General features: G+C 65.4%; 104 protein-coding genes and 1 pseudogene (2 of these 105 running past the window's edge). 33 read left to right on the top strand and 72 right to left on the bottom strand.

Annotated elements, in window-relative coordinates:
• The 10 genes in view from puhC to bchF are tightly spaced (at most 22 nt apart) and all read right to left on the bottom strand, a layout consistent with a single transcriptional unit that may run on beyond the window.
• A protein-coding gene (gene puhC / locus LRC39_RS07715) for a photosynthetic complex assembly protein PuhC (protein ID WP_107343560.1) crosses the window boundary here: on the bottom strand, positions 1 to 246 show its 5' end (the start). It extends 261 nt beyond the left edge of the window; only the first 246 of its 507 coding nucleotides appear in the window; the start codon lies at positions 244 to 246; its stop codon lies beyond the left edge, outside the window.
• 12 nt (positions 247 to 258) lie between these two features.
• On the bottom strand, positions 259 to 921 hold the full coding sequence (puhB, locus tag LRC39_RS07710; RefSeq protein WP_346296851.1) for a photosynthetic complex putative assembly protein PuhB: 663 nt from the start codon (positions 919 to 921) through the stop codon (positions 259 to 261).
• Positions 918 to 1,685 carry a photosynthetic reaction center subunit H gene (gene puhA, locus LRC39_RS07705; protein WP_346296850.1) on the bottom strand — a complete coding sequence of 256 codons (768 nt, stop codon included), beginning with the start codon at positions 1,683 to 1,685 and terminating at the stop codon, positions 918 to 920. The genes puhB and puhA overlap by 4 nt, the downstream gene beginning before the upstream one ends.
• Before the next feature lie 22 nt (positions 1,686 to 1,707).
• Positions 1,708 to 3,141 (bottom strand): BCD family MFS transporter, encoded by a 1,434-nt coding sequence (locus LRC39_RS07700; protein WP_264075966.1) that lies wholly within the window; start codon positions 3,139 to 3,141, stop codon positions 1,708 to 1,710.
• Complete coding sequence (gene bchM, locus LRC39_RS07695; RefSeq protein ID WP_346296849.1) at positions 3,138 to 3,839, bottom strand: magnesium protoporphyrin IX methyltransferase; 702 nt, start codon at positions 3,837 to 3,839, stop codon at positions 3,138 to 3,140. Before bchM ends, LRC39_RS07700 begins: the two co-directional genes overlap by 4 nt.
• Positions 3,839 to 4,777 (bottom strand): ferredoxin:protochlorophyllide reductase (ATP-dependent) iron-sulfur ATP-binding protein, encoded by a 939-nt coding sequence (gene bchL, locus LRC39_RS07690; protein ID WP_346296848.1) that lies wholly within the window; start codon positions 4,775 to 4,777, stop codon positions 3,839 to 3,841. Before bchL ends, bchM begins: the two co-directional genes overlap by 1 nt.
• Complete coding sequence (locus LRC39_RS07685; RefSeq protein WP_346296847.1) at positions 4,774 to 8,520, bottom strand: magnesium chelatase subunit H; 3,747 nt, start codon at positions 8,518 to 8,520, stop codon at positions 4,774 to 4,776. The genes bchL and LRC39_RS07685 overlap by 4 nt, the downstream gene beginning before the upstream one ends.
• Positions 8,495 to 10,117, bottom strand: coding sequence for a ferredoxin:protochlorophyllide reductase (ATP-dependent) subunit B (bchB, locus tag LRC39_RS07680; protein ID WP_346296846.1), 1,623 nt, complete (start codon positions 10,115 to 10,117; stop codon positions 8,495 to 8,497). The genes LRC39_RS07685 and bchB overlap by 26 nt, the downstream gene beginning before the upstream one ends.
• Before the next feature lie 2 nt (positions 10,118 to 10,119).
• A complete protein-coding gene (locus tag LRC39_RS07675; protein ID WP_346296845.1) occupies positions 10,120 to 11,409 on the bottom strand; it encodes a ferredoxin:protochlorophyllide reductase (ATP-dependent) subunit N in 1,290 nt (429 codons plus the stop codon).
• Positions 11,406 to 11,891 carry a 2-vinyl bacteriochlorophyllide hydratase gene (bchF, locus tag LRC39_RS07670; protein ID WP_107354753.1) on the bottom strand — a complete coding sequence of 162 codons (486 nt, stop codon included), beginning with the start codon at positions 11,889 to 11,891 and terminating at the stop codon, positions 11,406 to 11,408. The genes LRC39_RS07675 and bchF overlap by 4 nt, the downstream gene beginning before the upstream one ends.
• Positions 11,892 to 12,420: 529 nt before the next feature.
• On the opposite strand from bchF, the gene LRC39_RS07665 reads away from it, so the two are divergent.
• Together LRC39_RS07665 and LRC39_RS07660 are read left to right on the top strand one after the other, a co-directional pair.
• Complete coding sequence (locus LRC39_RS07665) at positions 12,421 to 13,104, top strand: cobalamin B12-binding domain-containing protein (protein WP_234820135.1); 684 nt, start codon at positions 12,421 to 12,423, stop codon at positions 13,102 to 13,104.
• Between the two features lie 61 nt (positions 13,105 to 13,165).
• A complete protein-coding gene (locus LRC39_RS07660; RefSeq protein ID WP_346296844.1) occupies positions 13,166 to 13,828 on the top strand; it encodes a heme oxygenase (biliverdin-producing) in 663 nt (220 codons plus the stop codon).
• 256 nt (positions 13,829 to 14,084) lie between these two features.
• Here the strand turns inward: LRC39_RS07660 and LRC39_RS07655 are convergent, their stop codons facing one another.
• Together LRC39_RS07655 and ppsR (LRC39_RS07650) are read right to left on the bottom strand one after the other, a co-directional pair.
• Positions 14,085 to 16,280 (bottom strand): GAF domain-containing protein, encoded by a 2,196-nt coding sequence (locus LRC39_RS07655; protein WP_346296843.1) that lies wholly within the window; start codon positions 16,278 to 16,280, stop codon positions 14,085 to 14,087.
• Entirely contained in the window at positions 16,281 to 17,672 is a 1,392-nt protein-coding gene (ppsR, locus tag LRC39_RS07650) for a transcriptional regulator PpsR (protein ID WP_346296842.1), read from the bottom strand.
• Between the two features lie 321 nt (positions 17,673 to 17,993).
• Between ppsR (LRC39_RS07650) and LRC39_RS07645 the strand changes: the two genes are divergently transcribed.
• Complete coding sequence (locus tag LRC39_RS07645; RefSeq protein WP_011157096.1) at positions 17,994 to 18,413, top strand: c-type cytochrome; 420 nt, start codon at positions 17,994 to 17,996, stop codon at positions 18,411 to 18,413.
• Between the two features lie 121 nt (positions 18,414 to 18,534).
• Here LRC39_RS07645 and LRC39_RS07640 read toward each other — a convergent pair whose 3' ends face one another.
• The 17 genes from LRC39_RS07640 to LRC39_RS07560 form a co-directional block, all read right to left on the bottom strand.
• Positions 18,535 to 18,807, bottom strand: coding sequence for a hypothetical protein (locus tag LRC39_RS07640; RefSeq protein WP_164573483.1), 273 nt, complete (start codon positions 18,805 to 18,807; stop codon positions 18,535 to 18,537).
• A gap of 33 nt (positions 18,808 to 18,840) precedes the next feature.
• A complete protein-coding gene (locus LRC39_RS07635; RefSeq protein ID WP_011157094.1) occupies positions 18,841 to 19,305 on the bottom strand; it encodes a TspO/MBR family protein in 465 nt (154 codons plus the stop codon).
• A gap of 19 nt (positions 19,306 to 19,324) precedes the next feature.
• The gene (locus LRC39_RS07630) at positions 19,325 to 20,530 is read right to left on the bottom strand and encodes a geranylgeranyl diphosphate reductase (protein ID WP_164573482.1); all 1,206 of its coding nucleotides are present in this window, start codon (positions 20,528 to 20,530) and stop codon (positions 19,325 to 19,327) included.
• 1 nt (position 20,531) lies between these two features.
• The gene (locus tag LRC39_RS07625; protein WP_164638032.1) at positions 20,532 to 21,848 is read right to left on the bottom strand and encodes a BCD family MFS transporter; all 1,317 of its coding nucleotides are present in this window, start codon (positions 21,846 to 21,848) and stop codon (positions 20,532 to 20,534) included.
• A gap of 2 nt (positions 21,849 to 21,850) precedes the next feature.
• Positions 21,851 to 22,744: a chlorophyll synthase ChlG gene (gene chlG / locus LRC39_RS07620; RefSeq protein ID WP_346296841.1), complete on the bottom strand. Its 894-nt coding sequence runs from the start codon at positions 22,742 to 22,744 to the stop codon at positions 21,851 to 21,853.
• Positions 22,737 to 24,170, bottom strand: coding sequence for a transcriptional regulator PpsR (ppsR, locus tag LRC39_RS07615; RefSeq protein WP_107343542.1), 1,434 nt, complete (start codon positions 24,168 to 24,170; stop codon positions 22,737 to 22,739). The genes chlG and ppsR (LRC39_RS07615) overlap by 8 nt, the downstream gene beginning before the upstream one ends.
• Before the next feature lie 285 nt (positions 24,171 to 24,455).
• A complete protein-coding gene (pufM, locus tag LRC39_RS07610) occupies positions 24,456 to 25,379 on the bottom strand; it encodes a photosynthetic reaction center subunit M (RefSeq protein ID WP_107343541.1) in 924 nt (307 codons plus the stop codon).
• A 27-nt stretch (positions 25,380 to 25,406) separates the two neighbouring features.
• Positions 25,407 to 26,240 (bottom strand): photosynthetic reaction center subunit L, encoded by an 834-nt coding sequence (gene pufL / locus LRC39_RS07605; RefSeq protein WP_011157088.1) that lies wholly within the window; start codon positions 26,238 to 26,240, stop codon positions 25,407 to 25,409.
• A gap of 131 nt (positions 26,241 to 26,371) precedes the next feature.
• Positions 26,372 to 26,563: a light-harvesting antenna LH1, alpha subunit gene (pufA, locus tag LRC39_RS07600; RefSeq protein WP_011157087.1), complete on the bottom strand. Its 192-nt coding sequence runs from the start codon at positions 26,561 to 26,563 to the stop codon at positions 26,372 to 26,374.
• A 15-nt stretch (positions 26,564 to 26,578) separates the two neighbouring features.
• The gene (pufB, locus tag LRC39_RS07595; protein WP_011157086.1) at positions 26,579 to 26,776 is read right to left on the bottom strand and encodes a light-harvesting antenna LH1, beta subunit; all 198 of its coding nucleotides are present in this window, start codon (positions 26,774 to 26,776) and stop codon (positions 26,579 to 26,581) included.
• A gap of 153 nt (positions 26,777 to 26,929) precedes the next feature.
• Positions 26,930 to 27,154 carry a hypothetical protein gene (locus LRC39_RS07590; RefSeq protein ID WP_346296840.1) on the bottom strand — a complete coding sequence of 75 codons (225 nt, stop codon included), beginning with the start codon at positions 27,152 to 27,154 and terminating at the stop codon, positions 26,930 to 26,932.
• A 76-nt stretch (positions 27,155 to 27,230) separates the two neighbouring features.
• Positions 27,231 to 28,679: a chlorophyllide a reductase subunit Z gene (gene bchZ, locus LRC39_RS07585; protein WP_107343540.1), complete on the bottom strand. Its 1,449-nt coding sequence runs from the start codon at positions 28,677 to 28,679 to the stop codon at positions 27,231 to 27,233.
• Positions 28,679 to 30,268 carry a chlorophyllide a reductase subunit Y gene (gene bchY, locus LRC39_RS07580; RefSeq protein ID WP_107354744.1) on the bottom strand — a complete coding sequence of 530 codons (1,590 nt, stop codon included), beginning with the start codon at positions 30,266 to 30,268 and terminating at the stop codon, positions 28,679 to 28,681. Before bchY ends, bchZ begins: the two co-directional genes overlap by 1 nt.
• A gap of 23 nt (positions 30,269 to 30,291) precedes the next feature.
• On the bottom strand, positions 30,292 to 31,290 hold the full coding sequence (locus LRC39_RS07575; protein ID WP_107346495.1) for a chlorophyllide a reductase iron protein subunit X: 999 nt from the start codon (positions 31,288 to 31,290) through the stop codon (positions 30,292 to 30,294).
• Complete coding sequence (gene bchC, locus LRC39_RS07570; protein ID WP_346296839.1) at positions 31,290 to 32,228, bottom strand: chlorophyll synthesis pathway protein BchC; 939 nt, start codon at positions 32,226 to 32,228, stop codon at positions 31,290 to 31,292. Before bchC ends, LRC39_RS07575 begins: the two co-directional genes overlap by 1 nt.
• An 88-nt stretch (positions 32,229 to 32,316) precedes the next feature.
• Complete coding sequence (locus LRC39_RS07565) at positions 32,317 to 33,438, bottom strand: methyltransferase (RefSeq protein WP_346296838.1); 1,122 nt, start codon at positions 33,436 to 33,438, stop codon at positions 32,317 to 32,319.
• A 49-nt stretch (positions 33,439 to 33,487) separates the two neighbouring features.
• Entirely contained in the window at positions 33,488 to 34,354 is an 867-nt protein-coding gene (locus LRC39_RS07560) for a polyprenyl synthetase family protein (protein ID WP_107354742.1), read from the bottom strand.
• A gap of 121 nt (positions 34,355 to 34,475) precedes the next feature.
• On the opposite strand from LRC39_RS07560, the gene crtD reads away from it, so the two are divergent.
• Together crtD and LRC39_RS07550 are read left to right on the top strand one after the other, a co-directional pair.
• Entirely contained in the window at positions 34,476 to 36,035 is a 1,560-nt protein-coding gene (crtD, locus tag LRC39_RS07555; protein ID WP_346296837.1) for a 1-hydroxycarotenoid 3,4-desaturase CrtD, read from the top strand.
• A gap of 4 nt (positions 36,036 to 36,039) precedes the next feature.
• Positions 36,040 to 36,993: a carotenoid 1,2-hydratase gene (locus LRC39_RS07550; protein WP_346296836.1), complete on the top strand. Its 954-nt coding sequence runs from the start codon at positions 36,040 to 36,042 to the stop codon at positions 36,991 to 36,993.
• Between the two features lie 47 nt (positions 36,994 to 37,040).
• Here the strand turns inward: LRC39_RS07550 and LRC39_RS07545 are convergent, their stop codons facing one another.
• A complete protein-coding gene (locus LRC39_RS07545; protein WP_346296835.1) occupies positions 37,041 to 37,193 on the bottom strand; it encodes a hypothetical protein in 153 nt (50 codons plus the stop codon).
• Positions 37,190 to 37,324, bottom strand: a complete 135-nt coding sequence (locus LRC39_RS07540) for a hypothetical protein (RefSeq protein ID WP_346296834.1) — start codon at positions 37,322 to 37,324, stop codon at positions 37,190 to 37,192. The genes LRC39_RS07545 and LRC39_RS07540 overlap by 4 nt, the downstream gene beginning before the upstream one ends.
• A 275-nt stretch (positions 37,325 to 37,599) precedes the next feature.
• On the opposite strand from LRC39_RS07540, the gene LRC39_RS07535 reads away from it, so the two are divergent.
• On the top strand, positions 37,600 to 38,436 hold the full coding sequence (locus LRC39_RS07535; RefSeq protein WP_346296833.1) for a universal stress protein: 837 nt from the start codon (positions 37,600 to 37,602) through the stop codon (positions 38,434 to 38,436).
• A gap of 49 nt (positions 38,437 to 38,485) precedes the next feature.
• Here LRC39_RS07535 and hemF read toward each other — a convergent pair whose 3' ends face one another.
• The 5 genes from hemF to LRC39_RS07510 all read right to left on the bottom strand — a co-directional run bounded on the left by hemF (position 38,486) and on the right by LRC39_RS07510 (position 44,261).
• Positions 38,486 to 39,397, bottom strand: coding sequence for an oxygen-dependent coproporphyrinogen oxidase (gene hemF, locus LRC39_RS07530; protein WP_346296832.1), 912 nt, complete (start codon positions 39,395 to 39,397; stop codon positions 38,486 to 38,488).
• 337 nt (positions 39,398 to 39,734) lie between these two features.
• Entirely contained in the window at positions 39,735 to 40,802 is a 1,068-nt protein-coding gene (locus LRC39_RS07525) for a phytoene/squalene synthase family protein (RefSeq protein ID WP_107343529.1), read from the bottom strand.
• Positions 40,799 to 42,334 carry a phytoene desaturase gene (locus tag LRC39_RS07520; protein ID WP_107343528.1) on the bottom strand — a complete coding sequence of 512 codons (1,536 nt, stop codon included), beginning with the start codon at positions 42,332 to 42,334 and terminating at the stop codon, positions 40,799 to 40,801. Before LRC39_RS07520 ends, LRC39_RS07525 begins: the two co-directional genes overlap by 4 nt.
• 75 nt (positions 42,335 to 42,409) lie before the next feature.
• Positions 42,410 to 43,297 (bottom strand): alpha/beta fold hydrolase BchO, encoded by an 888-nt coding sequence (gene bchO, locus LRC39_RS07515; RefSeq protein WP_346296831.1) that lies wholly within the window; start codon positions 43,295 to 43,297, stop codon positions 42,410 to 42,412.
• Positions 43,298 to 43,307: 10 nt separating this feature from the next.
• Complete coding sequence (locus LRC39_RS07510; RefSeq protein WP_107343526.1) at positions 43,308 to 44,261, bottom strand: alpha/beta fold hydrolase; 954 nt, start codon at positions 44,259 to 44,261, stop codon at positions 43,308 to 43,310.
• Positions 44,262 to 44,371: 110 nt separating this feature from the next.
• Here LRC39_RS07510 and hemE point away from each other — a divergent pair, with 110 nt between their 5' ends.
• Positions 44,372 to 45,418, top strand: a complete 1,047-nt coding sequence (hemE, locus tag LRC39_RS07505) for a uroporphyrinogen decarboxylase (protein WP_107354735.1) — start codon at positions 44,372 to 44,374, stop codon at positions 45,416 to 45,418.
• A gap of 380 nt (positions 45,419 to 45,798) precedes the next feature.
• Complete coding sequence (locus LRC39_RS07500; protein WP_346296830.1) at positions 45,799 to 46,530, top strand: PilZ domain-containing protein; 732 nt, start codon at positions 45,799 to 45,801, stop codon at positions 46,528 to 46,530.
• A gap of 42 nt (positions 46,531 to 46,572) precedes the next feature.
• Here the strand turns inward: LRC39_RS07500 and LRC39_RS07495 are convergent, their stop codons facing one another.
• From LRC39_RS07495 to hemC, 3 genes are read right to left on the bottom strand one after another with little or no spacing between them, the layout of a single operon-like run.
• On the bottom strand, positions 46,573 to 48,345 hold the full coding sequence (locus LRC39_RS07495; RefSeq protein ID WP_107354733.1) for a magnesium chelatase subunit D: 1,773 nt from the start codon (positions 48,343 to 48,345) through the stop codon (positions 46,573 to 46,575).
• Complete coding sequence (bchI, locus tag LRC39_RS07490; protein ID WP_107343522.1) at positions 48,342 to 49,364, bottom strand: magnesium chelatase ATPase subunit I; 1,023 nt, start codon at positions 49,362 to 49,364, stop codon at positions 48,342 to 48,344. The genes LRC39_RS07495 and bchI overlap by 4 nt, the downstream gene beginning before the upstream one ends.
• 5 nt (positions 49,365 to 49,369) lie before the next feature.
• Positions 49,370 to 50,362: a hydroxymethylbilane synthase gene (gene hemC, locus LRC39_RS07485; RefSeq protein WP_430624926.1), complete on the bottom strand. Its 993-nt coding sequence runs from the start codon at positions 50,360 to 50,362 to the stop codon at positions 49,370 to 49,372.
• Between the two features lie 238 nt (positions 50,363 to 50,600).
• Between hemC and LRC39_RS07480 the strand changes: the two genes are divergently transcribed.
• The 5 genes from LRC39_RS07480 to LRC39_RS07460 all read left to right on the top strand — a co-directional run bounded on the left by LRC39_RS07480 (position 50,601) and on the right by LRC39_RS07460 (position 55,861).
• Positions 50,601 to 51,914: a DUF3422 family protein gene (locus LRC39_RS07480; protein WP_107357434.1), complete on the top strand. Its 1,314-nt coding sequence runs from the start codon at positions 50,601 to 50,603 to the stop codon at positions 51,912 to 51,914.
• A complete protein-coding gene (locus LRC39_RS07475) occupies positions 51,914 to 53,518 on the top strand; it encodes an alpha/beta hydrolase family protein (protein WP_346296828.1) in 1,605 nt (534 codons plus the stop codon). Before LRC39_RS07480 ends, LRC39_RS07475 begins: the two co-directional genes overlap by 1 nt.
• Positions 53,518 to 54,006, top strand: coding sequence for a CIA30 family protein (locus tag LRC39_RS07470; RefSeq protein ID WP_346296827.1), 489 nt, complete (start codon positions 53,518 to 53,520; stop codon positions 54,004 to 54,006). Before LRC39_RS07475 ends, LRC39_RS07470 begins: the two co-directional genes overlap by 1 nt.
• 60 nt (positions 54,007 to 54,066) lie before the next feature.
• Positions 54,067 to 55,296 carry a Coenzyme F420 hydrogenase/dehydrogenase, beta subunit C-terminal domain gene (locus LRC39_RS07465; RefSeq protein WP_346296826.1) on the top strand — a complete coding sequence of 410 codons (1,230 nt, stop codon included), beginning with the start codon at positions 54,067 to 54,069 and terminating at the stop codon, positions 55,294 to 55,296.
• Positions 55,297 to 55,411: 115 nt separating this feature from the next.
• A complete protein-coding gene (locus LRC39_RS07460) occupies positions 55,412 to 55,861 on the top strand; it encodes a ferritin-like domain-containing protein (RefSeq protein WP_346296825.1) in 450 nt (149 codons plus the stop codon).
• 255 nt (positions 55,862 to 56,116) lie between these two features.
• On the opposite strand, the gene LRC39_RS07455 is transcribed toward LRC39_RS07460, so the two are convergent.
• The 9 genes from LRC39_RS07455 to pufB (LRC39_RS07415) all read right to left on the bottom strand — a co-directional run bounded on the left by LRC39_RS07455 (position 56,117) and on the right by pufB (LRC39_RS07415) (position 66,054).
• Positions 56,117 to 56,572, bottom strand: a complete 456-nt coding sequence (locus tag LRC39_RS07455) for a hypothetical protein (RefSeq protein WP_107343518.1) — start codon at positions 56,570 to 56,572, stop codon at positions 56,117 to 56,119.
• 127 nt (positions 56,573 to 56,699) lie between these two features.
• On the bottom strand, positions 56,700 to 59,867 hold the full coding sequence (locus LRC39_RS07450; RefSeq protein ID WP_107354728.1) for a multidrug efflux RND transporter permease subunit: 3,168 nt from the start codon (positions 59,865 to 59,867) through the stop codon (positions 56,700 to 56,702).
• A 10-nt stretch (positions 59,868 to 59,877) separates the two neighbouring features.
• Complete coding sequence (locus tag LRC39_RS07445) at positions 59,878 to 61,077, bottom strand: efflux RND transporter periplasmic adaptor subunit (protein WP_107354727.1); 1,200 nt, start codon at positions 61,075 to 61,077, stop codon at positions 59,878 to 59,880.
• Between the two features lie 346 nt (positions 61,078 to 61,423).
• Positions 61,424 to 62,965: a flavin-containing monooxygenase gene (locus LRC39_RS07440; RefSeq protein WP_346296824.1), complete on the bottom strand. Its 1,542-nt coding sequence runs from the start codon at positions 62,963 to 62,965 to the stop codon at positions 61,424 to 61,426.
• Positions 62,966 to 63,105: 140 nt separating this feature from the next.
• Positions 63,106 to 63,399, bottom strand: a complete 294-nt coding sequence (locus LRC39_RS07435; protein WP_107343515.1) for a hypothetical protein — start codon at positions 63,397 to 63,399, stop codon at positions 63,106 to 63,108.
• A 15-nt stretch (positions 63,400 to 63,414) separates the two neighbouring features.
• Positions 63,415 to 64,065 carry a hypothetical protein gene (locus LRC39_RS07430; protein WP_164573230.1) on the bottom strand — a complete coding sequence of 217 codons (651 nt, stop codon included), beginning with the start codon at positions 64,063 to 64,065 and terminating at the stop codon, positions 63,415 to 63,417.
• Positions 64,066 to 64,083: 18 nt separating this feature from the next.
• Complete coding sequence (locus LRC39_RS07425) at positions 64,084 to 65,520, bottom strand: PucC family protein (RefSeq protein WP_346296823.1); 1,437 nt, start codon at positions 65,518 to 65,520, stop codon at positions 64,084 to 64,086.
• A gap of 186 nt (positions 65,521 to 65,706) precedes the next feature.
• Positions 65,707 to 65,886, bottom strand: coding sequence for a light-harvesting protein (locus tag LRC39_RS07420; protein WP_011157053.1), 180 nt, complete (start codon positions 65,884 to 65,886; stop codon positions 65,707 to 65,709).
• Positions 65,887 to 65,898: 12 nt separating this feature from the next.
• Positions 65,899 to 66,054, bottom strand: a complete 156-nt coding sequence (gene pufB, locus LRC39_RS07415) for a light-harvesting antenna LH1, beta subunit (protein ID WP_011157052.1) — start codon at positions 66,052 to 66,054, stop codon at positions 65,899 to 65,901.
• Positions 66,055 to 66,399: 345 nt separating this feature from the next.
• Between pufB (LRC39_RS07415) and LRC39_RS07410 the strand changes: the two genes are divergently transcribed.
• The 3 genes from LRC39_RS07410 to LRC39_RS07400 all read left to right on the top strand — a co-directional run bounded on the left by LRC39_RS07410 (position 66,400) and on the right by LRC39_RS07400 (position 70,740).
• Entirely contained in the window at positions 66,400 to 68,712 is a 2,313-nt protein-coding gene (locus LRC39_RS07410) for a GAF domain-containing protein (RefSeq protein ID WP_346296822.1), read from the top strand.
• Positions 68,713 to 68,731: 19 nt separating this feature from the next.
• A complete protein-coding gene (locus LRC39_RS07405; protein ID WP_107346490.1) occupies positions 68,732 to 69,403 on the top strand; it encodes a response regulator transcription factor in 672 nt (223 codons plus the stop codon).
• Between the two features lie 134 nt (positions 69,404 to 69,537).
• Positions 69,538 to 70,740 carry a CaiB/BaiF CoA transferase family protein gene (locus LRC39_RS07400; protein WP_346296821.1) on the top strand — a complete coding sequence of 401 codons (1,203 nt, stop codon included), beginning with the start codon at positions 69,538 to 69,540 and terminating at the stop codon, positions 70,738 to 70,740.
• Between the two features lie 3 nt (positions 70,741 to 70,743).
• On the opposite strand, the gene LRC39_RS07395 is transcribed toward LRC39_RS07400, so the two are convergent.
• The 11 genes from LRC39_RS07395 to LRC39_RS07345 all read right to left on the bottom strand — a co-directional run bounded on the left by LRC39_RS07395 (position 70,744) and on the right by LRC39_RS07345 (position 81,348).
• Positions 70,744 to 70,992, bottom strand: a complete 249-nt coding sequence (locus LRC39_RS07395) for a DUF2249 domain-containing protein (RefSeq protein ID WP_107343510.1) — start codon at positions 70,990 to 70,992, stop codon at positions 70,744 to 70,746.
• Between the two features lie 39 nt (positions 70,993 to 71,031).
• Positions 71,032 to 72,258, bottom strand: coding sequence for an NnrS family protein (locus LRC39_RS07390; RefSeq protein ID WP_346296820.1), 1,227 nt, complete (start codon positions 72,256 to 72,258; stop codon positions 71,032 to 71,034).
• Positions 72,259 to 72,431: 173 nt separating this feature from the next.
• Positions 72,432 to 73,124 (bottom strand): NnrU family protein, encoded by a 693-nt coding sequence (locus LRC39_RS07385; protein ID WP_346296819.1) that lies wholly within the window; start codon positions 73,122 to 73,124, stop codon positions 72,432 to 72,434.
• 179 nt (positions 73,125 to 73,303) lie between these two features.
• Positions 73,304 to 74,956: a phosphoglucomutase (alpha-D-glucose-1,6-bisphosphate-dependent) gene (gene pgm / locus LRC39_RS07380; RefSeq protein WP_346296818.1), complete on the bottom strand. Its 1,653-nt coding sequence runs from the start codon at positions 74,954 to 74,956 to the stop codon at positions 73,304 to 73,306.
• A 347-nt stretch (positions 74,957 to 75,303) separates the two neighbouring features.
• Entirely contained in the window at positions 75,304 to 76,149 is an 846-nt protein-coding gene (locus LRC39_RS07375) for an alpha/beta fold hydrolase (RefSeq protein WP_107354719.1), read from the bottom strand.
• A gap of 130 nt (positions 76,150 to 76,279) precedes the next feature.
• Positions 76,280 to 76,675, bottom strand: a complete 396-nt coding sequence (locus LRC39_RS07370; protein ID WP_264075930.1) for a response regulator — start codon at positions 76,673 to 76,675, stop codon at positions 76,280 to 76,282.
• Between the two features lie 101 nt (positions 76,676 to 76,776).
• Positions 76,777 to 77,607 (bottom strand): phosphodiesterase, encoded by an 831-nt coding sequence (locus LRC39_RS07365; protein ID WP_346297480.1) that lies wholly within the window; start codon positions 77,605 to 77,607, stop codon positions 76,777 to 76,779.
• A 24-nt stretch (positions 77,608 to 77,631) separates the two neighbouring features.
• Positions 77,632 to 78,693, bottom strand: coding sequence for an ABC transporter ATP-binding protein (locus LRC39_RS07360; RefSeq protein ID WP_346296817.1), 1,062 nt, complete (start codon positions 78,691 to 78,693; stop codon positions 77,632 to 77,634).
• Positions 78,690 to 79,475: an ABC transporter permease gene (locus LRC39_RS07355; protein ID WP_346296816.1), complete on the bottom strand. Its 786-nt coding sequence runs from the start codon at positions 79,473 to 79,475 to the stop codon at positions 78,690 to 78,692. Before LRC39_RS07355 ends, LRC39_RS07360 begins: the two co-directional genes overlap by 4 nt.
• Before the next feature lie 3 nt (positions 79,476 to 79,478).
• A complete protein-coding gene (locus tag LRC39_RS07350) occupies positions 79,479 to 80,294 on the bottom strand; it encodes an ABC transporter permease (protein ID WP_346296815.1) in 816 nt (271 codons plus the stop codon).
• Positions 80,295 to 80,340: 46 nt separating this feature from the next.
• Positions 80,341 to 81,348 carry an ABC transporter substrate-binding protein gene (locus LRC39_RS07345; RefSeq protein ID WP_346296814.1) on the bottom strand — a complete coding sequence of 336 codons (1,008 nt, stop codon included), beginning with the start codon at positions 81,346 to 81,348 and terminating at the stop codon, positions 80,341 to 80,343.
• A gap of 338 nt (positions 81,349 to 81,686) precedes the next feature.
• Between LRC39_RS07345 and LRC39_RS07340 the strand changes: the two genes are divergently transcribed.
• From LRC39_RS07340 to atzF, 12 genes and pseudogenes are all read left to right on the top strand, one after another.
• Positions 81,687 to 81,926, top strand: a complete 240-nt coding sequence (locus LRC39_RS07340; protein ID WP_011157036.1) for a hypothetical protein — start codon at positions 81,687 to 81,689, stop codon at positions 81,924 to 81,926.
• Positions 81,927 to 82,180: 254 nt separating this feature from the next.
• Complete coding sequence (locus tag LRC39_RS07335) at positions 82,181 to 82,645, top strand: hypothetical protein (RefSeq protein ID WP_011157035.1); 465 nt, start codon at positions 82,181 to 82,183, stop codon at positions 82,643 to 82,645.
• A gap of 373 nt (positions 82,646 to 83,018) precedes the next feature.
• A complete protein-coding gene (locus LRC39_RS07330; RefSeq protein WP_346296813.1) occupies positions 83,019 to 84,638 on the top strand; it encodes an ABC transporter substrate-binding protein in 1,620 nt (539 codons plus the stop codon).
• A gap of 156 nt (positions 84,639 to 84,794) precedes the next feature.
• On the top strand, positions 84,795 to 85,808 hold the full coding sequence (locus LRC39_RS07325; RefSeq protein WP_346296812.1) for an ABC transporter permease: 1,014 nt from the start codon (positions 84,795 to 84,797) through the stop codon (positions 85,806 to 85,808).
• Positions 85,809 to 85,818: 10 nt separating this feature from the next.
• Entirely contained in the window at positions 85,819 to 86,730 is a 912-nt protein-coding gene (locus LRC39_RS07320) for an ABC transporter permease (RefSeq protein ID WP_107357431.1), read from the top strand.
• A 3-nt stretch (positions 86,731 to 86,733) separates the two neighbouring features.
• Positions 86,734 to 86,928: a hypothetical protein gene (locus LRC39_RS07315; RefSeq protein WP_346296811.1), complete on the top strand. Its 195-nt coding sequence runs from the start codon at positions 86,734 to 86,736 to the stop codon at positions 86,926 to 86,928.
• Positions 86,925 to 88,763: an ABC transporter ATP-binding protein gene (locus LRC39_RS07310; RefSeq protein WP_346296810.1), complete on the top strand. Its 1,839-nt coding sequence runs from the start codon at positions 86,925 to 86,927 to the stop codon at positions 88,761 to 88,763. The genes LRC39_RS07315 and LRC39_RS07310 overlap by 4 nt, the downstream gene beginning before the upstream one ends.
• A gap of 152 nt (positions 88,764 to 88,915) precedes the next feature.
• On the top strand, positions 88,916 to 89,104 hold the full coding sequence (locus LRC39_RS07305) for a DUF4089 domain-containing protein (RefSeq protein WP_346296809.1): 189 nt from the start codon (positions 88,916 to 88,918) through the stop codon (positions 89,102 to 89,104).
• Between the two features lie 28 nt (positions 89,105 to 89,132).
• Positions 89,133 to 90,508, top strand: a pseudogene (locus LRC39_RS07300) (AtzE family amidohydrolase).
• A gap of 2 nt (positions 90,509 to 90,510) precedes the next feature.
• Positions 90,511 to 90,906, top strand: coding sequence for an oxalurate catabolism protein HpxZ (hpxZ, locus tag LRC39_RS07295; protein WP_107354708.1), 396 nt, complete (start codon positions 90,511 to 90,513; stop codon positions 90,904 to 90,906).
• A complete protein-coding gene (locus LRC39_RS07290; RefSeq protein ID WP_346296808.1) occupies positions 90,903 to 91,649 on the top strand; it encodes a GntR family transcriptional regulator in 747 nt (248 codons plus the stop codon). Before hpxZ ends, LRC39_RS07290 begins: the two co-directional genes overlap by 4 nt.
• Entirely contained in the window at positions 91,646 to 93,451 is a 1,806-nt protein-coding gene (gene atzF / locus LRC39_RS07285) for an allophanate hydrolase (RefSeq protein WP_346296807.1), read from the top strand. The genes LRC39_RS07290 and atzF overlap by 4 nt, the downstream gene beginning before the upstream one ends.
• A gap of 13 nt (positions 93,452 to 93,464) precedes the next feature.
• Here the strand turns inward: atzF and LRC39_RS07280 are convergent, their stop codons facing one another.
• Positions 93,465 to 95,279: a chloride channel protein gene (locus LRC39_RS07280; protein WP_346296806.1), complete on the bottom strand. Its 1,815-nt coding sequence runs from the start codon at positions 95,277 to 95,279 to the stop codon at positions 93,465 to 93,467.
• Between the two features lie 246 nt (positions 95,280 to 95,525).
• Here LRC39_RS07280 and LRC39_RS07275 point away from each other — a divergent pair, with 246 nt between their 5' ends.
• The gene (locus LRC39_RS07275) at positions 95,526 to 96,329 is read left to right on the top strand and encodes a gamma-glutamyl-gamma-aminobutyrate hydrolase family protein (protein WP_346296805.1); all 804 of its coding nucleotides are present in this window, start codon (positions 95,526 to 95,528) and stop codon (positions 96,327 to 96,329) included.
• Positions 96,330 to 96,447: 118 nt separating this feature from the next.
• Here the strand turns inward: LRC39_RS07275 and ilvD are convergent, their stop codons facing one another.
• Entirely contained in the window at positions 96,448 to 98,307 is a 1,860-nt protein-coding gene (gene ilvD / locus LRC39_RS07270; protein WP_107343493.1) for a dihydroxy-acid dehydratase, read from the bottom strand.
• 330 nt (positions 98,308 to 98,637) lie between these two features.
• On the opposite strand from ilvD, the gene LRC39_RS07265 reads away from it, so the two are divergent.
• The 3 genes from LRC39_RS07265 to LRC39_RS07255 all read left to right on the top strand — a co-directional run bounded on the left by LRC39_RS07265 (position 98,638) and on the right by LRC39_RS07255 (position 101,949).
• The gene (locus LRC39_RS07265; protein WP_346296804.1) at positions 98,638 to 99,846 is read left to right on the top strand and encodes a GTP-binding protein; all 1,209 of its coding nucleotides are present in this window, start codon (positions 98,638 to 98,640) and stop codon (positions 99,844 to 99,846) included.
• A gap of 154 nt (positions 99,847 to 100,000) precedes the next feature.
• Positions 100,001 to 100,957, top strand: coding sequence for a DUF4424 domain-containing protein (locus tag LRC39_RS07260; RefSeq protein WP_346296803.1), 957 nt, complete (start codon positions 100,001 to 100,003; stop codon positions 100,955 to 100,957).
• Between the two features lie 119 nt (positions 100,958 to 101,076).
• Positions 101,077 to 101,949, top strand: coding sequence for a formate/nitrite transporter family protein (locus LRC39_RS07255; RefSeq protein ID WP_346296802.1), 873 nt, complete (start codon positions 101,077 to 101,079; stop codon positions 101,947 to 101,949).
• Positions 101,950 to 101,962: 13 nt separating this feature from the next.
• On the opposite strand, the gene LRC39_RS07250 is transcribed toward LRC39_RS07255, so the two are convergent.
• From LRC39_RS07250 to LRC39_RS07225, 6 genes are all read right to left on the bottom strand, one after another.
• Complete coding sequence (locus tag LRC39_RS07250; protein WP_346296801.1) at positions 101,963 to 103,873, bottom strand: nitric oxide reductase activation protein NorD; 1,911 nt, start codon at positions 103,871 to 103,873, stop codon at positions 101,963 to 101,965.
• Positions 103,874 to 104,012: 139 nt separating this feature from the next.
• Positions 104,013 to 104,825 (bottom strand): CbbQ/NirQ/NorQ/GpvN family protein, encoded by an 813-nt coding sequence (locus LRC39_RS07245; RefSeq protein ID WP_346296800.1) that lies wholly within the window; start codon positions 104,823 to 104,825, stop codon positions 104,013 to 104,015.
• A 56-nt stretch (positions 104,826 to 104,881) separates the two neighbouring features.
• A complete protein-coding gene (locus tag LRC39_RS07240) occupies positions 104,882 to 106,228 on the bottom strand; it encodes a cbb3-type cytochrome c oxidase subunit I (protein ID WP_107354699.1) in 1,347 nt (448 codons plus the stop codon).
• A 37-nt stretch (positions 106,229 to 106,265) separates the two neighbouring features.
• The gene (locus LRC39_RS07235; RefSeq protein WP_346296799.1) at positions 106,266 to 106,718 is read right to left on the bottom strand and encodes a c-type cytochrome; all 453 of its coding nucleotides are present in this window, start codon (positions 106,716 to 106,718) and stop codon (positions 106,266 to 106,268) included.
• Positions 106,719 to 106,830: 112 nt separating this feature from the next.
• Positions 106,831 to 107,100, bottom strand: coding sequence for a cytochrome C oxidase subunit IV family protein (locus LRC39_RS07230; protein WP_263991008.1), 270 nt, complete (start codon positions 107,098 to 107,100; stop codon positions 106,831 to 106,833).
• 4 nt (positions 107,101 to 107,104) lie between these two features.
• The gene (locus tag LRC39_RS07225; protein ID WP_346296798.1) at positions 107,105 to 107,713 is read right to left on the bottom strand and encodes a cytochrome c oxidase subunit 3 family protein; all 609 of its coding nucleotides are present in this window, start codon (positions 107,711 to 107,713) and stop codon (positions 107,105 to 107,107) included.
• A gap of 138 nt (positions 107,714 to 107,851) precedes the next feature.
• Between LRC39_RS07225 and LRC39_RS07220 the strand changes: the two genes are divergently transcribed.
• The gene (locus LRC39_RS07220; protein WP_346296797.1) at positions 107,852 to 108,007 is read left to right on the top strand and encodes a hypothetical protein; all 156 of its coding nucleotides are present in this window, start codon (positions 107,852 to 107,854) and stop codon (positions 108,005 to 108,007) included.
• Positions 108,008 to 108,013: 6 nt separating this feature from the next.
• Here the strand turns inward: LRC39_RS07220 and LRC39_RS07215 are convergent, their stop codons facing one another.
• The 5 genes from LRC39_RS07215 to LRC39_RS07195 form a co-directional block, all read right to left on the bottom strand.
• Entirely contained in the window at positions 108,014 to 108,967 is a 954-nt protein-coding gene (locus tag LRC39_RS07215; protein WP_346296796.1) for a hypothetical protein, read from the bottom strand.
• A gap of 32 nt (positions 108,968 to 108,999) precedes the next feature.
• The gene (locus LRC39_RS07210; protein WP_346296795.1) at positions 109,000 to 112,311 is read right to left on the bottom strand and encodes an acetyl-CoA carboxylase family protein; all 3,312 of its coding nucleotides are present in this window, start codon (positions 112,309 to 112,311) and stop codon (positions 109,000 to 109,002) included.
• A gap of 63 nt (positions 112,312 to 112,374) precedes the next feature.
• Positions 112,375 to 114,090 (bottom strand): AMP-binding protein, encoded by a 1,716-nt coding sequence (locus LRC39_RS07205; RefSeq protein ID WP_346296794.1) that lies wholly within the window; start codon positions 114,088 to 114,090, stop codon positions 112,375 to 112,377.
• 26 nt (positions 114,091 to 114,116) lie between these two features.
• On the bottom strand, positions 114,117 to 115,001 hold the full coding sequence (locus LRC39_RS07200; RefSeq protein ID WP_346296793.1) for an ABC transporter permease: 885 nt from the start codon (positions 114,999 to 115,001) through the stop codon (positions 114,117 to 114,119).
• Positions 114,998 to 115,010 carry the 3' end of an ABC transporter permease gene (locus LRC39_RS07195; protein WP_346296792.1) on the bottom strand. Its footprint extends 944 nt past the window's final position, so 13 of the gene's 957 nt are visible here — the last part of the coding sequence; its start codon lies beyond the right edge, outside the window; it ends in the stop codon at positions 114,998 to 115,000. Before LRC39_RS07195 ends, LRC39_RS07200 begins: the two co-directional genes overlap by 4 nt.

Here is a 115,010-nt window from a genome sequence, read left to right as displayed (position 1 = left end):
GGACTGACCCGGCTGCAACGACTTCACCAAACTGCGATCGGAAGTCCGATACACGAGCACGGCGCCGTCGGGACTGTCTTCGAAGTTCAGGTCGAGGCTTTCGACCATCGCCGGAGGGGTCATTCGGGAATGACCGACCCCGGTCAATCGGGCGGTTGCCGCCACGGCAATCGTGAACAACACGACCGCCGCAGCCGCGATCAAAGCGCCCTTCGGAACATTGAGATTGTGCGCGGCCTCGCTCATCTCGATCTCCGTTTAGGCTACTGCCGGTGCGGTGGGACTTGGCAGCGGACCGTCTTCTGGGCCGCTACTGGTGGATTGTACGATCGCCACCGCGGAGCTGTCGGTCTGCGCCTTCACCGCTTCGGTGAGTTTGGCAGCGACTGCGGCGACGTCCGGGACCGAGTTGAGCATCGGCTCCGGGTTGTTGATGTACCAGGGCCGCACATGCGGCCACAGCAACACGTAGGATGCGCGCTTGTCGTCGATGACCCGCAGGGGGATATCGCCGCTGCCGTCACGATTCTGGCGGAGGTCGGCGTTGGCGATCCGGGTCAACGGGATGTTGATCGTGATCGGCAGCGCCACGCCCATCTGAAGCAGCACGCGCTTTGAGGTGATGGTGTAGCAGGTCGCCCGGCGGAACAGCCAGACGAGCAGTGCGAGCAGGCCGAGACCGGCCGCCGCCGGGATCAGAAGCATCGACGCGGACGTCAATGCCTCCGCCGGCGACTGGCCGTTCGACCAGTTCGACCAGGCCTTCCACGCGATCAGCAGGACGAAATAAATCGCCACGGCCCGCATGTGGAAGGACCTGATGGCCAACCCTTTGTAGGTCGGCTTCCCCTGCCAGATAACGCGCTCTCCCTCCGGCAAGGGCGATGGAAGCTCACGAAACTGGCTGGGGGCGTCGGTCATACCAGAGACTCCGAGCGCAGCGGCGTGGCGTAGAGAGTGCCGGCGCCGTAGTACGCGCAGATCTTGTCTTCTTCGAGCTTGGAGACCTGATCGCTCTTCGAGGTGGTCGGGACGCCGGCGAACTGATCGCCGCGGATGGCGTCAACGGAGACCTTGCCGAACGGGTCGTTGATCAGCGCGAACGGCACCGGGAGCAGAACGCGCTTACGGCTCTTGGCGACCTCGACTTCGAGGTAGCGGGCGATCACTTCGGCGCGGTCGACCCACACCTCGGTCACCGTACCACCGACCACGCCGTCGCAGCCGACGACCGACATGCCGACCGGGTTCGGGTCACGCGGATCGAGGAACATGCCCTTCGCGGCGCGGAGCGGCGCGATGATCGGCAGGTTGTCGAGGCCGAGTTCCGGCACGTCGGCGCGCTGAGCGTAGGAGCCCGGGCCAACGCCATCGGCGAACGGGTTGCCGGTCGGGACGAACGGCGCACCGGGCCACGGCGCAGACGGAGCGAGCGCCACGTTCGGGCGGTCGTTGCTGGTCGACGGCACGGTCTTGGTCGCGCCACCACGCAGCAGGTAGGTCTTCGGATCCGGCGGCGCAGGCACGCCGATCTTCGCCAGGCGGGTGCCGGTGCCGGCATCGGCGACCAGCGGATAGCCCTCGCGCTTATCTTCCCGGCGCAAGTAGAACAGCAAGCCAGCGAAGAAGATCCAAAATACGTACAGGGTAACCTGTGCTAAGTCCAAATACGCTCCGGGTTGCATGGGACAGACCCCTTCCTCTTAGTTAACCTGGAAATTCGGCAAGGCCGAATTTGGCTGACGACTGCGCGTAGTTCGTTCGTGTCGTGCGCACGAGCGGACCGACCGCAACAAGCGTTGCGAACAGCAACGCGATCTCGATGTAGTAAACGAAGCAGTAACCGATTGCCGGCCCCGACAGCACGGCACCGAGCATGCCGTCACTGGCGAGCGAGGCGACGGCGTCGCGAATGCCGCCGCCGAGCAGGATGCCGCCGCCGGCAGCGGTCGCCTGCACTGCGCCCCACGTACCGAGCGCCATTCCCGAATCGCTACCGGACGCGACGGCCATCGCCGCCGTCAGCGTGCCGGCCGCAAACAATCCGCCGCCGAAACCGATCAGCGCGGTGCCGACGCGGAACAGTAGCACCGACTGCGCCGGCGCCGACATCACCACCGCCGCGAAGGCGAACATGCCGATCATCGCGCCGAGCCCGGCGAGCCGATACGGATCGCCGCCGCGGCCGAGCATCCGCGCCGACAGCGCAAAGCCGCCCAGCGTGCCGATCGCAAAGAAAGCCGTCAGCGCGGTGGTCTGACCGACGGTGAGCTGCAGCACCTGGGCGCCGAACGGCTCCAGCAGAATGTCCTGCATCGAGAAGCCGGCCGTGCCGAGCGCCACCGCCACCAGCATCCGGGTCGAGCCGCCGGCGGCACGAAACTGCGCCCACGACTCGCCGAACTGCGGACGCTGCCGCGAGGCCGAGGTCAGCGTCGGGTTACGGGCTTCCTGCTTCCACAGCGCGACGATGTTCAGCAGCAGCTGCACCACCGCGACGCCCTGAATCACCTGAATGAGCTTGAGCTCGCTGAAGTCGCGCAGCAGCTCGCTGAAGATCACGGCGCTGCCGGTCATGCCGATCAGCAGCATCACATACAGAAACGCCACCACGCGCGGCCGCGAATCTTCCGGCGCGATGTCGGTGGCGAGTGCAAGACCGGCGGTCTGAGTGGTGTGCAGGCCGGCGCCGACCAGCAGGAACGCCAGCGCGGCGCCGAACTGACCGTACACCGCCGGATAAGCGCCCTCGCCCGACAGCACCAGCAGCGCGAACGGCATGATGGCGAAGCCGCCGAACTGCAGCAGCGTGCCCATCCAGATATACGGCACCCGGCGCCAGCCGAGCACCGAGCGGTGATGGTCGGACTTGAAGCCGATCAGCACGCGGAACGGCGCGAACACCAGCGGCAGCGACACCATCAGCGAGACGAGCAGCGTGGTGACGCCGAGCTCGACGATCATCACCCGGTTGAGGGTGCCGTTGAGCAGAACGATCGAAGCGCCGACCGAGACCTGAAACAGCGACAGACGCAGCAGACGACCGAGCGGAAGCTCCTTCGTCGCCGCGTCGGCGAACGGCAGGAAACGCGTCCCGAGACGCATCCAGCCTTTCGCCAATGTCGCCGCCAGTTGGCTCATCGTCGAACCATCTCCAGGGCCTGCGAGGTGTAGAAGCCGGACGACACCCGATGGGTGCGGCCGGGCTGCCATTGCGCCAGCAGCGGCTCTTCAGCCACCAGGCGGCGCAGTGTCTTTTCGCTGATCGGTTCGATCGCCGGCGCACGGTCGGCGCGCGGGAAGAAGCCGCCGACGAAATGCATCAGCGTCAGCAGCGGAGTCTTCGGCGCGAACGTCACCGCCATCGACTGCCGGGTGCGCGATGCCAGCGTCGCCAGCATGCGGCAGATGTCGTGCGGCAAATAGTGGATCAGCGAGTCCATCGCGACCACGAAGTCGAACTCGCCGAGTTCGGGGTCGAGCATATCGCCGGAGCGGAAGTCGATCGCGGCCGGATCGATGTCGGCCGGCAGACGCTCGCGCGCCACCGCAACCAGCGTCGGCGACAGATCGATCGCAACGATCTTGGCGCCGCGCCGCGCCGCCTCGATCGACAGCGCACCGGTGCCGCAACCGGCGTCGAGCAGCCGGGTGCCGGTCATGTCGGCGGGAAGCCACGACAGCAGCGTGTTGCGCATTTCGTCGCGGCCGGCGCGCACGGTGGCGCGAATGCCGCTGACCGGAGCATCCGACGTCAGCTTGGCCCAGGTGTCGGCCGCGGTGCGATCGAAATAGGTTTCAAGCTCGCCGCGACGCTCGATGTAGCTGCCCAACGCCATCAATCAAATCCCAAGAGATCAAAGATGTCGCGATCCTTCAGCGGCTTGCCCTGGACCGGGGGTTCCTTCGCCTCCCACAAATCCGTCGCGAGCCGAAGATACTCATTTTGCACAGCTTCAATTTCTGGGGTGTGATCCATCTCAAAAAGCGTCATCTTTTTCAGACGGCTCTTTCGGATGACATCCAGATCCGGCAGATGCGCGACGCGCTTGATGCCGGTGCGCTCGCCGAACTTGTCGATCTGATCGGTTTCGCGGCTGCGATTGGCAATCACTCCCGCCAGACGAACGGCGTAGTTCTTCGACTTCGCCTGGATCGCCGCGGCGATGCGGTTGGCAGCGAAGATCGAATCGAAGTCGTTGGCGGCGACGATCATCGCCCGCTCGGAATGCTGCAGCGGCGAGGCGAAGCCGCCGCACACCACGTCACCAAGCACGTCGAAGATCACCACGTCGGTATCTTCGAGCAGGTGATGCTCCTTGAGCAGCTTGACGGTCTGGCCGACGACGTACCCGCCGCAGCCGGTGCCGGCGGGCGGGCCGCCCGCCTCGACACACATCACGCCGTTGTAGCCCTCGAACACGAAGTCTTCGGGGCGGAGTTCCTCGGAGTGGAAGTTCACCGACTCCAGGACGTCGATCACCGTCGGCATCAGCTTCTTGGTGAGCGTGAAGGTCGAGTCGTGCTTCGGATCGCAGCCGATCTGCAGCACGCGCTTGCCGAGCTTGGAGAACGCCACCGACAGGTTCGACGAGGTCGTGCTCTTGCCGATACCGCCCTTGCCGTAGATCGAGAACACCTTGGCGGTGCCGATGTTGAGGTTGGGGTCGAGCTGGACCTGGACACTGCCCTCGCCGTCGCCCTCGGCGCATTTCGACGCGTTGGCGTCGGCGCAGCCCGAGGTCTTCAGCTTGTTGGGATCAGTCAGGATGTTCATGCGGCCACTCCCACGCCTTCCAGGCGATCCTCAAGCTCTTCGCCTGCCTTGCGCAGGGTCTCGAGCATTTCCGGGTCCGGAGACCAGTAGTTGCGTTCGTGCGCTTCGATCAGGCGGTTGGCGACTTTCGCCGAGGCTACCGGATTGAGCGCGGCGAGGCGTGCCCGCATTTCAGGATCGAGCACGAAGGTCTCGGTGAGCTGCTTGTACACCCACGGGGCGACTTCGCCTGTGGTTGCCGACCAGCCCATAGTATTTGTCACGTGCTCTTCGATCTGACGCACGCCTTCGTAGCCATGCTTGAGCATGCCCTCGTACCACTTCGGATTCAGCATCCGCGTGCGAGTTTCGAGCGCGACCTGCTCCGACAGCGTGCGCACCGTACCGGCGCCGCGGGTCTGGTCGCCGATATACACCGGCGCGGCCTGGCCACCCTTCGCCTTGCGCACCGCGCGGCTGATGCCGCCGAGCGTGTCGAAGTAGTGATCGACCGTGGTGACGCCGAGCTCGACCGAGTCGAGGTTCTGGTAAGCGAGATCGACGTCGGCGAGCGCGCTCTTGAGCAGCTCGGCGTGTTGCACCGGCTGGCCCTTGAGGCCGTAGGCGAAGCTCTTGCGCTTGGTATAGGTCTCGGCGAGCTCGTCCTCGTCTTCCCAGCGGCTGTTCTCGACCAGATGGTTGACGTTCGAGCCGTAGGCGCCATCGGCGTTGCCGAACACCCGCAGCGAAGCCGTCTCCATGTCGCAGTTGTGCGCGGCCTGATAGGCCAGCGAATGCTTGCGGATGAAGTTCTGCTCGGCCGGCTCCTCGGCGCTCGCCGCCATGAAGGCGGCTTCGGCGAGCAGCTTGATCTGCAGCGGCAGCAGGTCGCGGAAGATGCCCGACATGGTGATGATCACGTCGATCCGCGGCCGCCCGAGTTCTTCCAGCGAGATCAGATCGGCGCCGGCGAGACGGCCATAGCCGTCGAACCGCGGCCGTGCGCCCATCAGCGCCAGGGCCTGGCCGATCGGCGCGCCTTCGTTCTTGAGGTTGTCGGTGCCCCACAGCACGATCGCGACCGTCTCGGGCAGCGGATTGCCCTCGGCGATGTGCTTGTCGATCAACCGCTGCGCCTGCTTGGCGCCGTCCTGCAGCGCGTAGGCCGACGGGATGCGGAACGGATCGAAGCCGTGCAGGTTGCGGCCGGTCGGCAGCACTTGAGGCGTGCGCAGCAGGTCGCCGCCCGGCGCCGGACGGATGAACTTGCCGTCGAGCGCGCGCAGGATCGCGGCGAGTTCGTGATCCTCGGCGAGCAGCTTGTCGATCCCGGCGAGCTCCTTGAGCATGTCGAGATTGGCCTGCGCTTCTGGACCATTGCCCGACAGGTGTTCGGGATGGCCGCCGCGCACCAGCGCTTCGAGCAGGGACTTGTCGGGGCGCTTGCCGTGCATCGCATCGGCGACGGCTTCCAGCGTCTCGACCCGCTCCTCTTCGGACGGCACGTTGCCGACGACGTGGAGGCCGTGCGGGATCAGCGCGTATTCCATCTCGAGCACGGCGTCGGCGAGCTTGGCGATGGTGTCGCCCGCCTCTTCGGCGGTCCAGGCCGGCTCGGCCGGTGCGAGGTCGAGGCCGGCGGCCTGCGCCTGCACCAGGGTGGCGAGATTAGCGCGCTCGGTCTCCTCCTCCGGCGTCAGCCCGCGCCAGCGCTCGAGCGACGACTTCAATTCGAGCAGCCCGCGATACAGGCCGGCATGCGCGACTGGCGGCGTCAGGTAGCTGACCAACGTCGCGGCCGAGCGGCGCTTGGCGATCGCGCCTTCGGACGGGTTGTTGGAGGCGTACAGATACATGTTCGGCAGATCGCCGATCATGCGATCGGGCCAGCAGGTGCCGGACAGGCCGGTCTGCTTGCCGGGCATGAATTCCAGCGCGCCGTGAGTGCCGAAATGCAGCACCGCGTGGGCGCCGAAATCCTGCTTGATCCAGCGATAGAACGCCGAGAAGGCATGCGTCGGCGCAAACCCCTTCTCGAACAACAGCCGCATCGGGTCGCCTTCGTAACCGAACGCCGGCTGCACGCCGACGAACACGTTGCCGAAGCGCTCGCCGAGAATGAAGATCGACGAACCGTCGCTCTGCTGCTTGCCGGGCGCCGGACCCCACTGCGCTTCGATCTCCCGCAGATAGCGTTCGTTCTTGACGTGATCGCCGGCCATCACGCGGGCATGGACGTTGGCATTGGCGCCGAACCGTGCCGCATTGCCGTTGATGATCGCCTCGCGCAGCGCGTCGACGCTTTCGGGGACCTCGACGGTGTAGCCTTCGGCCTTCATCGCCTTCAGCGTGTTGAACAGCGACTCGAACACGCCGAGGAACGCCGCGGTGCCGGTGTTGCCGGCGTTCGGCGGGAAGTTGAACAGCACCGCAGCGACCTTGCGGTCCTTGCGTTCGCTCCGGCGCAGCGCCACCAGCTTGGCGGTGCGCGACGCCAGCATTTCGGCGCGCTCGCTGCAGACATGCATGTCGCCGCCGCTTTCGTTGCGCTCGAACTTGCAGAACTTCTCGCAGCCCGGGCATGCGACGTCGCCGCCGTCGGAGCGGCCGCCATAGACCATCGGGTTGGAGCAGCCGTCGAGTTCGGGGATCGCCACCATGATGGTGCTTTCCACCGGCATCAGGCCGCGATCGGACGTCGCCCACTGCTCCAGCGTCTGGAATTCGACCGGATGCGCCGACAGATACGGCACGTCGAGCGCGGCGAGGATGTCTTCGGCCGCCTTGGAGTCGTTGTAGGCGGGACCGCCGACCAGCGAGAAGCCGGTGAGCGACACCACCGCATCGACCGTGGGACGGCCGTTCTTGATGAAGAACTGCTCGATCGCCGGGCGCTGATCGAGGCCCGAGGCGAACACCGGAATCACCCGCAGGCCCTTGGCCTCGAACGTCTCCAGCATGCCGTCATAATGCCCGGCATTGCCGGCGAGCAGATAGGAGCGCAGCAGCAACACGCCGACCGTGCCCTTGGCTTCGGACGGGCCCGTCGGCAGCTTGTCGACCGACTCGGCGATCCGGCCCTTCATCTTCGGGTGGTACACGCCGATATCGGGATATTCGAGCGGCGGCTCGACCTTGGCGACGCCGCGCAGCCCCTTGCGCGGACCGTTGGCGTAGCGGTCGATCAGCAGCCGCACCATGTTGGCGATGTTCTGCTCGCAGCCCGCCAGCCAGTACTGCAGCGTCAGGAAGTAGGCGCGCATGTCCTGCGCGGTGCCGGGCACGAAGCGCAGCAGCTTCGGCAGCTGCCGCAGCATCTTCATCTCGCCCTTGCCGGCCGAGCCCTCGTGCTTCTTGCCGCGCAGCTTCTTCAGCCAGTTGATCATGCCGAGCGCTTCGGCGCTCATGTCGAACTTGCCGATGTGGGTGAGCTTCACCACCTCGGAGGCAGACATGCAGCACACCATCGCGTCGCATTCGGTGCGCCGCGCCTGCAGCGCCGGCATCACCGCACGGACGTGATCGTCCATGAACAGCATAGTGGCGATGATGATGTCGCCGGTGGCGATGTCGGCGAGGCAGCGCTGCAAAGCGTGTCCGTCGCTGCCCCACTCGTCGGCGGAGTGCACCGTCAGCTCGATTCCTGGATAATCCTTCCGCAACACGTTGCGAGCACGTGCGGCGGCACCGGACAAATGGCTGTCCAGCGTGACGATGACGACCCGAACCGGGGTCTTGTCAGCGGGCGAAGTGCGCTTTGGCATCGTACAAGGTCTCGACAGTAATGGTTGCGACACCATTTTCGTTGGCGAAGCGCTCGGTATTCCGGCGAGCCTTGCCGCGGACGAAGAACGGTATCTTCAGCAGTTCCTTTTCGGCTTCCGGTGCCCACACAGCCCCGGTGGCGGCGGGTGTGGTCGGAGCCGGCTCAGATGCTGCACCGTCGAGAACCGGCGCGCTTTGCGGCAGCGCAACGGCGACCTCCGCCACAGCAGGCGCCGAAGCGGGTGCGTGGCCAGTGCCGAGATGCGACGGCAGCGCGCCGTCCTTGAATTCGAAATCGTCCTTGAACATCGCCAAAAGATGCTCTTCGAGGCCCATCATCAGCGGATGGACCCAGGTGTCGAAGATCACATTGGCGCCTTCGAATCCCATCTGCGGCGCATAGCGCGCGGGGAAATCCTGGACATGCACCGGCGCCGAGATCACCGCGCAGGGCACGCCGAGGCGCTTGGCGATATGGCGCTCCATCTGGGTGCCGAGCACCAGCTCCGGATGCAGTTCGGCAACCTTGGCTTCGACCTCGAGATAGTCGTCGGTGATCAGCGCCTCGACACCGTACTTCGCCGCCGCTTCGCGCACGTCGCGGCCGAATTCGCGGCTGTAGGTGCCGAGCCCGACCACCTTGAAGCCGAGCTCCTCCGACGCGATCCGCGCCGAGGCGATCGCGTGGGTGGCATCGCCGAAGATGAAGACGCGCTTGTTGGTCAGGTAGGTCGAGTCGACTGAATGCGAGTACCACGGCAGCCGGGTGGAAGCCGCCGCCAGCACCGGCTCCGGATCGACGCCGGCAAGGCCGGCGACTTCGCGCACGAATTCGCGGGTCGCCGAAACGCCGATTGGAATCGTCTTGGTGAACGGCTGATGGAAAATCCGCTGCAGCCAGGACGCCGCCTGCGACGCGACTTCCGGATACAGCACGACGTTGAAGTCGGCTTCGCCGAGTCGGGTCAGGTCCGCCGGCGTCGCGCCCATCGGCGCCACCACATTGACGTCGATCCCGAGCTGGCCGAGCAGCTTGGTGATCTCGGTGATGTCGTCGCGATGACGGAAGCCGAGCGCGGTCGGCCCGAGCAGATTGCACTTGGCGCGCTGCCCCGGCGCGCGCTCAGCGCGCTTGGTGCCGGGCGGCGGAGCCTTCGGACCGGCGATCGCGCGCACCAGCTGATAGAACGTCTCGGACGCGCCCCAGTTTTCCTTGCGCTGATACGCCGGCAGATCGATCGGAATCACCGGAATCGAAAAGCCGAGCGACTTGGCGAGCCCGCCCGGATCGTCCTGAATCAGCGAGCCGGTGCAGGATGCGCCGACGATCATCGCCTGCGGCTTGAAGCGCGCATAGGCGTTGCGGGCCGCGCTCATGAACAGCTCGGCGGTGTCCTTGCCGAGATCGCGCGCGGCGAACGTCGTGTAGGTCACCGGCGGCCGCTTGTTGCGGCGCTCGATCATCGTGAACAACAGATCGGCGTAGGTGTCGCCCTGCGGAGCGTGCAGCACGTAGTGCAATTGCTCCATACCCGTGGCAACGCGCATCGCGCCGACATGGGGAGGGCCTTCATAGGTCCATACGGTGAGCTGCATGGTCAGGCCACCAACTTGGCGCGCCGCACCAGCGGCCGCGCGAACAATTCAGCAAGATCGGCCGCCTGCTCGTATCCCTGGATCGGGGTGAACACGAGTTCGATCGACCATTTGGTTGTGATGCCTTCCGCCTCGAGCGGATTGGCGAGACCGAGGCCGCACACCACGATATCGGGACGCGCGATGCGGCAGCGGTCGAGCTGATCGTCGACGTCCTGGCCTTCGGTCAGCGCGACTTCGGCCGGCAGCAGCTTGAGTTCTTCGGCCAGTTGCTCGCGGTGCAGATACGGCGTCGCGACTTCGACCAGCTGCATGTCCAGCTCACGCGACAGGAAGCGCGCCAGCGGAATCTCGAGCTGCGAATCCGGGAAGAAGAAGATCCGCCGGCCGCCGAGCTCGCTCTTGAACGCAGCGAGCGCACGCTCGGCGCGGGCGCGGTTGGGCGCGGTGACTTGATCGAATTTCGCCGGGTCGACACCGAACGCATCGGCCGCGGCGCGCAGCCAGCCGGTGGTGCCTTCGACACCAAGCGGGAACGGCGCCGCGAGGCGCTTGGCGCCGCGCTCTTCCAGCGCCCGCACGGTGTCGGGCAGGAACGGCTGCGCCATCAGGATCTTGGTGTTCGGCCCGACGCTCGGCAGCGAGGCCGAGTTGCGCGGCGGGAAGAACGCGACGTTGTCGATGCCGAGCGCATCGAACATCCGCTTGAATTGATCTTCAACGACGTCGGCGAGCGAACCGATCACCAGCAGCGACGGCTTGGTGTCGGTCGCGGCGGGAAGCTCCGGCACCATCGACGCCAGGCAGGCGTCCTCACCTTGGGTGAAGGTCGTCTCGATGCCGCTGCCCGAGTAGTTGAGGATGCGCACGCCCGGCGAGAACCGCTGCGACAGGCGGAGCGCGGCGCGCGACAGATCGAGCTTGATCACTTCCGACGGGCACGAGCCGACCAGGAACAACAGCTTGATGTCGGGCCGGCGCGCCAGCAGCTGCGTCACTACACGATCGAGCTCATCATTGGCGTCGGTGAGACCGGCCAGATCCTTCTCTTCCATGATCGCCGTGCCGAACCGCGGCTCGGCGAAGATCATCACGCCGGCGGCCGACTGGACCAGATGCGCGCAGGTGCGCGAGCCGACCACGAGGAAGAATGCGTCCTGGATCTTGCGATGCAGCCAGACGATGCCGGTCAACCCGCAGAACACTTCGCGCTGTCCGCTCTCGGTGCGGATTTCGCGAGCGACCAGCTGATCCGCGGTCGCGGTCGAACAACCTGAGACATGAACGGTCATGCGCGGCTCCCGGACACCGAGGGCTCACGCAGGCCGGCCAGACGTTCGTCGCGGCGCGCGGCGCGCAGCTTGAGGATGAACTGGGTGGCGTTGACGACGTAAGTCGCATAGGCCGCGAGCGCGACATACATCTGATCGCGCGCATCGCCGAGGCCGAGGAACAGCATCACCAGATAGGCGGTGTGCAGCGCCAGCACGAGGAAGCTGAACACGTCCTCCCAGAAGAACGCGGGCGCGAACAAGTAACAGCCGAAGACTTCGCGCTCCCAAATCGCGCCGGTGATCATGATGGTGTAGAGCACCAACGTCTTGATCACGACCGACACGGTCGCAGCGGTGTAGCCGTCGCCGGTTCCGAGATAGCGGAGCACCAGGCCGAGGCTGATCAGGAAGACGACGAACTGGACCGGCGCCAGGATACCCTGCACCAGCGTCCATTTTGTTGCGTCTCGGCGAACCCGCTCTTCGGGCGTGTAGAGCATCTTAACCGTCTGCTTTTGCTGAGAAACCGACCCAGCGGTGCCATCGTGCGGCACAGCACCCTCCGCGCTCTTCATGTAAAGAACGTTTGACACGTGCGTGTCGCGGTGGTGCGATACCGGAACGTTAGATTGGGAGGCCGGGACTGTCGCACCGAGACCCTCTTTTTCTTGATCTGATGCTGACGGACGATGCACCGCGCCACTCCCTAAAGTGCGGCTGATCAACAAAGGCTAGTCTCCACACATGCCACTGTCAATCAAACCATACGTAAATTAAACTTGACGGTCTGTCGGCCGTCAGCCTTAAGTCGAAGGTCAGGGAGTACCGCTCATGACGGACTGGGACGACCATCCGATCGCGGCCATTGCCGACGCCGAACCGGCCACCCTCCCGGTGACGCCCCTGCCCCCTCCGATCCCGGAGCCACTCTGGCGAGCACGCCCCCGGGTCCAGACCTCTGCCATTGCGCTATCGCTTCGAACTCTCACCCATTCCCGAATTAAGCTGCACGCGATCCCGTTTTCGAACATGTCCGCCCCGGTCGATCCTGGTACGCCTTTCGGTGTGCAGCACTTCACCCTGCTGGTTCTCGGTCACGACGAGACTGCTGCCTTCGACTACGTGGAGAGTCTTATCGCGCAGGGGACTGCCACCGAATTGATCTTCCTCAACCTGCTCGCGCCCGCTGCGCAGCGCCTCGGCGAGATGTGGGAGCACGACAGCGCGAACTTCCTCAACGTCACGCTCGGCGTCAGTCGGCTGCAACGAATTCTTCGCCATCTCGGCGAAAGCGTTGCTGATGATCACCGCGCCAGTGGTGGTGGCACGGTGCTGCTGACCACGCTGGACGGCGAACAACACAGCTTCGGGCTGACGATGGTCGCAGAGTTCTTCAGGCGCGATGGCTGGGACATCTGGACCGGCCCGTTCAACACGCGCCGCGAGATGATGTCGCTGGTGCAGGAGCGCATGTTCGACGTCGTCGGCTTTTCGGTCGGCGGCGATCGCCACCTCGATCAGCTCAAGCGCTACGTCCAGGACATCCGTCGCGACTCGCGCAATCGCGACGTGGCGATCCTGCTCGGCGGCCCGCTGCTGCTGCTCAGGCCGGAACTGATCCGCTCGATCGGGGCGGACGGCTATGCAGTCGATGGCGCGACCGCGCCGCGGCTCGCCCGCGCGCTGGTCCACGCCGCGCGGAACAAGAGCTGACGCGGGTTCGCAATCGCGAATCGATTTCTGCTATAAGGCCTCCTGCATTGGAGGGCCTGGTATGGTGGTGGAAGCAGCGGAGCGCGGCGCCGAGAGCGTCGTTACCGCGTTGTATGTGCGGACCCGACAGCTGCATCTGGAAGCCGAGAAGTCGGGCATCCTCTCCGAGATTCTGCACGGCACCGCTGGCCGCGATGGCTACACGCTGTTGCTGCGCAATCTGCACCCGGCCTATCGGGCGATCGAAGCGGGTATCGAACGCCACCGCGACAATCCAATCCTGGCGCCGCTTGCGGCGCATCCGCTGGCCCGCACGCCGGCGATCGAATCCGACCTCGCCGCGCTTGCCGGCGCGGATTGGCACGAGCGGCTGCCGGTGCTGCCGGCGGCGGAAGCTTATGCCGAGCGGATTGCAGAAGTGAGCGAAGGCGACGGCAGCCGCCTGATCGCGCATGCCTACACCCGCTATCTCGGCGATCTCAACGGCGGACAGATCGTGCGCCGGCTGCTGGAGAAGACCATGCAGCTCAGCGCCGCTGAACTCGCCCACTACGACTTTTCGGCAATCGGCGATCCGGCCTCCTTGAAGACCGAATACCGCGAGGCACTGGAGCGCGCCGGCGCGGCGGCTCCCGATGCAGCAGCGGTGATCGAAGAAGGCGCGGTCGCATTCACCTGCAACATCGCGCTCTCGGTCGCGGTGCAGCAGCATATGGCTGCTTAAACTCTTCATCGATTGATTGCAGCCGATATGGTCCTTGTGAAGGGCACTGAGTCCTCGTCCCGAGGAGCCCGGCATCGCCGGGCGTCTCGAAGGATGAGGAGCCGCATCGCCTGCGGCGCATGGTTCGAGACGGCGCTTTGCGCCTCCTCACCATGAGGTTCTTTGTGTTGCAAAGATCGAGAGTCGCAGCCTGTCTCGATCGACCACAGAGCTGCCTAAGCGCTGGTCGCCACGCCTGCGGCTGAGAGACGCAGCGCTAAGTCTTATTCTGCGAGCCGCCATTCGAGCTGTCGCTGCCGGCGGTGCGCGCCGCGTGCTGCACCAGATGGCCGAGCACTTCGGCGGTGCGCAGCATCGACTGGCGGACGCCTTCGAGCAGCTCGGCGATTCGTCCGGTCTCGACGCCGTAGGTGATCTCCAACGCGGCGAGCTGCGCGTTCTCGACCAGCGCCGACAACAGTTTCTCGTGCAACAGGTCAGACCTTGAGTCGAGCCGCACGCCGGGACGCGCGCTGGCGAGAATGCCTTCCTGGAAACGCGTGCGTGCGGCATCTGCCGTGCGACGATCGGTAGCGTCGCTGAAGATCAGCACCAAGCCGAGCGACTGATCCTCCGTCCGCGTCACCGGATCGGCGCGTACCGCAAGCGGCAGCGGGCTGTTGCCGGCGCCGCGCAGCAGCACTTCGCCGCGCCACCCACGGCCGTGATCAATCAGCTCGGCGACGTTGCGCAGGAAGTCGTTGGATTCGACGAACAGGCCGGCGAGATCGTCGAGATGGGCGGCCGACGGTGAACCCGCCGGCAGCATCTCGCGGAACGAGTCGTTCATCAAAAGAATGCGGCCCTCGGAGTCGGTGATCAGCACCGGCTGCATCGAGGCGTGCACCTGGGACGAAAACTGTTCGTATTGTTCGCGGGCGATCAATGTCCGCACCGCGCGGAATTGCAGCACGATGTCGGCGACGGTCTGCCCGATGGTGCGGGCAGCGGCGAGATCGGCAGCGGTCCACGGATCGGACGTCCCTTCGACGACCTGATGCCATTTGGCGAAGGAGCGCCGCGGCGACAGATCCGCCGGCGTATCGCCCATCGTGAACGGCTTCTTCGGATCTCCGCCCCAGGTGACGGTGTGGACACGCTCGGGGCGGAACCACATCAGAAACTCGCCGCGGTGATCCGAAATCGGCGCCGCGACCACGCCGCTCGCCATCCGCGTCAGATGTGCGAGCTCCGGCACGTCGAGACCGAGTGAGGCGGTCGACGTCACCGCCGTGCGCGGCTGGCGATCGAGCCAGGCGGTAATCTCGCGGACGTCCTGCGTGGCCGGCACTTCGCCGATCGTTCGGATCTGATCTTCGTACACCAGCGCGCAGCCGGCGGCGTGCAGCGGCTGCAGAATCGACTGCGTGGTGTCGAAGATCGCCGCACGCCAGTCGCCCTCGCGGGTGATCGCTTCGATCATGCGCTGCTCGAGCCGCTGCACGAACAGCTCCGACTGGCTTTGCGCGAAGCTTTCGAGCGCGGTGATCCGCGTCGCCATCGCTTCGGCAAGCAGCTCACAGATCGCCCGCAATTCGAAATGGATGAAGCGCGGCAGATAGTGATGGCAGGCGATCAGGCCCCACAGCTTGCCGCCGACCACCAGCGACACCACCAGGGTGGCGCGCACGCCCATGTTCTTCAGGTACTGCAGATGGATCGGTGACATCGAGCGCAGGAAGCAGCCCGACATGTCGAGGTCGCGCCCGGTGAGCGGCGACAGCCGCGGCTCCAGCGGCACCGGCTGGTAGCCGACGTCGACCAGCACGCGAACGCGCTGCCGCTCGTACAGCCGCCGCGCCATCTGCGGAATGTCCGACGACGGATAGCGGTTGCCGAAATAGGATTCGAGCCCGGGCACGTGGCGCTCGGAGAACACTTCGCCGTGGCCCTGCTCGTCGAAGCGATACACCATCACCCGGTCGTAGCCGGTGCGCTGCTGGAACAGCAGCGCGGCGTCGTCGCACAGCGCACGCAGCGATCCCGCCGTGCGGATGCGCTCCAGCGCCGGCGCCAGCGTGCCGGACAGATCGATCGGCGGGCCGGCGCGTTCGAGTTCGATGATCATCCCGCCTTCCGGCGGCCGATGGATCAAGCCATCATATTCTGCCGAGGGATTGCCGATCCGGCATCGCACCGCAACCGGCATGCCTTCGGCGGTGGGATCGAGATGCGGCAGGATCTTGATCAACAGATCGCCGTCGATCTCGGCGAGCGGAACGCCGAGCACGTTTCCGAGGTTCAGGAACTCTGCGGCGTTGGCGCTGGCCTGGATGACCCGATGATCCGGCTCGCTGACGACCAGAAGCGCGCCGTGCGGCTGGATCGAGCCGGCGAGATGGATTTCTTCACGTTCGCAATTCGAAAGATCGGCAGTCCCGAATGCGGGGCTGCCAGAGGCATGACCTGCCACTCAATCCTCTGCGTCGTCTGAGGCGCCCTCTGCACCGTCGGCAGCAGAAGCAACGACACCTTTGTCGTCGAAGCCGTACCGGTTGAGTTTTGCATAAAGACTCTGCCGGCTCAATCCGAGCAGTTCGGCAGTTGCCGTGCGGTTGCCCCTGGAGCGGAGCAGCGCTTCCTTCACATAGTGCTGCTCGACGATGCTCACGGCGTTCTTCACCAGCTTGCGCAGCGAGGATCGCCCCAGCTGTTTGCTGATCGGACCGAGCGCCTGACGCAAGGCATCGTTGTCGTCGGCAGCGTCGAGCCGCCGCGCGACATTGCGCATCAGCACGCCGATGTACTGATCCTCTTCGCCATCGACGGCCGAGACTTCGATTTCGGTCTCGGTGCCGAGCTCGCCGCGGATCGTGGTCTGGAACAGCCGCACGGTCTTGTAGCGCCGCAGCAGCGTCAGCAGGCTGGACAGATCGGCGCCCGGTCGGCCCATCCAGCTGCCTAGCGATCGTCCGACCGCCGCGGGCTTGGAGCCGATCTGCACCAGATCGAGAAACGCCTGATTGACGTGGCGGACGACGCCTTCCGAATCCAGCGCGACGAAACCATCGGGAATGCGGTCGATCAGTCCGCGCAGCACGGCGTCGTCGTCGACTTCGTCGATCGCAGGCGTCGTCGTCACCGGGGTGAAGTGCAGCAGGAAGACCTGCCGGCGTTCCGACGACATCAGCGAGCCGCGCAGCATCCAGGCGCGGTCGTAGCGGCCAAGATGGACGAGGACGCTGAGCGCGGTGCCGCGCTGACGCACCTGGGCCAGCATGTCGCGCACCGCATCGCGATCGGCAGCGGCAACTTCGGCGAGGAAATCACGACCGGCAAGGTCGTCATTGCCGCGCTCGCGGCTGATCGCATTGGCCGCCGCGCGGTTGGCTTCGACGATGCGCATGTCTCCGGCGGAGACGATCATCACCGCATCGGCCGCTGCGTCGAACACCAGCCGGTAGCGGGTCTCCAATTCACGCAACCGCCAATAGTCGCGCTCCATCGCCTGCTGCGCCGCGATCAGGCGGGAATGCAGCTCGGTGACGGCTTGCATGTTCTTGCCGACCGCGATCATGCCGGTGCGATCGCCCAGCAGCATCGTGGTGAATTCGATCGGGATTTCGACGCCGCTTGGGAAAGGCTGATTGATCTGGCGGAAAGCCGAGATGCCGCTGCGGCGGGCGTCTTCCACCATGCGGCGAACCTTGTCGCCACCTTCGGTGCCGGCGATGTCGCTCCAGCGACGCCCCAGCCAACCGTCCACACTCTCAGCCGCCATCGTCGGAGACAGGGTGGCTTCGCGAATCACACCCTCCATATCGAGGAGAAGGGTGATGTCGGCATGAACGGATTTTGACGCCATGAGCTCCGCTCGCACACAGCGGGGCGTCAATACGACGCATTGTCCAGAACACCGCCGTGCTCCCAACGACTTATGCAGGTTACGGCCCCTTGACAAGGGTCCGTTGCAGCCTGGGAAGGGAAAATTAGCCGAATTGTCTAACCGGTAATATAATTTCGACAGATCAACGTCATCTAGCACAAACGCATCGAACGGACGGTGTCCAATTGTGTTAGAACGACTTTACAGAACCGATCAGAACGGGTTTGGATGCGACTGTTTGTCGTGGCCTACGAGGCCCGGGGTCGCTTGACGCCAAGACGGGTTCTTAAGGAGAGAGACGTGGTCAAAAAACTTCTCACAATTCTCAGCATCGCCGCTACCGCCGGATCTCTGTCGATCGGCACTGCCTCGGCTCAGGACGCCAAGGCGGGTGAGGCGGTGTTCAAGCAGTGCATGACCTGCCACCGCGCCGACAAGAACATGGTCGGTCCGGCTCTCGGCGGCGTCGTCGGCCGTAAGGCGGGTACCGCGGCTGGGTTCACCTATTCGCCGCTGAACCACAACTCGGGCGAAGCGGGTCTGGTCTGGACCGCTGACAACATCATCAACTACCTGAACGATCCGAACGCGTTCCTGAAGAAGTTCCTGACCGATAAGGGTAAGGCTGATCAGGCGGTTGGCGTCACCAAGATGACCTTCAAGCTCGCCAACGAGCAGCAGCGTAAGGACGTGGTCGCCTACTTGGCCACCCTCAAGTAAGTCGATCAGACTTAACGACGCTTTAGAATCACAAGGGCTTCGGTTCGCAAGAACCGAAGCCCTTCGTGTTTTGGGAAGCCTTCTGACCGCGCGCCGGGAACGTCCGCCCCCTGCCCGGTCTTCAGCGCCAGCGGCGCAGCACGTCGACCAGATGCGCGCCGCCTGCAGCCATCAGGCACAGCGTCGGCACCATCCAACCGGCGCCGGCGAGCACGGCGCGCAGCGCCAGCAGCATCAGCGCGCCGGAAATCATGCCCGGCAGGAAATCGGCCGGCGCGATGCCGCGCTTGCGCCACAGCCAATAGCCGATCACCGCGATCGCCTCGACGAGCAGGAAGATCAGCACCGCATCGACCACGGTGCCGCTGGCGAAAAGTTCGGACATCATCTGCATGGTGGCTCTCGATGCGGCCGCATCGTCAGGGGCTCAGAACGGCGTGTTCAGCGCGACCACGGTCCAGTTGAGGTAGGCGGCGAACGTCACCCAGACCAGATACGGCAGCAAATAGTAGCTCGCGGTGCGGGCGCTGCGCCAGAACACCACGACGCCGGCCAGCACCGACAGCCACAGCAGCGGCACTTCGAGCAGCGCCCAATCCGGCCGCCGCACCGTGAAGAACAGCATGCTCCACAGCACGTTGAAGAAGCCGTTGGCGGCGAACAGGCCGATCACCCAGTCGCGCTGCGCGCGGGTGCGGGCGCCGCGCCAGGCGTACACCGCCGACATCGCGGCGAGCGCGAAGATCACCGTCCAGGCCGGACCGAACGCCCAGTCCGGCGGCTGCCACCACGGTTTCACCAGGCTTTGGTACCAAGTCCCGGTGTCGGTCAGCGAGCCGCCGAGCAGACCAACGAAGATTGCGACGGCGGCCGCAACAAAGATCGGATTCACAAGCCACCGCCTGCAGGTATCAGACCGAAGCCAGCCCCGTCATGTGGGCCAGGTTCTTGAAGAAGATCCGGACGTGGGCGATCGGTTTCGCCCGCACCAGCTTTTTGTTCATGTAGGCGTCCCACGTCAACTTCTGCACGTCGCGATCGCGGCAGATGCTGACGAATTGTTCGCGGCGCTTGTCGTTGGCGTACCAATACCACTGCATCAGGCCCAGGATCCGGAACACCGAGCCGTTGCCGCGCATGAAGCGCTTGCGCGCCAGCTTCAGCGCCTTGGCGTCGGCGGTCTGCAGGAATTCCTCGACCGCTTCGGCGGCGAGCCGGCCGCCGAGCAGCGCGTAGTAGATGCCCTCGCCCGACGCCGGCGCGACCACGCCCGCGGCATCGCCGGCGAGCAGCACGCTGTGGCCGTCGTCCCAGCGCGGCAGCGGATGCAGCGGGATCGGAGCGCCTTCCTTGCGGATGGTCTCGACCTCGTCGAGGCCGGTCTGCTTGCGCAGCTCCGCGACCGAATCGCGCAGCGAGAAGCCCTTGTGCATCGAGCCGGTGCCGACGCTGACCGTATTGCCGTGCGGGAACACCCAGCCGTAGAAGTCCGGCGAGACGTGGCCCTGGTAGTACACGTCGCAGCGGCGGCTTTCATAAGCGGCCTTCTGCTCGGCGGTCGGCGCCTTGATGATCTCGTGATAGGCGAACACGAACGGCACGCGGTCGGCATCCTGCAGGAACTGCCGCGCCACGCCCGACACCGCGCCATCGGCGCCGATGATCGCGCGGCAGCGCACCGTCTGGTCGATCATCGCACCATCCGGCCCGCGCCCTTCGTAGTGCACGGTGTTGACGCCGGCTTCGTCGCGGCTGAACCGCTTGAACAGGCCGGTGCGCCGCTCGGCGCCGACCGTCGCGGCGCGCTGGCGCAGCCACTCGTCGAAATGCTCGCGGTCGACCATGCCGACGAAGCCGCCGTCGATCGGCATGTCGACTTCGACATTGCTCGGCGACACCATCCGGGCGGCGTTGATCTTGGCGACCAGCATGCTGTCGGGAATCGCGAAGTCGCGGATCGCGCGCGGCGGGATCGCGCCGCCGCACGGCTTGATGCGGCCGGCGCGGTCGAGCAGCACCACCCGCTTGCCGGCGCGCGCCAGATCGCACGCCGCAGTAGCGCCGGCAGGGCCGCCGCCGACGACAACGACATCGTAAATTGCGGAGCTATCACTCATTTCAACCTCCGGCGACTGCTGCATTGGCCAAATCAACGTCACGACGATTTTGCGCGCGATGCACCCACACAGCCATCGCCGCCGACACCACAAACAAACCAGCTTCCGCGGCGAACACCGCCGCATAGGACAGAGCGGGTGCCCCCAGGATCAGGCGCGCCAGATCACTCGCCAGCGTTCCGATGAAGCCGCCGATACCGAACGCGATCGCCTGCGCGGCGCCCCACAGCCCCATCCGCACGCCTTCGCGATGCTCGCCGCCGGCGCCGACCAATTCCATCATCGAGCCGATCGCCGCGACCGCATAAGCGCCGTTGGTGACGCCGAGCATGAACACGGTGCCGCGCAGCGGCCAGCTCGGACCGACGATCGCGGCCGACGACAGCCCGAGCAGCGCGATCGCCGATGCGATACAGCCGCCGATCGTCCAGATCTGCAGATTGCCGCGCGTCCTCGGAAACAGCGCGCCGATGATCGGCACCATCGCCATGCCGATCAGCGTGCCGCCGTGCTGCACGCTCGACAGCTTGGTGGTCTCGCCCGGCGTGAAGCCGAACACCGCGCCGGCAAACGGCTCCAGGATCAGATCCTGCGCGCTGTAGGCCAGCATCGACACGAACACGAAGATCGCAAACCGCCGCGCCTGCGGCTCGTGCCAGACCTCGAGGAAAGCCTTGCGGAACGAACCCTTCGGCGCCGCCGCGGGTGCCGCGACCGCAGCGCGGCCCTCGACGCCCCACACGCCCGCGAAGGTCAGCACCATCGCGATCAGCGACACGCCGCCCGACACCGCGATCAGGCGCTGCGGCGAGAACGGATCGAGCAGCTGGCCGGCGATCGCGGTGGTGACGATGAAGCCCGCGATCATCATCACCCAGACGATCGTGGCCGCCGCCGCGCGGCGCTTCTCGTCGGTGCGCTTGGCGAGCAGCACCAACAGTGACGTGCCGGCCGCGCCGACACCGCCGCCGATCAGGCAGAACGCGACGATCGCCAGCGCCGTACCGAACAGCGGCTGCACCGTCATCCAGGCCGTGGCGACCGCGGCCATGAAGCCGCCGAGCGCCAGCACCGCCATGCCGCCAATGATCCACGGCGTGCGGCGCGAGCCGCGGTCCGAGCCATGGCCCCACGCGGGACGGAACACCTGCAGCGCGTAGTGAATCGCGACCAGCGCGCCGGGCAGCATCGCCGGCAGCGCCAATTCCACCACCATCACCCGGTTCAGCGTCGAGGTGGTCAGCACGACGATCGCACCAAGGCCGGTCTGCACCAGCCCCATCCGAACAATGCCGAGCCAGGACAGCGGTCGCATCATGATCAAGCTGCTCCGAACGATGAAACGGCGACGGCGCTGGCCATCATGCCGGACACATACAGCGCGACGCCGAGGCCCGAAAACCAGGTGGCGCGCTCGACCGGCGAGCGCAGAAACCGCACCATCAAGGCGAGCTGGACGACGAGCACGAAGCCGACGATGCCGGCCTGAATCGGCCGATCCCACGACAGCAGCAGCGCCACCACGATCACCTGCGGGATCGCCATCACGGCGCAGAGCACCCGCGCGGCGTTGTCGACGCCGAGCTTCACCGGCAGCGAGCCGACGCCGGTTTTGATGTCGCCTTCGATCGACTTGAAGTCGTTGAGCGTCATGATGCCGTGAGCGCCGGCGCTATACAGCAGTGCCAGCGTCCCGATCCACCACGGCGGCAAGCCGCCGAGCATCACCGCGGCGCCGGTGAACCACGCAAAGCCCTCATAGGTGATCGCGCAGGCGCCGTTGCCGAGCCAGCCGTTCTGCTTCAGGCGGAACGGAGGCATCGAATACATCCAGGCCAGCACCAGCCCGAGCGCAGCGGCGCCGAACACCCAGGCGCCGAGCTGGCTGGCGACCAGCAGCGAGGCCGCGGTCCACAGGAACGACAGATAAAGGCCCCAGCGGCCCGGAATGCGACCCGACGGAATCGGACGGTTCGGTTCGTTGATGGCGTCGACGTCGCGGTCGAACCAGTCGTTGACCACCTGGCTGGTGGCGACCAGCAGCGGGCCGCACAGCACGATGCCGGCGATGACTTCGACCCAGCGCGTGGAGATCGGCACGCCGGACGAGACGACACCGCAGCCGAACGCCCACATCGGCGGAAACCAGGTGATCGGGTGCAGCACCTCGAGCACCGCCGAGGGCGCTGGACGCACGGCCACACTGTTACTCATCGGCTCCGTCTCCTTCCGGCGCATGTTCAGCTAAGCCGTACCGGCGCAATTTCACGTAGAGGCTCTGGCGGCTCAGTCCGAGCATATCTGCGGCCGAAGCGCGATTGTCGCCGGTCAATTCCAGCGCCGCCTCGATCGACAATTTTTCGATCACGTCGGTGGTCTCGCGCACCAGGTCGCGCAGCGGCACCCGGCCGATCAGTTCGGTGAGCTGCGCCACCGAGCGCGGCAGTTCGCGCTTCGACGTCGCCGCCGTGGTCAGCCGCTTCTCGACATTGCGGATCGCAAAACCGAAGCACGGCTTGTCATCATTATCCTTCAAGGCGACCGCCGAGACTTCGACCTCGGCGACCGCGCCATATTCGCCGCGCAGTACGGTAGCGAACAGTTTGATCGCCCCGCTCTGGCGCAGATTGGCGAGCGCCACCGACAGGTCGACGCCGGTGCGGCCGAGCCAGCGATCGAGCAGCTCGCCGCGCGCCTGCTCGGCGCTGCCGAGCTGCGCCATCTCCAGGAACGCCAGATTGGCGCGGGCAACCCGGCCGTCATATTGCGTAATCACCAGCGCATCGGCGGCGGATTCGAAATAGTTGAGCAGCAGCGACGCAGTCTTGGCGCTGCCGGCTTCGGGCGGCGCGCCGTGCGACGCGAGCCGCACCAGATACAGCGACGCGTTCTCCTGGCGGAACAGCGACGCCGACAACTCACATTCACGGCGGCCATCGGCCAGCTTGACTCGGGCGCGGCCGTCGCGGCCGGTCGAGCGCACATCGGCGAACAGGTTCAACACCGTCTGCTGATCGGCACCGTCGACGAATCCAATCACCGGCGCATTCAGCGCCTCGGGCGCGCTGGTATCGAACAATGCCAGCGTCGCCGGATTGGCATCCACGATGAGTTCACTCGCCGCATCCACGATCATCACCGCTTCCGACGACACCTGGAACAGCAGCCGGTACCTCGTCTCAGCGTGCCGCAGCCGGATGTAGTCGCGCTCCATCGATTGCTGCGCGTTGATTAACCGCTGCTGCATCATGGCGAGTTGACGCAGATCACGCCCCACCACCAGCAGGCGGTCGTCTCTCCCGAAATTGATCGCGGAATAAAGCACCGGAATGTCTTCGCCATTGGGCGAAGGATGGTTGACCTGCCGCCAGGTCGGGGCGTCGCGCACGGTGGCGTCGAGCAGTAATTCGCGGATCTTCGGCTGGGTATCGGAGGTGACGATGTCAACGAGCCGCGAGCCGAGCCAACGGCTCTGGCCGTCCAGCTCGTGGGCCAGTTCGTCCCTAGTAAACGCTACGTCCCGGATCACACCCTGCGGATCGACCACCAGCGCGACATCGGTCGCAGCGGCGATCAGCTTCGCAGCAGACTGTGCACCGAGATCCCCCAGCGACTCCTTCGGAGATTTGAACACTTGCACCAGGGCAAATATCCTCCAGCAAGAACTCGTCCCTCCACTCCGGCGTCTGCGTCCTAAAAGCCCAGCCCTGTTCTTAACGTCTTCTCAGGCTTTGTTTTGTTGGCCTCTCAGGCGGAGTTGGAGGCGCTTCGTTTACAGCAGGCCGCTTCCCTCGTCACCAGTCAGCGGTACAAAAGAACCGCCTGCTGTCATCTTTCTCGGGAGCCGAAAGCAGCAGCGCGCGCCTGATTGGGTCTAGAACCATCAGGCGCGCGCATCATTCGTTCAGATAGACGTGCGGTTGTATTACCGCGGCGGCGCCAGGCCGTGCTTCACGCCCCAATCGAACCAGTTGTCGACAACCGGACCGGTCAGGATGATGCCGATGGCACCGGTCAGCGGGCAGAGCACCGCGAACCACCAGGCCCAACGATGGATCGATTCGGCCGTCGCGTTGAAGCCCATCGTCCAGCGCCAGAACAGAGCAGCGCGTTCAAGTGCAGTACCACGGTCCAGCATCTGCTCGATTTCGCGCTCGCCACCGTAGCGGCTCACAGCGAGGATGGTCGCACCGTGCATGGCGAACAGCAGGGCGGAGCCATACAGGAAGGCGATCGAGAGACAGTGGAAGGGGTTGTAGTACAGGTTACCGTACTTGATCGAGAAGTTGTTGGTCCAATCCAGGTGCGGGAAGATGCCGAACGGCGGTGCTTCACTCCAGGAGCCCATCAACACCGGCTGAATGAAGCCGAGCGCCAGGTACAGCAGGATCGCGGAAGCGAACGCCCACGACACGTGAGTGCCCATACCGAGCGCCCGCGAGCGCCGATAGGTGCGAACCCACCACAGGGCGATCGAGACGGTCAGGAAGAACCCGGCCATCAGCCACCAGCCACCTTCCTTCAGCGGCGGAATGGTCAGGCCGTATTCCGGCTTCGGGGGCTCAAGAGCCAGCCAGCAGAACTGACGCAGGAATTCGATCGGGCTCCAGTTCACCGACGCCAGCATATTGAGGCCGATGATCTCGAACGCGACCAACCCGCACAGCACGGAAGCCACACCGGTGAACCCGAGGTAGACAGGACCAACCTGCGCGTCACCGATTTTGCCGAGCCAGTAGTTGAACGTCGTCTGGGTCTCGCGAGGAGAGCTGCCGGGACGTAGCGGCACCCCCGCATAGGCAGGTCCTTCAACCTGGACCTGCGTAAAGATGTTCTGGTATTGGGCCATGACAAGACTCTCTTGTGACCGGTTGAATTACGGATTCCAGATCGGCAGGTTGCGCCACCAATTCCACCAATCGGGCCACGAACCACCTTCCGCCAGCACCGGACCGCTGATGATCATGCAGACCGCGCTGAAGAACACGGCCGACAACGCCAGGAACAGACCGAGGCGGTGAATGCCGATGGTACCAATCGAGTAGCCGACGAGATCACGGAACACGGTGTTTTCATGTTCCGGAGACTTCACAGGTTCGCCACGGTCGGGATTGAGCGCCGACAGCACCAGGCCGCCATGCAGCGCGAGCGCCAGACAGGTGGTGAAGAAGAACGTGATCGCGATCATGTGCGCGGGATTGTAGTGGAACTGGCCGTAGGAGTAGCCGGTGTTCGACACCCAATCGAGATGCGTGAAGATGCCGTAGGGGAAGCCGTAGCTCCAGGAGCCCATCAGGACCGGACGGATCACCACCAGCGTAACGTAAGCGAAGATCGCGAAGCTGAAGGCGAACGGAACGTGGAAGCCAATGCCGAGCTTGCGGCAGATTTCGACTTCACGCAGCGCCCAGGTGACGAACGCGCCAGTCGCGCAGATGCTCACCCACTGCCAAATGCCGCCCTCGGCGAGCGGCGCAAATCCCAGACCGTATTTCGCGTCCGGCGGGTTGACGCTGATCTGCCAGAGATTCCAGGTGGGGCCGAGCGCGGTATTCCACGCGATCAGCGCGATGCCGATCAGCGCGAAGAACACGGTCATCACCCCGAAGATCCCAACGTAGAACGGGCCAACCCAAAAATCGAACAGGTCGCCCCCGATTAGCGTTCCGCCACGAACGCGGTATTTTTTCTCAAAGCTGAGCATTGCCATCGATCGTTCCTCCGCGTGCGAGCCAGGGAAAATCCATCGTCGTCGTCCAGTCCATGTCGCTTCCCGGAAGGGTGTGGGCCCGGCAGATCGGTCCGTTTCCCAGCCCTTCCGGCAAGCAGTGAGTCACGCCATTAGACCGGCATGCTCGGCGGAGTGAACGGCAGCGAGATCGACGCCGCCTTCGCCGCACGCGGACCATCGAGCCAGTTGAACCGGCTGGTGCTCAGCAGGATGAAGTGGATGATGATGGCCAGGCCGAACAGGAACACGAACAGCAGGACCAGCGCGCGACGCGGATCAAACAGAAGCCAAATTCGCCACATAGTAGTCGTCTCCCCTTAGCACAGGAACGAGGTCAGTTGATGAACGCTGTCCATCGCGTAGCCGGTCGCTTTGGGCAGCCACGGACGCCACATCCAGGCGAGGATGTGAGCGACAACCGCAACGACGATGAAGAGGAAGAAGCTGGTCACGAAGATCGAGTGGAATTCCTTGGCTTCCGCTTCGGAAAGTCCCGAGATGGAACCGTCACTCATTTGGTCACCTCCTAGTGATGGCCTTTCGGCCGACACGCCGCCCGAGCGAGGGCGGCAACGATTGCCGTATCGTTTCCGAAACGACAGCGATTTACCGTTTCGTCTCCAAAACGGCAGCCTTCCGTCCGGCGGAGGCCGGACGAAATCTCCGAATTACATTCCCATGAACGAGGAGGTCACCAGCACGCTTGCGGCGTTGTGAGCCTCGTTAAATACTGATTCCTGGGAGCCGGATTTCTTGCGCCACGGCATGGCACGCGCCACGATCGCGCGGGTCAGAAACAGCGCGTAGCACGCACCGAACATCAACCGACATTCGAACGCGGCACTATCCGGTAGAACCCTCGAGCGACGGCCGGTGTGGACATAGTCGGACATCGTCATCTCCTCACTCTTGGATTGCCCATATTTGGTCGCGACATTGTGAAGCGCATTGTTCTAGCTCAAATCATCGTTACACCGATTGCCCGTCGAGCAGCGCAGCACGCGCTTTACTGACGAATTCGGTAGTGACTTTTTCCTGTCCGGCACGGCGCGCGCTGTTTTCAGCGGCATCGCGCAGACGTTTTGCCGCAGAGATTCGCACCAGCACCGGATGCTGCTCGAGCACTTCGTCGAGCAGCGCCTTGGCTTCGTCGCTCCACAGCAGTTCTTCGTGCCGGCGCGCAGGCGTCGGATCGACGCGATCGAGATCGCTGCCGAGCGGAAGAATGTTGAAAAGCGCGTCGAACAGCGCGTTACAGACTTCCTGCACCAGGTAAGTGGCGCCGGAATACCCCATGAACGGCGTGCCGGTGTGACGGCGGATCACAGCCCCCGGGAATGACGCCGGAATGTACACGGCGCGACCACCGGTCTCGGCCAAGTACATTCTTTCATTGTAGCTGCCGAACATGATCAGCGGCGGGGTCTGACGAATCGCCGCACGCACCGCTTCGTTGTCAGTCTTTTTGCCGACACAGCGCGAGATCGCGAAGGTGCACGGCAGCCCCATCTCGTCTTCGAGGAAGTGCCGCACGCCGCGGGCATAGGTATCGGTCGCGACGATCGCGAAGCTGGCGGTGCCGAAGAAGTCCTGCGTCACCGACCGCCACAGATCCCACAGCGGCTTGATGGTGGTGTTCTTCTCCCGCTCGATGAACGGCTCGGGATCGAGGCCGGTGAGCTCGCCAAGCTTGCGCAGGAAGCGCGTGGTCGAATGCAGACCGATCGGCGCCTGCAGGTACGGCCGCTCCAGTGATTCGCACAGCAGCCGGCCGAACTCGCGATACATGCAGACGTTGACGTCGGCATTCACCAGCTTGGGAATATCAGACAGGTGTGTGCCCAGCGGGAACACCATGTTGACTTCGGCGCCGATGCCTTCGATCAGCCGGCGGATTTCGGCGAGATCGGACGGCATGTTGAAGGTGCCGTAGATCGGTCCTATGATGTTGACCCGCGGCTTCTCGCCGTCCTTGCGCTTGCGCTCCGGAATTTTCTTCGGGCCGTATTCTTTCCACAGCCACGAGATCGCGCGGTCGGCGCTCTGCCACTGATCCTCATCGATGGTGCGCGGCAGGAAGCGCTTGATGCCGGTGCCTTCGGGCGTGACGCCGCCGCCGATCATTTCGGCGATCGAGCCGGTGACGACGACGGCCGGCAGATAAGGATCAAGCGCCTTGTGGGCGCGGTGCATCGCACCTTCGGTGCCGAGCTTGCCGAGTTCTTCTTCGCCGAGGCCGGTGACGACGATCGGCAATTCGTGCGGCGGCAGCGCATCGGTGTAGTGCAGCACCGAGGTCACCGGCAGGTTTTCGCAACCGACCGGACCGTCGATGATCACCTGCAGGCCCTTCACCGCGGTGAAGGCGTACACGGCGCCCCAATAGCCGCCGGCGCGATCGTGATCGAGGACGAGCATCAGATCATCTCCTCCGCCTTGCGCTTCTTGGCTGCGGCTTCGATCTGCTTCTTGTACTTCTCGCGATAGGCCGGAACGTCCTTCGGAGTGTCTTCCCAGACGCCGGCGGCATAGCCCTGCCCGACGTCGCCGAAGAACTCCTTCATCTCGTCGAATCGCGCCTTGTTGCCGAGCGCGGCGTTGATCACTTGCGCCAGCGAACCGGCGCCGGCGGGACCGAACAGCGGCCGCGCCGAGATCAGGTTGGTGAAGTACAAGGCCGGGATCGACATCGTCTTGGCCTTCTGCACCACCGGGGTGGTGCCGATGGCGAGATCCGGCTTAAATTCATCGACCGCCGCGAAGTCCTGTTCGAGCGAGGCGCGGTACTGCACCCGCACACCCTTGGCCTCGAGCCATTCGCGATCCGGATCCGACCACTGCGTGCGCGGCACCGCGGTGCCGACATAAGGCACGTTCGCGCCGCTCTCGATCAGCAGGCGCGCGACCAGCAGCTCCGAGCCTTCGTAGCCCGACACGGTGATACGCGCATTGATCGGCTTGGCGGCAAGCGCGGCCTTGATGGCCGGCAGGAAACGATTCTTGGCGGCGTCGATCTTGGAGCGCTCGACGTTGCACGCCGTGCCGATCGCTTCCAGCCACGCTTCGGTGCCGTCGTGACCGACCGGCGCCGAGCCGACGACCTTGCGGCCGGCGAGATCGAACTGGCGGATGCACGATTTGTAGAACGGATGAATCGCCGCAACGACCTGGCAGTCGAGCGCGGCATAGAGCTCGCGCCACTCGCGGGTCGGCACCACCGGACCTACGGCGAGGCCGAGCGGGTCGAGCATCAGGTTGATACCAACCGGATCGGCCGGGAACATTTCACCCAGCAACGTCACGGTCGGACGCTCGCTGCGGCCGCCGCGCGGCGCCTGCACCGGGCCCTGCTCGGCTTCCTTGCGGGCGTATTCGAGCATCGCGCCGGACAGCACGTCCTTGGCCTCGGCGTGAGTCGGCACGCCGAATCCCGGCACGTCGATGCCGATGATGCGGACGCCGTTGATCTCCTTCGGCAGCAGATCGAGCGGCACGCCCGACGCGGTCGGCACGCAGAGATTGGTGATGATGATGGTGTCGTACTGCGCCGGATCGGCCAGCTTGTAGACCGCCTCGCGGATGTCTTCGAACAGCTTGCCGGTGACCAGCGTTTCCGAACTGAACGGCACGTAGCCGACGGTGCGGCGGGCGCCGTAGAAATGCGACACGAAGGTCAGGCCGTACACGCAGCAGGCTGAGCCGGACAGCACGGTCGCGGTGCGGCGCATCCGCAAGCCGACGCGGAGCGAGCCGAACGCCGGACACATGCTCTGCGGCTGATCGTGCGGTCCCTTCGGATAGTCCGCGGCGTAGCGTTCGAGCACGTCGCTCTTGCCGGCGGCTTGCGCCGCCGCCTTCATCTCGGCAGCGCCGGCATGGCAGCCGAGACCGTCGGTTTTGGTCGCGGCTTCATTGATCGCGGGCGCGTCGGTGTCGACGGAAAAGTCCGCCGCATCGTCGCCGATCGATCCGGCGATACGGCCGGAATAACGAGACATCACACTCATGACGAACTCCCGATCACCCGATCTCAGACCTCGTCGTAGATCACTTCGAGCGACGGCTTGTTCAGCACCGAGGCGCCGCACATGTCTTCCATCGTGGCGGGCTCGAGCACGACATCGCGGCCGGTGACGTCGCTAGAGAACAACCCGAGCAGACCATCCTGGGTGAGCGGCTTCGGCCGAACCGGCGGCGCGGTGGCGACGTTCTCGGCGAGCGTCGCAAACAGCGGGCCCCACTGCCCGTCCGGCAGCGCGACGATCTCGTAGTTGGCGCTCTTGCGGCGGATGCCTTCGTCGGCGGGAATCGCCGACAGCACCGGAATGCCGGCCGCCTTGGCGAACGCCTGGGCTTCGCCGGTGCCGTCATCCTTGTTGATCACCATTCCGGCGACGCCGACATTGCCGCCGAGCTTGCGGAAGTACTCGACCGCCGAGCACACATTGTTGGCGACGTACAGCGACTGCAGGTCGTTGGAGCCGACGATGATCACCTTCTGGCACATGTCGCGGGCGATCGGCAGACCGAAGCCGCCGCACACCACGTCGCCGAGGAAGTCGAGCAGCACGTAGTCGAAGCCCCATTCGTGGAAGCCGAGCTTCTCAAGGGTTTCGAAGCCGTGGATGATGCCGCGACCGCCGCAGCCGCGGCCGACTTCCGGACCGCCGAGCTCCATCGCAAACACGCCGTCGCGCTTGAAGCAGACGTCGCTGATGGTGACTTCCTCGCCGGCGAGCTTCTTCTTCGACGAGGTCTCGATGATGGTCGGAGTAGCCTTGCCGCCGAACAGCAGCGACGTGGTATCGCTCTTCGGATCGCAGCCGATCAGCAGCACTTTCTTGCCCTGCTGCGCCATCATGTAAGACAGGTTGGCGAGCGTGAAGCTCTTGCCGATGCCGCCTTTGCCGTAGATCGCAATGATCTGGGTTTCCTTGGTGACGGGAGTCGTCACCGGGGCATCGGGTTCAACCGACGCCTCGGCCCGGAGTTGTGCGTCTTGCAGGCTGATCTGCGGAACGACGTTCATCAGCTCGGTCTCCAATTCAGAACCATTTTGAGGCAAGCAGGGTCTTCGAAAGCGATCCGATAGGCGTCGGGTGCCGACGCCGCCTCCTGGTGGTGCGTGATCAGTCCATCGAGCGAGAGCTTGCCGCTTTCGATCAGCGCCTTGGTGGCGCCGATGTCCGGCGGCTGCCATTCCGCCGCAACCCGAATGCGTGCTTCACGCATGAAAGCGGGCGGGAACGAGAACGACAGCGGCTCGCTGTAAAATCCAGCGAGCACGATCTCGCCGGTGGCCGCGATGCGCGAGATCAAAGTGTCGAGTAATTTTGGATCGCCGCTGACGTCGTAGATGCTGCGATAGTCGCGACGTTCGTCGGATGCAGGATCGACCACCGCATAACCTTCGGCGCCGCCGCTGCGGATCGGGTTCTTCTCCCACACCACCGGCGGCGGATTGCCGAGCGCGATCGAAATCCGCGCCAACAAACGACCGAGCACGCCGTGACCGACGATGCAGTCGGGCGGCGTCGCGCCGCGCGCGGCGATCGCATGATAGGCAGTCGCAGCCAGCGCGATCAGAATGCCGCGCTCGCCGAGTTTCGAATCCAAAGGCACCACGCGCTTGGCCGGCACAACGAGCCGCGACGCCGAGGCGCCGAACAAGCCGCGCACTTCGCCGAAGCACTTCGCGCCGGGCACGAACACCATCTGGCCCGGCTTCAGGTAGGTAGCCGAACCAGCCTCAACGACCTCGCCAACCGACTCGTAGCCGGGGACCAGCGGGTAACCCATTCCGGGGAATTGCGGCATCCGGCCCGACCACAACAGCCGCTCCGTACCGGTGCTGACGCCACTCCAAGCCACATCGACAACGATGTCGTCGTCAGTCGGCGCCGTAAGGCTCAAGCGACTGAGTTCGACCTGTTGTGGCTGCTTGAGTACGACCGCGATGGTGTCCATCGCTTACTCCAAATTCCGAACGGCAGAGCTCTGCCGCCGAGTGTCATGCTAAACTGACGGATCACAGTGTCAAGCCAGATTAACACAACTACCGTTTGGATGCGGTAATTACGGAGGCAACCAGCGGCATCGGAACCGGGTGCAAAGTGACCTGGGAGAAGCCCGCATTCTCGAGCATCGCCTGCAGTCGAGGGAAGCTCCGGGCTTTCCCGGAGCCCATGGCGTAAAGGTAGAAGGCGAAATAGGCGTCGGAGATCGCGGCGGTGCCGGGAATTCCGGCGATCGGCTCGGCGATCAGCAGTTTTCCGTTATTGGGCAAGGCGTTGTGGACGGCGCGCAGCAGCGCCTCGACGACCTCGTCGTCATGGTCGTGGATCACCCGGACGAGGGAAATGACGTCGGCGCCTTCGGGCAGCGGGTCGGTGGTGAAGCTGCCGCCGACCGCGGTCGCCCTCTCCTTCAGGCCGCTCGCCTCGAACCGGGCCGCCGCCTTTTCGGCGACCGCCGGCAGATCGAACAGCATGCAGCGCAGCTGCGGCGCCTGGGCGGCGACCGCCGACAGGAACGAGCCGTCGCCGCCGCCGACGTCGAGCAGGCAGCGGTGGTCGCGGAACGAATAGACGTGCAGCACCTCGCGGGCGATCATCGGCTGCGACGCCGCCATTAGCGCCGTATAGGAGGCGATCGCATCGCCCGGCAGCTCGCCCGGCCGCTCGCCCCGCACATAAGCCCAATACGCCGCCAGCTCCCCCGCCCCGCGCGGCGCGCGCAACAGCCCAATGGGATCCGTCAAATCCCGATACAGCATGGCGTGATGCTCGACGAGCGCGAGCACCCCCGGATTGCCGCGCAACTCGGCGCCGAGCTGGCCGAGGCCGTAGCGTGCGCCGCTGCGCATCTGCAGCAACTGGAGAGCGACTGCGCCGTCGAGCAGCATCCGCATCGACTCGACCGGCAACGACAGCCGCGCGGCAAGGTCTTCAGCGGTGGCGGGGCGCTCGGCGACGATATCGAACAGCCGGAGCTGCACGCAGGCGAGCAGGATCTGCGAATAGACAAAGCCGGCGACCAGATCGAACATCGCCACGGCGCGCCGGCGCGCGACCGGACGCATCAACGGAAACACCGCGGCAAAGCGCTGAAAGCGCGGATTCGACAGGATCGAATCGCGCCAGCCGAGCAGCCGGTCACGCAGGCTCAAGGAGACCATTCGGTTCTGCTACCACCGGCCGGCCGCGAAGGCCAAGCCGGCGGCCGCGTCAGGCCGCAGTGGCGGCCAGCTTCGCCGGCACCAGACGGGTCGCTTCCGACATGATCAGCGACCGCAGCTCGTTGCCATTGGTGCAGTCCGGCATCGCCTCGACGGCGCCGCGCACCAGCGACTTCAAGTGGTAGATCGCGCCGTCGATGCCCATCTCGCGCACCGCGCTCGGACGATCGTGGGCGATATCCTGTCCGACCGGCTTGCCGATCTCTTCAACGTCCGCAGCAGCGTCACGGAGGTCGTCAGCGACCTGATAGGCCTCACCGATCTTCTCGCCGACCATCCGCCACGGCTCCGGATCGGCACCGGCCGACGCTGCGCCCATCGCGGTAGCCGCGACGAACAGCGCACCGGTCTTGGAGCGGTGATAGTGGGCGAGATTGATCTCGGTCTCGCATTCCCAGGCCTGGCCGGCGACGATGCCGAACGGCACGCCGACCGCGCCGCCGATGATCTGGGTCAGCTTCAACAGCCGGTCCGCCGGACCTTCAACCCGGGCGATGGTCTGGAACGCCAGCACGATCATCGCGTCACCGGCGAGCACCGCGAGCGGTTCGCCGAACGCCTTGTGCACCGACGGGCGGCCGCGGCGCAGGTCGGCGCCATCGAAGCACGGCAGATCGTCATGGATCAGCGAAGCGCAGTGCATCAGTTCGAGCGCGGCACCGGCAGCTTCGGTAATTCCCGGATTGTCTTCGCCGCAGGCAAGGGCCACGCTGTGGCAGAGCCGCGGACGAACGCGCGCCCCGCGCGGGAACACCGCGCTGCGCATTGCTGCCGCCAGCCGCGGCGGACATCCGGCCATGTCGGCCTGATTGAGCGCATCAGTCAGAGCACGCTCGATCCGATTGGTCACGTCCATGGCCACACTCCCGCGCTGAAGGCACAAGTGTCAATTTAACTTGTCAGGCGAAACTGTAAGTTATTATGGACACCTGTCAATGATATGGCTCAAAGACAGCTGAGCCGGAGTGAGAAAGCGCATGCGGGACCAGACCGCGAGGAATCGCGTCGTAGTGATCGGCGCCGGCATCGCGGGACTGACGTCCGCGCTGACCCTGGCTGCACGCGGCTTCGACGTGACGGTGCTCGAACGCGCCGCCGCCCCCGGCGGTAAAATGCGCGAAGTGGCGATCGGTCCAGCGCGGATCGACAGCGGCCCGACCGTGTTCACAATGCGCTGGGTGTTCGAGGAGCTGTTCGCCGGCATCGGCCTGAACTTCTCCGACCACGTCCGACTACGACCTTTGTCGGTCCTGGCCCGCCATGCCTGGGATGACACCCAGCGTCTTGATCTGTTCGCCGACGAGGCCCGTTCGGCCGACGCGATCGGCGCGTTCGCCGGTGCTGCGGAAGCGAAGCGTTATCGGCAGTTCTGCGCCGACAGCCGGCGCATCTACGAGATCCTGGAAAAGCCGTTCCTGCGTGCCACCGCGCCGAGCCTGCCGAAGCTCGCGACCGCGGGCGGCATCGGCGGCCTGATCGAACTGCGCAAAATCCGCCCTTTCACCACGATGTGGAAGGCGCTCGGCGATTACTTCCACGATCCGCGGATGCGGCAACTGTTCGGCCGCTATGCGACCTATTGCGGATCGTCGCCATTCGATGCGCCCGCCACGCTGATGCTGGTGGCTCATGTCGAACATGAAGGCGTGTGGATCATCGAAGGCGGCATGCACGCGCTGGCGCAGGCACTCGCCGATTGCGCCACCCGGTTCGGTGCCACGATTCGCTATCAGCAAAGCGTGCGCGAGGTGATGGTCTCGGGCAACCGCGCCTCCGGCGTGATCCTCGACAGCGGCGAGCGCATCGAAGCGCATTCGGTGATCGTCAATGCCGATGTCGGCGCGCTGCCGGCGGGACTGTTCGGCGAAGCGGTACGAACTGCAGCAAATCCGCTGGCGCCGCGGCTGCGCTCCCTGTCGGCGATCACCTGGAGCATGGTGGCGAAGACCCGTGGCTTTCCGCTGTGCCGGCACTCGGTGTTCTTCTCGCGCGATTATCTACGGGAGTTCGCCGAGATCTTTGGCCGCGGCGAGGTGCCGACAGAACCGACCGTGTATGTCTGCGCGCAGGATCGCGTGGACGACGAAGCACGGCTCGGCGCGAGCGGCGAAGAGGAATTGCTGGTGCTGATCAACGCGCCGCCGGTCGGCGATCGCAAGAGCTTCGATCAGGGCGATGTCGCGCGCGCCGCCGAGCGCGCATTCGGCGTGCTGCAGCGCTGCGGCCTGCGGGTCGACATCGATCCCGGCAAGACACGGGTGACCACGCCGGCCGACTTCAATCGGCTATTCCCCGCGACCGGCGGCGCGCTGTATGGTCGCGCCTCGCACGGCTGGAGTGCCTCGTTCGAACGTCCCGGAGCGCGTACAAGGATCCCCGGCCTGTATCTGGCGGGCGGCAGCACTCACCCGGGTCCCGGTGTGCCGATGGCCGCCCTCTCCGGCCGCGCTGCGGCGGCGACATTGTTCGCCGACCTCGATTCCAACCCCGCCGGCCCGAGGCCTGCGCTTCGCCCGGCTTCTTCCAAGACGACGTGAGATTATGATTGCCTGGCCTAACGAGACCGACGAACGCCGCGCCGGATTCAATGTCGACGTTCCGCGCAACGGCTACGCCTGGTGGTACATCGACGCGATCAGCGACGACGGCCGCGAAGGCCTGACCATCATTGCGTTCATCGGCAGCGTGTTCTCGCCGTATTACGCGTTTGCGCGGCGCCGTGCGCCGGCCGATCCGCTCGATCACTGCGCCATCAATGTCGCGCTGTATCACGAGGCCGGCAAGCGCTGGACCATGACTGAGCGCGGCCGCGGCCGCGTGGCGCGCAACGTCAATTCCTTCCTGATCGGGCCGAGCGATCTCGGCTGGGATGGCAAGACGCTCACCATCAACATTCGCGAGACCGGCGCCCCGGTGCCGGGCCGGATCGAAGGCCGCGTCCGGGTGACGCCGGTCGCGATCACCAAGGATTTCTTCGTCCTCAATCCGCAAGGCAATCACCGCTGGTGGCCGATCGCGCCGCGCGCGCGGGTCGAAGTCGACTTGCGGCGGCCCAATTTGTCCTGGCGGGGCGAAGGCTATCTCGACAGCAACGCCGGCGACGAGCCGATCGAGACCGGCTTCCGGCATTGGGAATGGGCGCGCGGGGCGATGCGCGACAAGACCGTGATCCTGTACGAAGCCGAGCGCCGGGACGGCAGCCGGGTCGATCTCGCCGTCACGTTTGACGCCGAAGGCAACAAGCAGGAATTCACCCCGCCACAACTGCTGCCGCTGCCGCGCTCAGGCTGGAAGGTCGACCGCAGCGCCCGCAGCGAAGCCGGCGCCAAACTGGTCCGCACGCTCGAAGATACCCCGTTCTATGCGCGTTCGATGGTGGAGACGACGCTGCTCGGCGAAAAGGTGACACTGGTGCACGAAAGCCTCTCCCTCGACCGCTTCCGCATGCCGGTCGTGCAGGCGATGTTGCCATTCCGGATGCCGCGGCGGCGGTAGTAAGCGCCGTTACCATCGTCATGGCGGGGCTTGTCCCGGCATGACGACTAACGTTCGTCAGAAGACGTATTGTTCTTCCCCTTCTCCGCCTCACGCTTGCGATCCAGCCGGCGCCCTTGCCATTCGAGCACGGCCCAGCCGGCGGCGAACATTCCGAGCATCAGGATTTCGAAGTAGTTGAAGGCGCTTTCGCTGTTCATGGCGGGCTGCCTTTGTCGCGGTCGGCGCGGGCGCGGTCGAGGCGTTTGCCTTGGCGTTCGAGCACCAGCCAGCCGACGGCCAGGCAGAGCACGACCAGGATCAGTTCGGTCAGTCCGTAATACTCGTCCACGGTAGGCCTCCGTCGATGGCTGATGGCCAAGAGGTAGCAGAATAGCTCACTCTCGGGATTCCCGCACCGGCCTCATCGGTGAAACTCAGGTCCCGCCGGCATTGGCAGATGATCGCAGCGACGACTGCTCGTGCGTCATCGCGACACATCGAAGGGGGCGGCGATCTCGCCAATGGTGTCGTCCCGACCTCGCTCGGCCCGCAGGCGCTCGACGATCCACGATCGTCGCATCGAAGCCCCTGCCCTCTTCAGCATGCCGGAATGGGAGACCCAACATGTCGATGCTCAAGCGAACCCTGGTCCTGCTCGGCGATACGCCGTCGTCGCTGGCGGCGCGCGCCTATGCGTTCCGGCTGGTGCAGCAGACAGGCACGGACCTCGCCGGACTTGCCGGCGTCGATCTCGGCGAGATCGAAGCGCCGATGCTCGGCGGCATTGGGATGTCGGCCTACCAGACCCAGCTCCAGACCGAGCTGAAGCGGCAGGCCGACACCACGCGTGACCGCCTGCAGGCGGAATTTGCGGACGACTGCCGCAGCCGGTCGCTCACCTGCGAAGCGGTGTCATTCGAAGGCGATCCGGCCGACGGCTTTCGGCTGGCGACGGAAACGCGCGATCTTGCGGTCGCGGGCCACGACACCGGATTCGGCGGCAGCCAGGAGCCGCTATCGGCGATGATCGCCAAGCTGGTGGTGCGCACGCCGCGGCCGTTGATCGTCTGTCCCGATGAACTGCCGGCGGGGGATGCGGTGCTGATCGCCTATGATGGCAGTCTGCCGGCGATGCGCGCGCTGCAAGTGTTCGCGCTGTTGGGCCTCGGCGACGGCAAACAGATCTGCGCGCTGGCGATCGACCGCGACGAGGCTGCGGCCGCACGCAAGGCCAATGCGGCAGCGGAGTTTCTGCGGATTCACGGACACGCGGCCGAAGCTATCCCGACCTCGTCGAGCGACGATCCTGCCGACCTGATCCGCGCCGCTGTCGCTGAGCGCAACATCGGCACGGTGGTGATGGGCGCGTATGGCAATCGCGGCTTCCGCGAAGCGCTGTTCGGCTCGACCACGGACGCGCTGGTCGACACCCCGCCCTGCGCGCTGTTTCTGTATCACTGATGCGACAGATCGCGCCGACGCGAGACCACGACGACTCCGGTCGCCGGCGTCAGCTCCAGCTCACCAGCGGCGGCATCGAGCTCATGATGGTCTCGGTGTTGCCGCCGGTCTGCAGACCGAACATCGTGCCGCGATCGTACAACAGATTGAATTCGACATAGAGCCCGCGGCAGGCGAGCTGCTGCGCCCGCTCCTCGTCGGTCCACGGCTCGACCATGCGCTTACGCACGATGCGAGGATAAACGTCGAGCAGCGCCGAGCCGACGTCGCGGGTGAAGGCGAAGTCGCGATCGAAATCGCCGCTGTTGAGATAGTCGAAAAAGATCCCGCCGACGCCGCGCGCCACGCCCCGATGCGGCAGGAAGAAGTAGGTGTCGGCCCAGGGCTTGAATTTCTCGTAGTAGGCCGGATCGTGGGCGTCGCAGGTGCGCTTCATCGCGGTGTGGAACGTCACTGCGTCCTCCGCCTCCTGGCTGCGCTGCTCCGGCAGCATCGGCGTGAGATCGGCACCGCCGCCGAACCAGCCCTGCGAGGTCGACAGGAATCGCGTGTTCATGTGCACGGTCGGCACCCGCGGGCTGCGCGGATGCATGATCAGGCTGATGCTGGTGGAGACGTAGTCGAGGCTGCCGTCGCCAGGCACATTCTTGGCCATTTCCGGCGAGAGCTTGCCGTTCGCCGACGAGGTGTGGATGCCGATCTTCTCGAACAGCCGTCCGTTCGACAGAAAACCGCCGACACCGCCGCCGGAGCCGGTCTTCCGCTGCCAGGGTTTGTAAGTGAAAGTCGCCGGCTCGCCGGGAAACAGCTCGGCCGGCGCTTCGCGCTCCAACGTCTCGATCTCGGCGCAGATCCGGTCGCGCAGCCCTTCGAACCAGACGCGCGCCTGGGCGCGGCGAGCCTCGACGGGATTATCGGTGGAAGCAGCGGGAGTGCGGTCGAGGTCGGTGTCGATGGTCATGGCCGTGATCCGTTGCACAAGGTCAGCATCGGTATCACACCAGTGTGGCGGCTTCGAGAGTTTTTGCAAATCAGTGGCGTTTGAACGGACCCGGGGTCGTATCCCTCGCGGCCCATCCTTCGAGACGGCCGCGACGCGGCCTCCTCAGGATGAGGTCGAAGCGAGCGGATGGCCTAATCGAGATTCGTGGAGTGTCGCTAAGCGCGATGGTCCTCTTGGTGGAGAGGCGCGCAGCGCCGTCTCAATCCATGCGCCACAAACATCGGCACAAGCGCCGTTCATGGAAATGCCCGGGACAAGCCCGGGCATGATGGGGTGGTGCCGGCGATTGAGCTAACTACACCCGGCTGCGCTGCAGCATCTGATCGCGGCGTTCGAGGCGGGTGAACAGGTCGACCAGCCAGGCGACCTTCTGCTCGAGCGGCTTGACCTTCTGGCGCGCCGGCAGTTCGCGCACCGGATGTGCGATCACCGCGTCGACCAGAAACTTGGTCTCTTCCATGTCGCCGAACTTGGCCGGCAGATACTTCGCCGGGGCCCATTCGGTTTCCTGGAACGCCAGCAGGCGGGCAAGGACCGCGAGCTTGCGGCCGGTCGAAACCACCGCGCGGCTCGACACCGAGTCGAGGCCGGAACGTTCGACCTCACGGCCGATCTCGGCATACAGCGCGCGCGCCGCGAAGATGCCGGGACGGCAGGAGCGCGGCAGGTTGGCGATGCCGAGCGTGGCGCGATCGTACAGCGCATCCGCGGTGTCGATCAGCCGCTTGACGATGCTGGCGATCTCCGGCGTGAACTTCGGATTGGCGAGCCAAGTCTCCGGATCGAGGCCGGCCTCGCGCATCCATGACAGCGGCATGTAGATGCGGCCGTTGCGTGCATCCTCGCCGATATCACGAGCGATGTTGGTGAGCTGCATCGCGCAGCCGAGATCGCAGGCCCGCGCCACGATGTCGGGTTTGCGCTGGCCCATCACCAGCGTCATCATCACGCCGACCGTGCCGGCGACGCGGGCGCAATACGAATACAGGTCAGACAGCGTGTCGAACCGGCGGCCCTGTGCGTCCCACTCCAGGCCCTCGATCAGCGCCTCGGGAATCGCCGGCGGAATCGAAAACCGCGCCACCACATCAGCGAAGGCGCGGTCGGACGGATAGGCGCGCGGCACGCCGCGGCAGGCACGGTCGAGCCGGTCCTTTAGCACTTCGACAGCAGCAGCGCGATCGAGGCCGAGGTCGACGGCATCGTCGGCGACGCGGCAGAACGCGTACAGCGCGATCGCCGGATCGCTAATCCGCCGCGGTAGCACCTTGGAGGCCGCGTGGAAGGTGTGCGAGCCTTCCTTGATCATCTCGCGGCAGGCCAGCATGTCGGATTGGGCCAACATATCGGATTGCAGACTCATGATGTCACCAGACTGTCGGCCTCGGGGACCAGCGCATCGACTACCCGCGCCGAGGACAGAACCCCGGGCAGGCCAGCGCCGGGATGCGTTCCGGCGCCGACGAGATAAAGCCGTTTGACGTCTTCGCTCTGATTGTGCGGCCTGAACCAGGCGCTCTGCCACAGCACAGGCTCCAGGCCGAACGCGGCGCCGCGGAACGACGACAGGCGGTCCTGGAAATCGAGCGGCGTCGTGATCTTGGAAGTTGCGATCTGGTTCTCCAGATCGGGCAGAACGGTTGCGCCGAGCATCTTGGCGATCGAGGCGCGATAGGTCTCCGCCTTGGTGTGCCAATCGGTATCACCGAGCAGGTTCGGCACCGGCGACAGCACGTAGAACGTATCGCAGCCGGGAGGCGCCAGCGACGGATCGGTCGCAGTCGGGCGATGCAGATACAGGCTGAAATCGTCGGCGACCACCTTGCGGCTGAAGATGTCGCTGATCAGCTCCTTGTAGCGCGGCCCGAGCAGAATGGTGTGATGCTTGACGTCTTCGTAGCGGCGCTTCGTGCCGAAGTACCAGACGAACAGGCTCATCGAGTAGCGCGACTTCTCGATCTTGGCGTCGGTCCAGCGCCGGCGCGTCTCCGGCGGCAGCAGATAGCGATAGGTCGAGGCCGAATCGGCGTTCGACACCACGATATCGGCCTTGATCACTTCGCCATCGGCGAGCTTGACGCCGCAGGCGGTGCCGTTCTGCACCACGATCTGGCGGACGTCCTGATTGTAGCGGATCTCGTTGCCCTGGCCTTCGATCAGCTTGACCAGACCGGTCACGAGCGCGCCGGTGCCGCCCATCGCCGAATGCACGCCCCACTGCTTTTCGAGGTAGGTGATCAGGCAATACACCGAGCTCGACATGAACGGGTTGCCGCCGATCAGCAGCGGATGGAAGCTGAACACCTGCCGCAGCTTCGGATCCTTGAAGTGCTTGGCAACCAGGCCGTAAACGCTGCGATAGCTCTCCAGCTTGATCATCGCCGGCGCGATCTTCAGCATGTCGGTGAAGTGGCTGAACGGCTGATCGCCGAGCTGCTCGAAACCGACTTTGAAGATCTCGTGCGAGGCCGCCATGAAGCGGTCGTAGGCCGGCACGTCGTCCGGGCAGAACTTCGCGATCTGATCGAGCACCGCGTCGCGGTCGTCGGAGTAATCGAAGTGCGTGCCGTCGTCGAAGCGGATGCGATAGAACGGCGACATCGGCTTCAACGTGATGTCGTCCGACATCCGCTTGCCGCACAGCTTCCACAGCTCTTCGAACAGATACGGCGCGGTGACGATGGTCGGCCCGGCGTCGAACGAGAAGCCGTCCTGCTTGTGGACGTAAGCGCGGCCGCCGGCCTTATCGAGCTTTTCGAGAACGGTTACTCGATACCCCTTGGCGCCAAGGCGCACCGCTGCGGCCAAGCCGCCGAAGCCGGAGCCGATCACCACCGCATGCGGGGCACGATCGCGAGGAAGACGGGGAGCAGGATTGGGGCCAGGATCGAGCATGGGTACCACTGTAACAAAAAATTGACAGAGGGCTAGCGGCAATCTGTAAGCAGATCCTGACAAGCCGTCTTTGATCTATTCGATATTCTCCAGTTTTTCGGCGTAGCGTTCGATCAGGGCGGCGATCAGCGCCGGACGCTCTTCATGGGCCAGATGGCCCAGCGCCGGAATTCGCTCGATTACAGCTTTCGGCAATAATTCCCGGACCTTAACCGCCACCGACGGCGGAATCGCACGGTCCCCTTCGGCCGCCACCAGCACCAGCAGCGGCTTCAGATTGGGCAAAGCTTTCAACAGCGGTTCGAGATCCCAGTTCGCCATCATCCGCAGCGCCGCGGCGACGTGATGCGGGCTGGAGACCAGCTTGCCGTAGAGCTTGATGCCGGCCGGATCGATGGTGGAGCCGGTGTTGCCGATCAGCCGTTCGACCGCGCCGCGGTGCCCGGCCTGCCAGGCGAACAAGCTCGGAACGAACGGATTCATCACCAGCATCTTGGCGAGCGGCGAGAAGAAGCTCGCCGCCGGGCCGCCATAAGGCAGGAATGCGCCGTTGAGGCTGAACAGGATTTTTGGATCGACCGCGCCGTCGAGGCACATCCGCGCGCCGATCGCCGCGCCCGCCGAATGGCCGACGACCAGCTCGGGCGAGACTTGAAGTGTGCGGAGCAGAGCGGCGAGATCGGCCGCCATGCCGGGCAGCGACATCCGATGACCGCGCGGCGACTGGGTGAAGCCGTGCCCCGGCAAATCGGGCGCGACCACATGATAATGGCGCGCCAGCAGCGGCGCCAAGCCGCGCCAGGAATGCGAGGCGGCGCCGGTGCCGTGAATCAGCAGGATCGCCGGAGCGGCCGGCGATCCCATGCGTTGCACATGCCAGCGGAAGCCGCCGGCTTCGATGAAGCGGCTGGCCTCGCGATAAGGCCAATCCAGGCCGTCGCGACTCCAGACCAGGTCGGACATCGCAGCAGCCTCAGGTCCCGGTCTTGCTCACCCGGCCAAGAAACTCGTCATAGGCCCGCATGAATTCGCCCGGCACCTCGAAATGCGGCATCGCCCCGGTCTGAAACACCGTGACGGTCCAGTTCGGCCGGCCCTCCACCGTGGTCTTCAGGGTGTAGTCGACGAAGTCGCCACGCACGCCGTGGCTGAACCACACCGGCATCGGCAGATCCTGATAGATCCGCAGGATGTCCTGGCTGAACAGATAACCGGCCACGAAGTAATACGGCGCGTGCTGGGCGCCCGGCTGATGCGTCGTCAGATAGTCGTAGTCGAGCATGCCCTGATCGATGCTGGGCGAGCCGAACGCCTTCTTCAAGAACCAGCCGATCACCGGCTTCATCGTCAGCAGCTTGAAGATGCTTTCGCTCCACACCGGATTTTCGAAGAACGCATGCAGCCACGGAATCGCCCGCGATCCCTGGGTCCAACGCTGGTTCTTCTTGTCGAATCCGGTCGGCGCCACCAGCGCCAGGCTGCGAAACGCCTGCGGCGTTTCGCTCGCAGCACGGGCGAGGAATTCGCTGCCGAGCGACAGCGCCAGCGCGTCGATCGGCTTGTCGCCGTGCACCTTTTGAATCTCGCCGACTACGGAATGAACCGCATCCGTCATCATCCGAATGGTGTATTGACGCTTTGCGCGCGACGAATGACCAAAGCCCGGCAATTCGATCGCATAAACCGGTCGGCTCCGTGCGTAGTGCTCGAAGATCGGCCGAACCTCGTAGGCCGAGCCTGCGGCATTGACACTGTGGATCAGCAGCAGAGGCGGCTGCGACGTCGGCTCTGCCGGCGCTGCGGACCAATAGGTCAGCCGACCGCCGAAACTGTCGATGTCGTGACGTTCGCCCGGGACCGGCGGCGGTAGCGCCGGATTTCCGCTGAGCGTCTCGGACGATGCGGGGGTGGGTGCGGTTGCATTCATCTCGAAATTCCTATTCGCGGCATCTCCGCCGCAGGTCGGCGTGGTCAAGACGGTGCGCGCAGTGTATCAGACCGTCAAGAAGACTTGTCGTACAACAGTGGGTAGCTCTCTTGACACAGAATCTGGTGACCAAACCGTTCATGGAAGTGCTTTCCGGCAACCGGCAGGCCTCTCCTCCGATGTGGATGATGCGGCAGGCCGGACGTTACCTGCCGGAATACCGCGCAACGCGGGCGCAAGCCGGTAGTTTCCTCGATCTGTGCTTTAACGCGGAGCTCGCCGCTGAGGTGACGCTACAGCCGATCCGGCGATTCGGCTTCGACGCGGCGATCATCTTCTCCGACATTCTGGTGGTGCCTTACGCGCTCGGCCGCTCGGTGCGGTTCGAAGTCGGCGAAGGCCCGCGGCTCGACCCGCTGAATTCGCCCGATCTGGTCGGTACGCTGAACAACGCGATTGATCTGTCCAAGCTCGAGCCGGTGTTCGAAGCGCTGCGCATCGTTCGCCGCGAACTGAAGCCGGAGACCACGCTGATCGGCTTCTGCGGCTCGCCGTTCACGGTCGCGACCTACATGGTGGCCGGCCAGGGCACCTCGGATCAGCATCCTGCGCGGCTGATGGCGTATCAGCACCCCGGCGCGTTCGCCAAGATCATCGACGTGCTGGTCGAGAGCTCGATCCAGTATCTGCTCAAGCAGCTCGATGCCGGCGCCGACGTGCTGCAGATCTTCGACACCTGGGCCGGCATCCTGCCGCCGCGCGAATTCGAGAAGTGGTGCATCGAGCCGACCCGCCGGATCGTCGAGGGCATCCGCAAGGTCAAGCCGGGCACCAAGATCATCGGCTTCCCGCGCGGCGCCGGCGCGCTGCTGCCGGCGTTCGTCGAGCGCACCGGCGTAGACGCCGTCAGCATCGACTGGACCGCCGAACCCGCTTTCGTGCGCGAGAAGGTGCAGACCAAGGTCGCAGTGCAGGGCAATCTCGATCCGCTGTTGCTGATCGCCGGCGGCTCGGCGCTCGATGAAGCGGTCGACGACGTGTTGAAGAACTTCGCGTCGGGCCGTCACATCTTCAATCTCGGCCACGGCATCACCCCGGACGCCTCGATCGCTCACGTCGAGCAGATGATCAAGCGCGTCCGCGACTACAAGGCCTGAGGCGCCCTCGCCTCTCGCCATCTGATCTGATCGAAGAGCCGGTGCCGTCTGCACCGGCTCTTTTCTTTGTTCGATTGCAGCAAACAATCATCACAACCTCTCAAGGCAATTCAGCCATCAGGTTGTGCGGACGATTAGTTCCCGTTTTTGAACTCGTTGTGCCGGGTAGTCGGCATTGGTTGGAACCTCGTTGTTAGCTCGCGGGCGGAGAGAAAGCCTTGAAACGCTTGGGTTCCAGGTTCCCGAACAAGCTTATCCGCAGCCACAAGACTTCGATAACCAAGGTTGGAATCATTGGCGTGTACTGAGCAATCCTGAAGATCTCCGGGAGGGTGAGTGCGTTACTAATCGACAGGTATTTTCCCGGGGGCCGAACCGCCGTGTCAGTCCAGCGATTTCTCAAGCAGCGCGCCGTCAACGTCACCGTTGGCGGCAACTACTCGCTGGCGAACTGGTACGATCAAAACGGCAAGCTGCGACAATTCGCCTGCCGCACCAGCCGCGTGTCCCCGTTCCGCATGATCGTTGACGTTCCGGTGATCGGCCGGGTTGGCGACCACATCTCGTCGTACTTCAGCGAGTTCGGCAAGCTGGACGGGCATATCAGCGACACCCTGCCCGGCGGCTTCCTGCTCGAACTGGCGGTGACCCGCGCGATGCGCGAGCGGCTGTCGAATCAGCTGAGCTGGCTCGAGAAGAAAATGCTCGACCCGGCGATCAAGGACGCACGCGAGCAGGCGCGGGTTGTTCCGGTATGTCCGCATTCCAGCCTGACGCTCGCCGATGGCTCGTCGCACACCTGCTTCGTGATCGACATGTCGATCTCCGGTGTCGCGGTGTCGGCCGATGTGCAGCCCGAGATCGGAACTCCGCTGGCGGTCGGCAGCTGCGTCGGCCGCGTGGTCCGGCATCGGCCCGACGGTTTTGCGGTGAAGTTCACCGAGCTGCAGAACCGCAGTGAGCTGGAGTGGCGGATCGCCCGCCCGCCGCAGCGGAACTCGACGGTCGGCGCGCGGGTCGAACGGCTCGCCACCATCGAGGCGCCGCCGCCCCCTCCTTCGATCACGCCGCGCGTCGCCGGAGACGACGACGCATTCGTGCTCGACGCTTAAGATCCAGAATTCTCAGCGAGCTAAGCGCCGGCAGGACCGCGATCAGTCCTGCCGCGTTGCAGCCGTGACCGCCTGCGCCAGCACGGTGGCATCGGCGTGCGGCAGCGGCAGGTAGCGCGCGTCCATTTCCTTGGCGAAGGATTCCGCCTGGGGGCCCGGCCGCGGCGACATATCGATCACCACCGAGCTAATTCCGGCGACCCGGAACTGCCGTGCCGACGCCTTGGCATCCTCTTCGGCCTGCGGCCGTCCCGGCGCGCCGTCGCGCGCGATGTTGGCGCGGCCGTCGGTGAGCACGATGACGGTCGGCGTCTGGCCTTTGCGCTTGATCGAATCCGCCAGCATGAAGGCGCAGTCGAGCCCGGCCGACAGCGGCGTGCCGCCGCCACCCGGCAGCCCGGCGAGACTTCGCTTGGCGCGCGCCAGCGACCGCGTCGGCGGCAGCAGGATTTCGGCGATGGTACCGCGGAACGAGATCATCGCCACCTGGTCGCGGCGGACGTAGCAATCGGCAAGTAACAGTTCGACCGCGCCTTTGGCTTCGGCGAGCCGGTGCAGCGCCGCCGAGCCGGAGGCGTCGACCACGAAAATGGTGATGGTCTCGGTGCGCTGCTTGAAGCGCGCGATCCGGAAATCGTCCTTCTCGACCAGGATGCGCGGCGCGCTGCCGTTGCGACCTTCGGCCTGGCGCCGCCGCAGCGGCTGCCACGGCGCCGCAGCGCGCAGCGTCTCGATCACGTTGAGCTTGGAGCCGTCGCGCAGTTCGCCGCGGATGCTGCCGGCGGGACGGCCGCGCTTCTTCGACTTCTGCAGCTCGCCGGCCTTGCCGGCCGAGCGGGCCCGCGCCCGTCCGGCCGAGGCGCGCATCGCCTCCAGCACGCCGGGCGGCATCGCGGCCTTGACGGCGGCGAGGATCACCTCGTCCAGCGCCTTGTCGATGTCGGGCGTCTGCTGCTCTTGATCGTTGTTGTCCTGATTGTCGTCTTCCGGCGGCGGGGGCTCGGGCGGCGGCGGCTCGTCGGCCTGGTCCGGCTGCTCCTGCTGCGGGAACACGGTGGCGCGCGGCGCCAGCACCAAGCGCGCGGCGAGCGTGATGTCGTCCTGCTCAATCTTGGTGCGATCGAACAGCGCGGCGCTCGCCTTGGCGGCGCGGATCGCCAGCAGCGGCGCGCGCAGCGAAATGATGCCAAGCGCAGCCGCGGCGGTGCACACCGCTTCGATCTGCTCGCTCTCGACCTTGATATCGGCGAGGCGCGCACGCGCCGCGCGAATGTCGTCGAGCGAAATCGGGAAATCGTCGGTCTCGCGCCAGGCGAATTGATCGAGATCGAGATGGAAGCCGAGCCGGTCGCGCAGGCCCGCCGGCGAGAACTCGTCCTCGAGCCCTTCATCGAGCGCCACCACGCCGAACCGCGCCGGCATCCGCAGCGACAGGCCATCGCGCTCCACCGCGGTCTCGTGCGCATCCATCGCGGCGGTCAGATACACGTTGGTCGAGGACTGCAGCCGCTCGGCCATCGCCACCACCAGCACGCCGCCGTCGGCTTCCGACAGCAAGCCGCGCTCGGCGACCGGACGGCCGGCGAGCAGCGTCGCCGACAGGTCGAGCCCGCCGAGCAGGCGGCCGTCGGCGATATGCAGCGGCAGATGCTTGTAGGGTTGTTCAGGCGGCAGCGCGGCGCGCAGCATCGCGAGCCAGCGGTCGCGCACCGGGCCGGCGCGCGAGCGCAGCAACACACCGCCGGTACCGACCGGATCGACCGCGAACAACTGCGCCGCGGTCACCGCATCGGACCATGCGAGCGCGATGCTCATCCGAAGATTTCGGCAAGCGCGCGATCGACCCGCACGCTGGAGCCGGCATCGTCGAGCGGATTGCGGCGCAGCCGGTGCCGCAAGGCAGAGGGCGCGATCCGCTTCAGGTGATCATCGGTCACGGTCTTGTCGTGCTCGAGCGCAGCGAGCGCCCGCGCGGCACGCATCAACGTCAGTTCGCCGCGGAGGCCGTCAGTGCCGAGCGTCATGCACAGCTTGGCGGCACGTTCCAGCGCCGCGTCGCTCACGGTGACTTCGGGCAGCCGCTCCTTAGCCTGCGAGATCTTGCGGCGCAGCTTGGTCTCTTCCTTCGACCAATCGGCCACGAAGGCGGCCGGATCGGTCTCGAAAGCATCGCGGCGACGCACCACTTCGATGCGTTCCGGCAGCGTGTCCGGGGTCTTCACTTCGACCGACATGCCGAAGCGGTCGAGCAATTGCGGACGCAGCTCGCCTTCTTCCGGGTTGCCGGTGCCGACCAGCACGAAGCGGGCCGGATGACGAATGCTGAGGCCTTCGCGCTCGACCACGTTTTCACCAGAGGCGGCGACATCGAGCAACAGGTCGACCAGATGGTCTTCGAGCAGGTTGGCTTCGTCGATGTAGAGGAAGCCGCGATGCGCCCGCGCCAACAGGCCAGGCTCGAACGCCTTCTCGCCCTTGGCCAGCGCACGTTCCAGATCGAGCGCACCGACGACGCGGTCTTCGGTGGCGCCGAGCGGCAGATCGACCACCGGCACCGGGACCTGCGCGGTCTTGACCTTGCCGTGCTTGACCTTCTCCTTGCACTCTTCGCAGTAGCGCTCGGGCTGGTCGGGATCGCAATTGTAGCGGCAGCCGACCACGGTCTTCATCTTCGGCAGCAGCGCTGCCAGCGCGCGAACCGCGGTGGACTTGCCGGCGCCGCGGTCGCCGAAGGCCAGCACGCCGCCGACCTTCTGATCCACCGCCGCGATCAGCAGCGCCAGCTTCATCTCGTCCTGGCCGACGATCGCGGAGAACGGAAATACTGTGGCCATTGCGATTACTCCGGCCGGGTCTTTTCGATCACCGCGGCGGCGCCCTTGTCGAGCAGTTCGAGGCCCACCGTGCGGCCGAGCTCGCGCGGCCGATTGGCCGGGCCGGTGCGCGCCGCTTCGATGAACACCCCGCCCTCCAGGTCGAGAACCGAGGCGCGCAGCGTCATCTCGTCGCCGGTGATGACCGAATGCGCCGCGATCGGCGAGTTGCAATGGCCGTTGAGCACCCACAGCACTTCGCGCTCGGCGTCGCAGCACAGCCGCGACTGATGATTATCGATCAGCGCCAGATACTGCCGGGTCTTCCACTCGTGCACGGGGCATTCCACCGCGACGATGCCCTGGCCGGCTGCGGGCAGCATTTCTTCCGGCGTGAAGTCGTGAGCGATGCGATCGACGAAGCCGACGCGCTCGATGCCGGCGCGCGCCATGATCAGCGCATCGGCGGGACCGACCTCGCTGCCGTCCGGCATCCGCTGCTTTTCGCGGTTGTCGAGCTTCCGCATCCGGCTGTCGGCCGCGCCGCGGAAATGGATCACCTCGACTTCGGGGAACAACCGCTTGGCATAGGCCGCGCGGCGCACCGCGTTAGTCCCGATGGTGTAGCCCTTGCCGCGGGACTTCTTCAGCTCCTCGAGGGTGAGGCCCTTGCGCAGCACCAGCGAGTCGCAGGCCGGATCGCGCGCCAGCGTGGCAGCAACGATCAGGCCGGGCGTTTCTTCGTTGGCCGGCATGTCCTTGAGCGAGTGCATCGCGCAATGCAGTTCGCCGCGCAGCATCGCGGCGCGGATCTCGGCGACGAACGCGCCGCCCTTGCCGCCGTGCGGAAGCAGCTTGCTGATCTGATCGCTATCGCCGACAGTCTCGAACTTGATGATCTGGGGATCGAGCTCAGTCGCAGCCGCGCTCAGCTGCTTGGCGATGTCTTCAGTCTGGGCAAGCGCCATCACGCTCTTGCGCGTACCAATACGGACTGGAAATTTCACCACACGCTCCATTCGACAACCGCGACGGGCCCGCGGCGAAGTTCGGCCGAACCTTATGACCAGCCCGAGCCAGATTGCAAACGGATGACACCGATGTCGCGTAGAAGCCCGGCGGGGGGCCGGGGGTCGTTGATCTCGGACAATTCCGGCGCCTGCGACAGCCTTTCGCGGAACCTTTCAGCTTCTGTCTATCGCCATGCAATGGTACTCAAGTCAACTAGGCGCAATATTGAGCAAGGTCAAAAGCGACATGACGGCTGACGTTCTGATCGGAGACGGCGACGTTCGACTTTCGCCGCATCCATTGCGCGCGATCGTTCTCGGCGAAGTGCACGCGCGTCCGTTCACTGCGCTCAACCTGCCGGCGCGCGTCCTACACTTCGCATTCGACACCTCGGGCTCGCGCGCCGCGGCCGACCGCGCCGCAATGATCAGCTTCTGTGAGTCGCGCGGACTGCAGCCACCGCCGCCCGGCGAGAAGCATCATCGTGCCCGCTTCGGCACCACGATGCTGCGCTGGGAGCAGCACTCCGAGTTCACCACCTACACCTGGGAAATTCCGGCCGATCCCGCCGCGACGCCGTTCCACCCGGAAGCCTCCTCACTGGCTTCGCCGATGCGGTTGTTGCCGCAGCCTGGACCGCTACTGGTCGCCGTCGACCTGCACGCGATGCCGGAAGATCCGCCGCGTACTTCGCCCGAGCGCCTGTTCGATCGCGCCAGCCTCGCGGTCGCGGAGAATTCCGACGGCGCGGCACTGTTCGCCACCGACTTCCAGCCCGGCCCGTCCGGTTTCGTGCGCGTGCTGGTGCTCGATCGCGGCATGACGCCGGAGCGCGCCGGCGCCTTGGTGCAACGCGTGCTCGAAGTCGAAACCTACCGGACGCTGGCGCTGCTCGGCCTGCCCGAAGCGCAGCGGCTCGCGCCGTCGATCGCGACCAGCGAACGGCGCCTCGCTGAAGTCACCGCTGAAATGCGCCGCGTCGGCGATCTCGCCAACAACAACAAGCTGCTGCAGGAGCTCACCGAGCTCGCCGCGGAGGTCGAAGCCGGCGCCGCCGCCAGCCTGTATCGGTTCGGCGCCAGCCGCGCCTACGACGAGATCATGAACGGCCGCCTCGCCACGCTCGGCGAACGCAAGGTCGGCGGCCTACCGACATGGTCGTCGTTCCTCGCTCGCCGAATGAAGCCGGCGATGCGCACCTGCGCCACCACCGAGGCGCGGCAGTCGGACCTGTCGGTCAAGCTCGCACGCGCCGCCAACCTGCTGCGCACCCGCGTCGACGTCGAGCTCGAACAGCAGAACCAGGAACTGTTGAAATCGATGAACGCCCGCACCCGGCTGCAGCTCAGGCTGCAGACCACGGTCGAAGGTCTGTCGACCGCGGCGATCACCTATTACGTGGTCGGGCTGTTCGGCTACATGGTGAAGGGCGCCGCCGAATCCGGCCGGCTCAAGATCGATCCAAGCCTGCTCACCGCGCTGTTCGTGCCGATCGCGGCGCTGTCGATCTGGTGGACGATCCGCCGTATCCGCAAGAAGCACATCCCGGACGTCGATTGATGGCCATGCGCCGTGGGCTGACGCCGCTTCGGATCATCGTCGCACTCGCTGCCGTCGTGGCGATCGTGGTGGCGCTGTGGCAGCTGCAGCGCGGCAAGGACGGGCTGCTGATCACGACGGCCACGGTGGGGCAAACGCCGGTCACAGTGTTCCGGCAGCCCTCCGCCACCAAAGCGCCGGTGGTGGTGATCGCCCACGGCTTCGCCGGCTCGCAGCAATTGATGCAGCCGTTCGCCCAGACGCTGGCGCGCAACGGCTATATCGCCGTCACCTTCGACTTCACCGGCCACGGCCGCAATCCGGTGACGATGGTGGGCGACGTCGATGAGCCGACCAAGATCACCGGCGTGCTGGTCGACGAACTCGGCCGGGTCACGGACTATGCCCGCAAGCTGCCGGAGAGCGACGGCCGCGCCGCCGTGCTCGGCCATTCGATGGCTTCCGATATCGTGGTGGCCTATGCGGTGGAACATCCGGAGATCGTCGCCACCGTCGCGGTGTCGGTGTTCACGCGCAAATCCACCGCGACGCTGCCGCACAATCTGCTGGTGATCGTCGGCGCGCTCGAGCCGCAAATGCTGAAGGACGAAGGCCTGCGCATCGTCAATCAGATCGCCGGCGGCAACGCGGTCGAAGGGCGCACCTATGGCAGCTTCGCCGACGGCACCGCGCGCCGCTTCGTGCTGTCGTCCGGGGTCGAACATATCGGCGTGCTGTACAGCCAGGACTCGATGCGCGAGTCGCTGCATTGGATGAACGATGCGTTCGGCCGCACCGGCTCGGGCTGGATCGATCGGCGGCCGCGCTGGCTGGCGCTGCTGTTCGGCGGCCTGATCGCGCTGGCCTGGCCACTGTCGAAGCTGCTGCCCCGCGCCGCGGCCGTTCCGATGGGTGCGAACCTGAGTTGGAAGCAGCTTCTGGTCACCGCGATCGTGCCAGCCGTGCTGACGCCGCTGCTGTTGTGGAAGGCACCGACCGACTTCCTGATCATCCTGCTCGGCGACTACCTGACGCTGCACTTCCTGCTGTACGGCCTGCTGACGGCCGCGATTCTGGTGTTGATCCGGCTGCGCAACCATCGTTCAGCGACGCATCCCACGCGGCCGCACGCGCAGGAGCTGGCAGCGCTCGGCGCCCTGCCCGACCCCGCCCACCCGCGGGTCGCGATCGGGGCGCTGGTGATCGCAGCCGTGGCGGCGATCGCCTACAACATTCTCGGCTTCGGCATCGCGCTCGACACCTATCTGTTTTCGTTCATGCCGATCGAACAGCGCGTCCATCTGATCGCGGCGGTGGCGTGTGGCACGATCCCGTATTTCATCACCGCCGAATGGATGGCGCATGGCCAAGGCGCCAAGCGCGGCGCCTATGCGCTGGCGAAATTCTGCTTCCTCGCCTCGCTCGCCGTCGCGGTGGCGCTTAATCTGCAGAAGCTGTTCTTCCTGATCATCATCGTGCCGGCGATCCTGCTGCTGTTCCTGGCCTTCGGGCTGATCAGCAATTGGACCTACAAGGCGACCAATCATCCGCTGCCCGGCGCGCTGGCCAACGCGGTGCTGTTCGCCTGGGCAATTGCGGTGACGTTCCCGATGGTGATCCGCTGATGCAATCCGAGCTGTGGCCTGCGGCAGGACAGCGGCGCTGGCAGGTGATCACCGAGACCGTGATGGGCGGCGTCTCGCAAGGCACCCTGCAGCTTGTGGAGATCGAGAGCCGGATGGCGGCGCGGATGCGCGGTGCGGTCTCGACCGAGAATAATGGCGGCTTCATCCAGATCGCGATGGATCTGTCGCCGGACGGCGGCGCGTTCGATGCCGGCAGCTTCAGCGGCATCGCCGCCGAGCTGCTCGGCAACGGCGAGGCCTACGGCCTGCATCTTCGCACCACCGATCTGGCGCGGCCGCAGCAATCCTATCGACATCCGCTCCTGGCGGGGCCGCACTGGCAGGTGATCGAATTCCCGTTCGCCGCCTTCCTGCCCCACCGCACCGACGTGCCGTTCGATCCCCGGAGGCTGCGCCGGATCGGTCTGGTGGCGATCGGCCGCGAGTTTGACGCAGATCTATCGGTCGCCCGGCTTTGGCTCTATTGATCGGGAAAGCAACTTAAGGCGAATGGCGAGGCCATTGGCCGGTTCCTACAAGTCGCGCCCATGCACGACCGCAACACCTCGTCTGCACTGTGGACGCCGCCGCTGAACCAGCCGGCGGAGCGCGAGCTGTGCACCGATTGCGGCGTGTCGCGGATGAGCGATCCAAAGCAGTGCGGCCAAGCCTGCCAGTTCATCAAGCCGGACTATCCGGCGATGGAACAGCGGGTGCACGGCCGCAACCGCGACAGCGCCTCCGGCGACGAGGCGTTCTTCGGCCCGTATCGCCGGATGCTGCAGGCAGCGATGAAGCAGCCGCGCGAGGGCGCGCAGTGGACCGGCATCACCACCACGATCGCGCAGCGGCTGCTCGAGACGGGCGCGGTCGACGCGGTGATCGCGATGGCGCCGGACCCGTCCGACAAATGGAAGCCGATGCCGGTGCTGGTGACCAAGCCGGAAGGCATGGCGCAGTGCCGCGGCATGCGAATGGGCTACGCACCTTCACTGGCGCTGATCGAACCGGCCATCGCCGCCGGCTATAAGCGGCTCGCGGTGATCGGCGTGCCCTGCCAGATCTACGCGCTGCGCCGGCTGCAGGATCAGCTCGGCCTTGAAAAGCTGTACGTGATCGGCACGCCTTGCTCGGACAACACCACCACCGAAGCGTTTCACGGCTTCCTCGACCTGCTGTCCGACAAGCCCGAGACCATCACCTATCTGGAATTCTGTGCCGACTATCACGTCGAGATGCGGTTCGACGACGGCAAGGTGAAGCGGGTGCCGTTTCTGCTGCTGCCGATCTCGAAGCTGCCGCCGGCCTTTTTCCCGATCACCTGCCGCACCTGCGTCGACTACACCAACACGCTCGCCGACATCACCGTCGGCTATATGGGCGGACGCGGCGAACAGTGGCTCCTGGTGCGCAACGAGCGCGGCGAGGAATTGCTGAAGCTGCTCGGCGACGACGTCAAACTGAGCGAGCCGACCACAGCCGGCAACCGCGTGGCGCCGGTGAAGGGCTTCCTCAAGAACACTGAGCTCGCCGCCGGCGGCCTGCCGGTGCGCGGCATGCCGAACTGGCTGCGGCCGTTCATGGGATGGCTGATGCCGAAGGTCGGACCGCGCGGGATAGAATTCGCGCGCGCCCGGGTCGAGATGAAGGCGGTCGAGACCGTGCTGCATCTGCGGCGGCACTACAAACACAAAATGAAGAACATGATACCGGCCCATGTCTGGGCGCTGGTCAAGCCCTACGGGCTCGAGCCGCAAGACGGCGAACGCCGCAACTAACAACTTTCCGTGCCGTGGTTCCTGTCCGGAACCGAGTTTCCTGATCCCGGTTATCGCGCGGCAGGTGCGTGGGCGTTTGGCGCTCGCCATCGCTGAACCGAGCATGGAGGCTGACGTGGACACCGATATCATCGACCATCTCAAGACGCTGCACACCAGCGCGATCGACGCCCGCAACGGCTACGAGGAAGCGCTGGAGGACGCCGAAGGCAAGGGCATGACGCCGCTGTTTCGCGACATGATCGCGCTGCATCACGGCAACGCCGAAGAACTGGCCGGCCTGCTGATCAACGCCGGCGAAACCGCCGACGATTCCGGCTCGTTCATGAGCGTGGTTCACCGCACCATCATGAGCGTGCGCTCGTTGTTCGACGGCCTCGACGGCAGCGTGCTGCCGGGCCTGATCGACGGCGAAAAGCGCAATTTGTCCAAATACGACGACGCGCTGAAGGTCACCGCCGGCATGCCGTCGATCGCATCGACCCTTTCCACCCAGCGCGCCAAGATCAGTGAAAAGATCGCCCTGATGGAGCAGCAGAAGGCAGCCTACGAGGCCGCGCACTAAGCAACGCCATCATCCATCAGGCACGACCTCGGGGGCCGCGGCCCCCGTTTTTGTGTCTGGAGGTTCCTCGCGGTCGCAGCTTGCAGAACCTCATGGTGGGAGGCGCGAAGCGCCGTCTCCAACCATGCGCCGCAGGCGATGTGGCTCCTCAAGGGCCAAATCCGCTTCAATCGAACGATGAAGCGCTCTGGCAAAACAAAGGCCCCGGTCTTTCGACCGAGGCCTTCTTGTTAACCCAGCTCACGCTGCCGGAAATTACTTGGTCACCGTGCCGGTCGAGCCCGGCGAGTTGCCGACGCCGGTGTCGGACGCGGTCGGGGCGACGCGGGTGTCGGTGCCCGGGTTGTGCGGCTGATAGCGCTTCGGATCGTTCTGCACGCCCTTCGGTTGAGCCATGCCGGTGGTGCCGGTGGCACCCGACTCGGACGCCGGGCCGCTGACCTGCGCGGTGTCGCGCTCACCGCCCTTGTAGGTGGCGCCGAACGCCAGCAGGCCCATCGCGATGAACGCGAACACCGCGATGCCGGCGAGTTCGGGCAGAGCGCCATCGGGCGCCGCGCCGCGGGCGGAGGTGCTGCCTTCCAGCGTATCGGCCGCGATCGCGCGGTTGGAGCGCGAGCGAATGAAGTTGATGAAAGCGAGGCCGACGATCACCACGCCTGCAGCGAGCGTGAAGAACATCAGCCAGCTAATCGGTTGGTCTCCGTTCATGAATTCCTCCAGTTGTCTGTCGACGAGACGAGTTGTTCACCTGTCGACCAACAACTGGAGATAATTCGATTGGTTCCGGCTTTCCGCCCGCGGGAATCGCGGAGCGGATAACGCTCGCAATTTCGATTTAAGCTTGATCGTGCGGCAGTTGCGCGTGCATCGGAACCTGATGCGTCAGGGTTTCCCCGACAGGATCGTCGGAGCGATCGCGGGCGAATAGCCGCTGCACCACGACGAAGAACACCGGAACAAATAGCAGCGCCAGCACCACGACCGCGATCATGCCGCCCATCACGCCGGTGCCGAGCGCCTGCTGGCTTTTGCCGCCGGCGCCGCTCGCGATCACCATCGGCAACACGCCCGAACAGAACGCCAGACCGGTCATCAGGATCGGCCGGAAGCGCAGATGGCACGCTTCCATGGTCGCCTCGCGCAGCGTCTTGCCTTCCTTGCGCAGGTCCTTGGCGAACTCGACGATCAGAATTGCGTCCTTGGCGGCGAGACCGATGATCGTGATCAGGCCGACGGTGAAGTACACGTCGTTCGGCAGCGAACGCGTCGTCGCCGCAACCACCGCACCGGCGATGCCGAGCGGCACCGTCAGCAGCACCGACAGCGGAATCGTCCAGCTTTCATAAAGCGCGGCCAGCACCAGGAACACCACCAGCGCCGACAGCGCCAGGATGATCGGCGCCTGCGAGCCCGACAGCTTTTCCTGCAGCGACTGGCCGGTCCAATCGTAGCCGAAGCCGCGCGGCAACTGATCGGCGAGGCGCTCCATCTCGGCGATCGCGTCACCCGAGGTGAAGCCCGGCCGCGCCTCGCCGCTGATGCGGATGGCCGGATAGTAGTTGAAGCCGACGATCTGGGTCGGGCCCTTGGCCCATTCCACCGTGGCGAAGGACGAGAACGGCACCAGCTGGCCGCGGCTGTTCTTGACCGTGTAGGACAGGATGTCGTCGGCGTTCATCCGCCCTTCCGCGTCGGCCTGCACGATCACGCGCTGCATGCGGCCGCGATTGGGGAAGTCGTTGATGTAGGCCGAACCGAGATTGGTCGAGATCGTGGTGTTGATGTCCTCGAAGGTGACGCCGAATGCGCCGGCCTTCTCGCGGTCGATCATCAAGTTGAGCACCGGCGCCGGCGGCAAGCCTTCGACATAGACCTTCTGCAGCACTGGGCTGGCGTTGGCGGCGGCAATCAGCTGCTCGCTGGCCTTGACCAGCGCCTCGTAGCCCTTCTGGCCGCGGTCCTGCAATCGGAAGCTGAAGCCCGACGAGTTGCCGAGGTTGTCGACCGGCGGCGGCTGCAGAGCCGAGATTCGGGCGTCGCGAATGCCACCGAGCTTGCGGTTGGCATCGTCGACGATCGCTGCGGCGGAGGAGTTCTCGTCGCGCTCGCCCCAATCCTTCAGCGTGACGAACGCCTGCGCGGCGTTCATGCCCTGACCGAGGAAGCTGAAGCCGGTGAGGAAGGTAACGTTCTGGACGCCGTCGCGCTTGAGCAGATAATCCTCGACCTGCTTCACGACGTCGTAGGTGCGGTTGTAGGAGGAATCCGACGGCGTCTGCACGTCAACGGTGACGAAGCCCTGGTCGTCGATCGGCAAGAAGCCGCCGGGCATCCGCGCCATGCCCCAACCGAGCACGGCGACCAGCACCGCGTAGATCACCATCAGCCGGCCGGTGCGGCCGAGATTCCAGCGCACAATGCTGGAATAACGCTCGCGGATATTGTCGAGCGTGCGGTTGAACCAGCCGAACACGCCGCGCTCGGCGTGGGCGTGGCCCTTGTTGACCGGCTTCAGCAGCGTGGCGCACAGCGCCGGCGTCAGCGATAGCGCCATCAGCGCCGAGAACGCGATCGCCGACACCATCGTGACCGAGAACTGCCGATAGATGATGCCGACCGAGCCGGGGAAGAACGCCATCGGCAGGAACACCGCGATCAGCACCAGGGTGATGCCGATGATCGCCGAGGTGATCTGCGACATCGCCTTGCGGGTCGCCTCCTTCGGCGGCAGGCCTTCCTCGGACATGATGCGCTCGACGTTCTCGACCACCACGATCGCGTCGTCGACCAGAATGCCGATCGCCAGCACCATGCCGAACATCGACAGCATGTTGATCGAATAGCCGAACAGCAGCAGCGACGCGCAGGTGCCGAGCAGCGCCACCGGCACCACGATGGTCGGGATGATGGTGTAGCGGATGTTCTGCAGGAACAGGAACATCACCACGAACACCAGCACCACCGCTTCGACCAGCGTGTGCAGCACCTTGGTGATCGAGGCCTCGACCACCGGGGTGATGTTGTAGGGGATCTCGTATTTGATGTTGGCCGGGAAGAAGCGCGACAGCTCCTTCATCTTGGCTTCGACCGCGCTGGCGGTGGCGAGCGCGTTGCCGGTCGGCGACATCAGCACCGACAGACCTGCGGTCGGCTTGCCGTTGAGGCGGGTGTTGAACTGGTAGCTGAAGCCGCCGATCTCGATCCGCGCCACGTCGCGCAATCGCACCGTCGAACCGTCGGAGTTGGCGCGCAGCACCACAGCACCGAATTCGTCGGCCGAGGACAGCTGGCCCTTGACCAGCACCAGGGCAGAGATCTTCTGGCCTTTCGGGGTCGGCTCGGCGCCGATGCTGCCGGAGGCGACCTGGGCATTCTGCGCCTCGATCGCCTTGGTGACGTCGTCGGCGGTGAGGTTATAGCCGATCAGCTTGGCCGGATCGATCCAGATGCGGAGCGCACGCTCGGTCGAATACAGCGTCGCACGGCCGACGCCGGGGATACGCCGGATCTCACCGAGCACGTTGCGGATCATGAAGTCGCCGAGGCCGACTTCGTCGAGCGATCCGTCGGTCGACGTCAGCGTGATGATCTGCAGCACCGCGCTGGAAGCTTCCTCGACCAGGATGCCCTGCTGCAGCACCGCGCGCGGCAGACGCGCCTCGATGCGCTTGATGCGGTTCTGCACGTTCACCGACGCCATTTCGGTGTCGGTGCCCGGCTCGAAGTTGGCGATGATTTCGACCTGGCCGAGCGAGTCGGAGGTCGATTCGAAGTTCAGAATGCCGTTGGCGCCGTTCAGCTCTTCTTCGATCAGCCGGGTGACGCTGTTGTACAAGTTCTCCGGCGAGGCGCCGGGATATTGCGTCGACACCGAGATCGAAGGCGGCGCGATGATCGGATATTGCGCGACCGGAAGAAACGGAATCGAGATCGCGCCGATCAAGCAGATGAACAGCGCGATCACCCAGGCGAAGATCGGCCTGTCGATGAAAAATGCGGGCATCGGGCGGCGCCTATCGCACCGCGTTCGCCGAACCCGTGGTGGTCGGCGCGGCAGCCGCCGACCGGCGATCACTGACGCTCACCGGCACCACGGTGTCACCCGCAGCGAATTTCTGGAAGCCTTCGACCACCACCCGCTCGCCCGGCTTCAAGCCGTCGAGCACCAGATAATGGCCGTCCTGCTGGGCGCCGACCCGCACCGCCTGTACGGCGACGCGGTTGTCGTCCTTGACGACGAACACTTCGCTGCCGCCGCCGCTGTTGCGCTGGACCGCCTGCTCCGGCACCGCGAGGGCGTCGGCGTCGATGCCCTGCTCGATCCGCACCCGGACATACATGCCCGGCAGCAGCTCGCGCTTCGGATTGTCGAACTCGGCGCGCAGCGTCACCTGGCCGGTGTAGGCGTCGACCTTGGCGTCCGAGAACAGCAGTTTGCCGTGCACCGGATAGTGCGTGCCGTCGTCGAGCACGAGGTGAGCGCGCACCGCATCGGCGGCGATCTGATCGAGCTCGCCGGAGTCGAACGCGCGGCGCAGCCGCGCCATCTCGGAGACCGGCTGGGTGAAGTCGGCATAGACGTGGTCGAGCTGCTGAATGGTCGCGAGGCTGGTGGCGTCGTTTTGCACCACGAGAGCGCCTTCGCTGACCAGCGCCGCACCGATCCGGCCGCTGATCGGCGCGCGGATGGTGGCGTATTCCAGATTGAGCTTGGCGCGCGCGACTTCCGCCTCGCGTACTGCGACTTCAGCCGCTGCTTGGCGCAGATTGGTAGTCGCAACTTCGTTGGCGGCACGCGACGCCGCCTGCTCGCTCGCCAGCATCGAGACGCGCTTGGCGTGCATGTCGGCCTGATCGCGGGCGGCGGTGGCCTTGGCGAGCGCAGCTTCGGCAGCCTGCAGCTCGACTTCGAATGGGCGCGGATCGATCTGATACAACGGATCGCCGGCGTTGACCTCGCTGCCCTGCTGGAACGTCCGGCGCAGAATGATGCCGGAGACGCGCGGCCGCACGTCGGCAACACGAATCGGCGCAATCCGCCCCGGCAGTTCGCGCACAATCGAGCGCGGCTGCGGCTTCACGGTGACGATGCTGACTTCGGGCTTCTCCGCCGCAGAAGCGTTCGCGGCGGACGGTTCCTTGCACCCGGCAAGCGCCGGCGCCAAGACGGCGAGCGCAACGGCCGTCCAACCCAGCTTGGTCCATCCCCGCATCAAAATAACCTCTTCAATCCGTCTCGTGTCATCCGCGAGGCACCGACGCCTCGTCATGCGCAGCCGACCGCCGGCTTGCGATCGCAGCAACGCGATCGTGGACACGCTTGATGAATGGAAATTAATCGCGGAATTGTGCGGCACAACATCGTGCGGCGGCGGCGCAATGTCACACGGTACGGAACCGCATGAACTCGCTGCGCTTTCGCCGCCTCACGGCTGTGTGAATCGGAAAACTACGAAGTGATAAGAGGCGCCGCGTTCCACCGAACTGAGTTAATCGAAAGTTAAAGACGGAGACCTGCCGGCCCGCTTACACGGAGCCGGCAGGCGACCCTGCGGCAGATCAGCTGCCGTAAACGAACGCCGGATCGTCGAGATCGATCGCGGGGAACTGATCTTTCTCGGTCCAATAGTCTTGGCTGTGCTGCCACTCTGGCTTGTCGCCGCGCTTGGGCAGTAAGTGCATCCCGCGCATCAGGTAACCGGGATTGAAGTTCTCCGGGTCGATCCATGGCAATAGCGCCATGTCGCGGTCTTCCGGGCGCAGCGCCGGCACCACGCTGCGATGGCCGTTCTGCTTCATGTGGCTGAGCAGACGGCAGACAAAGTCGGCGACCAGATCGGCGCGCAGAGTCCAGCTGGCGCGGAAATAGCCGAACACCCAGGCCATATTCGGTACGCCAGTGAACATCATGCCGCGATAGGTCACGGTCTCGGCGAAGTCGAGCGGCTTGCCGTCGATCGAGAATGCGATGTCGCCGAGCACGTTGAGATTGAAGCCGGTCGCGGTGACGACGATGTCGGCCTCAAGCGTCTCGCCGGACTTCAGCCGGATACCTTGCTCGGTGAAGCGGTCGATCTCGTCGGTGACCACCGAAGCCTTGCCGGATGCAATCGCCTTGAACAGATCGCCATCGGGAACGAAGGCGATGCGCTGCCGCCACGGTCGATAGGTCGGCGTGAAGTGCGGATCGAGATTGGCATCCGGGCCGAGATGGGCGCGAACGCCGGCGAGCAATTCCTGCTTCACCACCTCGGGCTCGCTCATCGAGCGGCGGGTGAAGGTCGCCTGATCGAACAGGATCTTGCGGCGGACGATCTCGTGAATCCAATCTTCGGAGATTCCGAGCTCGCGCAGCGTGTCGGCGATCTCGATCTTGTTGCGGCCGGGAATGAAATAGGTCGGCGAGCGCTGCAGGACGGTCACGTGCTCAGCCTTGGGGGCGATCGACGGCACCAGCGTCGCAGCCGTTGCGCCCGACCCGATCACGATCACCCGCTTGCCGGCAACGTCGAGATCGTCCGGCCAGGTCTGCGGGTGGACGATCCGCCCCTTGAACTCGGCCATGCCCGGCCATTCCGGGGTATAGCCTTCACTGTGGCGGTAGTAGCCCTGGCACATCCAGAGGAAGTTGGCGGTGAAGCGCACGGTCTCGCCGCCCTCGCCGCGCAGCGCCTCGATCGTCCAGCTCGCATCCTCGTTCGACCAGTTCGCCGAAACGATGCGGTGGCGGTAGCGGATGTGGCGGTCGAGATCGTGCTCGGCGATCACCTCGCCGAGATAGTCGCGGATTTCAGCAGCCGTCGCGATCGGCTTTCCGGTCCATGGCTTGAAGCGATAGCCGAAGGTGTAGAGGTCGCTGTCGGAGCGAATGCCGGGATAGCGGTGGGTTCGCCAGGTACCGCCGAAGCCGTCCTGGGCTTCGAGCACGGCGAAGCGGGTACCGGGACACTGCGTCGTCAGGTGGTAGGCGGCGCCAATGCCGGAAATTCCGGCGCCGACGATCAGCACGTCGACATGTTCGCAATCGGGATGGAGAGCGGGGCCGCTGAACGGCGCGGACGCCGCGGCGCTGCTGGACGCAGCGGAAGCAGAGTGGGTCATGTTTCCTCGACTTTTTTTGTGTCGTTGGAAACAGATTGACCGCTGGGCGCGCGTTTGCCCAGCATTTTCTTGCGACCCAAAAGCACGGCGCCGCGGACATTGCTGCCCGCGGCGTCATGGGACCTGTAGGGCCGGCTGGCTCAGATGTTGAGCAGCAGCGGATAGCCGGAGAACGACTTGTACTCGCCTTCCTGCTTCAGGATCAGCGGCGCGCCGGAGAAGCCCCGGTATTCGCCTTCCTGCTTCAGGATCAGCGGGGTGCCGGAGAAGCTCTGATACTCGCCCTTCTGCTCGAGGATCAGCGGAGTACCGGAATAACCCTTGTACTCGCCTTCCTGCTTCAGGATCAGCGGCTCACCGGAATAGCTCTTGTATTCGCCTTCCTGCTTGAGGATCAGCGGATGTCCAGAGTGTCCTTTGTATTCTTCGCTCATGGTCGATTCCTTTACTTAGAGTAGCACTGGCAGGCCCAGCCAGGAGGAGAAGGGTGTGGAGTTGTTGATCAACAGCGGCTCGCCCGAGTACGACTTGTACGGACCGCTGGTGTCCAGCAACAGAGGAGTCCCTGAGAAGGACTTGTATGGGCCGCTGCTGTCGAGCAACAACGGTGTTCCGGAGAACGACTGATACGGGCCATCGCTGCTGATAACCAGCGGCGTACCAGAGAAGGTCTTGTCGCTGTCGACCAGCAGCAAGTCACCGGAATAGGATTTGTACGGGCCGGAGGTCTCGAGCAGCACCGGCGCGTGGATCAAATTCGAGAACGGCGCGGCATCGCTCTGTTCGGCGGCACGCGACGAGGACGACGACTTCAGGCTGATCGGGTTCGGCCCGTAGCCGTCGAGAATCTTGGTCAGTTTCGCGCCGTAGCCGAACTCGGCCTGCGCCGCGACGACGACGCCACCCTTCTTGAGATAGTCGGCATAGGTCGCGGCTTCCGCGCGCGACACGCCGGCCTTGAGAAGCGCGGCAGCAGTTTCTTCGGTGGACGAACGGCCGGCCGTGACCACCGCGTATTTGAAGGAATTGCTCTTCAAATCGCTCTCGAGTGCCGACAGGCGGCTGCTCGAGTCATACAAGCGGGTGATGATGTGGGTCATAGCTACTCCGTCTCACTCTCAGGACCCGCGCAACTGGCCCTGCATCAGAATCGGCTCCCGCCGCCGTGTCAGAGGGAACATCGTCACCAGCGTGGCAATGAGCAACACTAGTTCGAGGTAATAGACAAAGTGATAACCCGCTGCGGCGCCGCCCCAACCGTGCGGCGCATAAGCGGTTACCACGTCGCGAAGAATACCACCGAGCGCGATAGCAATACCGGCGGCCGAAGCCTGCACAGCGCCCCAGGCGCCCAGTGCAAGACCGACTTGATCCTTCGGCGCAGCATTCATCGTCGCGGTCAGCGTGCCGTGGCCGAACAGACCGGCACCGAAGCCGATCATCAGCGTACCGAAGCCGAACACCAGCGCAGAGGCCGTGCTCGACGACAGATCGGCCGAGAAGATCACCGCAAGGAATGCCGGAATACCGACCAGCGCGCCGAAGCTCGCCATCCGGAACGGATCAGCACCGCGGCTCAACACGCGCGAGGCGTAGCCGAAGCCGAACAGACCACCAACCGCCAGCGCTGCGGTGAGCTTGGTGGTGTCGCCGACGCTCAGATGCAGGATCTGGCCGCCATAAGGTTCGAGCAGCACGTCTTCCATGCTGAACGCCATGGTACCGAAGCCGACGGCGATCAGCCGGCGCATCGCGTTCGGACCTTGAATGAAAGCGTCCCACGACTCGCGGAAGCCACCGCTCGGCGCCTCAGGATGCGCGGTCACCAGATTGGGGTTGTCGCGGCGGCGCGCTTCCATCTTCCAGGACGCGATGCCGTTGAGCACGATGGTGACGACGGCGGATCCCTGGATCACCTGAATGAGGCGCCCGGGCGAAAATTCGGCGAGCAGCACACCGAAGACGATCGCGCTCGCGATCATGCCGAACATCAGCATGGTGTACATCAGGCCGACCACCTTCGGCCGCGACTCAGGCGGCGACAGGTCGGTCGCAAGTGCGAGGCCGACGGTCTGGGTGGTGTGCACGCCGGCACCGATCAGCAGAAATGCCGCGGCGGCTGCAACCTGTCCAACCCAGACGGGGGCCTGCGCCGAGTCGCCGCCGCCGGACAGAACCAGCAGCGCGAACGGCAGAATGGCAAGGCCGCCGAACTGCACCATCGTGCCCTTGTACAGGAACGGCACGCGGCGCCAGCCCAGCGCAGATTTATGAACGTCGGATTTGAAGCCGATCAGCGCCCGAAACGGCGCAAAGATCAAAGGCAGCGAAACCATCACGCCGACGATCGAGGCCGGCACGTTGAGTTCGACGATCATCACCCGGTTCAGGGTGCCGACCAGCAGCACCAGCGACATGCCGACTGCGACCTGAAATAGCGACAGGCGCAGCAACCGGGATAGAGGCAGATCCGGCGTGGCCGCATCCGCGAAAGGCAGAAAGCGCGGCCCAAGCGAGGACCAGACTTTCATCATCTTTTGGCTGACTGTGTTCATCGTGCAGCGATTCCAGCTTGCGTGAGCCCGGCGGTCAGATCCGCCGGTGTCCGATCGAACAGCACCACTTTGCGACCAAAGATGAACTGCGGCAGATCAAATGTCCGCACCCCGCTCCGGCTACAAAGCAAGCGACCGGGACCCTTGGATCCCGGTCCAGCCACAACAGCTTCGAAAGAAGCTGAATTAGCCGATGGAGACCGAGCTCTCGATCGCCGCGGCCTTGCCGTTCCAGTACTTCGAGAACCAGGTGGTGTTGCTGAGAACAGCAAAGTGCACCAGGATCGCGATCACGGTCACGCTGCCGAGCAGGAGCGGAAGACCAACGGTCGGCTTCACAACAGTCCAAATACGACCTTGATTCATCTTACGTACTCCTTAGTGCAGCCAGGGCGAATAAACATACGCCAGGAAGTGAGCGACGATGGCGATCGCGCCGAAAATGCGCGTGCCGTCGATCACATGCTTGTGGAGCTCTTCCGATTCCGCGATCGTCAGACCGGTCGGCCAGACCTTGTTGGGATCGTCTGCCATAGTAAATCCTCCTGAGAGACTTACGATCAGTGTCGTGCTGAACCTGCACGTAGGTTGATTGCTGCTACGCCGAACATTTGTTCGCTTGGTCTCAGCATTCCCTGTTCGCTCCTGCACCCGCCCTCTGGACAACGACGAGTCGCCTCGCGTTGGAGCGGACCGGTGTGGATGCTTCCAGCCCTCGGATGACGAGGACTCACGCCCTGATCACATCCGAGTGATTGTAAGACTATCCTGACACACATCTTTGTCAATTTAACATGACACTGACGACTGTCCGTGTCATACCGGACATCCTCAAACCGGTCCGACGAGTCCCGGACACGGAAAATTGAGTAGATTGTGATGTACTCTGGCCTTGACAATTCTGCCGGGTTCAGGGTCTCGGACTTCGACCCGATCACCCTCGCCGGTGGGACGCGTACAGAGGTCCTGCCCGGTGCGATTCAGCCCCACGCCGCACTGCTGGCGCTGGCTCCGGCGGATTTGACCATCATCCACGCCGCCGGCGCGACCGCATCGCTGCTCGGCGCGGCCGCGGATCTGTTGCCGGGCACCGCTGCTTCGAGCGTGTTCTCGTCCGACCAGATCGCCCGGCTGCAGACGCTTGCCGCTGCAGAGCGAGCGATCGAGCGGCCGCAGCACGTCTTTACGCTGAGCGCGCCGGACGCAACGCCGATCGACGTCATCGTCCACCACGCCTCGGGGCTGCTGGTCGTTGAGCTCGATCCGCGGCGCGAACCCGCGCCGGAGAATTCGCTCGCGTTGGTGCAGTCGATGATCCGGCGGGTCCGGCCGGCGCCGAACCTGCAAGCCTTCTTCGACTCGATGGCCGCTGAGCTGCGCAACGTGACCGGCTTCGACCGGGTGATGGTGTACCGCTTCGCGCCGGCAGGCAGCGCCGACGTGATCGCCGAAGCGCGCGATCCCGATGCCAGCCCGTTCCTCGGCCTGCGCGATCCGCAGCCGGACATTCCACATCGGCCGGGGCCTACCAGCCGGATTCGGGTGCAGCCCGACGTTCACGCGCCCGCTGCACCGCTGGTGCCGGCGCACAGTCCGCGCAGCGGCACCCCACTTGATCTCTCGTTCAGCGCGATCCGCAGTTGCTCCCCCGAGCACCGGCTGTATCTGGCCCAGCTCGGCGTCGCCGCGTCGCTCTCGCTGTCGCTGGTGGTCGAAGGCGAAGTGTGGGGCCTGATCGTCTGTCATCACGGTACCCCACGGTTTCTGCCCTACCGGATGCGAGAAGCCTGTGCGCTGTTCGCCGAAATGGCGTCGCTGCAGCTCGAGGCGCGGCTCGCCGCCGACCAGCTCGCCGCGCGGCTGCGCAGCACGCGCATCCACGAAGAGCTTGTCACGCGGATGAGTCAGGAGTCGGATCTCGCCGAAGGGCTGATCCGGTTCTATCCGAACCTGCTCGACTTCATTCCGGCTGCCGGCGTCGGCCTGTGGATCGACGGCCAGTTCACCGGGATCGGCGCGACACCGGGTCCTGCGCAGGTCGCCGCGATGATGGGATGGCTGCACGGCGTTGCGCACGACGGCGTCTATCACACCGACTGCCTGGCGCTGGCCTATCCGCCCGCCAAGGCGTTCGCCGGCTGCGCCAGCGGGCTTTTGGCGCTGTCGCTGTCCAATACGCCGCACAATTACGTGCTGTGGTTCCGCCCCGAAGTAGTTCGCGTCGTCACCTGGGCCGGCATGCCCAACAAGCCTGTCGGCGTCGGTGCCGACGGCAGCCGAACTCCCAAAGGCTGCGCGTCGAGTTGGCAAGAGTCGGTGCGGCTGCACGGCGAGCCGTGGCTCGACGCCGAAATCGATGCGGCGCACCGCCTCCGCGAGTCGCTGCTCGACGTCGTGCTGCGCCGGATCGACGGCATCGCCCGCGAGCGGCGCTCGGCGCAGTTGCTTCAGGAACAGCTGATGCGCCAGGTCGAGCTCGGCCTGAGCCGCTCCAAGGACGTCGCCCAGACGCTGCAGGAAGAGAAGCGGCGGCGGGTGCTGGTCGAGGCGGACCTCTCCAAGGTGCTGCGCAGGACAGTCGAAGATCAGGAAGCCGAACGGCTGCGGATCGCTCGCGAACTGCACGACACGCTGGGGCAGTCGCTGACGCTGTTACAGCTCGGCTTCGACAAACTCGGCCAGGCCGCCGGCGACAATCCCGAATTGCAGCAGCGCATCGCCGAGATGAAGAGCCTGACCGCCGATGTCGGCCGCCAGGCCAATCGCCTCGCCTGGGAAATCCGCCCCACCGCGCTCGACGACCTCGGCATCCAGACCGCGATCCAGAACCTGCTCGACTCCTGGAGCGAGAAGTCGAGCATCGAGTTCGACCTGCACATGACCCTCGGCTCGCGCCGGCTGCCGTCGCCGGTCGAGACCACGCTGTACCGCGTGCTGCAGGAAGCGCTCACCAACGTCGTGCGCCATGCCTCTGCCCGCCACGTCAGCGTCATCCTGCAGCTCGGCGACGACCAGGTGACGATGATCGTTGAGGACGACGGCTGCGGCTTCGTCACCGCCGGCCACAAGCAGCCGTCCGGACGGCTGGGCCTGCTCGGCATCCGTGAGCGGCTGACGTTGGTCGGCGGCTCGCTCGAAATCGAATCCGCGCCCGGCAAGGGCACTGCGCTGTACGCGCGCATTCCGCTGTGACCAGATGAAAGCAACCGCGATGGACCAGCAATCCCCTTCCCGACTGCGCGTGTTTATCGCCGACGATCACCCGGTGGTGCTCAGCGGCATGAAGGCGCTGGTGGCAGGCGATCCCGGACTCGAAGTGGTCGGCGAGGCCAGTGATGGCCCGAACGCGCTCCGCCGCGCCACGGAATTGAAGCCGGACGTCGCCGTGCTCGATCTGTCGATGCCCGGCCTCAACGGCATCGAGGTGGCGCGCAAGTTCCTCGCCGCGTGTCCGGACTGCCGCGTGCTGGTGCTGACCGTGCATGAAGACGGCGCCTACTTGCGCCAGCTGCTCGACCTCGGCGTCGCCGGCTACGTGCTGAAGCGCTCCGCCACCGACGAACTGATCCGCGGCATCCATGCGGTCGGCAGCGGCGGCATCTATCTCGATCCGGCGATTGCCGGCCGTGCGATCGGACGCACGACGCCGCATCTGCACAATGGCGACGAGCACAACGCGGTGTCGGAACTGTCGACCCGCGAGATCGAGGTGCTGCGGCTCGCCGCGATCGGCCACAGCAACAAGACCATCGCCGCCAAGCTGCAGATCGGCGCCAAGAGTGTCGAAACCTACAAGGCGCGCGGCATGGCCAAGCTCGGCTTCCACAACCGCGTCGAGGTGGTGCGGTTCGCGCTCAGCATGGGCTGGCTGTCGGACCCATAGCGTCCGTCCCATTTCGCCCCGTTGATCCTGTTCGATCGACCCGCTAGCCTTGCTGTTCATTGAGCAAGCAACTTCCCGCGGGCGCTGGCACTGTACGCGTCGCGCCTAGAACGGGAAGGATCAGGGGAGACCAAATGACCGTCGAAACGCGGACGCAGAAACCGCTGGCCACCTCCGCCAACGCCAAGGCCCTCGAGGGGCTCCGCGTGCTCGATTTCTCCACCACCATCGCCGGCCCGCACTGCACCCGGATGCTGTCCGACATGGGCGCCGAGGTGATCAAGATCGAAGCCACGGACGGCGACACCATGCGCAACCGGCCGCCGGTGCGCGAATCCTGCAGCACCGCGTTCGGCCAGCTCAACGTCGGTAAGAAGAGCATCGTGCTCGATCTGAAATCGCCCGACGGTCTCGAAGCGGTGCAGCGGCTGGTCGCCGGCGCCGACATCCTGGTCGAGAACTTCCGCCCCGGCGTGATGCAGCGGCTGCAGATGGACTACGCGTCGCTGCGCGGCTTCAATCCCGAGCTGATCTACTGCTCGATCTCCGGCTACGGCCAGACCGGGCCTTCCGCGGAACTGCCCGCCTACGCGCCGGCGATCCATGCCGCATCCGGCTTCGACCTCGCGCATCTCGCCTATCAGCCCGGCCGCGACCGCCCGGATTATTGCGGCATCTATCTCGCCGACGTCGTCAGCGGGATCTACGCCTATGGGGCGATTACCTCGGCGCTGTATCAGCGCGTCCGCACCGGCGAGGGCCAGCACATCGACGTGTCGATGCTGGAGGCGATGCTGACGCTGACGCTGAACGAGATGCAGTGGTCGCAGTTTCCGGTGACGCTGCCGGCGCGGCCGCAATTCGGCCCGGTCGAAACCTCCGACGGCTATGTGATGATCGCCGTCGCCAGCGAGAAGTCGTTCCGCAGCTTCATGCTGGCGGCCGAGCGCCCCGACCTGATCACAGATCCACGGTTCGAGAAGTACGCCGACCGCCGCCTCAACTGGGGCGAGTTGATGGACACGGTCGAGACGAGCTGGTCGAGCAAGCTGACGTCGAAGCAATGCCTTGCCGCGCTCGACAAGTTCGGCGTGCCCTGCTCGGCCTATCGCACCGTTGCCGAGGCGATGGCCGATCCGCAAACTGAACACCGCAAGGCGCTCGCCGAAGTTTACGACGATGCCGGCAGCTTCAAGGTGCTCAACCTGCCATTCAGGATGTCGTCTGCCAATCCGTCGCCGAACCCGCGGGTGGCGCGGCTCGGCGAGCACACCAAGGCGGTGCTGCAGCAGGCCGGCTATTCGGACGAGGACATCGCCCGGTTCGGCGCACGTTGAGTGCTACGCGGCGCGGCGGAGTTGCACGCGCCACACCTCCGGTCCCTGCTCCAGATAGGTCCACTGGCAATCGTCGCCGTGGACTGACGCGAAGAACTGGCGGAGCGGCCGCGGATCGTGGTCGACCACGATCTGCATCGCCTGTCCGGGGGCCAGATGATCGAACAACCGTGGGATGATCTCGTGGCGCTGATAAGGCGGGATCTCGCGGACATCGAGCACGCGTTCGGTCGTGGTGGCGGCTTCGGTCATGGCTTTATCCTGGTTGGAGTGAGTGAGGGGTCGGGCGGATCAGTGCGGCTTGCCGCGGGCGAGCAGCGTCGGGCCATAGCTCAGCGCGAAGCCGAGGAAGGCGGTGGCCCAGCCGAGCGCGGCCAGATGCAGCAGCGGATCGCTCCAGGCCGGTAGTAGCGCCGCCGCGATCCGCGCGGTGACGGCGAACAGGGCAGCCAGATAGATCCCCTGCGTCGGCAGCGAGGCGGTGAGCTGCTGGCCGGTGTGACCAAGCGATGCGCGGGTCATCACCGCCAGCGTCATCACGCCGGCGCCGCCGACCATCCAGGCGTGGATGCCTGCGCTGACCGGGATCAGCCCGAACGCCGCCGCCGAGGTCAGCAGGAAGCCAAGCGGGATGAACAAATAGCCGACGTGCAGCACCAGCAGCAGCTTCTCCTTGACGGTGCGGTCGCCGGCCCAGCGCGCCAGCCGGACCAGATGCAGCACGCCGGCGATCAGCAAGGCCGAACCGCTGATCGGGCTGAACGGCATCGCGACCCACAGCATCAGCGTCAGGCCGCTGAACGCGACGATCACCATGTCGAGCTTGTTGAACGGCTGCGGCAGCCGGCCGGGATTTGCGCGCACCAGCCAGTTGCGGGTGAAGCTCGGCGTGATACGGCCGCCGATCAACGAGATCAGCATGATCACCACCGCGATGCCGATCCGGATGCTGTAGTCGGCAGTGCCGCCGAAATGCGCTTCGAGATGGAATGCGACGTTGCCGACTAGCAGCAGCGTCAGCAGCGCGACGACGTTGAGGTTACGCCAGTTCCGCCCGGCGATGATCTCGCGCAGCGCCGCAAGCGCCACCAGCAGCAGGAAGCAGGCATCGATCAGCAGCGCGGCGAGCCAGCCGGTGTCGGCAGAGAACGTCACCGCCAGCCGTCCGGCGAGCCACACCACCGCCAGCGTCGCCAGCGGCGCCCCCTGCAGCGGCAGGCGTCCGGTCCAATTCGGGATCGCGGTGAGCAGGAATCCGGTGATCACCGCCGGCAGATAACCGTACAGCATCTCGTGGACGTGCCAATCGCGCGGCGCGAACGCGGTCTGCAGCGTCAGCTCGCCGTGATACACCGGCAGCCACAGCAGCACCGCGACCGCAGCGAAGATCGCGCCGAGCAGGAAGAACGGGCGGAAGCCGGCCGACAGGATAGTCAAGCGGCTCTGCAACGGATAGCGCGGCACCGGCTTGCGCTTGGCGGGGCCGGCTGCGGAAGATTCGATCGTCGTGCTGCTCATCGCGGTCCACCGGAACTGACACCGGCGGTACATCTGCCGGTTCATCCTGTGTAGGAGCGCGGCGTCCAGCGCTGGTTGTGCCAGCACAAACTCGCGAACGATTTGCAGGGAACAGCATCGTCCGCATGGCGCGGAGATGTAGCCGACGAAGCAATGACCGCTGAGACTGGCGGTTAGGGCAGCGGCGAGACGCCGATCACCAACGGATGCAGCAGGAGCAGCAACAGCCACGCCGCGATCCCGATGCCGAACCGCAGCGGGCTGATCCGCCAGCGCTGCGGCTTGAAGCGGCCGCTGATCAGCGCCGCGAACGGCCAGAACGAGGTGCGCGCCGCAAGTTCCGCCCAACGCTCGGCACCGAGCTGGCGGCGCTTGCGACGGTCGATGATCATCATGCCGACCAGCGCGATCATCGCGAAGAAGCCGAACAGCAGCACATGCGCGAGGTCACCATTCGGCACGACATGCGCGCCGGCCCACAGGCCGATCGCCCACAACAGCGGATGCCGGACGATGCCGACGACGCCCGGGTGTTGCGGATCGAACGGTTTGCGCGGATCGCCGCCGAACGACAGCGGATTGGCGGCGCCAATGCCAAACGCCGCAAACTGGCAGGCGAGCGGCAGCGCCAGGTTCGGCACCCACATCTGCCAGGTCTCGAACGGCCACACCTCGACGAACGGCGCCCGCTCGGTGGCGACGATCAGCCAGGTCAGCACGACCAACGACTCGATGCTGTAGGCGATCAGGAAGCCGCGCTCGCCGAGCGCACCGACCAGCCTCGTCCGCACCGCCGGCCGCGCCGGAATCGCGTGGCTGAGCAGGAACACGGCGAAGGCGGCGACGAATTCAGTCCAGCCGGACATAAGGAACCTTCCAACCCGATCCCGAGGCAGAAGAGTCGGTCATTGCGAGCGAAGCGAAGCAATCCAGAGGCGTCAGTCGCGAACTCCTGGATTGCTTCGTCGCTTCGCTCCTCGCAATGACGAAGCTCTGCGTTCGACTAGGTCATCGCCCGGCTTGCCGGTTCCAACGTTGTCGCGCGTCAACCTGCGGCGAACATTGCGCTGAGGGCGGCCTGGGCTTCGTGCTGGATCTTGCTGAGGTGATCGGCGCTGACAAAGCTCTCGGCGTAGATCTTGTAGACGTCTTCAGTGCCAGACGGACGCGCCGCGAACCAGCCGTTGGCGGTGGTAACCTTGACGCCGCCGATCGATTGGCCGTTGCCGGGCGCCTTGGTCAGTGTCGCCGTGACCGGCTCGCCGGCCAGCTGGGTGATGCCGAGCTTCTCGGCGGTCAGGGTCTTGAACAGCGCCTTCTGGGCCGGCGACGCCGCCGCATCGATCCGCGCATAGAACGGCGCGCCGAGTTCTGCGGTGAGGCGCTGGTACAATTCGCCCGGGTCGGCCTTGCTCACCGCTGTGATCTCCGCCGCAAGCAGGCCAAGGATGATGCCGTCCTTATCGGTGGTCCAGACGCTGCCGTCGCGGCGCAGGAACGAAGCGCCGGCGCTCTCCTCGCCGGCGAAGCCGAAGCTGCCGCCGATCAGCCCGTCGACGAACCATTTGAAGCCGACCGGAGTCTCGACCACCTTGCGGCCGATCTTGGCGGCGACGCGATCAATCATCGCGCTCGACACCGCGGTCTTGCCGATCGCGGCGTCGCGGCCCCAATGCGGCCGGTGCGCGAATAGATACGCGATCGCGACCGACAGGTAGTGGTTCGGATTCATCAACCCGCTGGAGCGGGTGACGATGCCGTGGCGGTCGGCGTCGGTGTCGTTGGCGAACGCGACGTCGAAGTCGTTGCGCATCCCGATCAGGCGCGCCATCGCGTAAGGCGACGAGCAGTCCATCCGCACCTTGCCGTCCCAATCCGCGGTCATGAAGCGGAAGGTCGGATCGACCGCGTCACTGACCACCTTGGCGTCGAGCTTGTAGCGCTCGATGATCGGCTGCCAGTAATGCACCGCCGCGCCGCCGAGCGGATCGATGCCGAGCTTCACTCCGCTCGACCGGATCGCCTCCATGTCGACCACATTGGCGAGGTCTTCGACATAAGGCGTGATGTAGTCGCGGCGATGCACGCAAGCCGCCTTGCGGGCACGATCGTAGGAGATCCGCTTGACGCCCTTCAGCCCGTTCTCGAGCATCGCATTGGCGGCCTTCTCGACCGCCGAGGTGATGTCGGTGTCGGCCGGACCGCCGTTCGGCGGATTGTACTTGAAGCCGCCGTCCTCGGGCGGATTGTGCGACGGCGTGACCACGACGCCGTCGGCGAGGCCGTCGGTGCGACCGCGATTGTGGGTGAGGATCGCGTGCGAGATCACCGGGGTCGGCGTGTAACCACCGCGGTCGTCGATTACGACGTCGATCTCGTTGGCGGCGAATACTTCGAGCGCGCTGACCAGCGCCGGCTCGGCCAGCGCATGGGTGTCGATGCCGATATACAGCGGACCGGTAATGCCAGCGGCGCGGCGATGATCACACACCGCCTGGCTCACCGCCACGATGTGGTTCTCATTGAAGGCATTGTTGAGCGACGAACCGCGATGCCCGGAGGTGCCGAACGCCACCCGCTCGGTCGCCACCGCGGGGTCCGGCTTGCCGGCGAAATACGCCGTCACCAGCCGCGGGACGTTGACCAGACTGTTGGGATCGACGGTCTTGCCCGCCAGCGGGCTCACCTTCGCAGCCATCTTGCACTCCATGACTTCAGATCAGGTCCGATCCCTCGCCCGCCGCGGGTCGGCCGTCAAGACGGCATCCGGATGAGTTGTTCGAACCAAGGCGCCAGCGCGGAACAGTTCGCGAGTGACACGGTTATCGCCCAGGTTGGATCACTGGAGGATGAGACATGACTTTCGGAAAAGGCGCTTTGATGTGGCTGATCGGGATCCCGCTGCCGATCATCATTCTGCTGGCGCTGTTCTGGCGCTAATTCGCGCGCAGTAACAGTATTCTGGAAGGGTCTCGGCCGCGTCGGCGGCGCGAGGCCCTTTTCATTTGTTGGCCCGGCGCTGATCCGACACGCCAGCTCAATGCGCTACGGCCCCATCGCCCGCGGATCGTTGTACATCCGCTTGATGTCCTTCTGCACGTCGAGCGGCTGCAACTTGCTGCTGCCCTCGTCGGACAGGAATTTATCGAGCGTCGACTGAATCCGCGCCTTGACGCTGTCCGGGCCGCGGTCGCTCATCTCGGTGTGCTGGGCGCCGGTGTCGATGATTTCGATGCCGGCCTCCTTGGCGGTCTTGGCATCGGGCAACACGCCGGGGTCGGTCTTGAACTGCGGATCCTTGGACCGGAACGACAGGATCTTGGCGAAGCCGGAGGTCACGAACGGCACCCGCAAATTGTCCAGCGTCACCACGCGCCGCACCATTTCGGGGTGCTGCTGGGCGAAGAACATCGAGATGTCGCCGCCATTGGAATGGCCGACCAAGGTGAGATGATCGTAGTCGGCGTTGGGCTCGAGCCTCTTCAGCTCCTTGAGGGCGAAGAAGATGTTCTGCTCGCCGCGCTCGTACACCGCCAGGCGCCCGACATAGAGCGAGCCGGCCACCGTCATCAGCGGCTTGTCGTCGGGGAGATCGTGCTGGATGCTGGCGACTAGATAGCCGCGCGCGGCGAGCACGTTGGCCAGGAACGAATATTCGGTGTTCTTGACGGTGTTGCCGTGGCTGACCACCGCGACCGGCAGCGTGACCATTCCGGCCTCAGCCTTCATTTCGGCGTCTCGCCGCACTGCAAGATCAATCGCGACAGGACGGCCGCGCGCTTCATCGAAGAAGGTCAGCGTCTCGTGCCTGATCGCCCAGTGGCTGAATGAAAAGTACGCCGCGGCGGCGACCACGCTCAGCAGGCAGAAGATGATCAGTGGCCGTTTCATGATATCCTAGTCCGTCCTCCCTTATTCTTTAGCTGGGACGGGAGGATAGCTCGAAAAGACCTATTTCTAGAACGATACGATTAAATTTTGGAAAGCGCACGGGCAAGTGCCATCGTGGCCCGATCCCGGTTCAGGCCAACATTTCTCGCAGCAATCCGGTAATCTGCTCGGGAGTGTACGGCTTTGGTACAAACCGGCCGCCATCCGGCAGATCGTCCGCAGTCACATGCACCCGTCCCGAGGTGGCGACGATCTTGATCGGCGGCCATCGGCCGCGCACGGCGCGCGCCAGCTTCAAGCCATCCATCGAGCCCGGAATCTGGATGTCGGTGAACACCACGCGGATATCGTCGCGCTTCTCGAGAATCGCGATGGCATCGTCGGCCGATCCGGCCTCCAGCACCTGGAATCCAGCCGTCTCGATCATATCGACGGCGTTCATGCGCAGGAGCGGTTCGTCTTCGACCACCAGCACAACAGGTCTCCTGCTCACCTCAGTCATCCCTCTACCGTCCCGACCGATCATCAAGGGCTAAGCCTCTTGATCGTTCCGGGCCTGAGAGGTTTCCCTCGGTAAAATTGTTCCTAATTCCCGCAGCGTCGTTAATGCCGCAGGTTCCTACGCCTTCACAGCAGCTTGCCATCCGCGCCGAAGAACGGATGCGGGCCGTCGAACGCTCCGATCGGGACCTGATGCGTGACGAGTTCGCCGCGCTCGGCGAACCAGGCGTGCAGATGAAACGCCGGCGGTTCGACGCAAAACGAGGGCGCGAGCTGTTCGCCGAGATCCAGCGCCACCGCATGATTGGGGGCCGGACAGATCGTCGCGACAGTCCCGGCAAAGCCGATCACCGTTGGGCGGTGCACGTGGCCCGCAGCGACCAGCCGCACCCACGGATAGCGCTCGACGAGGGTCGCGAACTCCGCGGCGTTGCGAAGGTTCTGGCGATCCATGTGCCAGATGCCGGTGGCGAATGGCGGATGATGCAGGAACAGCAAGGCCGGCCGGTGATCCGACGACGACAGCACCGCCTCGAGCCACTGCAACGTCCCGGCATCGAGCTCGCCATGCGGCTGGCCGTGAACATTGGAGTCGAGCAGCACGATATCGATCCCGTCGACGGGATAGAGCTGATTGAGCGGTCCCTCGGCCGGGAACGTTGGCTGCGCGAACGCGGTGCGCATCAGGTCGCGGGAATCGTGATTGCCCGGTACGGCAACGAACGGAATCTGCAGCGGCGCCAATAGCCGTTCGAGATGCGCGTATTCCTCAGCGCTCGGGGTGTCGACCAGATCGCCGGAGATCACCACCAGGTCGGGCCGCGGCGTCAGCGCGTTCAGCGCTGCGACGCAGCGGGTCAGCGCCGCCGCGGTGTCGACCTTGCCGTAGGCGAGTTCGCCGGGCGCCTTGATATGCAGGTCTGAAATCTGGGCGATCAGAATCGGCTTCGGCGGCATGGTCGGATCTCTCATTCTGGTTCGTCACAGGTGCTCGGGCAGCAGCCGGATGGCTTCGGGATCGGCCACGAGGCCGATGCGATCGCCGCCCCGGATCGGCAGCGCGTTCGGCGCGTCGATCGCCAGCGGCCGCGTGGCAGCGCCGGACACCACGACGCGCTGGCGGTCACCGACGAAACTGACGCTGTCGACGACGCCCTGCAGCGTCGCGGCCTCAGGTGCCGCAATCCGGATCGTCTCCGGGCGGATCATCGCGACCGCGCGGCTGTGGCTATTGCTGCCCGCGATGCGCCAGTGTCCGCCCGGCAATCGCAGCGCACCATCGGCGATCTCGGCCTCGATGATGTTGGCGGCGCCGACGAACTCGGCAACAAACCGAGTGGCCGGGCGGAAATAGATCTCGCGCGGCGTGCCCACCTGTGCGATCGCGCCCTTGCTCATCACCACGATGCGGTCACCGAGCGCCATCGCCTCCGCCTGATCGTGGGTGACGTAGATCGTGGTGATGCCGAGCGAGCGCAGCAACCGGTCGAGCTCGCCGCGCAGCCGCTCACGGAGGGCCGCATCGAGTGCGGTAAGCGGTTCGTCGAGCAGCAGCACCGCGGGACGGATCGCCACGGCGCGGGCGAGAGCGACGCGCTGACGCTGGCCGCCAGAGAGCTGATCGATCCGCCGATGGTCAAGCCCGGCGATGTTGGTCAGCGCCACCAGTTCGGCGATCCGCGCGGCGCGCTCCGCTTTGGCGACGCCGCGGATCTTGAGCCCGTAGCCGATGTTGTCGGCCACTGTCATGTTGGGAAACAGCGCGTAGGACTGAAACACCATGCCGACATTACGCTTCTCGATCGGCACCGAGGTCACATCTACGCCGTCAAACAAGACTCGCCCGCCGGCATCCGGGCTCTCCAGCCCGGCGATGATCCGCAGCATCGTGGTCTTGCCGCAGCCGGACGGACCGAGCAGCACCAGCGTTTCGCCGCGCGCGATGCTGAGGCTTGCCGGCTCCAGCGCGCGGGTGCCGTCCGCAAAGGTCTTGCCGCAGGCCGCGACCTCGACCGCCACACCGTGTCCGTCATCCGCCGTCATCGTTTCGGCTCCCGCTCCGCGAGCAATTGCATCGCCACCAGCAAGGGGACGATCATGATGAAGAAGATCAGCGTGTAGGCCGAGGCGACTTCGAGCCGCATCGACGCGTAGCTGTCGGCGAGGCCGACCGGCAATGTCTTGGTCAGCGGCGTGTGCAGCATCCAGGTGAGATTGAACTCGCCGAGCGACAGCGTCACCACCATCAGGGCGCCGGCCAGAATGCCCGGCATCGCATTCGGCACGATGACATCGACGAACCGCCGCGCCGGCGATGCGCCGAGCGAGGCCGCGCCCTCGTCGAGGGTTCGGATGTCGATGGTGGCGAACACCGCCATCACCGATCGCACCATAAACGGCATGGTAAACACCACATGGCCGACCAGAATAAACAGCCAGGACCGGCGGAACTCCCCGAAGCCGCCATAGGTCAGCAGCAGCGCCAGCGCGATTGCCAGGCCCGGGATCGCCAGCGGCAGCGTGATTACCTCTTCGATCAGCCGCGACCAGGCTCCACCGCGGATATGCAGCGCGTAGGCGGCCGGCACCCCGACGACCAGCGTCACGGCCAGCGTCGCCAGTGCGATCACGAAGGACAACACGATGCTGTCGGCATACAGCGTCCATACCTGCACCACCCATTGCAGAGTGACGCCGGATGAAATGCCGCGGAAGTAGTTCGCCGTGACACCCGCTGCGATCGATAGCAGCGCGGGAACCACCAGGAACGCGGCGACCAGCAGCGTGAACAGCAATTGTCCGGCAAAGATCAGGCGGTCGCGCATCGCCTAGCCCGTCGCCGCCACGGTGCCGCCGGTCAACGACCGCGCCAACGCCAGCATCACCCAGGAAATCAGGCCGAGGCCGACCGACAACGACGCCGCGGTGGCGAAGTTCGCCGCCAGCGTGAACTCGGTGTAGATCAGCATCGGCAGCACATCGATATTGGTAGCGAGCGTGAAGGCGGTGCCGAACGCGCCCATCGCGGTCGCAAATGCGATCGCGCCGGAAGCAACGAACGCCGGCACCAGCGCCGGGAGCACCACGTCACGCTGCACAGCCCACGGGCTGGCACCGAGCGAGCGCGCGGCCTCTTCGAGCCCCGGATCGAGCTTCTGCACCGCCGCCATGATGGTGAGGATCACCCGCGGGATCGAGAAATACAAATAGCCGAGGAACAGCCCCCAGATGGAATAGGCGAACACCACCTTGGTGCCAGTGGCGAGCCGGGTCAGATCGCCGATCACGCCCTGCCGTCCGGCGAGCAGGATGATCAGAAAGCCGATCACCACGCCGGGGAATGCCAGCGGGAACGTCAGCATCGCGATCAGCACCGCGCGGCCGGCAAACCGGTGCCGCTGCAGGAACAGCCCGGCGATGGTGGCGATGATCAGCGTCGCGACCGTGGTGGCGGCGGCGAGCAGCACGGTGTTGATCAGCGTCGCGCGGTAGCGCGGCTCCAGCAGGATCGCAAGATAACCGGCCGGCCCTTGCGGCCCCTCGGCGCCGACCACCACCAGCCGCGCCATCGGCAGCACGAAGAACGCCGCGGTCAGCACGACCAGCGGCGCCAGACAGATCAACAGGAAACGTTGGTGCTTCATGATTTGGGGCTGTCCCGGCCGTCACCGGCCGGGACGAGGGACCGGCTCAGCGGACTTCAGCGAGGTAGCGATTGGTGAAAGCCTTCTGGGCAGCTTCCATCTTGGCCCAATCGACATTCTTGGCGCGCGCGTAGTCGCTGTCCGGCAGGAACTTGGCCTTGACTTCGGGCGGCAATTCGATCGGCCGCGCCGGACGCAAGTATGCGTTGGTCCAAATCGCCTGGCCCTTGTCGGACAGTAGATAGTCCATCACCTTCTTGGCCTTGTCGGTGTCCGGCGCACCCTTCACCAGGCTGACCACATAGGGGAACACGACCGAGCCTTCGCACGGAATCACGAAGGCGAAGTTGCCCTTCTCGGTGTACTTGGCGCGGTAGGCGTTGAAATCGTAGTCGAACAGGATGGGAATCTCGCCCGACACCACGCGGGCGTAAGAGGTCTGCTTCGGCACGATCGCGTCATTGTCGTGCAGCTTCTTGAAGAACGACACCGCCGGCGAGAAATCCTGATCGCTGCCGCCGAGCGCGAGATTGACCGCGACCGCGCCGACATAGCCGACCGCCGCCGAGGGCGGATCGAGATAACCGACCATGCCCTTGTAGTCCGGCTTCTCGAGATCCTTCCAGCACGCAGGAACCGGCTTGCCGCCGAGCGCATCGACGTTGACGAACAGGCCGAGCGTGCCGGAATGGATCGCGGTCCACTCGCCTTCGGGATCCTTCAGGCCGGCCGGGACCTCGTCCCACTTTGCCGGCTTGTACGGCTGGGTGAGGCCCAGCGCCTTCGCCTTCATGCCGAAATTGACGCCGAAGTAGCCGATGTCGGCGACCGGGTTGCTCTTCTCGGCAATCAGCTGAGACAGCGCCTGGCCGGAATTTTTGTTGTCGAACGGGATGTCGTAGCCCAGATCGGCTTTGACCTGCTTCAGCATCGTTGCCCAATCGGCCCACTGCGGCGGGCAATTGTAGCAGATCACATCCGCAGCCTTCGCCGGCTGCAGCGAAGCAAATGCGGACAGCGCACATAGCGCGGTCATCAACCGGACCAGTTTCATCGGCTTCCTCATTTTCGACTGAGCGCAGCCTCGGGCGGCAAGGCCGCCGCTGCGTGCCCTCCCCTATCGATCGCCGATGACAGGTTTGCGACAGGGCCGGTAACAGGTGCCGCGAGCCGCAACCAGGAACTTTCGCTGCTGCAAACGATTGAGACGCGAACGACTGCGCCCGGCCTCCCGACGAGGGCTGATCGCGTCCGGGCCAGTCCGATCGCCGAACCTGCGCTGCGACCATCGACAACCGACCCGCCAGCCGCAGAGTTCGCGCACGAACCTTCACATGCCCTGCCCGCGCGCTAGCCATCGGCGAGCGGGTCCGACAGCGAAAGGAGCTGCTGATGCCGACGTCCGCCAAGAGCAATGCTTGCAGACCGTGGGACGACGAACAGGTCGAGCGGTTGAAGGAGCTGATTGCCAGCGGCGCATCGGCGGTGCGCGCGGCAGCGGCCCTGAAGCGCGCACGTTCATCGGTGCAGGTGAAGGCGCGCAAGCTCGGCATGCCGTTCATGGCCAGCCGCGACGCCAAGCGCATCCGCAACGCCAAGATCGCCGAAGCCGAAAGTCGCCTCGCGCGCTGACGTTCTGCGGTAAGATCATCCTCGACAATCAGCGCACGGTCGTCGGGTCGCGGCAGGCTGTCGCACCCGGCGATCATTTCTGGCGCAGAGCGCGCCATAACTAATTACCTTTGACCAAAGTGCTAATCGGATGAATAACTAACGCGCCAATTTTTTGCGGCGCCGCTGTGGAAAACAGCCCATAATGCGCCGGCTAACGCCGCCATCGAATCAAATCTGAAAGGCGCCCGCCAAGCGGGTGAAAGGGTCACACAATGCAATACTGGATCATTGCATTCACGGCCGCGCTGGTCGTGGTCATCGGTTACGCCGCCGGTCCGGTCGGCGCGCTGGTCTCACTGCTCGCTTTTGCGGGCTCGCTGTATCTGATGTGGGCGCGCAAGCTCGGCTTCGCCGGCGCATGGACGCGGTTCGCGCTCGACCGGTTCTCCGCTCCGTTCTGGAAGGGCGAGAACTGGGAACGCTTCAACGCCATGTTCCACGACGGTGAGAGCGTCGTGAAGGCCGGCACGGTCGCCACCGCGCTGATCGCGCTGTCGCTGATCCTGCCGCCGAGCCAGGTTGCGCTGATCGCCGCCGTGGTCGCCGCTTGGTACGCTTTCGAAGTGTACCGCAGCCACCGTCCGGTGGTTCGCCCGACCACCGCGATCGAAGCCAAGCCGGCCAATGACAGCGTGCTGTACACCCAGGTCCGCAACGAAAGCGCCAAGATCAACTGATCGCCTCTGGCGGATCGTTCGAGCCACTGACGACGCAGGCGGCGGGGATTTCCCCGCCGCTTTTGTTTTGGCCGCTCCCCTCAGCGACCATCGGACTAGTGCCGCGCAGCCGCCTTCGAAGGCCAATCTTCCGCAGACGGCGCGAGTGCGGCGCGCCCCTCCCGCTCACCATCGATCCACCGCACGACGACTGCACATTCTTTGTGCAAATTCTGCGTATTGTATGCAATTGGGTGGAGCGGAGGCGCCCCCTCCCAACCTCCATTTATAAAAATACAGCGACTTTTCAGACGGTTATGCAGATTTGAGCGTCTGGCACGAAGCTTGCGAACCAGTTCCATCAGCTACTTCCTCGTTGCTTTTGGAGCCGCATATGAAGCGTCGTGATTTCCTCAAGTCCGCTACAGCCCTCGCCGCCGGCGCGATGGTGCCAGCACCGGCAATCTGGTCCGCAGCCAAAGCCGACGCCCGATCGGAAACTCTGCTGGTCGTCTCCGAAAGCGGTCCGAACAATCTCGACATCCACGGCGTCGGCACCAACGTGCCCGGCTACGAGGTGTCATGGAATTGCTACGACCGGCTGATCACCCACGAAATGAAGGAAGGCCCCGGCGGCGTTCCCTACTACGACAAGGACAAGTTCAAGGGCGAGCTCGCCGACGACATGGTGATCGGCGACATGTCGGCGACCTTTAAGCTGAAGAAGAACGCCACTTTCCAGGACGGCACGCCGGTCACCGCCAAGGACGTGAAGTGGTCGCTCGATCGCTCGGTCAGCGTCGGCGGCTTCCCGACCTTTCAGATGAGCGCCGGCTCGCTGACCAAGCCCGAGCAGTTCGTGGTGGTCGACGACCACACCGTGCGGGTCGACTTCCTCAAGAAGGACCGGCTGACGATCCCGGATCTCGCGGTCATCGTGCCCTGCGTCGTCAACTCCGAGCTGGTGAAGAAGAACGCCACCGAGAAGGATCCGTGGGGTCTCGAATACACCAAGCAGAACACAGCCGGCTCCGGCGCGTATCGGGTGGTGAAGTGGACCGCCGGCACCGAAGTGATCATGGAGCGCAACGACAAGTGGGTCGGCGGCCCGCTGCCGAAGATCAAGCGCGTGATCTGGCGCATGGTGCCGCAGGCCGGCAACCGCCGCGCGCTGCTGGAGCGCGGCGACGCCGACATCTCCTACGAGTTGCCGAACCAGGACTTCGCCGAGATGAAGCGCGACGGCAAAGTCAACGTGGTGTCGCTGCCGATCTCGAACGGCATCCAGTATCTCGGCATGAACGTCACCCAGCCGCCGTTCAACAATCCGAAGGTGCGCGAAGCGGTGGCCTATGCGGTGCCGTATCAGAAGATCATCGACGCGGTGATGTTCGGCCTCGCCAACCCGATGTTTGGCGCCGCCGCGGACAAAGCGACCGAAGTGAAGTGGCCGCAGCCGACCAAGTACAACACCGACATGGCCAAGGCGAAGGCGCTGATGGCCGAGGCCGGCTACGCCAACGGTTTCGACACCACGCTGTCGTTCGACCTCGGCTTCGCCGGCGTCAACGAGCCGATGTGCATCCTGATCCAAGAGAGCCTGGCGCAGATCGGCATCCGCTGCACCATCAACAAGATCCCCGGCGCCAACTGGCGTACCGAGCTCAACAAGAAGGTGATGCCGCTCTACGTCAACATCTTCTCGGGCTGGCTCGATTATCCGGAGTACTTCTTCTACTGGTGCTATCACTCCGGCAAGTCGATCTTCAACACCATGGGCTACGACTCGCCCGAGATGGATAAGCTGATCGACAGCTCCCGCATCGCCGCCGCGACCGGCGACACCGCGACCTACGATCGCGACGTCAAGGGCTTCGTCGACCTCGCCTTCACCGACATCCCGCGCGTTCCGCTGTACCAGCCCTACCTCAACGTCGCGATGCAGAAGAACGTCTCCGGCTTCGCCTACTGGTTCCACCGCCGTCTCGACTACCGGACGATGGTGAAGGGCTGAGGCTCTTCTCCCTCTCCCGCTTGCGGGAGAGGGCCGGGGTGAAGGCGAAGCAGGCATTGTGCCTGGGGTCCCCACCCCTGTCCCCTCCCCGCAAGGGGAAGGGGAGCAGGCCCGCTGATACTTCAGCAATGACTATGTTCGTGAGGCTGTGATCCAATGCTCACCCTGATCGGCAAACGCCTTATGTTCGCGATCCCGAGCCTGATCGGCGTGGTGATCGTCACCTTCCTGCTGACCCGCGCGCTGCCGGGCGATCCTGCGGCGTATTTCGCCGGTCCTGCGGCGAGCAAGGAGGCGATCGAGCAGATCCGTCACAAGCTCGGCCTCGACAAATCGCTGCCTGAACAGTTCGTCCGCTACACCACCGATCTCGTCCGCGGTGACCTCGGCGAGTCGCTGACCACCGGCCAGCCCGTCGTCACCGAACTGAAGAACCGCCTGCCCGCCTCCGCCGAACTGACCCTGCTCGGCCTCGCGCTGGCGATTGTGATCGCGATCCCGCTCGGCATCATGGCAGCGACCCGGCCGGGTTCGTGGATCGATCACCTCTGCCGCGTCACCACCACCGCCGGCGTCTCGCTGCCAGTGTTCTTCACCGGCCTGCTGCTGGTCTACGTGTTCTACTTCAAGCTCGGCTGGGCCCCGGCGCCGCTCGGCCGGCTCGACGTGTTCTACTCGGCACCGCCGACCGTCACCGGCTTCTATCTGATCGACAGCCTGATCGCGCGCGACTTCGAGACCTTCCGGTCGGCGCTGAGTCAGCTTCTGCTCCCCGCAGCAACCCTGGCGATCTTCTCGCTGGCACCGATCGCCCGCATGACCCGCGCCTCGATGCTGGCGGTGCTGGCCTCGGACTTCGTCCGCACCGCGCGCGCCAGCGGCCTGTCGCCGCGCAAGGTGACGATGACCTACGCGTTCCGCAACGCGATGCTGCCGGTGATCACCACGCTGTCGATGGTGTTCTCGTTCCTGCTCGGCGCCAACGTGCTGGTCGAGAAGGTGTTCGCTTGGCCCGGCATCGGCTCCTACGCGGTCGAAGCGCTGATCGCATCCGACTTCGCACCGGTTCAGGGCTTCGTGCTCACCATGGCGGTGATGTACGTGCTGCTCAATCTGACAATCGACATTCTCTACGGCGTGATCGACCCACGCGTGCGGCTGGAAGGCTAGGAGCATGACCATGACCAGCGTCGCCCCTCCGATCGGCAAAACCTCCGCCAGCGCCAAGCCCGCGCGCCGCTCCGCACTGCGGGACACCATCGAGCACACCCGCTACGTGCTCGGCGACAACCGCGTCACCGCCTTCGCGTTCGGCCTATTGGTGGTGATCGTGTTCGCCGCATTGTTCGGGCCGTACATCGTCCCCTACGATCCGCTCGCCAGCGACACCGCGCAGGCACTCAAAGCCCCGTCGGCAGCGCACTGGTTCGGCACCGATCAGCTCGGCCGCGACATCTTCAGCCGCGTCGTGGTCGCGACACGGCTCGACCTATTCATCGCCGTCGCCTCGGTGGTGCTGGTGTTCCTGATGGGCGGCCTCGCCGGCGTCGCCGCCGGTTACTTCGGCGGCTGGACCGACCGCATCGTCGGCCGGATCGCCGACACCATCATGGCGTTTCCGCTGTTCGTGCTGGCGATGGGCATCGTGGCGGCGCTCGGCAACACGGTGCAGAACATCATCATCGCCACCGCGATCGTGAACTTCCCGCTGTATGCCCGGGTCGCCCGCGCCGAGGCCAATGTCCGCCGCGAAGCCGGCTTCGTGATGGCGGCGCGGCTGTCCGGCAACAGCGAGATGCGCATCCTGCTGGTGCACATCCTGCCGAACATCATGCCGATCATGATCGTGCAGATGTCGCTGACGATGGGCTACGCGATCCTCAACGCCGCCGGCCTGTCGTTCATCGGCCTCGGGGTCCGTCCGCCGACCGCCGAGTGGGGCATCATGGTCGCGGAGGGCGCGTCGTTCATGGTCTCCGGCGAATGGTGGATCGCACTGTTCCCCGGCCTCGCGCTGATGATCGCCGTGTTCTGCTTCAACCTGCTCGGCGACGGCCTGCGCGACATCTTCGACCCGCAGCGGAGGACGTGAGCCATGAACCTGTTGGCCGATCACGTCGCCCCACAAGCCTCCGTCATGGCCGGGCTCGACCCGGCCATCCATCCCGCTTCGCAAAACGTCTTCCCAAGAGCGATGGACCGCCGGGCCTTCGCCGCGCCGAAGGGGCTTCGGCCCCGCAGGCGGGTCAAGCCCGGCGGTGACAGCCATCACGTGGAGATGCCGTCATGACCACCCAGCCCCTGCTCGACGTCCGCGACCTCACGGTCGAATTCGTCACCCGCCGCGGCATCGTCAAGGCGGTGCAGCATGTCGATATCAGCGTCGGCAAAGGCGAGACGCTGGCGATCGTCGGCGAGTCCGGCTCCGGCAAGTCGGTGACCTCCTACGCGGTGATGCGGATTCTCGATCGCGCCGGGCGGATCGCCGAAGGCTCGGTGATGTTCGGCGGCATGGATCTGAAGGCGGCCAGCGAGCACCAGATGCGTGACCTGCGTGGCCGCGAAATCTCGATGATCTTCCAGAACCCCCGCGCCGCGCTCAACCCGATCCGGAAAGTCGGCGATCAGATCGAAGACGTGCTGCGCCAGCACGTACAGTCGACCTCGACCGATCGCGGCGAGAAGGCGATCGCGGCGCTGGAGGCGGTGAAGATCGCGCGGCCGCGCGAGCGCTATCACGCCTATCCGTTCCAGCTCTCCGGCGGCATGTGCCAGCGCGTGGTGATCGCGCTGGCGCTGGCCTGCAATCCGCAGCTGCTGATCGCCGACGAGCCGACCACCGGCCTCGACGTCACCACCCAGAAGGCGGTGATGGACCTGATCGTCGAACTGACCAAGAGCCGCGGGCTGTCGACGATCCTGATCACCCACGACCTCGGTCTCGCCGCCGCCTATTGCGACCGGGTGGTGGTGATGGAGAAGGGCCGCGTGGTCGAGACCGCCTCGGCGGCCGATATCTTCGCCAATCCGCAGCACCCCTACACCAAAAAGCTGATGCGCGCGACGCCGCGGCTCGGGGTGAGTTTGCGGGAGCTGCTGCCGGAGGGCGAAGACGGTGCGGCCGAACACGGCACAGCGCAAACCTCTCCCCGCGCGCGGGGAGAGGTCGGATCAGTGCGTAGCGATGATCCGGGTGAGGGGGCGTCTCCACGAGTCGGAGCGCTCGGCCTCGCGGAGACGCCCCCTCACCCCACCCCTCTCCCCGCAAGCGGGGAGAGGGAGCAGGCCACCCCCCTCCTCCTCGTCGAAAAGCTGGTGAAGGAATATCCGCGCCAGGGTGCGACTGCGACGCTGAGCCGGCTGTTCTCGCGCGGGCCGGCGCCGGAGCCGGAGGTGTTTCGCGCGGTCGACGGCATCAGTTTTCAGATCGGCCATGGCGAAAGCGTCGGGTTGGTCGGCGAGTCCGGCTGCGGCAAGTCGACCACCTCGATGATGCTGATGCGGCTGCTCGATCAGACCTCGGGCCGCATCGTGTTCGACGGCGAGGAGATCGGCACCATCCTGCCGCAGCGGTTCGCCCGGCTGCCGCTGCGCAAGTCGATCCAGATGGTGTTTCAGGATCCGACCGACAGTCTCAATCCGCGCTTCACCGCGGCGCGCGCGATCGCCGATCCGATCCTGCAGCTCGGCGAGATCAAAGGCCGCGATGCAGTGCGCGCACGCTGCGAGGAACTGGCCGAACAGGTCGGCCTGCCGCTCGATCTGCTCGACCGGTTTCCGCATCAGCTGTCCGGCGGCCAGAAGGCGCGCGTCGGTATCGCCCGCGCCATCGCGCTGCGGCCCAAGCTGGTGATCCTCGACGAGCCGACTGCTGCGCTCGACGTCTCGGTGCAGGCGGTGGTGCTGAACCTGCTGCAAGACCTGAAGCAGACGCTCGGGATGAGCTACCTGTTCGTATCGCACGACCTCAACGTGGTGCGGCTGCTGTGCGACCGCGTCGTCGTGATGCGCGCCGGGCGGATTGTCGAGCAGGGAACCTCCGAGCAGGTGCTCGGCAGCCCGAAGCACGACTACACCCGCGAACTCCTCACCGCGATCCCGCATCCGCCGCTGCCGGTGACGTGATGACGCGACACGCAAATCTCCATGGTCATTCCGGGGCGCTCGCGCCAGCGAGCGAACCCGGACTCTCCTGTTATCATCTCGGGATTCCGGGTTCGCGCTACGCGCGCCCCGGAATGACGAACTTGAATGCTGTACTTACTGAGGACACCGCATTGAACGACAAGTCACTCGATCTCGACTCCTACATCGACGCTGCTGGCTCCGCCCTGGGGTTGACCATCGACCCCGCCTGGAAGCCGGCAGTGCGGGCCAATCTCGAGGTCTCGCTGAAGCTAGCGCGGATGGTCGATGAGTTTCCGCTTCCCGACGAGACCGAGCCTGCGAGCGTGTTCCGTGCCTGAGATTGATCCCGCCATGTCCACTGACTGGATGACCGCCGCCGAGATCGCCGCAGCCGTGGCGAACCGGACCACCACTGCGCTCGCCGCCACCGAGGCCGCACTCAGCCGTATTACCAAGGCCGATCCGACCCTCAACGCTTTCACCGATGTCGTCGCCGAGCGGGCCCGCGCACGCGCCCGAGACATTGATGCCGCGATCGCGCGCGGCGAAAGCGTCGGCCCGCTCGCTGGCGTGCCGTTCGCGGTCAAGAACCTGTTCGATGTCGTCGGCCTCGCCACCCGCGCCGGCTCCAAGATCAACCGCGACCGCAGCCCGGCCGCCAGCGACGCGCCGCTGATCAAGCGGCTGGAAGCGGCAGGCGCCGTGCTGATCGGCGCGCTCAACATGGGCGAATACGCCTACGACTTCACCGGCGAGAACATCCACGACGGCCCGTCGCGCAATCCGCACGATCCGACCCGGATGACCGGCGGCTCCTCGGGCGGATCGGGCGCGGCGGTCGCCGGCGGCGAGGTCCCGCTGGCGCTCGGCTCAGATACCAACGGCTCGATCCGCGTCCCCTCCTCGCTGTGCGGCATCTTCGGTCTGAAGCCGACCTATGGGCGGCTGCCGCGCACCGGTTCGTTCCCGTTCGTGGCGAGCTTCGACCATCTTGGCCCGCTGGCACGCAGCGTCGCCGATCTGGCGCTGGCTTACGACGCGATGCAGGGGCCGGACGATGGCGACGCCGCCTGCACCACGCGGGCACCGGAGCCGGTCTCCGGCCTGCTCGCGGGGGCATCGACGGCCTGCGGATCGCAAAGGCCGGCGGTTACTTCGAGGCCAATCTGTTTCCGGAAGCGCACGAGGCTGTCGACCGCGTGGTCAAGGCGCTCGGTATCACCCGCTCGGTCGAACTGCCGGAAGCCGCCCGCGCCCGCGCCGCGGCTTACGTGATCAGCACGACCGAAGGCGCCTCGCTGCATCTCGACCGGCTGCGGCAGCAGCCGAATGACTTCGATCCCGCGGTGCGCGACCGGCTGCTCGCCGGCGCGATGGTGCCGGCGCCGCTGGTCGACCGCGCGCAGAAATTCCGCCGCTGGTACCGTGCCCGGGTGCTCGAATTGTTCGAGCAGGTCGACGTCATCATCGCCCCGGCAACGCCTTGCGTGGCGCCCAAGCTCGGACAAGTCACCTTCACGCTCGACGGATTCGAACTGCCGGTTCGTGCCAACGTCGGCATTCACACTCAGCCGATCTCGTTCATCGGCCTGCCGGTGGTAGCCGCCCCAATCCCGCTCGAGCCGTTGCCGATCGGGGTGCAGATCATCGCCGCGCCGTGGCGCGAAGACATCGCGCTGCGCGTCGCCGCAGCGCTGGAGCGCGCCGGCGTCGCCCGCGCGCCGCGACCGAAGGATTTCTGACCATGGATATCGATCTGCCCGACGTTGTCGCCGAAGTCGGCGATGCCTTCGCCCGCTACGAGGCCGCGCTCGTCAGTAACGACGTCGCCACGCTCAACGAGCTGTTTCACGACGATCCGCGCACGCTGCGCTATGGCGGCGGCGAGAACCTCTATGGCTACGACGAGATCAAAGCGTTCCGCGGCGCCCGCTCGCCGGTCGGGCTGATGCGTACCACCGCGCGAACGATCATCACGGCTTACGGCCGTGACACTGCGGTCGCATCGACCTTATTCTACCGCGACAACGCGCCCGGAAAGGTCGGACGTCAGATGCAGACCTGGGTACGGTTTGCCGAAGGCTGGCGCATCGTCGCGGCGCATGTCAGCATGATCGACGAACCGCGGGCGTCGCCATGAGCTTCGATGATGCGCAGACTTCACGCCGAACAAGGTCGCCTCTCGCGCCGCCGGGATTAATCACTCCGGATGCGCGGATCGTGCGGTCCGCTCCCCCTCCAATCAAGATCACCCGCGCCGAGGAGCTGCGGCGCCAGCTTGCCGACGAGATCGTGCGCGGCACGCTACGACCCGGCGCGGCGCTCGACGAAACCGACATCGCGCAACGCTTCAAGGTCTCTCGCACGCCGGTGCGCGAGGCGCTACGCCAGCTCGTCGCCAGCGGCCTCGTCGAGTCGCGGCCGCATCACGGCGCGGTGGTGGCGCAGCCGTCGTTCGAACGGCTCACCGGCATGTTCGAAGCGATGTCTGAACTCGAAGCGATGTGCGCGAGCTTTGCGGCCGAGCGGATGACGCCGCTGGAGCGCCGGACGCTGGAAACGATCCACGAGGAGCTGCGGATGCTCAGCTCGCAGGGCAATCCGGAACGCTTCCACGACGTCAACGAGCACTTTCACAACGCGATCTATGCCGGCGCGCATAACGACTACATCGCCGAGATCACCCTGGCGACGCGGGTGCGGGTGCAGCCGTTCCGCCGCGCTCAGTTCCGCAATCTCGGACGGTTGGCGAAGTCCCACGCCGAGCACGACCGCGTGGTGATCGCGATCCTGCGCGGCGACCGCGACGGCGCTGCCAAGGCCATGCGCCATCACATCGATCTGGTGCGCGACGAATACGAAATTTACGCGGTGTCGGTATGAGCAAGTTTGAAACGATCAGTGAAATCGTCGCCGCGCATCGCGCCGGCACCACCACCCCGGCGCAGACGATCGCGCGCTGCTATCAGCGCATCCGTGCCTATGCGGACCCGGCGCTGTTCATCGCCCTGCGGGAAGAGGCGGACGCGATCGCCGAAGCGGTTGCGCTGGCGGCGCGCGATCCATCGCTGCCGCTGTACGGCGTGCCGGTCGCGGTGAAGGACAATATCGACGTCGCCGGCCTGCCGACCACCGCCGCCTGCCCGGCATTTGCGTATCAGCCAGCCCGCGACGCCACCGCGGTCGCCAAGCTGCGCGCCGCCGGTGCGATCGTGATCGGCAAGACCAATCTCGATCAGTTCGCCACCGGCCTGGTCGGTGTGCGGTCGCCCTATGGCGTGCCGCGCAACGCGATGCGCAGCGATCTCGTGCCCGGCGGATCGAGCTCCGGTTCGGCCGTCGCGGTCGGTGCCGGTCTGGTGCCGCTGTCGCTCGGTACCGATACGGCGGGCTCCGGCCGAGTGCCGGCGATGCTCAACAACATCGTCGGGCTGAAGCCGAGCCTCGGAATGATCTCGACCACGGGTGTCGTGCCGGCCTGCCGCACGCTCGACTGCGTCTCGGTGTTCGCGTTGACTACCGATGACGCGATCACCGCCCTGCGGGTGATGACGGCGCCGGACGCTGAAGATCCGTTCTCGCGCGAGCGGCCGGTGGCGGCAGTGACGGCGATGCCGCCGCGGGTCCGACTCGGCATACCGCAGAAAGGCCAGTTGCAGTTCTTCGGCGATGACCTCGCGGCAGGGGGATACGAGGAGGCGCTGGAGCGCTGGCGGCGGCTCGGCGCGGAGCTGATTGAGATCGACGTCGAGCCGCTCTACGAGACGGCCCGGCTGCTCTACGAAGGGCCATGGGTGGCTGAGCGCTATCTGACCATTCGGGAGCTGCTCGAAACCCAGCCGGACGCGGTGCATCCGGTGACACGGCAGATCACGCTCGCCGGCGCCAAGCTGTCAGCCGCCGACACCTTCGCGGCGCTCTACCGGCTGCAGGCACTGCGCAAGATCACCGAGCGCAGCTTCGCCGGCATCGACGCGCTGGTGCTGCCGACCGCGCCAACCGCCTACACAGTCGACCAGGTGCTGGCCGATCCGATCACGCTGAACAGCCGGCTCGGCACCTACACCAATTTCGTCAATTTGCTCGACCTCTGCGGCCTCGCGCTGCCGGCGTCGATCCGCAGCGACGGCATTCCGTTCGGCATCACCCTGCTGGCGCCTGCCGGGCGCGATGCCGAACTTGCCAGTCTCGGCCGTGTCTTCCATGCAGACACCGCGCTGCCGATCGGCGCCAGCAGCCACTCCCAGCCACCGCTAGCCAAAGTCACAGGTGGTGATGCGCCCGAGGAGATCGCAATCGCGGTGGTCGGAGCGCATCTGTCCGGCATGCCGCTGAACCGGGAACTGACCGCACTCGGCGGCCGGCTGCTGTCGGCCACCGCCACGGCACCGGACTACAAACTCTATGCGCTGAAAGGCACCGTGCCGCCGAAGCCTGGCCTGCTGCGCGTGGCGCCCGGTGGTGGTTCTGCGATCGCTGTGGAAGTGTGGGCGCTGTCGCCGGGCGCATTTGGCGCGTTCGTTGCGGCAATCCCATCGCCGCTGTCGATCGGCACGCTGACGCTCGCCGACGGCACCGCGGTGAAGGGCTTCCTCACCGAGCCGGCGGCGATCGAAGGCGCCCGCGATATCTCGCATTTCGGTGGCTGGCGCGCCTACATGGCGGATCTGGCGGCGACCGGCTGAACGGTCTCCGCCATCAGCGGAAGAACACTTCCTGATTACGGCGCTCGAGCTCGGTCGAATAGGTCCGCAGCACGTGCGCCTCGCTGACGGTGCCGATCGCGCGGCGATCCTCGGCGTTGTCGATCACCACCAGCACGTCGGCCTCGGTGCGATCGAATGCCGCAAGAATGTCCCGCACCGTCACTTGCGGCAGCAGGAACTGATCGCGCTGCTGCGCCAGGGTCTCCAGCAGCGCCTCTCCCGGATCGGCAACGCCGTGCAGTTCGGCCGAGTTGACGATGCCGGCGTAGCTGCCGTCGACATGCCGCAGCACGATCTGCTTGACGCGGCCGGGCGGGAACAGCTTCTGCGCCTCGACGATCGGCAGGTCGGCCGGCGCGGTCGGGAAATCCGTCCGCATCAGCGTGGCGGCGCTGATCTGCTTGACCCAGCCGATGTCCTGCGGCCCGCGGATGGTCTCGCCGCGCAGATGGAAGCGCCACGTGGCGAAGCTGTAGCCGAACAGCTCGCGCACGATCAGCGCGCTCATCGATGCCGCCACCACCGCGCCGATCGTCACCCAGAAGTCGCCGGTCAGTTCGAGCGCCAGACAGATCATGCTGAACGGCGCGCCGATCACGCCGGTCCCGAGCGCCACCATGCCGGCGACCGCCGCCGTGCCGGGCTGCAGCGCGATGTCCGGGAAGTACGGCGTAAGCACGGTGCTGTAGAGCTGGCCGATCAGCGAGCCGAGCATCAGCGAGGCGAAGAACAGGCCGCCGCGGAAGCCGGCGCCGAGCGAAATCGCCGACGCCAGCGTCTTCAGGATCAGCGTCGTCAGCAGCATCAGCCAGGTCGGGTTGGTGATCAGCAAAAGCTGCATCGCGCCATGGCCCGAGCCGAGCACGGTCGGGCTGAGTAGCGCCAGCCCGCTGAGCAGCAGCGCGCCAATCACCAACCGCAGCGCGCCACGCCAGATGCTGATGCGCTGAAATACCCGCTCCGAGAACGCCACCGCCAGCATCACCAGGATGCTGAAGAACGCGCACAGCACGCCGAGCAACATGGTCTGGCCGATCATCTCGACCGAGGCCGGCGTCGGCACGCCGGGAATCTGCAGGAACGACGGGTGCACCAGATTGCGCATCACCAGCCACGACGACACCGCGCTGGCGATCACCGGCACCAGGCTCGCCGACGTATAGGCCCCGAGCACGACCTCGAAAGCGAAGAACGCACCGGCGAGCGGCGCGGTGAACGCCGCACTGATCGCGCCGGCGGCGCCGCAAGCCACCAGCAGCCGCATGTCGGCGCGCCGGGCGGCGAGCCGCTGGCCGATCTGCGAGCTGAACGCGGCGCAGATCTGAGTGTAGCCCGCTTCCAGGCCGACCGAAGCGCCACAGCCATTCGACAGCAGCGTTTGCAGCGAGATCAGCAGGCTGCCGCGCATCGACACCCGTCCGCCATACAGCGCGTTGGCTTCGATCGCGTCGGCGAGCCGGCCCTTGAACCGGCCAGCGTAAAACAGGCCGATGAGGGTCAAGATAATGGCGCCGCCGAGCGGCACCAACAGGGTGCGCTGCCAGGAGATCACGCCGTTGGCGCTGAGCCGTGTATCGAATGGGATATTGAACAGCACCGCATGAGCGAATTCGCTCAGGCGCCAGATGATCGCCACTAACAGGCCCGACAACAGCCCGATTACCACCGCGACCAACACCAGACCGATTTCCCGGTTGCGCACGAAATTGCGCACCACGGCAGGCAGTCGCCACGGAGCGGACGCCGCCGGCGCCGCGGAGGTGGGGCCTGCAACAGCGGGCGTATCCGGGCGCGAGACCACGCTCATCGGGCGGCCCTGCCGGCAAGGACGGTCATCGACATGAAGCGAGGCACATGGCTGCGGGCGATCCTCGGGAAAATACAAGCCCGTGCCGGCTCGGACGCCGCACGAACTCGGCTGATTGGCGCCAGCTTCTACCGGCTGATCAGACGGATCGCCAGTGCAGAGCTGGCAACCAATTAAGGCAGCATCGTCGGGCTCGATTTTCGTCGTTTTGGCTGTATGGTCCGAGGGTTGTCTGGGAGGAACAGGATGACTGGCAGAGCGGTGGTCGGCGTGATCGGCAACGCCCATCTCGTCGATAATCGGTTTGCCGTCCAGCATGTGGGCGAGCGCAACCTGCGCGCGGTGGCCGAGGTGGCCGGTGCGCTGCCGCTGATGTTCGGCGGCTCGTCCGAGTTCGCCCAGATCGAGGACCTGCTCGCGGTGGTCGACGGCATCCTGCTGACCGGCGGCCGGGCCAATGTGCATCCGACCTACTTCAAGACCGAGCCCAATCCCCGCCACGAGCCCTACGACCAGCCGCGCGACGAGCTGGCGCTGGCGCTGGTGCGCACCTGTGTCGAGCGCGGGGTGCCGCTGTTCGGGATCTGCCGCGGCTTTCAGGAGATGAACGTCGCCTATGGCGGCTCGCTGCATCCGGAGATCCGCGATCTGCCGGGGCGGATGAACCACCGAATGCCGCGGCTGGAGAACGGCGAGATCCATCCCGATCCGACCGTGGTGTTCGCCGATCGCCACGACGTCCAGCTCACAGCAGGCGGCGTGTTCGCGCGGCTGTTCGGCCGTGATCTGATCCGGGTCAATTCGCTGCACGGCCAGGGCATTCTCGAGCCCGGCCCGCGCATTGTGATCGAAGGCGTCGCCGAAGACGGCACCATCGAGGCGATCCGCATCGCCGATGCGCCTGGCTTCGCGCTCGGCGTGCAATGGCACGCCGAATATGATCCGCAGGTCAATCCGATCAACCGCGCGCTGTTTCTCGCCTTCGGCGAAGCGGTCGCCGCGTATCGTACGGCGCGGCAGCGGCCCGCCGTGCTGCGGCGGTCGGGCTGAGGCACAGCATCATTGCTACATGCAATGCGTCCTCGCCCCGAGAATGTCGTTGTATTGAGAGCGGTCGTGGGCAGTTCTGAGTTCATGAACACAGAACTGCCCAGCCGTAAGTCAGCCGCTAGTTCGACTTACCGAACCGGCGCTTCACATCGCGCACCGCGCCGTTGGCGGCGCTGGTGGTCAGCATCGCGTAGGCCTGCAGCGCCGCCGAGACGTTGCGCTTGCGGTCCTTCGGCGTCCACGCCGCCTCGCCGCGCGCCCGCTCTTCCTCGCCGCGCTTGGCGAGTTCGGCCTCGGAGACGTCGAGGCTGATGGTGCGGTTCGGAATGTCGATCGAGATCCGGTCGCCGTCGCGCACCAGACCGATCAGGCCGCCTTCCGCCGCTTCCGGCGAGACGTGGCCGATCGAGAGGCCCGAGGTGCCGCCGGAGAACCGGCCGTCGGTGATCAGCGCACAGGCTTTGCCGAGGCCCTTCGACTTCAAGTAGCTGGTCGGATACAGCATCTCCTGCATGCCCGGACCACCACGCGGACCTTCGTAGCGGATCACCACGACATCGCCGGCGACGATTTTATTGGTCAGGATCGCCGACACTGCGTCGTCCTGGCTTTCGAACACCTTCACCGGGCCGGAGAAGGTCAGGATCGAGGCGTCGACGCCGGCGGTCTTTACGATGCAGCCGTCCTGCGCGATGTTGCCGTACAGCACGGCGAGACCGCCGTCCTTGCTGAACGCATGCGCGGCGTCGCGGATCACGCCCTTCTCACGGTCGAGATCGAGCTCGTCGTAGCGACGGTCCTGGCTGAACGCGGTCTGCGACGGCACGCCGCCCGGCGCCGCACGGAAGAAGGTGCGGACGCTCTCGCTGTTGCTCTGGCGGATGTCCCACCGCGCCAGGGCTGCGCCGAGCGTTTCGGAATGTACGGTGCCGCAGGAAGTATCGAGCAGACCGGCGCGATCGAGCTCACCGAGGATCGCCATGATGCCGCCGGCGCGATGCACGTCTTCCATGTGCACGTCGGACACCGACGGCGCGATCTTGCTGAGGCACGGCACCCGGCGCGACAGCCGGTCGATATCCTTCATCGAGAAATCGAGTTCGGCCTCGCGCGCGGCAGCGAGCAGATGCAGCACGGTGTTGGTCGAACCGCCCATCGCGATGTCGAGCGTCATCGCGTTCTCGAACGCCTTGAAGTTCGCGATATTGCGCGGCAGCACCGAAGCGTCGTCGCGCTCGTAGTAACGCCGCGCCAGATCGACGATGGTGTGGCCGGCCTCGACGAACAGCCGCTTGCGGTCGGCGTGGGTGGCGAGCACCGAGCCGTTGCCAGGCAGCGACAGGCCGAGCGCTTCGGTGAGACAGTTCATCGAATTGGCGGTGAACATCCCCGAGCACGAGCCGCAGGTCGGGCACGCCGAGCGCTCCATGGTCTGCACGTCTTCGTCGCTCATCGCGCTGTCGGCGGCAGCCACCATCGCGTCGATCAGATCGACCGCGTGGGTCTTGCCCTTCAGCACCACCTTGCCGGCTTCCATCGGACCACCGGAGACGAACACGGCTGGGATATTGAGCCGCATCGCCGCCATCAGCATGCCGGGCGTGATCTTGTCGCAGTTGGAGATGCACACCATCGCGTCGGCGCAATGCGCATTGACCATGTACTCGACGCTGTCGGCGATCAGTTCACGCGACGGCAGCGAATACAGCATGCCGTCGTGGCCCATCGCGATGCCGTCGTCGACCGCGATGGTGTTGAACTCCTTGGCGACGCCGCCGGCCGCTTCGATCTCACGCGCAACGAGCTGGCCGAGGTCCTTGAGATGGACGTGGCCGGGCACAAACTGGGTGAACGAATTGACCACCGCGATGATCGGCTTGCCGAAATCGGAATCCTTCATACCGGTGGCGCGCCACAGGCCGCGCGCGCCGGCCATGTTGCGGCCGTGGGTCGTCGTTCTCGAGCGATAAGCAGGCATTGAACTGTTCCGTGAAAATGTCCGTCGCCGGAAAGGCGCGCCGGCGGCCGAAAACAGGCTTCAGTGAGAGGCGCGCCGAAGCAAAGCGACCATCAACAAGCCTTACTGCAGAACCAACGGCCTCTCAATGGCCGCCGGGCGCGCAGCCCAATGCGAGCCCGCACGAAAGCGACACCGATCGCAGGCTAGCTTCAGGTCGCCACCGCCTGCGCACGATCAATTGAACGGCGTCCGTCCAAGCCGAACCGCGGCCGCTTGCCCCCGCTATATGTAATGTTATAACGTTACGTTTATAACCCTCCAGTACCTGCAACGAAGGCTTTCCTCGTCATGGATCACCCCCTGCTCCCGGTCACAGTGCTGTCCGGCTTTCTCGGTGCCGGCAAAACCACCCTGCTCAACCGGATGCTGGCCAACCGCGAGGGGCGGCGGCTGGCGGTGATCGTCAACGACATGAGCGAGGTGAACATCGACGCCGAGCTGGTGCGGCAGGATGGCGGGCTGACGCGATCGGAGGAAACGCTGGTCGAGATGACCAACGGCTGCATCTGCTGCACACTGCGCGAGGACCTCCTGCAGGAAGTGCGTAGACTCGCCGAAAGCGGCCGGTTCGACGGTCTGGTGATCGAATCAACAGGGATCGCCGAGCCGCTGCCGATCGCCGCGACGTTCGAATTCCGCGACGAGAACGGCGCCAGCCTGTCGGACATCGCGCGGCTGGACACGATGGTGACGGTGGTCGATACCGCAAGCCTATTGGCGAACTACTCCAGCCAGGAATTCCTGCGCGACCGCGGCGAAGTCGCCGGCGCGGACGACGAGCGCACCCTGGTCGACCTGCTGGTCGAGCAGATCGAATTCGCCGACGTCGTCGTGCTCAACAAGGTCTCGGCGACCTCACCGAGCCGGCGCGAAACCGCGCGATCAATCGTGCGGGCGCTGAACTCGGATGCCAAGATCATCGAGGCCGATTTCGGCGACGTGCCGCTGTCGTCGGTATTGCACACCGGGCTGTTCGATTTCGAGCGCGCGCATCAGCATCCGCTGTGGTTCAAGGAGCTGAATGGCTTCGCCGACCACGTGCCGGAGACCGAAGAATACGGCATTCGCTCGTTCGTTTACCGCGCGCGGCGGCCGTTTCATCCGCTGCGGTTTCAGTCGTTCTGCAACCGGAGCTGGCCGGGCGTGATCCGCGCCAAGGGCTTCTTCTGGCTGGCGACACGACCGCAGCATGTCGGCGAAATCGCACAAGCCGGCGCGATGGTGCGGACTTCCAAGCGTGGGCTATGGTGGTCGGCGGTGCCGAAGACGCATTGGCCGGATAGCAACGACTGGCACGAGGCGATGAAGCCGTACTTCGATCCGGTGTGGGGCGACCGCCGCCAGGAAATCGTGTTCATCGGCACCGGCGAGATGGACGAGACAGCGCTGCGTCGCCAGCTCGATCTGTGTCTCGTCGGCGAGGATGCGGAGTTCACGCCGGATGCGTGGCGGCAGTTGCCCGATCCGTTTCCGAGCTGGGCGCCGGCACAGAACTGATGACGGACCTCCCGTCACGCCAAGCTTGATCCGGTTGTGCGCTCTGGCACATTTGGATCAAGCGCCGCGCTCCGTTCGCGGCAAAGCCTTGGCGTTGGGGGATACCGTGCATCGAACAATCGCTCCGTCCGCAGCAGCCGTTGTGGCTGCGCTGATGACGTACTGCCTGCCGGCGCGAGCCAATGATACCACCGCAGCCCTGACGACCGGCGGGCTCGAATTCCGCACCAACGCCGATATCGAGATGCTGTCGGAGGATCTGTCGATCTCGCGCGAGCGGATCGAAGTTCGCTACCGCTTCCTCAATCGCTCCGGCACCGATCAGCACGTCACCGTGGCGTTTCCGATGCCGGAGATCGACTATTCGGACGCCAATAATATCGACGTGCCGAACAACGAAGCCGACAACTTCCTGAACTTCCGCACCAAGGTCGATGGCCGCGACGTTGCGGCCCAGCTCGAACAGAAGGCGCTGGTCGGCAAGACCGACGTCACCGCCCGGCTGCAAGCACTCGGCGTGCCGCTGCAGCCGCGGGCGAAAGCGACCCAGACCGCGCTGGAAGCGCTGCCGGCGCAGGCGCAGCAGCAACTGCTCAAGGACGAGATCGTCCGGCCCGACGATTTCGACGCCGGCAAAGGCATGGAACATCACCTCGCGCCGAACTGGCGGCTGCGGGCGACCTATTACTGGGATCAGACCTTCCCGGCCGGCCGCGAGGTGGTGGTCGAGCACAGCTACACCCCGAGCGTCGGCGGCAGCGTGCAGACCGGCATCACGGGCCCATATTCGACGGCAGAGGAGCGAGCCAACTACACGCGCAAGTTCTGCGCCGAGCCTTCGTTCGTCCAGGCGGTCGCAGCGATGACGCGGAAGAACGGCAACCAGCCGCCGCCGGAGCAGCGCGTCTCCTACGTCCTGACCACCGGCGCCAATTGGGCGAAGCCGATCGGCGATTTCCATCTGACGATCGACAAAGGCAAGCCGAACTCGCTGGTCAGTTTCTGCGAGACCGGCGTGGTCAAAACCGGCCCCACCCGGTTTGAAGTGCGCAAGACCAACTTCAAGCCGAGCCGCGACCTGGACATCCTGATCATCGACGCCCCGCAGTAGCGGTCGCGAACGTCCACGCTGATCGGCTGGAACTTCCATCCGGCGCCGTACTTGATCTGCGGTTTGCAGAAAGGCGGCGAGCGATCCGGCTTGCGCGCCTTTGCGGCCAAGGACCGTCGATGGCGTCAGCGCAGCACCACCCAGCCTCCACCTCGTCGCGCCGGGCCGACGATCCGCAGGACAATCACGCCGCGATCACCGAGCGCGAGGTCGAGGACGTCGAATCGCGTTCGAGCCCGCGCACACCGGTGATCTACGAGATCGTCCGCCGCCTCGGCGAAGAGGAAATGGCGCGGCCGGTGGTGTCGCTGTGGTGGTCGGGGCTCGCCGCCGGCCTGTCGATCAGCTTCTCGCTGCTCGCGCAGGCGGTACTGCAGCAGCATCTCGAGCCAACCGGCTGGCGGCCGCTGGTGACCAGCTTCGGCTATTCGATCGGCTTTCTGATGGTGGTGCTGGCGCGTCAGCAGCTGTTCACCGAGAACACCATCACGGTGGTGCTGCCGGTGATGGCGAACTGGTCGCTGCGTAATTTCGGCTGCGCAGCCCGGCTATGGGCCGTGGTGCTGCTGGCGAATTTCGCCGGCACGTTGTTCGCTGCGGCGTTCTGCAGCTTCACGCCGGCGATCACGCCGGAGTTGAAGCACGAGATGCTGGAGATCAGCCGCCATGTGGTCGAATACGGCTGGTTCGCCGCGATGATGAAGGCGATCGCTGCCGGCTTCCTGATCGCCGCGATGGTGTGGCTGCTGCCGAGCGCGGAAGGCAGTCAGGTCTGGATCATCGTGGTGATGACCTGGCTGATCTCGGCCGGCGGCTTCATGCACATCGTCGCCGGCAGCATGGAGGCGTTCATGCTGATGTTGGACGGCTCAGTCAGTATCGCCCAGGTGTTCGGCGATTTCATTGCGCCGGTTCTGATCGGCAACGTCATCGGCGGCACCGCGCTGTTCGCATTGCTGACCTATGCGCAGGTGATGAAGGAGATGGAGTGAGCGGCAAGTCCGGTCACCCCATCAGATTGCGGTAGATGCCGGGGAGCGCGGCGGGCAGCCGGCCGATATGTCCGACGATGGCATAACCGGCGCGGCCGAACAGCGTCGGAAAGTACGACTGCGCATCGACATCGATGGTGACGCCGAACACCGCAATGCCGCTGCGACGCGCCTCCTGCACCGCCCTGCGGCTGTCCTCGAGTGCGAACCGGCCCTCGTAGTGGTCGACGTCGTTGGGCTTGCCGTCGGTCAGCACCAGCAGCAGCTTCTTGCGCTGCGGCTGTTTGGCCAGCTCCGCGCTGGCATGGCGCAGCGCCGCGCCGATCCGCGTGTAGTAGCCGGGCTTCAGCGCCGCGATCCTCCGCTCGACCAGCGGGCTCATGCTCTCGCCAAAGCCCTTTACGGTCTCCACCCGCACCCAATCCCGGCGCCGCGACGTGAACGTCAGGATGCTGTGCTGATCGCCGCAGGCTTCGATGCCGTGGGACAGCACCGTCAAAGCTTCTTTCTCGACGTCGAGCACGCGGCGATTGTCGATCCAGGCATCGGTCGACAGCGAAACGTCCACCAGTAGCGTCACGGCCAGGTCGCGCGCCTGCGACCGGGCTGCGAGATGGAAACGATCGAAGCCGCTATCGCCTGCGGCAATCTCGCAGCGCGAGCGCACCAGCGCGTCGAGATCGAGATCATGACCGTCGGCTTGCGCCCGCAGCACCTCGTGCCGCGGCCGCAACGCCTCGAACTGACGCCGCACCCGTTTGACCAGCGCCCGCGTCGCCTCACCGCATTGCCACGCCTCGCCCTGCTCCGGCGCCTGCTGCGCCAGCACCCGGCAATGATCCGCAAGATAGGCGCCGCGCTTATAGTCCCATTCCGGATACAGCTTGCCGGCGGTGAGCCGGCTGTGCTCGATCGCCTGCGGCGGCAGATCGAGATCGAAACGGAATTTGCTCGCGGGCTTCTTGGTCGATTTGCCGATGGTGATCTCGTCGAGATCGTCGGCCGCCTTGTCGGCGTGGTCGTCGTCGTCCTCGTCGGTCGGGCGATCGACATTGACCATCTCGGCCATCGCCAGGATCTTCTCGAACCGGTTGAGCGCCAGCGGATCGCGTTTCGGCCCATCGTCCGCCTTGCGCTTCGCCACCTTGCGCCGCGGTTCCGAACAAGGCTTTGACGCCGCCTCGTCAGTGTCATCCGGATCGCGGACCGGAGCCTCGACATCACGAGTCCAGACTTCACCCCACAATGGGCACGGCAGGAACGGCTGATAGCCCGGTGGCGACCGGACCGAGATCTCGCCGTCGGTCACGATCATCCGCCACAACTCGGGGTCCGGCGTCACGTTCGCACCGAGCAGCACCTGGATCGCGGTTTCGAGATCGCTCTCCATCCGCGGCAACGCCCGGCGTGGCCGCGCTGCAGCCGTTGCTGCCGCAAGTTGATGGTAGGAGGCGCGGAAACCGGGATAGGCGGCCAGCACCCGTTGCGTCGTCGCGTATGCCCGTCGCAGCAGCAGAACGTCGCGCCGCAGCGGATCGACTTCGTGTACGCTGCCGGTCGGCGCCACTGCGAACCAAGCCGCCAGCCAGCGATACAGCGCGCGATTCAGCGCGACATCGGCGAACAGCGCAATCCGGTCGGGCAAGAAGAGCGTGGCATCGTCCCGGCCAGGCTGCATCAGCCGCTCCTCGCCGAGCCCGATGCGCTGCCGCCAGCCGAGCCGGTGGCCCGAGGTGCGGCCGCTGCTGCCGGCAAGCTGCACCGCGGTCTCTCCTCCGAGCCCGCGGTACATCACACCGAGCGCGGCACGGCAGTCGTTCAGCATCGCCGCGTGCTCTGGATGCTCCGGATAGCTCGCCGCGCGCCCCACCAGCCGATGCCAGGCGCGGCCGACGGTCTCTTCGAGTTCGAGGAAGTCGAGCATGGTGATTGTCCACAACGTCCCGGGTCCGTCATTCCGGGGCGCGAGCGCAGCTCGCGAACCCGGAATCCCGAAGTTGTTATCGAAGGAGATTCCGGGCTCGCCGCTGCGCGGCGCCCCGGAATGACTGAAGAGAGGCGGACTATCCCATCACCGCGCTGGCGACTTCGATCAGGGCGGCTTTCACATCGGTATCGTCGGTCAGCGGCTCGATCAGGCCGGCGAGGACGGCGTCGCGCACCGAGAGGCCTTCGCTGATCAGGCTGGCGCAATACACTAACAGCCGGGTCGAGACGCCCTCTTCGAGGTCGTGGCCCTTGAGCTTGCGGAGCCGGCCGGCGAGTGCGACCAGCGGCGCGACACGCTCGCTCGGCAGGCCGCTCTCGGCGGCCACCACCGCGATCTCCTGTTCGGGCGCGAGGAAGCCAAACTCGATGGCGGCGAAACGCTGCCGGGTCGACGGCTTCAGCGCCTTGAGCAGGCTCTGGTAGCCGGGGTTGTAGGACACCACGAGCATGAAATGCGGCGGCGCCTGCAGTTCCTCGCCGGTGCGCTCCAGCGGGAGCACGCGGCGATCATCCGCGAGCGGATGCAGCACCACTGCGACATCCTTGCGGGCCTCGACCACCTCGTCGAGATAACAGATGCCGCCTTCCCGCACCGCGCGGGTCAGCGGACCATCGACCCACACCGTCTCGCCGCCCTTCAGCAGGTAGCGGCCGGTGAGATCCGCCGCGGTAAGATCGTCGTGGCAGGACACCGTGAACAGCGGCAGGCCGAGCCGCGCCGCCATATGCGCGACGAAGCGCGTCTTGCCGCAGCCGGTCGGCCCCTTCAGCAGCAGCGGCACCCGCCGCTTCCAGGCGTGTTCGAACAGCGCGCATTCGTTGCCGGCGGGCGTGTAGGGCGGCGGAACGGGCAGCGTCGCATCGATGGCATGTAGAGCGGGCTTCATGGCGATCTCCGTGAATGGAAAGAGGCGGCCACGGATCCCCGTGGCCGCCAGGGGGCCTATTCGGCCGGTTGCAGGGCGCCAGTCAGCGTCGCCTGCTTGGTGCGTCCGGCGACGAGGATTGCCCAGACGAACATCAGCGCGGAGATCAGCACGGCGACGCCGGAGCCGAGCCGCACCCAGTAGAACAGTGCGATCTGGTCCTGCACCTCCATGTAGCCCTGGCCGAGCACGCGCTGCAGATGCACTTGGATGATGCCGGCGAAGGTCAGCGCGAAGGTCATCACGCTCATCGCCGTGCACATCAGCCAGAAGCTGGCGATCGACAGCGCCTGGTTGTACGGCGCGCGGCCGCGGAGTTGCGGGATCGCGTAGGTCATCATCGCCAGGTTCAGCATCACATAGGCGCCGAAGAAGGCGAGATGGCCGTGCGCCGCGGTGACCTGCGTGCCGTGGGTGTAGTAGTTCACGCTGGACAGCGTGTGCAGGAAGCCCCAGACGCCGGCACCGAAGAACGCCATCACCGAACAGCCCACCGACCACAGCAGCGCGGCGCGGTTCTCATGCTTGCGGCCGGCCTTCCAGGTCATCTGCACGGTGAACACCACCATGGTGAAGAACGGCGCGACCTCCAGGGTCGAGAACAGCGAGCCGATCCACTGCCAGTAGCCCGGCGCACCGATCCAGTAATAGTGGTGGCCGGTGCCGAGAATGCCGGAGAACAGCGCCAGGCCGATGATGACGTAGAGCCACTTCTCCACAACTTCGCGATCGATGCCGTTGAGCTTGATCATCAGAAACGCCAGCACCGACGCCATAATCAATTCCCACACCCCCTCGACCCAGAGGTGCACGACGTACCACCAGTACATCTTGTCGAGCGCGAGGTTGGCCGGGTTGTAGAACGCGAACAGGAAGAAAATCGCCACGCCCCACAGCCCGAACAGCAGGATGTTGGTGATGGTAGTCTTGCGCCCTTTCAGCACCGTCATGGTGATGTTGAACAGGAAGATCAGGCAGACCACGACGATGCCGACCTTGATCACGAACGGCTGCTCGAGAAACTCGCGCCCTTCGTGATAGTGGAACAGATAGCCGACCACCGCGGCGCCGGCGGCGCCGAAGAACAGCCAGAATTGCACTTTCGCCAGCAGCGGGCTGAACAGCTCGTTCTCGGCCTCTTCGGGCACCAGATAATAGGCACAGCCCATGAAGCCCATCAGCAGCCAGACGATCAGCGCGTTGGTGTGGATCATCCGGACGATGTTGAAGGGCAGAAGCTCCGACAGCGTATTCGGCAGCACATAGATGGTGCCGGCGAGCACGCCGAACGACACCTGGGCGAGGAACAACGTCAACGCGCCGTAGAAATACAGCAACGCGACCTTTTGGGTTTGATATTTCATCACGAGGTCTTTCTGATGCGGATGCGTGAAGGTCGGATCAGCCGGCGTCGTTCGGCGGCCAGTGCTGGGTCTTGATCTTGCTGGTCCACTCCAGGAAGTCGGCGAGATCACCCACCTCCCGATCGGTCAAATGGAACTGCGGCATCTGCCGCCGTCCCTGGACGCCGGACGGCTGCGACGCCATCCAGGATTTCAGCATCTCGCGGGCCTGAGCCGGATCCTTGTCGCCGCCCCAGCGCACCCAGACGTTGCTGAGTTCAGGAGCGAAATACGCCCCCTCGCCGAGCAGGGTGTGACAGTTGATGCAGGAGTTCTTTTCCCAAACATGCTTGCCGCGGGCCACCGAGGGGGTCAGCGTCCCGGTGTCGGTCGACTTGGTCGCGATGTAATAATGGCTGTGAGCGGTGAGCCCGATGAAGATCGCGAAGAAGAAGGCCGAGCCGCCGAAGAACACATTGCGCGCGGCAGACTTGGTGAGGCGTTCAGCCATCACGTGATTCCTTTTCGATGTGGGGGAGGCGAAGGTGCGGCGCTGCAGCTTCGTCGGCAAAACTAATCGACCGGATCGCCGCAACTTTGTGCTGGCTCAAGGTTCGGAACGATTAGCGCAGAGCTTGTACCAATGGCGAGGCGAGTGCACCGCACGCTACGAGTGCGATCCAGCCGAACAGCAGCGCCCGCCACGGCCCGGGTGCGCCGCGGAACCCGAAGTAATCGAGCACGACCAGTCGGGCTTTCAGCACCGCGATCACCATCAGCACGGCGCCGCCGGCAAACGCAGCAGCTGCACCACGACTGAGTAAAACACCGAGGATGGTCAGCAGCAGGAGAGCGATCGCGCTGCGATCTCGGCGCTGAGCAAACCGGATCATTGCGTCACCGCATCAGATAGACGATCGGGAACATCACCAGCCACACCAGATCGACCATGTGCCAGAAACAGGTTCCGCTTTCGACCGCAGCCGCACTGGCGCGCCACGCCACGCCGAGCAGGATCGCGATCCCGAGTGCGACATGCAGCAGATGAAATCCGGTGAGCAGGAAGTACAGCGTGAAGAAGGTGCTGCCATCGATATCGGCACCGCGGCCGATCTCGCCGGCATATTCGAACAGCTTGATGGCGATGAACGCGGCGCCGAGCAGACAGGCGCCCAGCGTCCAGCGCCACGTCGCCTGGCGTGAGCCAGCATGAGCTGCGGCGCTGGCCTTGGCGGCGAACCAGCCGCTCGACACCAGGCAGAGCGTATTGGCGGCGGCGAGCGCCGGATCGAGCTGGCCCTGCCCGGCCGCAAACGCTTCAGGCTGCAGCGCCCGCGCGATCGGGAACCCGATCAGCAGCGCGCCGAATGCGGCGAGTTCGCTGAAGATCAGCACCCACATCATCAGGTGACCGGGCAGCGAATCCAGCGCGCTGACACCGGACGCGGTGCGGCTATCGGTGCTGTCGGAGAGCGCGGGCACGCCCGCTGCGATCGCGTCGGTCATGGCGCGACGATAGAGGCGGCGCCCGACGGAACGTTGTGCCGCGACAAACTCGCAGGCAATTCACCAGAGCTTGCGCCCCGACAAACAGCGCTTCCCGGCGGCCGCTAGGATCGCGCCTCATCAGAGCATGAGGGACCCATGACAGAAGCCAAGCTGGGGCTGATCGTCGTCTCGGTGATCATTGTCGCCTTCGCGCTCGCGATGCGGCGGTTCGGCGCGCTACAAACCACGGGCGTGGTCGCCACCGCGATCATCACGGTGGCGATTGCGGCCAGCCTGTTCCTGACCCAATAGGCAGGACTATCCCGTCGGGTACAGCGCGGCGTATTCCTGCGCATACGGGTCGTAGGAGTCCTTCAACGTCGCCGAATTCAGCAGCATGGTCGCTACCAGACGGCCAGTGGCGTCATAGGCTTCGCTGCGCACCCACATGCTCTCGGTCCGCTTGCTGCCGGACAGCGCCACCACCTTGCGCTCGATCCGATAGGGCTCGCCGACGAACAGCGGCCCCTCGATCAGCCGGATCTCCTGATCGGCGAACAGACCGACCACCGGGCCACGCACCAGCAAACCGTCCTGCTTGCTGAGGTACTGGAACAGCACGCTCAGCATCTCCAGCGGGATGATCGCCTTGCCCCACGGCGAACCGCCTCCCGGTCGATAATATGGCGACGGCTCGGTGATGACCTCGAGCTTCTGCGCCAGCGAGAACGGATACAGCTCGCCCATGACCTGATCGTGATCCATGCGCGCCGCCTGGGTCTTGGTCGTCATTCCGACCGAGACGTCGCGCAGGATCACCGGATCAGCCAGCGGCTTCAGCTCGGTAAGGCGGACGTCGAGCGCGGACGGCGGCGCGTCGCGGCCGACCGAGACCGTGCCGCGCAGCACTTCGGTGCCGTCGCGCTTCACCATGCGGATGGTGGTGTGACGGCTACCGGCCGCGGGCTTGTCGACGATCGCCTGAACGTCCTCGCCCTCGAACGCGGCGTTACGGTAGTGCGCCGAGATGCAACCGGTCTCGAACCATTCCTTCCCCCACAGCCGTTCGCACAACGGCGCGAACTGGCTGAAATGCGTCGGGCCTTCGATGGTACCGCCCTTGAAGCCGAGCTTCTGAGCGGTGGCATCGTCGTGGATCGAGGCGTGCGAGTCGTACACCTGGGCGTGCAGCATCTGCCGCGGCTGGCGCCACGGCCCGACCAGCGCCTCGCCGGTGTCGTCGATCGGCGTCTCGAATGCAGCTTGCGTCATCGTTTCGCTCCCAATCGTTTCTGCGCCGGCTGTTACCAGGTGTCGATGCAGGGCCGCTTGCGCTCGCTGCGCTCCGGTGGCGTCGGCACCGAGCGCAGCCCGGCCATGATCCAGCGCCGCGTCTCGGCAGGATCGATCACATTGTCGATCTCGAACACCGAGGCGATCGAGACCGCCTTGCCGTTGGCATATAGCTCCGCGACCTTATTCTTGTAGTAAGCCTCGCGTTCGGCGGGGTCGGCAATCGCCTCCATCTCCTTGCGGAAGCCGAGGCGCACGTAGCCCTCCAGCCCCATGCCGCCGAATTCACCGGTCGGCCAGGCGGCGGTGAAGAACGAGGCGTGGAAGCCGCCGCCGATCATCGATTGCGCGCCGAGGCCGTAGCCCTTGCGCAGCACGATGCCGAACAGCGGCACGGTGAGGCTGGCGCCGGTGACGAACATCCGCGCGACGTGGCGGACGATCGCGGTCTTCTCAGCTTCCGGGCCGACCATGAAGCCGGGCGTATCGCACAGCGACACAATCGGAATGTCGAACGCATCGCAGAGCTGCAGGAAGCGCGCCGCCTTGTCGCCGGCGTCGGCGTCGATCGCGCCGCCGAGATGCTTCGGATTGTTGGCGATCAGACCGAACGGCTTGCCCTCGATGCGGATGAAGGCGGTGATCATGCCGACGCCGAAATCGCGGCGCAGTTCGAGCACCGAGTCCTCGTCGGCGATCAGGTCGATGACGGTGCGGATGTCGTACACCCGCAGCCGGTTCTCGGGGATTGCCCGGCGCAGCAGCCGCTGGTCCGGTGCCTTCCACTCGCTCACCGCGCCCTGGAAATATGACAAATATTTCTGCGCGACGCGGGTCGCCTCTTCTTCGTCCTGCACCAGGATGTCGACCACGCCGTTCGGCGACTGGAACGACACCGGTCCGACCTCGGCCGGATGATAAACGCCGAGGCCGCCGCCTTCAATCATCGCCGGACCGCCCATGCCGATCGAGGCGTTCTGGGTGGCGATGATGACGTCGCAGCAGCCGAGCATCGCGGCGTTGCCGGCAAAGCAATAGCCGGAGACGATGCCGACTACCGGCACCAGGCCGGACAGCTTGGCGAACTGCACGAACGACGGACCGTCGAGGCCGGTCATGCCGAGCCGATCGGTGTCGCCCGGCCGACCGCCGCCGCCTTCGGCGTAGAACACCAGCGGCATCCGCCACTGCTCGACCAGCGTCAGCATCCGGTCGATCTTCTTGTGGTTCATGTGACCCTGGGTGCCGGCCAGCACGGTGTAGTCGTAGGCGATCACCATGCAGCGCGCGGCGTGCTCGCCGAACTGCTTGGCGTTGACGGTGGCGACGCCGGTGACGAGGCCGTCGGCCGGCGTGTTCTTGATCAGGTCGTCGAGCGGACGGCGGCGGCGCTGCGCGGCAATCGCCAGGCTGCCGTACTCCATGAACGAGCCTTCGTCGACGAGCTGCGCGACATTCTCGCGCGCGGTGCGCTGGTTGGTCTTGCGCCGCCGTCCGACCGAGTCGGGGCGGTTCTCGTCGAGCGTGTTGGCCTGCCGCGCCAGCATCTCGGCGAGGTCCGGCCGGATCGCGTCGAGATCGATATCCTCTTCGGCGATGACGTGGTCGCCTTCGACGTCCTGCGGCTCGAAATACAGGATCGGCTCGCCCTGCATCAGCGTCACGCCATCGGCGGCGACGATGCGCCGGATGCGGCCACCCTGCTCGGCCGCGACCAGATGCTCCATCTTCATCGACTCGATCACCGCGAGCTGCTGCCCCGGCCGTACCACGTCGCCCTCGGCAACCGTGATCGCCACCACCGTGCCCTGCAGCGGCGCGGCGATCGCGACCGCGCCTTCCGGCACCGGCTCGGCGTTGGCCGCAGCGGCCCCGCTACTCCGCTTGTCGGCGCTCTCCGTCGCGATCAGCGGCTGACCAAACTGCTGCGCGGCTTCGACCAGATCGGCGACGTGCCGATCGATAAAACTGGTGCTGACCCGATTGGCCTTGAAGTCGGCGTGCGCGAGGATCGCCTGCAGCAGCGGGATGTTGGTGGCGACGCCGCCTACTCTGAATTCGCGTAGCGCACGGGACGCCTTGGCGACCGCCTCGGCCCAATCGCCGCGGCCATGCACGATCACCTTGGCGAGCAGCGAGTCGTAAGCCGCGCTGGTGGTGTAGCCGGCGTAGCCGAACGTATCGACGCGAACGCTGGGGCCGGACGGCGGCTCGAAGACCGCCAGCGTGCCGCCGGTCGGCTTGGTCGCGCCTTTGGCGTCCATCGTCTCCATGTTGACGCGGAGCTGGATGGCGAACCCGCGCGGCCGCGGCACCGAGGCCTGATCGAGCCCGAGCGCCGCCAGCATCGCGCCGCCGGCGACGGCGAGCTGCGAGCGCACCAGATCGACCGACAGCACCTCTTCGGTGACGGTGTGTTCGACCTGCAGCCGCGGATTGGCTTCGATGAAAGCAAAAGCGCCGTCGCCCTCGCCGGCTTCACCGTCGACCAGGAATTCGAAGGTGCCGAGGCTATCGTAGTTCGCTGCTGCCGCGAGGGTCTTGGCCGCCTCGACGATGCGGCTGCGCAGCCCCTCCGGCAGCGACGGGCTCGGTGCGATTTCGATCAGCTTCTGATTGCGCCGCTGGATCGTGCATTCGCGCTCCCACAGCTGGCTGACATTGCCATGCCGGTCGCCGATGATCTGCACTTCGATGTGCCGGGCATTGCGGATCAGCCGCTCGGCATAGACGCCCTCATAGCCGAACGCCGCCTTGGCTTCGGACTGGCAGCGCGCATAGGCGTCGGCAAGATCCTCGGCGCGTTCGACCACGCGCATGCCGCGGCCGCCGCCGCCGGCCATTGCCTTGATCATCACCGCCGGCTTGTCGCCGAGCGAGGCGAAGAACGCCTGCACCTCTTCCAGTGTCGACGGCCCGATGGTGCCGGCGATGATCGGCACGCCACAGCGTTTCGCCAGCTCCTTGGCGGCGACCTTGTCGCCGAACAGCCGCAGCGCTTCCGGCGACGGACCGACGAAAGTGATGCCCTCCTCGGCGCAGCGCCGCGCCAGATCGGCGTTCTCGCTGAGGAAACCGTAGCCGGGATGCAGCGCATCGCAACCCGCCGCCTTCGCCGCCGCGATCACCGCTTCGATATCGAGATAGGCCCGCGCGCCGCGGCCGGGAATTTGTTCGGCGTGATCAGCGATGCGGACGTGCAGCGACGCCGCATCGTCGGCGGGATGGATCGCCACCGTGGTCAGGCCGGACTCGGCAGCGGCGCGCGCGATACGGATCGCGATCTCGCCGCGGTTGGCGATCAGCAGTTTTCGGAACGGCATTGGGGATTTCCTCGGCAGGTAGCTTTGGGCCGGCAACGCCTGTACGTCGCCGGCCGTCTCGTTTCACAGCGGCGCGTTGGCGTTGAGCTCTTGCTTCTTCACCTTGCCGGTCGCGGTCATCGGCAGCGCGTCGATAATTCGGATCTCCGGAACCTTGTAGACCGCCATCCGCTCGACGCACCAGGCCTGCAACTCAGCCGGCGTGATGGTGCCTTCGGCCTCCGGCTTGAGCTGGATGAAGGCGACCGGCACCTGGCCCTTGCCGGGATCGTCGCGTCCGACCACGCCCGAACCGAGCACCTTCGGATGCTGACCGAGCAACGCTTCGATCTCCGGCGGAAACACGCTCATACCCTTGACCTTGAGCATTTCCTTGCGGCGACCGAGGAAGTGCAGGAAGCCCTGCGGATCGATGGTGCCGATGTCGCCGGTGCGCAGCCAGCCGTCGACCAGCGATTGCGCGGTCGCCTCCGGCTTATTCCAGTAGCTCTTGAGCAGCGACGGCGTCCGAACGCGAATTTCGCCTTCGCCGCCGAGCGGCACCAGCTCGCCGGTCTCGAAGTCGGTGATCTTGAACTCCGCACCCGGCACCGGCAGGCCAACGAAGATCGGCTGGGAGACCAGATCGAAATCGTCGCCCTGGAAACCGGCCGTGAAGGTGTTCGAGGTGTGGGTCTCGGTCATGCCCCACGCGGCTTCGGTAAGGATCGTGCCGGTGAGATCCTTCCAGCGCTTGCGGTAGGTCGGGTTGAGCTTCTTGACGAACGACACCACCCGCACCTGGCTGAGCGAGGACAGGTCGAACTCGTTGAACCGCGGATGATCCATCAGCTCGACCGCGCCGTCGACCGGCATCGCGGTGACGTTGACCTTGTAGCGCTGGATCGCGCTCAGCACGCCGAGCGCATCCCACCGCGCCAGCAGCACCAGCGTTGCGCCGGTGAACAGCGGGAAGATCAGGCCGAAGTTTTCACCCGCGATCCAGAACTCGGGGAAAAACGACAGGAACACGCTGTTCTGATCGGCCACCACCGAGATGCCGTGATTAGCGGCCGCCGTGTAGACCATGTCGCGCTGGGTGTGGACGCAGCCCTTCGGCATACCGGTGGTGCCGCCGGTGTAGTTCAGCGCTGCGACCTCGTCGAGCGCGGCCGGCGGCAGCGGCTCCGGCTTCGGCAGCGCGGCGAGCGCCGGCAGCAGGTCGGTCGCGCCTGGCACCGCGATCCGCGGGCCGCTCACCGAATCCGGCACGGGAATCGTCGGATTGGCCGGGATCACATCGGCAAAGCTGGTGACGATCACTTCGCGCAGCGAGGTCTCGGCGCGCACCTGCTCGACCACGCCGGCGAGCTGATCGAGCGCCACGATCACTTCCGCGTCGGTGTCGTTGAGCTCGTAGGACAGCTCGAAGGCTCGTGACAGCGGGCTGACCGGCACATGGATCGCGCCGAGCTTGAGGATGCCAAAGAACACGATGTGGAATTGCGGGCAGTTCGGCAGGAACACCGCGACGCGGTCGCCCTTCTTCACGCCCTTCTGCATCAGCAGCGCCGCGAAGCGATCGCTCTGCTCATCGAGATCCGCATAGGTGGTGACGTGACCGTAGAAGATCACTGCCGGCCGCAGCGGCGCGGATTTAGCCCAGGCGCGCAGATATTCGCTGAGGGCGACCTCGCCGTGCAGATATTGCGGCTCGCGCGGCGTTCCCTTCGGCCACGCCTTGGCCCACAGCTCATGCAGCTTTGCAAGATAATCGGCTTCCTTGGCGTCCACGGTCATGTCTCGTCCTTGTTGTTCTTGTTTGATCAGTTGCGCTTCATCGTCGGATCGAGTGACGCCCGCAAGGACTCGCCCAGCGTGTTGTAGGCGAGCGCGGTGAACAGGATGGCGAGCCCGGGCGGATACATCTGCTCCGGCGCGATCTCCATGTTCTGATAGGCGCGCGCCAGCATCGCGCCCCAGCTCGGATCAGGCGGCTGGATGCCGAGACCGAGGAAGCTGAGGCTGGCCTCTGCGAGCAGCGCGGCAGCGAGCAGCAGCGTCACCTGCACGATCACCGGCTGGATCGCGTTCGGCAGCACGTGGCGCCACAGGATGCGCGTGGTCGAACCGCCGAAGCAGCGCGCGGCATCGACATACAGCTCTTGCCGCACCACCAGCGTGCGGGCCCGCACCAGCCGCGCAAGCTGCGGCGCGAACACGATGCCGACCGAGATCATGCCGTTGGTGAGACCGATACCGAGTGCGCCGGTGACGGCGATCGCGAGGACAATCGCGGGGAACGACAGAAAGCTGTCGATGACGCGGCTGATCATGGTGTCGACCCAGCCGCCGAGATAGCCGGCCAGGATGCCGACCGGCACACCGATCAGCACCGCTATCGCAACCGCCAGGAAGCTTGCATACAGCGACGCCATGCCGCCGTAGATCAGCCGGCTCAGCGTGTCGCGGCCGAGATCGTCGGCGCCGAGCCAATGCTGTGCCGACATCGGCGCCAGCGCCGCATCGATGTCCTGGGCGACAGGGTTATACGGCGCGATCCACGGCGCCAGCAGCGAGATCACCAGCAGGATCAGCAGAAACGTCAGGCTGATCGCGCCGCGCAAATCGGACACGAACCAGCGCAGGAAGCGGCGCATCCGCCGACGACGATGTTGATGCGGAGGAGCGGTAAGCGAGACCGACGTCATGACGCGATC

The sequence above is a fragment of the Rhodopseudomonas sp. P1 genome (genome assembly GCF_039642825.1).
GTDB lineage: Bacteria > Pseudomonadota > Alphaproteobacteria > Rhizobiales > Xanthobacteraceae > Rhodopseudomonas > Rhodopseudomonas palustris_H.
This window is presented reverse-complemented; position numbering and strand designations above follow the sequence as displayed.

Coding starts and splice junctions, on each gene's coding strand:
- puhB (WP_346296851.1), bottom strand. CDS start 921: ATGACCGACGCCCCCAGCCAGTTTCGTGAGCTTCCATCGCCCTTGCCG.
- puhA (WP_346296850.1), bottom strand. CDS start 1,685: ATGCAACCCGGAGCGTATTTGGACTTAGCACAGGTTACCCTGTACGTA.
- LRC39_RS07700 (WP_264075966.1), bottom strand. CDS start 3,141: ATGAGCCAACTGGCGGCGACATTGGCGAAAGGCTGGATGCGTCTCGGG.
- bchM (WP_346296849.1), bottom strand. CDS start 3,839: ATGGCGTTGGGCAGCTACATCGAGCGTCGCGGCGAGCTTGAAACCTAT.
- bchL (WP_346296848.1), bottom strand. CDS start 4,777: ATGAACATCCTGACTGATCCCAACAAGCTGAAGACCTCGGGCTGCGCC.
- LRC39_RS07685 (WP_346296847.1), bottom strand. CDS start 8,520: ATGCCAAAGCGCACTTCGCCCGCTGACAAGACCCCGGTTCGGGTCGTC.
- bchB (WP_346296846.1), bottom strand. CDS start 10,117: ATGCAGCTCACCGTATGGACCTATGAAGGCCCTCCCCATGTCGGCGCG.
- LRC39_RS07675 (WP_346296845.1), bottom strand. CDS start 11,409: ATGACCGTTCATGTCTCAGGTTGTTCGACCGCGACCGCGGATCAGCTG.
- bchF (WP_107354753.1), bottom strand. CDS start 11,891: ATGCTCTACACGCCCGAAGAGCGGGTTCGCCGAGACGCAACAAAATGG.
- LRC39_RS07665 (WP_234820135.1), top strand. CDS start 12,421: ATGTCCGCCCCGGTCGATCCTGGTACGCCTTTCGGTGTGCAGCACTTC.
- LRC39_RS07660 (WP_346296844.1), top strand. CDS start 13,166: ATGGTGGTGGAAGCAGCGGAGCGCGGCGCCGAGAGCGTCGTTACCGCG.
- ppsR (WP_346296842.1), bottom strand. CDS start 17,672: ATGGCGTCAAAATCCGTTCATGCCGACATCACCCTTCTCCTCGATATG.
- LRC39_RS07640 (WP_164573483.1), bottom strand. CDS start 18,807: ATGCAGATGATGTCCGAACTTTTCGCCAGCGGCACCGTGGTCGATGCG.
- LRC39_RS07630 (WP_164573482.1), bottom strand. CDS start 20,530: ATGAGTGATAGCTCCGCAATTTACGATGTCGTTGTCGTCGGCGGCGGC.
- LRC39_RS07625 (WP_164638032.1), bottom strand. CDS start 21,848: ATGATGCGACCGCTGTCCTGGCTCGGCATTGTTCGGATGGGGCTGGTG.
- chlG (WP_346296841.1), bottom strand. CDS start 22,744: ATGAGTAACAGTGTGGCCGTGCGTCCAGCGCCCTCGGCGGTGCTCGAG.
- pufM (WP_107343541.1), bottom strand. CDS start 25,379: ATGGCCCAATACCAGAACATCTTTACGCAGGTCCAGGTTGAAGGACCT.
- pufL (WP_011157088.1), bottom strand. CDS start 26,240: ATGGCAATGCTCAGCTTTGAGAAAAAATACCGCGTTCGTGGCGGAACG.
- pufA (WP_011157087.1), bottom strand. CDS start 26,563: ATGTGGCGAATTTGGCTTCTGTTTGATCCGCGTCGCGCGCTGGTCCTG.
- pufB (WP_011157086.1), bottom strand. CDS start 26,776: ATGAGTGACGGTTCCATCTCGGGACTTTCCGAAGCGGAAGCCAAGGAA.
- LRC39_RS07590 (WP_346296840.1), bottom strand. CDS start 27,154: ATGTCCGACTATGTCCACACCGGCCGTCGCTCGAGGGTTCTACCGGAT.
- bchZ (WP_107343540.1), bottom strand. CDS start 28,679: ATGCTCGTCCTCGATCACGATCGCGCCGGCGGCTATTGGGGCGCCGTG.
- bchY (WP_107354744.1), bottom strand. CDS start 30,268: ATGAGTGTGATGTCTCGTTATTCCGGCCGTATCGCCGGATCGATCGGC.
- LRC39_RS07575 (WP_107346495.1), bottom strand. CDS start 31,290: ATGAACGTCGTTCCGCAGATCAGCCTGCAAGACGCACAACTCCGGGCC.
- bchC (WP_346296839.1), bottom strand. CDS start 32,228: ATGGACACCATCGCGGTCGTACTCAAGCAGCCACAACAGGTCGAACTC.
- LRC39_RS07565 (WP_346296838.1), bottom strand. CDS start 33,438: ATGGTCTCCTTGAGCCTGCGTGACCGGCTGCTCGGCTGGCGCGATTCG.
- LRC39_RS07560 (WP_107354742.1), bottom strand. CDS start 34,354: ATGGACGTGACCAATCGGATCGAGCGTGCTCTGACTGATGCGCTCAAT.
- crtD (WP_346296837.1), top strand. CDS start 34,476: ATGCGGGACCAGACCGCGAGGAATCGCGTCGTAGTGATCGGCGCCGGC.
- LRC39_RS07550 (WP_346296836.1), top strand. CDS start 36,040: ATGATTGCCTGGCCTAACGAGACCGACGAACGCCGCGCCGGATTCAAT.
- LRC39_RS07545 (WP_346296835.1), bottom strand. CDS start 37,193: ATGAACAGCGAAAGCGCCTTCAACTACTTCGAAATCCTGATGCTCGGA.
- LRC39_RS07535 (WP_346296833.1), top strand. CDS start 37,600: ATGTCGATGCTCAAGCGAACCCTGGTCCTGCTCGGCGATACGCCGTCG.
- hemF (WP_346296832.1), bottom strand. CDS start 39,397: ATGACCATCGACACCGACCTCGACCGCACTCCCGCTGCTTCCACCGAT.
- LRC39_RS07525 (WP_107343529.1), bottom strand. CDS start 40,802: ATGAGTCTGCAATCCGATATGTTGGCCCAATCCGACATGCTGGCCTGC.
- LRC39_RS07520 (WP_107343528.1), bottom strand. CDS start 42,334: ATGCTCGATCCTGGCCCCAATCCTGCTCCCCGTCTTCCTCGCGATCGT.
- bchO (WP_346296831.1), bottom strand. CDS start 43,297: ATGTCCGACCTGGTCTGGAGTCGCGACGGCCTGGATTGGCCTTATCGC.
- LRC39_RS07510 (WP_107343526.1), bottom strand. CDS start 44,261: ATGAATGCAACCGCACCCACCCCCGCATCGTCCGAGACGCTCAGCGGA.
- LRC39_RS07495 (WP_107354733.1), bottom strand. CDS start 48,345: ATGAGCATCGCGCTCGCATGGTCCGATGCGGTGACCGCGGCGCAGTTG.
- bchI (WP_107343522.1), bottom strand. CDS start 49,364: ATGGCCACAGTATTTCCGTTCTCCGCGATCGTCGGCCAGGACGAGATG.
- hemC (WP_430624926.1), bottom strand. CDS start 50,362: ATGGAGCGTGTGGTGAAATTTCCAGTCCGTATTGGTACGCGCAAGAGC.
- LRC39_RS07480 (WP_107357434.1), top strand. CDS start 50,601: ATGACGGCTGACGTTCTGATCGGAGACGGCGACGTTCGACTTTCGCCG.
- LRC39_RS07475 (WP_346296828.1), top strand. CDS start 51,914: ATGGCCATGCGCCGTGGGCTGACGCCGCTTCGGATCATCGTCGCACTC.
- LRC39_RS07470 (WP_346296827.1), top strand. CDS start 53,518: ATGCAATCCGAGCTGTGGCCTGCGGCAGGACAGCGGCGCTGGCAGGTG.
- LRC39_RS07465 (WP_346296826.1), top strand. CDS start 54,067: ATGCACGACCGCAACACCTCGTCTGCACTGTGGACGCCGCCGCTGAAC.
- LRC39_RS07455 (WP_107343518.1), bottom strand. CDS start 56,572: ATGAACGGAGACCAACCGATTAGCTGGCTGATGTTCTTCACGCTCGCT.
- LRC39_RS07450 (WP_107354728.1), bottom strand. CDS start 59,867: ATGCCCGCATTTTTCATCGACAGGCCGATCTTCGCCTGGGTGATCGCG.
- LRC39_RS07445 (WP_107354727.1), bottom strand. CDS start 61,077: ATGCGGGGATGGACCAAGCTGGGTTGGACGGCCGTTGCGCTCGCCGTC.
- LRC39_RS07440 (WP_346296824.1), bottom strand. CDS start 62,965: ATGACCCACTCTGCTTCCGCTGCGTCCAGCAGCGCCGCGGCGTCCGCG.
- LRC39_RS07435 (WP_107343515.1), bottom strand. CDS start 63,399: ATGAGCGAAGAATACAAAGGACACTCTGGACATCCGCTGATCCTCAAG.
- LRC39_RS07430 (WP_164573230.1), bottom strand. CDS start 64,065: ATGACCCACATCATCACCCGCTTGTATGACTCGAGCAGCCGCCTGTCG.
- LRC39_RS07425 (WP_346296823.1), bottom strand. CDS start 65,520: ATGAACACAGTCAGCCAAAAGATGATGAAAGTCTGGTCCTCGCTTGGG.
- LRC39_RS07420 (WP_011157053.1), bottom strand. CDS start 65,886: ATGAATCAAGGTCGTATTTGGACTGTTGTGAAGCCGACCGTTGGTCTT.
- pufB (WP_011157052.1), bottom strand. CDS start 66,054: ATGGCAGACGATCCCAACAAGGTCTGGCCGACCGGTCTGACGATCGCG.
- LRC39_RS07410 (WP_346296822.1), top strand. CDS start 66,400: ATGTACTCTGGCCTTGACAATTCTGCCGGGTTCAGGGTCTCGGACTTC.
- LRC39_RS07405 (WP_107346490.1), top strand. CDS start 68,732: ATGGACCAGCAATCCCCTTCCCGACTGCGCGTGTTTATCGCCGACGAT.
- LRC39_RS07400 (WP_346296821.1), top strand. CDS start 69,538: ATGACCGTCGAAACGCGGACGCAGAAACCGCTGGCCACCTCCGCCAAC.
- LRC39_RS07395 (WP_107343510.1), bottom strand. CDS start 70,992: ATGACCGAAGCCGCCACCACGACCGAACGCGTGCTCGATGTCCGCGAG.
- LRC39_RS07390 (WP_346296820.1), bottom strand. CDS start 72,258: ATGAGCAGCACGACGATCGAATCTTCCGCAGCCGGCCCCGCCAAGCGC.
- LRC39_RS07385 (WP_346296819.1), bottom strand. CDS start 73,124: ATGTCCGGCTGGACTGAATTCGTCGCCGCCTTCGCCGTGTTCCTGCTC.
- pgm (WP_346296818.1), bottom strand. CDS start 74,956: ATGGCTGCGAAGGTGAGCCCGCTGGCGGGCAAGACCGTCGATCCCAAC.
- LRC39_RS07375 (WP_107354719.1), bottom strand. CDS start 76,149: ATGAAACGGCCACTGATCATCTTCTGCCTGCTGAGCGTGGTCGCCGCC.
- LRC39_RS07370 (WP_264075930.1), bottom strand. CDS start 76,675: ATGATCGGTCGGGACGGTAGAGGGATGACTGAGGTGAGCAGGAGACCT.
- LRC39_RS07365 (WP_346297480.1), bottom strand. CDS start 77,607: ATGCCGCCGAAGCCGATTCTGATCGCCCAGATTTCAGACCTGCATATC.
- LRC39_RS07360 (WP_346296817.1), bottom strand. CDS start 78,693: ATGACGGCGGATGACGGACACGGTGTGGCGGTCGAGGTCGCGGCCTGC.
- LRC39_RS07355 (WP_346296816.1), bottom strand. CDS start 79,475: ATGCGCGACCGCCTGATCTTTGCCGGACAATTGCTGTTCACGCTGCTG.
- LRC39_RS07350 (WP_346296815.1), bottom strand. CDS start 80,294: ATGAAGCACCAACGTTTCCTGTTGATCTGTCTGGCGCCGCTGGTCGTG.
- LRC39_RS07345 (WP_346296814.1), bottom strand. CDS start 81,348: ATGAAACTGGTCCGGTTGATGACCGCGCTATGTGCGCTGTCCGCATTT.
- LRC39_RS07340 (WP_011157036.1), top strand. CDS start 81,687: ATGCCGACGTCCGCCAAGAGCAATGCTTGCAGACCGTGGGACGACGAA.
- LRC39_RS07335 (WP_011157035.1), top strand. CDS start 82,181: ATGCAATACTGGATCATTGCATTCACGGCCGCGCTGGTCGTGGTCATC.
- LRC39_RS07330 (WP_346296813.1), top strand. CDS start 83,019: ATGAAGCGTCGTGATTTCCTCAAGTCCGCTACAGCCCTCGCCGCCGGC.
- LRC39_RS07325 (WP_346296812.1), top strand. CDS start 84,795: ATGCTCACCCTGATCGGCAAACGCCTTATGTTCGCGATCCCGAGCCTG.
- LRC39_RS07320 (WP_107357431.1), top strand. CDS start 85,819: ATGACCAGCGTCGCCCCTCCGATCGGCAAAACCTCCGCCAGCGCCAAG.
- LRC39_RS07315 (WP_346296811.1), top strand. CDS start 86,734: ATGAACCTGTTGGCCGATCACGTCGCCCCACAAGCCTCCGTCATGGCC.
- LRC39_RS07310 (WP_346296810.1), top strand. CDS start 86,925: ATGACCACCCAGCCCCTGCTCGACGTCCGCGACCTCACGGTCGAATTC.
- hpxZ (WP_107354708.1), top strand. CDS start 90,511: ATGGATATCGATCTGCCCGACGTTGTCGCCGAAGTCGGCGATGCCTTC.
- LRC39_RS07290 (WP_346296808.1), top strand. CDS start 90,903: ATGAGCTTCGATGATGCGCAGACTTCACGCCGAACAAGGTCGCCTCTC.
- atzF (WP_346296807.1), top strand. CDS start 91,646: ATGAGCAAGTTTGAAACGATCAGTGAAATCGTCGCCGCGCATCGCGCC.
- LRC39_RS07280 (WP_346296806.1), bottom strand. CDS start 95,279: ATGAGCGTGGTCTCGCGCCCGGATACGCCCGCTGTTGCAGGCCCCACC.
- LRC39_RS07275 (WP_346296805.1), top strand. CDS start 95,526: ATGACTGGCAGAGCGGTGGTCGGCGTGATCGGCAACGCCCATCTCGTC.
- ilvD (WP_107343493.1), bottom strand. CDS start 98,307: ATGCCTGCTTATCGCTCGAGAACGACGACCCACGGCCGCAACATGGCC.
- LRC39_RS07265 (WP_346296804.1), top strand. CDS start 98,638: ATGGATCACCCCCTGCTCCCGGTCACAGTGCTGTCCGGCTTTCTCGGT.
- LRC39_RS07260 (WP_346296803.1), top strand. CDS start 100,001: ATGACGTACTGCCTGCCGGCGCGAGCCAATGATACCACCGCAGCCCTG.
- LRC39_RS07255 (WP_346296802.1), top strand. CDS start 101,077: ATGGCGTCAGCGCAGCACCACCCAGCCTCCACCTCGTCGCGCCGGGCC.
- LRC39_RS07250 (WP_346296801.1), bottom strand. CDS start 103,873: ATGCTCGACTTCCTCGAACTCGAAGAGACCGTCGGCCGCGCCTGGCAT.
- LRC39_RS07245 (WP_346296800.1), bottom strand. CDS start 104,825: ATGAAGCCCGCTCTACATGCCATCGATGCGACGCTGCCCGTTCCGCCG.
- LRC39_RS07240 (WP_107354699.1), bottom strand. CDS start 106,228: ATGAAATATCAAACCCAAAAGGTCGCGTTGCTGTATTTCTACGGCGCG.
- LRC39_RS07235 (WP_346296799.1), bottom strand. CDS start 106,718: ATGGCTGAACGCCTCACCAAGTCTGCCGCGCGCAATGTGTTCTTCGGC.
- LRC39_RS07230 (WP_263991008.1), bottom strand. CDS start 107,100: ATGATCCGGTTTGCTCAGCGCCGAGATCGCAGCGCGATCGCTCTCCTG.
- LRC39_RS07225 (WP_346296798.1), bottom strand. CDS start 107,713: ATGACCGACGCGATCGCAGCGGGCGTGCCCGCGCTCTCCGACAGCACC.
- LRC39_RS07220 (WP_346296797.1), top strand. CDS start 107,852: ATGACAGAAGCCAAGCTGGGGCTGATCGTCGTCTCGGTGATCATTGTC.
- LRC39_RS07215 (WP_346296796.1), bottom strand. CDS start 108,967: ATGACGCAAGCTGCATTCGAGACGCCGATCGACGACACCGGCGAGGCG.
- LRC39_RS07210 (WP_346296795.1), bottom strand. CDS start 112,311: ATGCCGTTCCGAAAACTGCTGATCGCCAACCGCGGCGAGATCGCGATC.
- LRC39_RS07205 (WP_346296794.1), bottom strand. CDS start 114,090: ATGACCGTGGACGCCAAGGAAGCCGATTATCTTGCAAAGCTGCATGAG.
- LRC39_RS07200 (WP_346296793.1), bottom strand. CDS start 115,001: ATGACGTCGGTCTCGCTTACCGCTCCTCCGCATCAACATCGTCGTCGG.